Below are 110,293 nucleotides of genomic sequence, written 5' to 3'. Positions count from 1 at the left end.
TTTGCGATCCTGTGGCTTTATTCGGCCAAGCCGCGCCCGAGGATGGCGGTCTCGGGGCTGTTCTTGCTCGGCTACGGCAGCTTTCGTTTCTTGGTGGAGTTCATCCGCGAGCCCGACGCCCACATCGGCTATCTGGCGTTTGGCTGGTTGACCATGGGGCAGGTGTTGTCTTTCCCTATGATCGCGGCCGGCCTTGGGCTGTGGGTGTGGGCCTATCGCCACGGCAAAGCGAGCGATGCGCGCTTACCTTGAGCTGCTTCAGGATATCTTGGCGCACGGTGTTCCTAAGGAGGACCGCACCGGGGTTGGGACGCTGAGCGTGTTTGGCCGCCAGCTGCGCTTGGATTTGCGCTCAGGGTTCCCGCTGTTGACCACCAAGCGCCTGCATTGGCCTTCCATCGTCCACGAGCTGTTGTGGTTTCTCGCCGGCGACACCCACATCGGCTATCTCAATCAGCACGGGGTGACCATCTGGGACGAATGGGCCGACCCGGCCGGCGATTTGGGGCCGATCTACGGCAAGCAGTGGCGCGCTTGGGAAGGTCCAGACGGGAAAATCATCGATCAGCTCGCTGAGGTCGTGGAAGCTTTAAAGCGCGATCCAAACTCCAGGCGGCTTTTGGTGAGCGCCTGGAACGTGGCGGACCTGGACAAAATGAAACTGCCGCCGTGCCACTATGCGTTTCAGTTTTACGTTGCGGGCCGGAAGTTATCCTGCATGTTTCACATGCGCTCGGTGGACGTGTTTTTAGGGTTACCGTTCAACTTAGCGAGCTACGCGCTTTTGACGCATATGGTCGCGGATCAAGTAGGGCTTGAGGTCGGCGAGCTGATCTGGACCGGAGGTGATGTGCATTTGTACCGCAATCATCTGGAGCAAGCCAGGTTGCAACTTCAGCGCCAGCCTTACCCGCTGCCGCGCTTGGAAATCCTGCGCCGGCCGCCGTCGCTGTTTGCGTATCGGTTTGAAGATTTCAAGCTGCACGGCTACCGAGCGCACCCTTCCATTAAAGCGGAAGTCGCGGTATGAAACCCCTCGTCGTTTTGATCGCCGCTGTGGCGCGCAACGGGGTGATCGGGCAGGGTGGGCGGTTGCCTTGGCATTTGCCTGAAGATTTGCGCCGTTTCCGGCAGATCACTTGGGGCAAGTCGATCCTGATGGGGCGGAGGACTTTTGAGTCCATCGGTCGCCCGCTGCCGGGACGGCACAACATCGTCGTCAGCCGCACGGCGGGATTTAAAGCGCCAGGATGCACGCTGGTCAGGTCGCTGGAAGAAGCGCTGACCGCGGTTCGTGGGGAGGAACTGATGGTGATCGGCGGGGCTTCGCTGTATGCCGCTCTGCTCCCTGTGGCGTATAGAATCCATTTGACCCAGGTTCACGCCGATTACCCAGGCGATACCTTTTTCCCCGAATGGCCGCCGATTTTTCACGAGGTTTACCGGTTGGAGCGGCGGTCCGAGGGCTTCCCCCACCCCTACAGCTTCGTCCTGCTCGAGCGCGTTCAGCCGGGCCGACGGTAGCACGGGCAAGCAACGCTCACCCGATCCATTTCTCCGTCTAGGCGCAGCGCGGTCAACTGCCCTCCCCACACGCAGCCGGTGTCGATACCAAAGCAGCCGTTCTCGGCCACAAAACCCAGCGTGGACCAGTGACCGAAGATAATTTCCTGGCCTTGGCTCAAGCGCCCGGGAAACCTAAACCACGGGATTAGATGCGGCAATTTTTCCGGCGGGGCGGTGGGTTCGAGCGCCAGACGGCCTTGCGGGTCTAAGTAGCGCAGGCGGGTAAAACAATTGACGATGAAGCGCAGGCGCGGCCAACCGCTCAGATCCTCCGACCAGAGATTGGGTTCGTTGCCGTACATGCGCTGCAGGAACTCGCGCCAGGAATCGCTTTGCAGCACCGCCTCGACCTCCTTGGCGCAGCGGATCGCCGTGGCGATGCTCCACTGCGGGGGCAGGCCGGCGTGGATCAGGCAGAAGCGCTCGTTGTGGTAGAGCAAAGGGCGATGCCTGAGCCAGTCGAGCAGCTCCTCCCGATCCGGCGCGGTAAGCACCTCATCCAGATCTTGCTTGTGGCGGTATTCTTGGCCGTGCGCGACCGCCAAGAGGTGCAGGTCGTGGTTGCCCAGCACGGTCACCGCGCTGTTGCCTAGGGATTTAACAAAGCGTAAGGTTTCTAGAGAGTGTGGCCCGCGGTTGACTAGGTCGCCGGTAAACCAAAGCCGGTCGGAGGCCGGATCGAATCGAATCTTGTCCAAAAGCTTCTGAAGTTCCTGCAGGCAACCTTGCACGTCGCCGATCGCGTAATGGGCCATGAAAGCGCTCCGCTGCTTAGACCGAAAAAGGCAATTCTCTAACGGTCTCTTGTAACCTAAGCTTTTCTTCGATGCAACTTTTGCGGCCTGCCCGGCTATACTTGCCAAGGCGAGGCTTGCGGGAAAAGCGATGAGGTATGTTTGGTTTTTGCTGTTGACGAGCGCGTTGGCGCAGGCCGGCGATCCGGCCGCCGAGCTGTTTGCCGCGGCCAGTCAAGGGCGGATTACGCAACTTCAGTCGGTTTTGGCGCAAGGAGTGGACGTGGATGCCAGGACCAATACGGGGCGCACGGCGCTGATGGCGGCGGCGTCCTTCGGCAACGTCCGCAGCGTGCGCTTGCTGTTGAGCTACGGCGCCGACGTCAATGCCGCCGACAACCGCGGCGTGACCCCGTTGATGGACGCAGTCGTCGGCGGCTGGACCGAAGTGGTCAAAGAACTCTTGGCGGCCGGCGCCGATCCCACTGCCAAGGACAAGGCCGGCCGGTCGGTTCTGGACAAAGCCAAACAGGCCGGCAACCCAGAAATCCTTAAGCTGTTGAGCCAAGCAGCGGAGTCGTCCAAGCCGGCCGAAAATCCGCCCCAAACCGAAGGGCAGAGCGAGCCTGCGCCTTCCAATCCAGCGCCTGCCCCATCCCCCTAAACTGCAGGGGCGCCTTAAAGCAGCAGCAAAATCGCCCCGCTTTGGGTAAACTATGTCCATGCGCGTCCACATCCTCGGCATCTGCGGCACGTTTATGGGAGGGCTGGCGGTTCTGGCCCGCGAGCTTGGGCTTACCGTCACCGGCTCCGACCAGAACGTTTACCCTCCCATGAGCGTTCAACTTCAGGAATTGGGCATTCGGCTGCATCCTTACTCTCCCGCCAATCTCGATCCAACCCCGGATCTGGTGATCGTCGGCAACGCCCTGTCGCGGGGCAACCCGGAGCTGGAGGCGGTGTTGGATCGCGGCTTGCCATACACTTCTGGTCCGCAGTGGCTCTTCGAGGCGGTCCTCAAAAAGCGTTGGGTGCTCGCGGTCGCCGGCACGCACGGCAAGACCACGACCGCTGCGATGCTCGCCTGGATTTTGGAGAAAGCCGGCAAAAACCCCGGCTTTCTGATCGGCGGGATACCTAAGAATTTTGGCCGTTCCGCCTGCCTTGGAAGTTCGCCTTTCTTCGTGGTGGAGGCGGACGAGTACGATACCGCGTTCTTCGACAAACGCTCCAAGTTCGTGCACTATCGTCCACGCACCGCCATCCTCAACAATTTGGAATTCGACCACGCCGATATTTTTCCCGACATCGCCGCGATTCAAGTCCAGTTCCATCATTTGGTGCGCACGGTGCCGGGAAACGGTCGGCTGATCGTGGCGGCTCAAGATCCCAGCTTGCAGGAAGTGCTGGCGCGGGGTTGTTGGACGCCGGTGGAGGAATTTGGCGTGGACGAGGCGCGCAGTGTTTGGAGCGCGCGCCTGATCTCCGAGGACGGCGGGCGGTTTGCGGTTTTCCATCGCGGCGCGCCGATCTTTGAGGTGGGATGGGCGCTCAGCGGGCGCCACAACGTCGCCAATGCGCTAGCGGCGATCGCCGCGGCCAATCACGCGGGGATCGAACCAAAGCAAGCGTGCGCGGCTTTGGCAAGCTTTGCGGGGGTCAAGCGGCGCTTGGAATTGCGGGGCGTGGTAGGGGGTGTTGCCGTTTACGACGATTTTGCCCACCACCCCACCGCGATCGCCGCGACTTTGCAAGGGATGCGCGCTAGGATTAAGGATCAGCGCCTGATCGCCATCGTCGAGCCGCGCTCCAACACCATGCGCATGGGGGTACACGCCTTAAGCCTGGCAGATTCCCTGGCGGCGGCCGATCTGGCCTTCGTTTATGCGCCTCCTGAGTTGAGCTGGGACGCGCGTGTTTTAGCATCGCATCGCCCCTCGCTTCGGGTTTTCCATAGCTTAGAGGAGCTGCTTGAGGAATTGCTGGCGCTCGCCCAACCCGGCGACCATTGGGTATTCATGAGCAACGGCAGTTTCGGCGGCATCCACGCTTTGGCTTTGGACAAGCTGCGGATGCGAATCTTAAGGTAATGTTTCACGTGGAACATTCAACGATGCCTAAAGAGCAAGGAGGAACTCGGCCTTTATGGGAGGCTGCCTGAATTTCGTCTTATTGGCATCGCCTCGCCTGAAGCTGTGGAAGGCGATGGTGTTTGTCGTTGGCCTGGCAGCCGGGACCTGCGCTGTTGCGGGTACGCAAGCGCGGCTGACTGCAGGCTGGTTGGAGTGGGTCGTGCTCGAGCCTTTTGGACTCAAGCTGAAAGGGAAACTGGATACCGGCGCCAAAACTTCTTCCCTCCACGCCGTCGATATCGAGTACTTTGAGCGCGACGGGAAAGCGTGGGTGCGGTTTAAGACGTTCGATCCGCGCCGCAAAGCGGAGCCGGTAACTATCGAGCGGCCATTGATCCGGGATGTGCGGATCAAGCGCCATACTGCCGCTTATCAGCAGCGGCCGGTGGTGGCTCTGGATGTCTGCCTTGACGATCGGCTGGTGCGCGCCGAATTCAGCTTGATCGACCGAGGGCGCTTTAATTATCCGGTGCTTCTAGGCCGAAGCCTGCTCAAGCAAGAACGGATTCTCGTGGATCCGGCCGCCACCTATGTTCTCGACACGCGCCTCAAGCGATGTAAAGTCCTGGTCGATTCGGCGTCAAGCTCTAAAGCCGAGCGCGCGCTAAGTTTAAAGGATCGGCTTTGAAGAACTTGCATCTTAAGCTTCTGGCGCTAGCTTTGGTGGCGTTTGCCTTGACTTTAAGCGCCTATAAAGTCGTTTGGTTGGGGTTGCCGCTTTTTCCGGCCGAAGAAATCGAGGTCTGGAGTGTGGAGGCCCGGCTGACCTTCAAGGCCAAAGGCAAACCGGTCAAGCTTCGCTTCGCCCTCCCCAAGGCTCCGCCGGGATTTTTGATCCTCGATGAAGATTTCGTTTCTGGCCGCTACGGCCTGACGATCCACGAAGAAAAGCACAACCGCTTTGCCGAATGGGTGGTCCGCCGGGCCAAAGGGGAACAAACGCTTTATTACCACCTGCAATTGACGCGCACCCCCGAGGTCGAAGCGGCCGGCGAGAAAGCGGCGAAAAAGAAGGTCAAGCGCGACCTGCCTGCCCCGCCGCCTGCGCCCGAATATTCGCCCGAAATCGCAGCCGCGGTCACGGCGCTGCTCGACGAGGTGCGCCAAAAGTCTGCCGATACCCTTACCTTTACCCGCGAGTTGCTGTTGCGCCTGAACGCGGCCGCTTCGGACGCCAACGTCCAGATCCTGCTGCGCGACCTCAAGACGCCGCAGGAGAAAGTCGAGCGGATTCGGCAATTGCTTGCCGGAGCGCGGATTCCTTCGCGCCCCGTGCAGGTACTGGTGCTGCACGACAAGGTGCAGCACGGGGAATTGCTGCCTTGGCTGCAGGTGCATAACGGCGAGGAGTGGGTGACGTTTGACCCGGAAAGCGGAAACAGCGGGATTCCAGAAAATGCGCTGATCTGGGCGGTGGGAAGTGAGCCGGTGGCGGTCAGCGAGGGCGGGAACAACATTAAGCTCGAGCTTGCGGTCAGCCGCCATACTCAGGAGGCGGTGCGCATCGCCGAGCAGCGCGCGCGCAAGCTGGGTTCCGACCTGATGGAGTTCTCGCTGTTTAGCCTGCCCATTCAGACCCAACACGTGTACCGAGTGCTGCTGATGGTCCCCGTGGGGGCGTTGTTGATCGTGTTGCTGCGCAACGTGGTGGGGATCAAGACTTTTGGCACGTTTATGCCTATCCTCATCGCGTTGGCGTTTCGCGAGACCGAACTGCTTTGGGGGGTGTTGTTGTTCTCCTTGGTCGTGACGCTGGGGTTGAGCTTTAGGTTTTATCTGGAATACCTAGAGTTGCTGTTGGTGCCGAGGTTGGCGTCGGTTTTGATCATGGTCATTATCTTGATGGCGCTGATCAGCCTCATGAGCCACAAGCTGGGTTTGGAACGGGGGTTGTCGGTGGCGCTGTTCCCGATGGTCATCTTGACCATGACGGTCGAACGCATGGCCCTCCTATGGGAGGAGCACGGGCCTGCCGAGGCCCTCAAGCAAGGCATAGGCAGCTTGACGGTCGCGGTGTTGGCGTTTCTGCTCATGCAAAACGACGTGCTTCAACATCTTTTCTTTGTATTTCCCGAGACGCTCTTGATCGTGTTGGCTCTCACCTTGCTTGTGGGCCGCTATACCGGCTATCGCCTGACCGAGCTGTGGCGGTTTAGGGCGTTTCTTAGCCGGAAGCCGGGATGATTGCCGGTTGGGAGCGCTTTCTTCCCTGGCGCCGCCTCCGCCGTTTGGGGATTTTAGGCATGAATCGGCGCAACGCCGACTACATCATGCGCTACAACCCGAGGCGCCTCTACCCCTTGGTAGACGATAAGCTTAAAACCAAGCGCCTGGCGCTGGCGGCCGGCGTGCCCGTGCCCGACTTGTACGAGGTGGTGGAGATCCAGCGCCAGATCCCGGCGCTGCACGAACGCTTAGAGCGTTATCCGGAGGGCTTCGTGGTCAAGCCCAGCCGCGGCAGCGGCGGCGAAGGGATTTTGGTGATCACCGGATGCGCCCGCGGCGGCTACCGCAAAAGCAGCGGCGCGGTGATCGGCCGGGAGGAGTTCGAGTTCCACGTATCCAATATCTTAAGCGGCCTCTACAGCCTGGGCGGCTTGCCGGATAGCGCACTGATCGAGCGCCGCGTCGATTTCGACCCCGTGTTCCAAAACGTCAGCTATCAGGGTGTTCCGGACATCCGCACCATTGTTTTCCGTGGGGTTCCGGTCATGGCCATGATCCGGCTGCCGACCCGAATCTCAGACGGCAAAGCCAATTTGCACCAAGGCGCGATTGGCGTAGGCATCGATCTGAGCAGCGGCTGCACCCTCGCGGGGGCTTGGAAGGAATCCGTGCTCGACCAGCACCCGGACACCGGCGGAAGGATCGTCGGCCTTAAGATTCCTCACTGGGAGACCATCCTGCGCCTGAGCGCCGCCTGCGCCGATCTGGTGGGGTTGGGCTATATCGGCGTGGACGTGGTGTTGGACCGCCGTCTTGGGCCCCTCATGCTGGAGATGAACGCTCGCCCGGGTCTTGCCATTCAGATTGCCAATCGCGCTGGGCTGTTGCAGCGCCTTAGCCAAGTGGAAGCGATGGCAAAGATCCCAACTTCCCTAGAAGAGCGGATCGCGCTCGCCAAACGCCTGGCGGAATCAAAAGAAATATAAAAATGCAAACTTATTCTTTTTGGTTACTAATGGCTCCTCTATACTTCTTCCCCTGCCCACAGGAGCACTTTAAGAGATCGAAAGAATGAGCGGATTTTCCCATTCGCCTTTGACGGCGGAACAAACCGAATTGCTCGAGCGGCTTGTGGCTACTTTGTCCTACGAGCAGCGGCTCTGGGTAAGCGGCTATCTGGCGGCGCTGGCGCGCGAGGGAGCGCAGGCAAGCAGCCCAACCCCCTGGATTACCGTGCTCTACGGTACCGAGACCGGCCATTCTCAAGCCCTGGCCGAGGCTTTGTGCCAAAAGCTCATCGACCTTGGGCTCAGAGCCAAGGCGGTGGACATGGCCGATTACGACGTGCGCCAGCTCAAGCAAGAAAAATTCTTGCTGGTCGTCACCAGCACGCACGGGGAAGGCGATCCGCCCGCTCCGGCGGCAGGATTCTTTGCGTTTCTCCATTCGCTCAAAGCCCCGAGGCTCGATGGACTTAAGTTCTCCGTGCTGGCGCTTGGGGATTCGAGCTACGAGTTTTTCTGTCAAGCCGGCAAGGTCCTCGACGCGCGCTTGGAGGCCTTAGGAGGGGAACGCTTGTATCCGCGCTGCGATTGCGACGTAGACTACGAGCAGCCGGCCGGCGAGTGGATGCAGGCGGTGGTGGCCAAGTTGCAAGAGTGCCTCGACCGCTCCCTGGCGCGAACATTCCAAGTCAAAACCGCGTCGGCTCCAGCCGCTCGCTACGATCGCCAGCATCCTTATGCGGCGCTGGTGTTCGAAAACGTCAACCTCAACGGCCGCGGCTCCGACAAAAAAACCCACCATTTGGAATTGTCCATCGAGTCTTCCGGGCTGAGCTACGAGCCCGGCGATGCGGTGGCGGTCCTCCCCACCAACGCCTCCGAGTGGGTCGAAGAGTTGCTCGAGGCCTTGAGGTTGCCCGCCGAGGAGCCAATCCAAACCCCCAAAGGCACCCTACCTTTGCGCGAAGCCCTTAGAAGCGACTATGAGATTACGCACCTGGCGCCGGCGTTTGTGGAGCGCTATGCCCGCCTTAACCCGGATCCAAAGCTCAAGCGCCTTTGCCTGCCAGAAAACCGCCGCGAGCTGATGGAATTTATCCGCGGGCGCTGGATCGTCGATCTGGTGCACGAGTTTCCGCTGCCTGGGCTCAAGGCGCAAGAGTTTCTTGCCTGTCTTAGGCCGATGCAGCCTAGACTGTACTCCATCGCCTCCAGCCAGGCGGCCTACCCGGACGAACTTCACCTGCTGGTGGCGGTGGTCGAGTATCAAACCGGCGGCAGGCTGCGCCAGGGCACGGCGTCGAGCTATCTTGCCGAGCGCGTCAAAGTGGGTGACCGGATCCCCATTTACATTGAACCGAACAAACACTTCCGTTTGCCCAAAGACCCCAACGCCCCTATCATCATGGTGGGAGCCGGAACGGGAGTGGCGCCGTTTCGGGCCTTCTTGCAGGAACGCGAGGCGGGCGCAGCCAAGGGAAAAAATTGGTTGTTCTTTGGCGAACGGCGGTTTCGCACCGACTTTCTGTATCAGGTAGAGTGGCAGAAGTGGCTGAAAACAGGCTTGCTGACGCGCATGGAGGTGGCGTTCTCGCGCGATGGGCCGGAGAAGGTTTATGTCCAGCACCGCCTGCTCGAGCAAGCGCGCGAGCTGTACGCGTGGCTGGAGGAAGGCGCCTATTTCTACGTCTGCGGCGATGCCAGCCGGATGGCGCCGGACGTGCACCGGGCTCTGATCGAAGTGATCCACCAGCAGAGCGGGCGCAGCCTGGAGCAGGCCGAAGAGTATGTCCAGGCGCTGCAGCAACAAAAGCGCTATCTCAAAGACGTGTATTGATATGCTAAAACGCGACGCCGATCTCTCTCAACCCTTGGAAAAGCTTCATCCCAACGAAAAGATCAAGCACCAAAGCCGCTATCTTCGGGGAACCCTTGCCGAAGGTTTGGAGGACCGAATAACGGCAGGCTTTCCGGAAGAGGCCGATCGGCAGCTGCTCAAATTTCACGGCATCTATCAGGAAGAGAACCGCGATTTGCGCCAGGAGCGCCGCCAAAAGCGGCTGGAGCCGGCGTATGAGTTCATGGTCCGGCTGCGCCTACCCGGCGGAGTGGCGACCCCTAAGCAGTGGCTCGCCTTGACCGAGTTGGCGCAGCGTTACGGCAACGGGAGCTTGCGCCTGACTACGCGCCAGACCTTCCAATTTCACGGGGTGCTGAAATGGCACCTAAAACCCTTGATTCAAGGCGTGTGCGCGGTCCGGCTCGACAGCCTCGCCGCCTGCGGCGACGTCAACCGCAACGTGATCGCCACCGCCGATCCGTTCCGCTCCAACGTCCACTTTAAGGTCTGGCAGCTGGCCCGCAATTTGAGCGAACACCTGCTGCCTAAAACGCGCGCGTATTTTGAGATCTGGCTGGACGGCGAGAAATTGGCTGAAGGGCCCAAAGGCGAGGAAGAGCCGATTTACGGCACCACTTATCTGCCGCGTAAGTTCAAAATCGCCCTGGCCGTTCCCCCCGACAACGACGTGGACGTGTTCGCCCACGATTTGGGCTTCATCGCGATCGTCGAGGACGGCGAGATCGCCGGTTTTAACGTGACGGTAGGCGGCGGCATGGGCCGCACCGACGGCGACCCGGCCACCTACCCCAGACTCGGGGAGGTGATCGGCTCTTGCCGGCCAGAACAGGTGATTCAGGTCGCCGAGGCGGTGGTTTCGATCCAACGCGATTTCGGCAACCGCCAAAACCGCTCCCGCGCCCGCCTCAAATACACGCTGGATGTTCACGGGCGCGACTGGTTCGTCGGCGAGCTGGAAAAGCGCCTGGGCTTTGCGCTGGCGGCCGCGCGCCCGTTCGTTTTCACCCGCCGCACCGATCCTTTCGGTTGGTTCCAGGGGCAAGACGGCAAGTGGCACTATGGCTTGTACGTCGAGTGCGGGCGCATCCAGGGAGAGAGGCTGCGCGCCTTGGCGCGGATCGCCGAAGAATTCACCGGCTACTTCTGCCTGACCTGCAATCAGAATTTGATCCTGGCGGGAATCGAAGAGCGGGATCGGCCCCGCCTGGAGCCTTTGCTCGAGGAGTTGGGTTCTTGCCGCCAAGAATCCCCTTCCCGGCGCGCCTCGCTGGCCTGCGTGGCGCTGCCCACTTGCAACCTGGCGATGGCGGAGGCGGAGCGCTACTTTCCGCGTTTCATGGAGCGCTTCGAGCAGCTTCTGAATTCCTATGGCCTGCAGGAAGAGGCGATCACCGTCCGCATCAGCGGCTGTCCCAACGGCTGCGCCCGCCCTTATCTGGCCGAGATCGGCCTAAGCGGCCGCGCGCCCGGCAAGTACAATCTGTACCTAGGCGGCGGCGGCGACCGCCTGGCCACGCTGTACCTGGAAAATATCGACGAGACCCGCATTTTTGCGGTGCTCTCCCGCTGCCTGCAGCAATACGCCAGCGAGCGCCAAGACGGCGAAGGCTTTGGGGAGTTTCTGGTCCGGAGCGGATGGCACGAAGCCAAACCCACGCTCTTGGAGAGCTAAGAACTCAAGAGGAGATAGGCGATGGCGAAATACTTCCTGGCCTGCCGCATTGGGCCAAAGCTATTGTCCACCGCTCCGGCTCTGGGCGAGCTGGGGCAGAGAATCCAGCACAAACTTCAGCATTTGGCGCCTTGGGCCACCATCGAAAGCTACTACGCCTTGCTTGGCCCCTACGATCTGCTCTATCTCTTAGAGGCTCCAGACAACGCGGCTGCTATGAAAGTGGCGATGATCGTGCGTTCGCTCGGGATCGCCCACAGCGAGATCTGGCCGGCCATAGAGGCGACGGCCTTCGAGGCGTTGGCTGGAGAGTTTGCTGCGCACAGCCAAGAATACGAGCGCAAGCTCGAAGAGGCGCTGGAGGAGAGCTTCCCGGCCAGCGACGCCCCTGCCTGGACCGGCGTTAGGATCTGATCTCCATTGCGCGCGGGGATGCGTTGGCGCCGCTTGGTTCGACAATTAAGGTGCGTCCGGGACCAAGCCGTGGCGCAGGGTGTTCTCGCTGACCACCCGGGTCCACAAGAACTGCTTTAGGTAATCTTCTCCGCCGGCCTGAACGCCCAGGCCCGACAGCCGGACCCCGCCGAAGGGCTGCACCCCTACCCGGGCGCCGGTAATCCGCCGGTTAAGATAGAGGTTGCCCACGCGGAAGCGCTCGCGGGCCAGTTCCAGATGCTCGGGCAGGCGCGAGAACACCCCGCCGGTCAAGGCGTAATCGGAATCGAGGGCGAGCTCGAGCGCTTCCTTAAAGCTCCGGGCGCGCAGCACCGCTAGAATCGGGCCGAAGATTTCCTCCCGCGCCAGCCGGTGGTGCGGCTCGATGTCGGTGAAAATCGCCGGCGGGCAATAATGGCCGTCCTCTGGGACCCGGCCAAGATAATAGAGCCTCCCCTCGCGCCGGCCGAGTTCGATATAACCCAAGGCCTTGCGCCGGGCGGCGGCGTGGATCAGCGGGCCGAATTGAAAGGCCGGATCCTCCGGCGGACCGTAAGGATGGCTGTCCAGGGCGGCGGCGAGGCGCTCCACCAGTCGGTCGTGCACCCGGCCCACGGCGATCAGGCGCGAGCAGGCCGAGCACTTCTGGCCCTGATAGCCGAAGGCGGAATGAAGGATTTCGCCCACCGCCTCGTCGAGGTCGGCGTCTTCGTCCACGACGATGGCGTTTTTACCGCCCATCTCGGCGATCACTTGTTTGACGTGCCGCTGCTCCGGTGCGGGCGTGTACGCCTGCTGGAGGATTTCAAGGCCCACCGCGCGTGAACCGGTGAAGGCGATGAGGTGGACGTCGGGATGCTTGACCAGGTACTCTCCTATGACCGGCCCCTCCCCCGGCAGGAACTGGCAGACCCCCGGAGGAAATCCGGCTTCTTCTAGGACTTCCTTGAGCCCGTAGGCGACCAGGTTGGCGGGCGAGGCCGGCTTGACGATGGCGGTGTTACCGGTCACCAAAGCGGCGCAGGTCATCCCCGTGAGGATGGCCAGCGGGAAGTTCCAGGGCGAGATCACCACCGCCACCCCGCGCGGCTCATAGCGCAGGTGGTTGCGCTCGGCAGGGAAACTGACCGTCTCGCGCCAGTCGGCCAGGCGCTCCATCTGCCCGGCGTAGTAGCGCAGGTAATCGACCGCCTCGGCCACGTCGGCGTCGGCTTCGCGCCAGTTTTTGCCCACCTCCAGCACCTGCCAGGCGGCCAGCTCGTCGCGGCGGGCTGCCATCGCCTCGGCCGCCTTGCGGCACAAGGCGGCGCGCTCGGCAGGCGGGGTGTCGCGCCAGGCAGGGAAAGCCCGGCGGGCGTTTGCGACCGCCTGTTCGGCCTGGGCGATCCCGGCGACCGCCACGTGTCCTAGGATCTCCCCCGGCCGCGCCGGATTGCAGGAAGCCGTCCATCCCACCCCTTCCGGAGCCGCTCCCGGGATGGCGAGCAGGTAGCGCCCGCCGAGCTTTGCGCGCACGCGCTCGAGCGCCTGTCGAAACCGCGCTTCGTTGGCGGCTTGGCTGAAGTCGCGCAACGGCAGGTTGACGAATCCTGAAGGCCGCGCTAGGGGCGGTGCCTCCCCCGCCGCAGGCGGGGCCAGCAGTTGGTCCAGCTCGGCGCCTTCGACGTAGGCGTGGCGGAGGATCGAGGTGTTGGCGGTGTTTTCGATCAGGCGGCGGATGAGATAAGCGATCCCGGGCAGCAGCTCGCCGACCGGCAAATAGACGCGCAAGGCCAGCCCCATGGCGGCGACCGCGTGGCGCAAGGGTTCAGCCATCCCGTACAGCATCTGGATCTCCCAGGCGGACGCAGAGAGGCCACGCCGGTCGGCGGCAGCGATGGCATAAGCGAGGCTACGCAAGTTGTGGCTGGCGACCGCCGGGTAGACCAGATCGCTGCGCGCGAACAGTTGATCCAAAAGCCGTTCGTATTGGGCATCGGTGGCGCCTTTGGTGAGAAGCACGGGGACCGGCCAGCCGCGCTGGCGGGCGAGGGCGACTTCGGTGTCCCAGTAAGCGCCCTTGACCAGACGCACCGCCAGGCGCTTGTTGCGCTTTTCTGCCCAAGCGAGAAGGTCTTGGAGGTCTTCCGGGGTGTCCTTGAGATAGGCCTGCAGCGCGATGCCTGCCTGCCAGCGGCCGTCGCCTTCGGCTTCGACTAGGTCTTTGAACAGGCGCAGCGTCAAAGGTTTGAATTCGTACTGCTCCATGTCCACCGTCATCCCCCCGCCGAGCTCGCGCAGCCTGGCTAGAATCGGCATCAGGCGGGCGAACACCCGGCGGCGCACGCCGGGATAATCGAGGGGATCAAAGCGGGCGGTCAAGGCCGAGAGTTTGATCGAAAGGTGGACCGGGGGCCGGCCGGGAAGCCCTGGGACAGCGGCCAGCTGGTCGAGCAAGGCCAGATACCGCGCCGTATAACCCTCGCACTCGCGCTCGCTCAAGGCGGCTTCGCCCACCGCGTCTAGAGTCACCGCCGCCGGCAGGCGGGTAAGCTCGGCAAGCACCGGCTGTAAGCTTTCCGGCCGCTCCTCCGCCACGAACTGGCGGGCCAGGCGGGAAACGATCCGGCGCACGGCAGAAGCGGCAACAGGAAGGCCGCCCAAGGCGAACAGCCGGCCCCAAAGCCCCCCGAGACGGTTGGCGTAAGCTTTAAGATAACTTTGAAAATGCTCGGCGATTTCCTGCTCGGATGCAAGCGCCGGCAAAACGTCGACGAACTGAAACAGCGCCGTGCGCAGCGCTGCGTCACGCATCGCCGCTTGCAACACGCGGCCGCGGAGGCCGCGGGGATCGAACAGCGAAGGCGGCGCGTGGCCGGCCAAGCGCTGAAGTTGTTTGCCCACGGCCTGGATTTGCGCTTCAATTGAAAGTTGCTGCATAAGCCATGCGAATCGAGCGCTTAGACCGTATACTACAGTACTTTAATCTTAGGCTTGGATGGAGTCGATGAGAAACGGCGAGCTGGCAGAAACGGCGGTAGACTATATCATCACGGTGATGGCCAAGGACCGCCCCGGGATCATCGCCGCCATCACCCGGGCGGTGTTCGAGCTCGGCGGCAACGTGACGGAACTGAGCCAGACGGTGATGCGTGGGTATTTTACCCTCATCTTGTGCGCGAGCCTGCCGCCTAACCTGGAACCTGAGGAAATCCGGCGGCGGATCGAGACGGCCGAACCGGAGTTGGCGCTTTCGGCCTGCGTGCGCCGCTACGACCCGGTCCCGGCGTTCGTGCCGGAGGAGGAGGCGGGGACTTATTTTCTGACCATCCAAGGCAAGGACCGCCCCGGGGTGATCGCGCAGGTGACGAGCTATCTGGCCTCGCAAGGGATCAACGTCGAAGACCTCTACACCCGCACCTTAGGGGACGAGATCACCATGATCCTGCAGATCCGACCCAAAGATAAGCGCTCGGCCGCGCGCATGCGGCTCGACTTGGAAGCGCTGGGGCAGGAACTTAAGATCCAGCTGCACCTGCTCCACCAGGACATCCTGCGCGCCACCAGCGAGGTGGGAGCGATCCGGCGGCTGGTGCGGCTGGGCGCGGAGGGAAGATAAATGCGCACCGAAGACATCCTCATGACCTTGCGCATGTTTCAGGACGAGAACTGCGATGTGCGCACCATTACGCTGGGCATCAATCTCCTCGACTGCGCCGGGCCTTCCATCGATCTGGTATGCAAAAAGGCGCGCCAGAAAATCCGCGACTTGGCCGGCCGGCTCGTGGAACAGGGGCGCCGGATCTCGGAGCAGTACGGGATTCCGATCGTAAACTATAGGATCGCGGTCTCGCCGGTCTCGCTGTGGGCGGCGGGCCACGGCGCGCCTGGCATGGTGCAGGTGGCCAAGGCTTTGGACGCCATCGCCGCCGAGATCGGCGTGGACTTGGTGGGCGGTTTTTCGGCGAGCGTGGAAAAAGGCGCCACCGCCGCCGATCAGGAGCTGATCCAAGCCTTGCCTGAGGCGCTGGGGAGCACCGCGCGCGTCTGCGGGGCGCTGAACGTGGCCTCGTCCCGCGCGGGGATCAACATGGACGCCATTTTGGCGGTCAGCCGGTCGATCAAGGCCCTGGCGGAGCGCACCGCCGCCAGCGACGGATTCGGCTGCGCCAAGCTGGTCGTGTTCGCGAACATGCCCGAAGACAATCCGTTCATGGCCGGGGCCACCCACGGCGTGGGCGAGCCCGAATGCGTGCTCAACGTGGGCGTCAGCGGCCCGGGGGTGGTCAAGCGCGCGGTGGAGCGGCTGCGCGCGGCGGAAACCCGGCTTACCCTGGGCGATCTTGCCGAAGAGATCAAGTGCACGGCTTACCGCGTCACCCGCATCGGCGAGCTCATCGGCACCGCCCTGGCCGAGCGCCTTAAAATTCCGTTCGGGATCGTGGATTTGTCGCTGGCGCCTACCCCGCGTATCGGCGACTCGGTGGGGGAGATCCTCCAGATGTTGGGAATCGAGCGGATCGGCGCGGCGGGGACCACCGCGGCGCTGGCGCTGTTGACCGACGCGGTCAAAAAGGGCGGCGCGTTTGCTTCTTCCTCGGTGGGCGGGCTGTCGGGGGCGTTCATTCCCGTCAGCGAGGACGCGGTCCTGGCGCAGGCCGCTGCCTCCGGCAGCTTGTCCTTGGAGAAGCTGGAGGCGATGACCAGCGTCTGCTCGGTGGGTCTGGACATGATCGCGATCCCTGGCGACACCTCGGCCGAGACCATCGCCGGGTTGATCGCCGACGAGTGTGCGATCGGGGTGATGAACCACAAGACCACCGCCTGCCGGCTGATTCCGGTTCCCGGCAAACACCCCGGCGAGCGCGCCGTGTTCGGCGGGCTGTTTGGGGAGGCTCCTATCTTGCCGGTCCGCAGCGGCGGCGAGGGCTTTGTCCGCTTCGGCGGCAGGATCCCGGCGCCGATTCACGCGCTCAGGAACTAGGCACGAAAACCCCGGCGGTAGCCGCCGGGGCCTTTGTTCAGGCTGGCGGAGAGGGAGGGATTCGAACCCTCGATACCCCTTTTGGGGGTATACACGATTTCCAGTCGTGCTCCTTCGACCACTCGGACACCTCTCCAGAAGCTGCACATTATAAGGGGATTGCGTTTTATATGCATCACTTTGGAGTTGGCCATGCTTTCTGCTTTCGATTCTCCCGTCACCCGTTTGCTTGACCGGCTGGGCATCGCTTACCGGCCGATCGAGATCCCTCTGACCCCGGACCGCAAACCCGTGCGCACGCTGGAAGAATGGATCGCTGCCCAGGGTGGGGATCCGGGCTGCATCGTCCGCAGCCTGGTGTTTCGCACCGGCGCGGGAGAATTCGTCCTGCTTGCCCTCGCCGGCGGCGGCCGGGTCGACTGGGGAAGGCTGCGCAAGTATTTGGGCGAGCGCCGCTTGACCTTGGCCGAGCCGCAGGACGTGCTGGCGGCGACCGGGTTTCCGATCGGCGCGGTCCCACCCTTGGCTCTGCCCCAGAGCGTTCGGGTGTTGGTGGATGAAGGGGTCTTTGCGCGCGCGCAGGCGGTGATCGGCAGCGGCGTTCTGGGGTGGGCGCTGGAGTTGGCCGGCGCGGATCTACGCCGAGCGCTGGCAGAGGCCGAGGTGGGAAGTTTTGTCCAAGCCTAAACTTGGGTTTGGGACGTGCCGAGCGCGTGGCGTTACCTCCTGGTGTATGGCCTGATTGCCGCAGCGCTGATCGGCGCCTTAATGCTGGGACCGATCCCGCAGGACCCTACCTACCATCGCTTTGCCGACAGCCGCGCCTGCGGGGCGCTGCCCAACTGCCTCAACGTGCTCTCCAGCCTGGCGCTGGTTGGGGTGGGTGGGTTTGGGCTGCGCTCGGCGAAGTCCGCGCCCGCTCCTTTTAAGCCGGCGTTACGCGTGTTCTGGTGGGGAGTGGGGCTGACCGGTCTGGGTTCGACGTGGTATCACCTAGCGCCGGATGCTTCCCGCCTGGTTTGGGATAGGCTGCCCATGACGCTGGCGTTTATGGGGTTTTTGGCGGCGGTGCTGATCGATCAGTTTCAGCTCAAGGCGTGGATCCTACCCGCCTTGATCGCCCTCGGCTTGGCCAGCATCGCCGTCTGGTGGGCGTTTGACGATCTGAGGCTGTATGGTTTGGTGCAGTTTTTGCCGCCGGTGATCGTCCTTGCGATCTTTGCCTTGTTTCCTCCGGGCCGGCTCGCGCGCCGCCCGGTTTATTGGGGATTGGCGTGCTATGCGGCCGCCAAGTTCGCCGAGCGGCTCGATGCGGAGATTTTCCTTGGCACCGGTTGGATCAGCGGGCACACCCTCAAACACCTGTTGGCGGCGCTGGCGGCGGCGTGGATAATGGCGATCTTGAAGACTGCAAAGTGAGTGTCATGCCCGAGCCGATTGTTGCGCCTTTCATGCTCGATCTCGAAGGTGCGGAGCTGACCGCCGAGGAGCGCTCTAAGCTTGCCCACCCCGGCGTGGGAGGGGTGATCCTGTTTACCCGCAACTATCGCGATCCGGCCCAGCTTGCCGAGTTGGTCGCCGCCATCCGCTGCGCGGCGGGAAAACCTATCCTGATCGCAGTCGATCAGGAAGGCGGCCGGGTGCAGCGGTTCCGCCAAGGCTTTACCCGCTTGCCGGCGGCGGCGCGGTTTGGCGCCCTGTACCGCGAGGATCGCCGAGCGGCGCTCGCCGCGGCGGAGGCGGCCGGGTTCCTGATGGCGGCGGAGCTGCGCGCGCTGGATGTGGATCTGAGTTTTGCCCCGGTGCTGGATGTGGACCACGGAGTGAGCGCGGTGATCGGCGATCGGGCGTTTGCCGCCGAACCGGAGGCGGTCGCGGCGTTGGCCGGAGCGTTCGCCCGCGGGATGCGGCGCGCCGGGATGGCGGCGGTGGGCAAGCACTTTCCCGGCCACGGCGGCGTGGCCGCCGACTCCCACCTGAGCTTGCCGGAGGACGGGCGGAGTTTGGCCGAACTGGAAGCCTGCGATCTGTTGCCGTTTCAGCGCCTGATCGCGGATGGGCTGGAAGCGGTGATGTGCGCCCACGTGCGCTATTTGGCCGTGGATTCCCTTCCGGCGGGGTTTTCTGCGGTTTGGATCCAAACCCTCCTGCGGCAGCGGCTGGGATTTGCCGGGGCGGTCTTTAGCGACGATCTGGCGATGGCGGGGGCGGCGTGCGTGGGCGAGCTTAAGGCGCGCGCCGAGGCGGCCCTGGCCGCCGGATGTGATATGCTGTTGGCGTGCAATTGCCCGCACGAGAGCTTGGATCTGCTCGATAGCGTCGCCTGGCGGCCCGATCCCGAACGCGGCGCCCGTCTGGGCCGGCTGCGGGGGCGTAAGGTCCCGCTGGCGCCGGAAGCGCTCCAGGCAGCGCGGCAGGTGGTTGAAGCCCTAAGCTGGAAGGAATCATGACTAAAGTGCAAAAGTTTTTATTGGGAATCGTCGGCGGCCAAGGGGTGCTGCTGTTGTTTTTCGGGGCGTTTGAATTTGAAAAGGTCACCGTGGCCATGTACGCAGGGATGTGGCTCGGCATCGCGATCGCGCTGCTGGGCCTAAGGCGCGCCAAACCGCACTGGTACACCGAGGTGCTGGCTGGGATTTTCGGCGTGCAGGCGGTGACGTTCATCGGTTTAGACCTGGCGCGGGCGAAGCCGGATTGGGTCGAAAGCGCCGGGTTTTTGGCCATCGGCGTGTGGATCGGGGTGCTGATCGGGCTGCTGCTCAACGCTTTGGACGCGCTGGAAAAACGCTTGGCCGCCTTGGAGGCGGCAGAAAATCGAGCCGACGATGAGTCCGCTTGAGGAGATCGAACGCGTCCGCGCGCGCGCCGAAAGATTGTATCCCCCAGAGGCGGTCGAGGCGGCTCTGGCGCGCATGGCGCGAGAAATCAGCCGCGATCTGGCCGCGCTCAACCCGGTGGTGCTGTGCGTGCTCAACGGCGGCATTATCGTCACCGGCAAGCTGCTCCCCCAATTGGCTTTCTCGCTGGAGCTCGACAGCGTGCACGCCACCCGTTACCGGGGCCGCACCCAAGGCGCGAAGCTGCACTGGCTGCACGAGCCGAGCCTAGAGCTTGCCGGGCGGCAGGTGTTGCTGGTGGATGATGTGTTGGATGTAGGAATCACCTTGGCGGCGATCCGCGATTATTGCTTTAGCCGCGGTGCCTTGGGAGTGAAAATCGCGGTGCTGGTGGACAAGCAGCTTGCCGAACCCAAACCCTGCCGCGCCGACTACGTGGGGCTAAGGTGCGGCGACCGCTATCTGTTCGGGTACGGGATGGACTACAAGGGGTATCTGCGCAACGCGCCGGGGATCTTTGCGGTGCGGGAGGAAGAAGAATGCGACTGGCGGTGATCGGCGGGTCGGGCTTGAGCCGTCTGGAGGACTTCGAGCAGGTACGGCGCGAAACCGTCTTGACCCCTTATGGAGCGCCCTCGGCGCCGCTCTCTTTTGGCCGCCTGGGGGGGATGGAAATCGTCTTTCTTGCCCGCCACGGCGAAGCGCACACCCTCGCCCCCCACCGGATCAATTACCGCGCTAACCTCGCCGCCCTGAAGCAGGTCGGCGTCACCCACGTGATCGCAGTGGCCGCCGTCGGCGGCATCACGCCCAAGATGGCCCCCCAGACGCTGGTCGTGCCCGACCAAATCATCGACTACACCTACGGCCGCGCCCACACTTTTTTCGAGTCGGCAGACGCCCCGGTCACCCACGTGGACTTCACCTATCCTTACAGCGCCGAGCTGCGGCGCAGGCTGCTTGAGGCGGCCCGCGGCTGCGGGCTGGAGGCGATCGACGGCGGCTGCTACGGCTGCACGCAGGGGCCGCGGCTGGAGACCGCCGCCGAAATCCGGCGCATGGAGCGCGACGGCTGCGACGTGGTGGGGATGACCGGGATGCCGGAAACGGCCCTGGCCCGCGAGCTGGAGCTTGAGTATGCGTGTCTTGCGCTGGTCGTCAACTGGGCGGCCGGCAAAACCGCCGGGATCGTGACGCTGGCCGAAATCGAGCAGCACCTGCGCGAGGGGATGAAAAAGGTCCGCAAGGTGCTAAAAGCTTTCCTGAGCGATTTGGAATAGGCTATGCTTTGATTAGGTTCCCGTTCGAGCTGAACCCGCTTATGCCGTTGAACATCGTCATCCTCGCCGCGGGCCAGGGAACGCGCATGCGTTCCGAGCTGCCCAAGGTCTTGCATTGCCTAGGGGGTAAGCCGCTGTTGCAGCACGTCTACGAGCTCGCCCGCGAGTTGGCCCCGGAGCGGATCGCCATCGTCTACGGCCACGGCGCCCAACGCGTCTTGAGCCGCTTCGCCGATTGGCCGGTGGTCTGGGTGGAACAAGCTTTGCAGTTAGGCACCGGACACGCGCTGCAACAGGCCTTGCCGCATCTGCACGAAAACGCCATGGTTTTGGTGTTGTACGGGGATGTGCCGCTCTTGCGCCGGCAGACCTTGGCCGGGTTGCTCGGCGCCGTCGGCGAAGAGCGGGTGGGCTTGTTGACCACGACCTTGACCGATCCCACCGGCTACGGGCGCATCGTCCGCAACGCCCAAGGCGAGGTGGTGCGCATCGTCGAGGAAAAAGACGCCCGCGCCGAAGAGAAGGCGATCTTAGAGGTCAACACCGGCGTCCTGGTGGCTCCGGCTGCAAAGCTCAAAACCTGGCTGGCCAGGCTCGACAACGCCAACGCCCAGGGAGAGTACTATCTGACCGACGTGGTCGCGCACGCTTTGGCCGACGGCGTCGCGGTCATCAGCTTTCCCGCGCCTGCCGATGAGGTCGCGGGGGTCAACGACCGGCGCCAGCTCGCCCAGCTTGAGCGCGTGTACCAGCGCCGCCAGGCCGAGGCTTTGCTGGAGCGGGGGGTGACGCTGCGCGATCCCGACCGCTTCGACCTGCGCGGTCGGGTCGAGGCGGTGGGGCGCGACGTCGAGATCGACGTCAACGTCGTGCTCGAGGGCCGGATCGTCCTCGGCGATCGGGTCAGGATCGGCCCCAACGTGGTCCTTAAGGACGTGGTCGTGGGCGAGGAGGTGGAAATCCTGGCAGGCAGCCTAATCGAGCAGGCGCACATCGGCCCCCGTTGCCGCATCGGGCCGTTTGCCCGTATCCGCCCGGAGACGCAGTTGGCCGAAGAGGTGCACATCGGCAATTTCGTCGAGGTCAAGAAATCGCGCATCGGCGCAGGTTCTAAGGTCAACCACTTGAGCTACATCGGCGATGCGGAAATCGGCGCCAGGGTCAACGTCGGGGCAGGCACCATCACGTGCAACTACGACGGGGCAAACAAACACCAAACCATTATCGAAGACGGCGCTTTCATCGGTTCCGACACCCAGCTGGTGGCGCCGGTGCGGGTCGGGCGCGAGGCCACCATCGGCGCCGGCTCCACCATCACCCAGGACGCCCCCGCAGGCAAGCTGACTTTAAGCCGCTGTCGGCAGATCACCGTCGAGCATTGGCAGCGTCCGAAAAAAACTTGAGGGAGGAAGGTTATGTGCGGCATCGTCGGCGCAGTGGCGCAAAGAGACGTGGTTCCGATCCTGATCGAAGGCCTAAAGCGCTTGGAGTATCGCGGTTACGATTCGGCCGGGTTGGCGGTTTTGGACAACGGCCAGATCCGCCGCTGCCGCAAGCAGGGCAAGGTGGCTGAGCTCGAAGCGGCGCTGGCGGCCAATCCGTTCTCCGGCACCACCGGCATCGCCCATACGCGCTGGGCGACCCACGGGGTTCCCAGCGAGCGCAACGCCCACCCGCACATCTCCTGCAATACCGTGGCTCTGGTCCACAACGGCATCATCGAAAACCACGAGCGGTTGCGGGAGGAGCTTTTGGCCAAGGGCTACGAATTCACTTCCGAGACCGACACCGAAGTCGTCGTCCATGAAATCTACGATCGATTGCGCGACACCGATTCCCTGCTCGAGGCCGTCCGGGCGACGGTGAACCGCCTGCAGGGGGCGTATGCGCTCGGCGTGATCTCGATCCGCGAGCCGCACCGGCTGGTCGCCTGTAGGCGCGGAAGCCCCCTGGTGATCGGCTTGGGGATAGGCGAGTACTTCATCGCCTCCGACATCGCCGCGCTGCTTCCGGTCACCCAGCGCTTCGTTTTCTTGGAGGACGGCGATGTGGCCGAGCTTTCCTTAGAGGGAGTGCGGATCTTCGACGAGACCGGTCAGGAGGTCCAGCGCCCGCCTAAAGAAAGCCAGGTGCGTCTGGACGCGGTGGAAAAGGGACCGTATCGCCACTACATGCTCAAGGAAATCTTCGAGCAACCGCGCGCGATCGCCGAGACCCTGGAAGGGCGGTTCAACGGCCTGAAACTCGTGGAAGAGGCTTTCGGCCAGGCGGCGCCGGAGGTGTTCGATCAGACCCAAGCGGTGCAGATCCTCGCTTGTGGCACCAGTTACCATGCCGGTCTGGTGGCCAAGTATTGGCTCGAATCCTTGGCCGGGATCTTGTGCCAGGTGGAAGTGGCGAGCGAATACCGCTACCGCGAGCCGGTACTGTTGCCCGGCACCCTGGTGGTGGCGATCTCCCAGTCCGGGGAGACCGCCGACACCTTAGCCGCGCTGGAAGAAGCCAAGCGCCTCGGGGCGCAGGCGACGCTGGCGATTTGCAACGTCCAGGAGAGTTCGCTGGTGCGCGCCTGTGACCTGGCGCTTTTGACCCGCGCCGGGCCGGAGATCGGGGTCGCCTCGACCAAGGCCTTTACCACCCAACTGACCGCGCTGATGCTGCTCACCATCGCCTTAGGACGCCGCCACAAGCTCGACCGGGCGGCGGAAAAGCGCCTGGCTTCCCAGCTGTTTGCGCTGCCGGCGCAGGTGGAAGACGTGCTAGAGCTCAACGATAAGATCCAAAGCTTTGCCGAGCGCTTTGCCGACAAGCGCCACGCTTTGTTTCTAGGCCGCGGCAGCCATTATCCGATCGCTTTGGAAGGGGCGTTGAAACTCAAAGAGATCTCCTACATCCACGCCGAAGGCTATCCGGCGGGGGAACTGAAGCACGGGCCGCTGGCTTTGGTCGATGCCGAGATGCCGGTGATCGCGGTGGCGCCCAACAACCGCCTGCTCGAAAAACTCAAGTCCAACCTGCAGGAGGTGCGCGCGCGGGGCGGGGAACTGATCGTGTTCGCCGACGAAACCATCGACGTCCAACCCGATGCGCAAACCCACGTGCTTACCGTCACGCCGGCGGAAAACGAGCTGGCGCCGGTGGTGTTCACCGTGCCGCTGCAGCTGCTCGCCTACCACGTCGCGGTGCTCAAAGGCACCGACGTGGACCAACCCCGCAATTTGGCCAAGTCGGTGACGGTGGAATAAAAAGCCGCCTACTGGGTGGACAGGGAGGGCGGTTCGCGTCCGACCAAGACTCCGGCGGCCAGGATCAGGCCCATGCCGGCCGCTTCTGAAACGTTTGGCCGTTCGCCCCAAAGCAAATAGCCGATCAGGCCGGCGAACAGCAGGCTGGAGTAAGTCAGCGGGGAAACCTGCGAGGCCGGCGCCAGCGCCACCGCGCGGGTGATCCCGAGCTGGCCCAGGCTGCCTAAAAGCCCCATCGCCAGCAGCCACAGCCACTCTTCCCTTCGCGCCGCCAGGGTAGGTCCGACAAGCAACGGCAGGGCCGAAATGAGGGTGGAAAGCAAGGCGAACCAGGTCACGATGCGCGTGCTCGGTTCGCTCGCCGCCATGCGCTTGACCGCGGTCAAGGCCAGGCCGGCCAGGGCGCCTGAGGCAAGCCCGGTTAGACCTGCGAGGGAGAACGCCGCGGCCGAGGGTTGAAACACGAGCCCCAGCCCCCCCGCTCCGAGCAGCCAGGCGGCGATTCGGGTACGGGTCCAGCGCTCGCGCAGCCAGAGGGTGGCAAACAACGCCAAAAACAACGGCGAGGTGTAGTTGAGCAGCAGCGCGTCGGCGAGCGGCAGGCGCGCCAAGGCGTAGAAGTAAAGGTACATCGCCGCAAGTCCCGATCCCGCGCGCAGCAGGTGCAGGCCAAAGCACGGCGTGCGCAGCGAGACCCCCTGCTTGATAAGCAGAGGCAACAGAAACAACAGCGCCAGCGCGTTGCGGAAGAACACCAACTCGGCCTGGGGGAGGGCGGCGCTCAAATGCCGCACCACCGCCGCCATGCCGGCAAAGCTCGCCGCCGACACCAACGCCCAAACGATCCAGCTCATTCGTAGCGCAGCGCCTCGATCGGATCCAAGCGGGCAGCCTTGCGCGCCGGAAAGTAGCCAAACGCCACCCCCACCGCGACCGCGACCAGGAAGGCGAGGACGACGATGCCGCCGTTGAATACGAACGGCACTCCCAAGGCCCGCGCGAGTCCCAGCGAGGCGATGAGCGCGAGCAGGATGCCGAGCACGCCGCCAAATCCCGAAAGCACCACCGCCTCGATCAGAAACTGCCACAGCACTTCGTGCTCCAGCGCGCCGATCGCCAGGCGGATGCCGATCTCGCGGGTGCGCTCGGTGACCGACACCAGCATGATGTTCATGATCCCGATCCCGCCCACCAGCAGGCTTACCGCCGCCACCGCTCCGAGCAAGGAGGTGAGGATGCGGGTGGTGCCGGTCAGGGTGTAGGCGATCTCCTTCAGGTCCATCACGTAGAAATCGTCCTCTTGACCCGGCCCGATCCGCCGGCGCTCGCGCAGCAGGCGCTCGAGGTCCTGCTGCACCTTGAAAGTGGCTGTCCCTTCGCGGACCGAGACCTGGATCAAGGTCACGTCGCGGTTGCCGGCGATCCGGCGCCAGAAGGTTTTCAGCGGCATGAGCACCACGTCGTCTTGATCGGTTCCCATCACGCTTTGCCCTTTGGCCGCGAGCACCCCGATCACCTCGCAGGCGAGCTTGCCCAGGCGGATCTTGGCCCCAAGCGGGTCCTGGCGGCCGAACAAGCGCCTGTAGACGCTCGCGCCGAGGAGGCAGACCGGCTTGCCGGCGCGCAGCTCTCCGGCGCTGAACGGGCGGCCGCTCGCCAGCGGCCAGTTTTTCACGGCTAAGAATTGGTTGTCCACGCCGTAGATCGTGGTGGACCAGTTGGTGTTGCCGTAGATCGCCAGCGCCGGTTCCATGGCGCTCGGCGCGACCGCCGCTACCGCAGGAAGCTGGCGGCGGATGGCTTCGGCGTCCGCCAAGGTGAAGGGTTTGGCGTTGGAGCGCTGCCCGTAAGCCAGGCGCTGGCCGGGACGGACGACAAGCAGGTTGCTGCCGAGGCTGGCGATTTGTTGCCTGACCTGAAGGGTGGCGCCGTTGCCGACGGTGACCATGGTGATCACCGCCGCCACCCCGATCACCACGCCGAGCACGGTCAGCGCCGAGCGGAGCAGGTTGCGGCGGATCGCCCGCAGCGCCAAAATTAAGGCGTTTGCAAACATTCGCCGGAATCGCTTGCTATCAGGCCGTCGTGGAAGCGCAGGACGCGGCGGGCGAACTTGGCCATCTCGGCTTCGTGGGTGACCATGACCACGGTGACCTTGAGGTTGCGGTTGAAGCTGCAAAGCAGCTCCATGATTTCGTAGCTGCGCGCGCTGTCGAGGTTGCCGGTGGGTTCGTCGGCCAAGATCAGCTTGGGTTCGGTGACAATCGCGCGGGCGATCGCGACCCGCTGCTGTTGGCCGCCGGAGAGTTCGGCCGGGGTGTGCGCCTCAAAGCCTTTCAGTCCCACCCTAGCCAACGCTTGCCGCGCCAGCTCGCGGCGCCTGGCGGCGGGCACGCCTCGGTAGACGAGCGGCAGCTCGACGTTTTCCAGCGCGGTGGTGCGCGGCAGGAGGTTGAACCCCTGAAACACGAAGCCCAAATACCGCCGGCGCAGCCGGGCGCGGAAGTTGCGGCTTAAGCGGCTAACCGCCACGCCCAGAAACAAATACTCGCCGCTGGTAGGAACGTCCAGGCAGCCTAAGATGTTCAAACAAGTGGATTTGCCCGAGCCGCTCGGCCCCATCAGCGCCACGAATTCCCCGGCCTGGATGCGCAGGCTCACCCCGCGCAAAGCGGGCATGGCGGCCGCCCCTTGGCCGTACACTTTGGTCACGTTGAGCAGTTGGATCAGTGGAGGCGTCATTGGCCGGGCGCGACTATATCCACGACCAAGGGCGTTCCGGGTTGGATGTCTCCGGCTAGGATTTGCGTGAACGCGCCGTCGCTGGCGCCTGCGGTGACCGGAATAGGCTTTAAGGCGCCGTCCTGGACGACGAAGACCCGGCTTGGCAAATTGGCGCCGGATGTAGTATCCCGCCGCGTCGTCTTGGGTCTGGGGAACAACTTGGCGAATACGCTGCCGCCGGTTTCAGGCTTGGCTTCCTCGAGGATGGGTGGGGTAAAGCGCAGCGCCGCGTTGGGAACGAGCAGGGCGTCCTGGATCTTCTTGACCACGATCTCGGCGGTGGCGGTCATGCCGGGGCGCAAGGCCAAGTCGCTGTTGTCCACCGCGAGCACGGTCTCGTAAGTGACGACCCCGTCCACGATCTGCGGAGCGTAGCGCACCTGGGTGATGACGGCCTCAAAACGCCTCTCCGGATAGGCGTCCACGGTGAAGCTGGCTCTCTGCCCCTCTCGGACCTGACCGACGTCGGCCTCGTCCACCGCCACGTGCAGTTCCATTTGGCGCAAAGTCTCGGCCAGCACGAACAGCACCGGGGTCTGGAGCGAGGCGGCCACCGTCTGCCCTGGCTCGACCTGGCGCTTTAGCACGACGCCGGCGATGGGCGCGCGGATCACGGCTTTATCCAGGAGCCTTAGGTGCTCGTCGAGCTGCGCCTTAACCTCCTCGACCTGCGCGGCGGCCGAGGCTCGGGCGGCCTGGGCGCGCAAGTAGGCGGCCTGGGCGATCTCGTACTCCTCTTGGGAGATCAACTTGCGTTCCGCCAAACGCTGGGCGCGCTCGAGTTTGTTTTGGGTTTCAGAAAGCGTCGCCTCGGCCTCCTGGAGGCGCGCTTTGGCCAGCGCCAGAGCGGCCTCGATCTGCCGTTTTCTGGCCTCCAGCTGGGCGGTGTCGAGCACCGCCAGCACCTGGCCGCGCGCGACGCGGTCGTTGTAGTCTGCGAGCACGGTTTTGATGGTCCCCGACACTTCGGTTCCCACCTCGACCTGGTTGCGCGGTTTGAGCTCGCCGGTGGCGGTCACGGTGACGGTCAATTCTCCCCGCCGGGCCGGGGCGGTGATGAACTTGAGCCCCTGGTCGTCGCCCAAAATCCAGAAGGCGGCGGCGCCGAGCAGCCCCAGCGCTGCGAGCCAAGCTGCCTGCAGCCTGAACCTGCCTGGCCTAAGTTCCTGGCCTAGAAGCTGCTCGAGGTCGGTCTGGCCCATTTGCGCTTTAGCCGGCGCGCTTGGAAGGGGGTAGGGACGGGGGCAAGTGTTCGACCTTGACCTCGAAGCGCTGCTGCCTGCGGTCCTCCAAGAAGCATTCCAGAGTACGGCGGATGGTGGAGAAGGCCAGCTCCTGCCAGGGAATCTCGCTTGTGGCGAACAACTTGGCCTCTAGGCTTTCCGGACCGGGCGCGAACCGGTCGCTGAGCAATTTGGCGCGGAAAAAGAGGTGAATCTGATCGACGTGGGGCAGGCTGAACACGGTATAGAGTTTAAGCTCCGCCACCTTGGCGCCCGCCTCTTCCCAGGTTTCGCGGATGGCCGCTTGTTCCAAGGTTTCCCCCAGTTCCATAAAACCTGCCGGCAAAGTCCACAGCCCAAGGCGCGGCTCGATGGCGCGCCGACACAATAAGATCTGCCCTTGCCACTCCGGCAGGCAGCCGGCGATGATTTTTGGATTCTGGTAGTGAATGGCCCCGCACGCCTCGCACACAAAGCGCTCGCGGTCCTCTCCGGGAGGGATTTTGCGCACCACGCGGGCGCCGCAGTAAGAGCAAAATTTCATCGGAACATCGAGGCGATCAATCGGTCTTCCAACTCGATTCGAGTGGCCAAGGCTTCGCCGAGTTTCGACAATTCTTGCATCAGCACCGTAGGGTCGGAAAGCTTACCGGCTTCGTAGCACGAATTAAACGCCAGCGCCACCTCGGTGGCTTGGGCAACCGCCGGATACAGGGCTTTTGCGGCTTGGAGCACCTTTTGGCGGCGCTCGGTGCCGTTAACGATGCGTTGATAAAGGCCAAAGTGGCCAAGGGAGACGTAATCGATGAGCAGCTGGCAAAATCGATTCAGGATTTGTCCTAAAGGTTCGCGGTGTTGGTCGAAGGGTTTTAGTTCCGCCAGTTCCCAATACAAGGCCCACATTTGCCGACGCTCTTTGAGGAGCTCCTCGATCAGGTCGTTGGTTTTTTGGCGGCGTTCGACGCCCAGATAGGAAGTTTCGGTCATGACGAGCGCGGGTGCGTGTGTTAGATTTTTGCCTACTTTAGGCTATCTTTGCGCTTGCGGCAACGTTCCGTGGCCGGCCTATAACGATTTAAACCAACGGAGCCAAACGCATGATCCGTAACGTCTTATTCACGCTGGGGCTGATCGGGACGCTGGTGGCTTGCGCGACTTCGCCCACCGGGCGGTCGCAGCTGGTGCTCATGCCCGAGACGCAGTTGGCGCAGATGGGATGGCAAGCCTTTGAACAGATCAGGCGCAAGGAGCGGATCGAGACCGACCCGGAGATCAATGCGTATGTACGCTGCGTTGCCGAGGAGCTGACCCGGCCGCTGGGGGGACGGTGGCAGGTGAGCGTGTTTCGGTCAGATCAGGTCAACGCGTTTGCCCTGCCGGGCGGTTACATTGGAGTCTATACCGGCCTGCTCAAAGCCGCGCGCAACCAGCACCAGCTGGCGGCGGTGATCGGTCACGAGATCGGCCACGTGCTGGCGCGCCACAGCAACGAGCGCGTCTCCCAGGAATTCGCGGTGGAGCAGGCTTTAGGGCTGATTCAGGCGTTGGCCAGGCCCAGCTCGCCCACCGGCCAGCTGTTGATGGGCGCATTAGGGTTGGGGGCCCAGGTGGGGGTGCTGATGCCGTTTAGTCGCCTCCAGGAGGCCGAGGCCGACGTGATCGGCTTAGAGTTAATGGCCCGCGCCGGTTTTGACCCGCGCGAGGCGATTGCGCTGTGGCACAACATGGATCAAACCGGACGCCCGACTCCGCCGGAATGGCTCTCCACCCACCCCGCGCACGCTACCCGGATCCAAGCGATCGAGCGCCATCTGCCGCGCGTCCTGCCTCTGTACGAGGCCGCCCAAGCCCGGGGGCGGGCGCCGAGTTGTCGCCTTACTACTTGAGCTTTTCGGCGATGCGTTCGGCCAGCCCGTGTATGGCTGCGCCCATCGCCGCGACGAGGGCCGAATAACCGGACCCAACAACCGGCTGGACGATGGTCTCTTGCCGCCAGCGGGCATTCTTGTCATCGCGCCAGGCGGCGGTGAGCACGCAGCGATCAGGCTCAAGGCGGAAGTCCTGGACTTGGACCGTGACCGTCTGATTGACCGGCAGCGCCGTAGGCAGCAGAACTACCGTTTTACCCGGCAAGCGCGCGCGCAAGCTTTGCGCGAGCACCCGGCCAAAGCCTTCCGCGAGCGGCTCGGCCCAGCGGTGGAATTCGGCCAGCGTCACCCGGCCGTCGGGTTCCACGGTTACGATCTGGGGCCGGTCTAAATAGCGCGGCAGGCGGATCGGGGCAAGGCCGACCGTTTCCTGTCCTAGAACCGCTTCCGGGGCGGATTGGGAGCTAGGCAGAATGTAGAACTGGGTGGACGGACTGCGGCCGGTAAAGGCGCAGCCGCTGCAAAATACCAAAAAACTCAAAGCGGTAAAGCACCATTTCATCGCTGATTCTCCGGTTTGCCACGCAGTAGGGCTTCGGGTTGGGTTTGCAGCATCTCGGTGAGGACGCGCATCTCCCGCGCTGTGCTGCGTACCTCTTCCAGGGTGGTGACGAAGTCGGTGACGGCGGAGGCGTTGGGGCCAAGCGTCTCGGTCAATGCGCGGAAAGTCTGTTCGGCCTGCTGCAAGGTACCGCGTCCCTGTTGCAGCAGCGGGGCCAGTTCGGCGTCTATGCGCGTGAGCAAGCTCTGGGAGACGGCCAGGTTTTGGTCTAGCCGGGCGCCCACTTGATCTAGGCGCGATTCCAACTTGGTCGTGAGGTGATTGAAGCGATCGAGGGCCTGGTCTAATTTTTGGATCGAGGTCTTCCACTGCGGCTGGCTGAGTATTTCTTCGAGATGGGATAAGGTGGAGTTCACCGTGCGCATGGTCTGCTGCAGAGGCAGTTGGCGGATCTCGCGCACGAGGTCGCTGATGGTGTTTTCGATCTCTTCCTGGCTGGAGGGGATCGAGGGGATCTCCGCAAGCCCCTTGTAGGCTCCGACCAGGCGCATAGGCGTTTCGGGGTGGAAGTCCAGGTCTACGTAGAGCTGGCCGGTGACTAGGCTCTGCAGCTTGAGCTGGGCGCGCAGGCCTTCCTGGATCAAGTCGCCTAGCGCCGGGCGCTGCCAGGGAAAACCGGGTTTGCCCTCGATCTTGAGCGGCTCGAGATCGACTTCCAGCACCACGGGGGTAGTCAGGGTGCGCGCCTTGGGCTGGTATTGGACCAAGATCTCGGTCACCTTGCCCACCTGAACGCCGCGCATCTTCACCGGTGCGCCGAGGTTTAGGCCGTTGACCGATTCGCTAAAATAGACCACGCAACGCTCGCGCTCCGACCACAGCGTGCCGCCCGCAAAGAGCAGCAGGGCAACGAACGAAATCGCCACCGCCCCGAGCACGAACGCGCCGATCAAGGTAGGGTTGACCGACTTACTCATAAGCTTCCTCCGCGGGTCAAGAATTCGCGCACTTTTGGATCCGGGCAGGATTTCAAGAGCTCGCGCGGCGGCCCGTGGGCGATGGCGGTTCTGGCCGCGGGATCGAGAAAAATCGAGTCGGTTCCGAGCGTGAGGATGCTGGGCAGTTCGTGGGTGACCATGACTATGGTTGCTCCAAGGCTTGCGCGAAGTTCTAGGATCAGGTCGTCGAGGCGTTTGGCGCTTATGGGATCCAGCCCCGCCGAAGGCTCGTCGAAAAACAAAATTTCTGGATCCAAAGCGATCGCGCGGGCCAGACCGGCGCGCTTTTGCATGCCGCCGCTGATCTCGTAAGGATAGTAGTCCTCAAAACCCGCAAGCCCCACCAAAGCCAGCTTGAGCGAGGCCAGTTGGCGGATCTGCCGGGCGTCCAGATCGGTGTATTCGGCAAGCGGCAAAGCCACGTTTTCGGCCAGCGTCATCGAACTCCACAGCGCCCCGCTTTGGTACAAGACGCCGATCCGGCGCAGGATTTGCGCGCGCGTATCCGGGTCGGCGCGCCAGAAATCCACCTTGCCGTCATAGAGCACCTGACCTTGCGCGGGTTGCAACAGGCCCACCAGGTGGCGCAGCAGGGTGCTTTTGCCGCAACCGCTCCCGCCCATGATGATGAAGATCTCACCGCGGCCGATGGTGAAGTTCAAATCCTTAAGGAGGATGCGCTCGCCGTAGGCTAAGGTGAGATCGCGAACGACCAAGTGGGGTTCGGCCACGGCTTAAAAATCCAGGCGGGTGAACAGAATCGTCAGCAGGGCGTCGGCCACCACGATGGCGACGATGGCGGTGACCACCGCCGAGGTCGCTGCCTCTCCCACGCCCTGGGCGCTGCGCTGGCACTGGAGGCCGCGCAGGCAGCCGGCGGTGGCGATCAGGACGCCGAAGACCGCGGCCTTGATCAGGCCGACCACAGCGTCGTGTAGGCCCAGGGCAGCGCGCGTCTGGTGCAGGTACTCCAGAAAGGTGAGGTCAAAGACGCTCACCGCCGCCAGCGCTCCGCCTGCGATGCCGACCAGATCGGCATAGACGGTCAGAAGCGGCACCATGAGAACCAGCGCCAACATGCGCGGCAGGACCAGAAATTCCATGGGCGAGATTCCCAGCGTCTTGAGCGCGTCGATCTCGTCGTTGACCTGCATCGTGCCCAATTGCGCCGCGTAGGCGGCTCCGGTGCGGCCGGCCATGATCACCGCCGTCATCATCGCCCCCATCTCGCGCAGCATCCCCAGACCCACCAAATTGGCCACGTAGATCTGGGCGCCGAACAGAGAAAGCTGCACCGCCCCCACGTAGGCCAAGATCAAGCCGACCAGCAGGGCGATCAGGGTGACGATAGGCAGGGCACCGGGGCCACAGTCCTGCAGCAGCCCCCCCAGGTCCTGGCGGCGATAGCGGGCCTTGGCGCGTAAGAAACGCAGGAAGATGAGCGTGGCCTCGCCGATGAAGCGCGTAAATTCATAGGCTTCTTGCGCCAGGTTTAAAAACCTGAGGCCGATGCGCGCGAGCAGGGGCGGTTCGGTCTGGGCGCGGCTGACCTGGGGAGGGACAGCGGCGGCGAGCTCGAGCAAGCGCTTTACCCCTTGTGGAATCGCGGCCAGCTCCAGCGCTACGCCCTCGGCCTGACAGCGCTTTTGGAGTTGGTGCAAGAACAAAACCAAGCTGCTGTCCCAAAGCCCCAACTTCTCCCCTTCGACGATCACCCGTTTTGGCGGGTTTTGCAACGCCGCCGCGATTTCTTCGCTGGTCGGGTGCGGGGCGGCCAGCAGCCAATCGCCGCTCAAGCTGAGCACGAGGTCCTCGCCTAAAGGACGCAGGGCGACTTGGGCAGCGCGGTGAGAAGTTGGCATAAGGGGAAAGAGGGGAGGCGATGGTATTATAAAGACTTTATTCTACGGGAGGCAGCCATGGCTTACAAGATGCGTGCTATGATTCTAGAGCGGCCGGGCGCACCTCTTTGCTTGGTCGAACGCGAGATTCCTCAGCCAGGCCCCGGGCAGATTCTCCTCCAGGTCCTGGCGTGCGGCGTCTGCCGCACCGACTTGCACGTGGTCGACGGCGAATTGCCCAATCCCAAGCTGCCGCTCATCCCGGGCCACGAAATCGTCGGCAAGGTCGTCGCTTTAGGGGAGGGCGTCGATCGATTCCAGCTTGGAGCCCGGGTCGGGGTGCCCTGGCTGGGGTTTACCTGCGGTGCGTGCCGGTTTTGCTTAAAGGGCCGGGAGAACTTATGCGAGCAAGCCGGCTTTACCGGTTATACTTTGGACGGAGGGTACGCGGAATATACGGTGGCCGATGCGCGTTACGCCTTCCCTTTGCCGGAGGCTTACGACGACTTGCACGCCGCTCCCTTGCTGTGCGCGGGCTTGATCGGCTACCGCTCCTATGCCTTGGCCGAAGACGCCGAGAGGATTGGGTTGTACGGCTTTGGCGCCGCTGCCCACATCATCGCCCAGGTGGCGGTGCGCCAGCAGCGCCGAATATACGCTTTCACCCGCCCAGGTGATCTTGCAGCGCAAGAGTTTGCCCGCACTCTCGGGGCGGTGTGGGCCGGGGACAGCGACCAAATGCCGCCCGAACCGTTGGACGCGGCGATCCTTTACGCTCCGGTCGGGGCGCTGGTGCCTTTGGCCCTAAAAGCGGTGCGCAAGGGAGGCAAGGTGATCTGCGCCGGCATCCACATGAGCGATATTCCAAGTTTTCCTTACGCCCTTTTGTGGGGGGAGCGCTGCCTCGGTTCGGTCGCCAACCTGACTCGGCGGGACGGTGAGGAATTCTTGGGGCTGGCTGCCGCTTTTCCACTCAAAACCGAGGTCCGCCCTTATCCGTTGGCCGAGGCCAACCGTGCTCTGGAGGATTTACGCCATGGTCGGTTCCAAGGAGCGGCGGTGTTGGTGCCGTAGCGGTCTGTGGCTGCTTGCCGTCGCACTCACGGTGAGCGCCGCGCCGAATCGGGTGGAAGAGGCGCGCTTGCTCGAAGCGCTGGCGGAGGACCCGCACCCGGGCCAAACGGTTGAGATTCCGCTGGGGGCGGAAAAGTTCGTGGCGATTTACGCGCCGAGCTTCACCCAAACTGCGCGCGGAGCGGTGGTTTTCCTGCCGGAAGCCGGCCTGCGGGCCGACTTTACGCTCGCCGTCGAGCTTATGCGTTATCTCTCCGCCCACGGCTGGGAGGTATTGAGCCTGCAGCTGCCGGTGCAGGAACCGGAAGCGCCGGAAGACGCTTATTTTACGCTGCTCGAAGACGCTGCCGCGCGGCTTAAAGCCGCCACCGCCTGGCTCAAGTCCCAAGGCCGTAAGAGCATCGCTGCGGTCGGGCACGGCTTTGGCGCTCTGGCGGTGCTTAAGCATTTGGCCGATTCCGATCCCGAACTGCAGGCGGCGGTGCTGCTTAGCCTGGCCTGGCCAAAATCGGCCGACGCTTCGGTGCAAGCTTGGCTCCAGGCGGTTCGTCTGCCGGTTCTGGACGTTTATGCCGAACAGGATTCGCGTCCGGCCCGAGCGCTGGCGCAGACGCGCCGCCTGCGCCTGAAAGACAAGCCGGGGTATCGTCAGCTGCTCGTCTCGACCGCCGATCACGATTATCGCGGCCAGGAGGGGCTGCTTGCCAGGCGCATCGACGGCTGGCTGCGGCAGGTCGGCTTAAAGAAGGAGGGAGAAAAATGAGCGAAGCCGACGAAATCGCCCTGTTCCAGCAAGCGGTGGCAGGCGCTTGCCCGTTGGCCGCCAGCGACAAGCTGCCGCTGCCCAAATCCAAGACGACCACTCCCGGGCAAGCATACCGCCGCGAGGCCGCGCAGCGGACGGAAAGCCTAGCTTCTTCGCTGCCGCTTACTTTCATCGAGCCGGTCCCTCCGGAGGCGATCTTGAGTTTTAAGCGCCCCGGAGTGCAGCACGGGGTATTCAAAAAGCTCAGGCGCGGAGAATATCCGGTCGAGGCGGTGCTGGATTTGCATCGCTTGACCGTGGTCCAAGCGCGGCGCGAGGTGTGCGCCTTTGTGCGCGAATGCCTGCACAGCGAAGTGCGCTGCGCCCTCATCATTCACGGCAAAGGCCAAAGGGGCGAAGGGGAGCCACGGGCTTTGCTCAAGAGCTGTCTGGCGCGCTGGCTGCCGCTGCTCGCCGAAGTATTGGCGTTCCACAGCGCGCAACGCCGCGATGGGGGGGTGGGCGCTGTATACGTCCTACTGAAGAAGGGGGCGCTGCAAAAAGAGCGCAACCGGCGCCGCTTCCAAATGGCAGAGCGATGAGCGCGCATGCAGTCGCCGCGCGCTTTGCCTTGCCCGGATTGGTAAGGGAAGTGGCGCCTTGGGGCAAAGGCTTGATCAACACTACCTTTCGGGTTTCCACCGACCAGGCCCACGGGGTATTGCAGCGCATCAACCGCCAAGTGTTCCCGCAGCCGCGTTTGGTGATGGCGAACCTGCGCCGGTTGGAAGACTATTGGCACAGCTTGCCGCCGGGGCTGCGCCTGCCGCGTCTGGTGCCTACCCGCGAGGGCGCCGATTGGTTCGAGGATGCTGCCGGAGCATGCTGGCGCATGCTGGAATACCTGCCTGGGATCGTCCTCGCCAAGGTCGAGACCGCGCGTGTGGCCGAAGCGCTCGGTTGCAGCCTGGGGCGCTTGCATCGCCGCTTGGCGGGTTTGGATCCGGCGGCGTTCGCCGACCCTTTGCCCGGCTTTCACCGAACGCCCGCTTATTTGGCCGCTTTGCGGCGGGCGCGGGCGGGTTGGCGGGGGCAAAACACCAAAGCGCTCGAATCGCTGTGCGCGTGGGTCGAGGAGCTGACGGAGTGGGCAAGCGGTTTGGATCGGGCCAGAATTTCAGGGCAGCTGCCGCTGCGGATCGTTCACGGGGACCCCAAGCTCGACAATCTGTTGTTCGATGCGCGGACCTTAACGCCTCTGGCCTGGGTCGATCTGGATACGGTCGGCCCGGGGCTTGTCCTGTACGACATCGGCGATTGCGTGCGTTCGGTTTGCCACGAGGCGGGGGGAGTGGAGTTGGACTTGATCGAACCGGTGCTCGCTGGGTGGTGGGCAGAACTTGCAGGCACACTCAGCGCTGCAGAAATGCGCTGGGTGCCGGAAGCCATCGCGTTGCTCCCCTTCGAGCTGGGGGTGCGTTTTTTGACCGATTACCTTGAGGGCAACCGTTATTTTAAAGTCCAAGATCCTGAAGAAAACCTCCACCGCGCTTTGGACCAGTTTGCCCTCGCCCGCCAGGCTTTGCGCCGCAGGGAGGACTTGCAGCGCTTGTGGCGCAAGCTCACTCTAGGGCTTTGAAGATCAGCGAGTGGACCGCCGATTGGAGCAAGGGAAGCGCGTTGTGCTCGCGGCAGTGGGCGTTGACTTCGTCTAGATTTTCAAGCGCCAGGCGGACGACTTTTTCAGTGATCCCCGGGCAGTGCGCCTCGATCTCCATCAGGTTGGAGAAAGGCATCGCGTACACCAACCGGGCGATGTGGTTGGCGAGGATGGCGATGGTGGTCGGGTAAACCCGATTGCCGGTGATCTGCTTTAAGGCCAGGACGGTGGCGGTGTACGAGTCGCCACAGCCGGTGGCGTCCCGGCTGACCGAACGCCCTGCGCTCTGGATCAGTTGATCGATTTTGGCGCCGGTTTGAGGGTCGATGATCGGGATGTAATACTGGACCTTCTTGCGCTTGCCGGTCTTTTTGTCTTCGTATTTGAAGCTGGCGATCGTAGGGTTGGAGCCGTCGGTGATGAACACGCTCTCTTTCACCCCGATGCGGTGCAGGATGTCGGCGCAGCGCTGGGCGGCGATGCGGCGCTTTTCCGGATCCTCAGGAAGGACCAAGGTTTTCTCGGTTTTGAGGTCCGATTTGAAAATCCCGAAAATGCGCACGAAACTGGTCTTGCCGCGCTGGTTTTTTTCGCCGTCGTGGTACTCTTCGAGGTGCGCGAGCAACACATCGTCGTTGCGAATGCAGGGGGAATTGGATTTGCGGATCCAGGCCAAGGCTTCGCCCAGGTTCAAGGTCATGGTCTCGCACACGCCGATGGGGGAGGCGTAGCGGTCGATGCCATCGCGGATCTGGTTGGAGCCTACGCTCCAGACCACCGAATGCTCGGCTAGGTCGTTTCGGACCCTAACCGCCACGTCCCAAAAGATGAGATCGTCGGGTTGGTTGTGGAGGAGCAGAAAACGCGGCGTGCGCAGCGTAGGGATCGGGCGGTCGAGGTTAACCTGACCGTAAGGCGTGCTAAAGTAAATCTCCTCGCCGCTGGCGCGGTTCTTGATAAACACCGACCGCCTGGGTTTGCCGTCCACCCAAAGGATGTCGAGGTTAGGGAAGGGCTTGGCTTGCTCGCGCACCAGCTCGACCCGGTCCTCGGGTAGGGTCAGATAGAGGTGCGCTTTAGGCAGCTTGTTCTCGGGAAGGCCTAGAACGCGGTACAGGGCGAGGTTGATGATCGCGCTGTCCACCGTGGTGTTGAAGGCTCCTCCGCCCAGTCCCCGATGCACGGCGGCGGTGGCGGCGGCAAAAGACAGCGTCAAGACCGCCGGCTGGGGGTCGTCGCTGACGATGGTCAAAGCGATCTCACGCGCGGTTTCTTCGATGTCGATCGTGCGCGCCGGAAGCTTTGGAATCCCCTGTTCGATCTTTTCTTGAATGCTGGGCGAACGCAGAGCGGCCACTTTTTGCTCCACTGCGCGGAACTCCTCCTCCGGCACCTCGATGCGAATGTCCTCGACCGTTCCGCATTCAATGGAGGTGGAGACGACGTCGCAATCCTCAAGCTCGCGCTTTAGAATAAAGCTCAAACTTTCGGGAACGCAGACGGCCGCCGAGAAAGTGGGGGAGATGCGTTCTTGCATTTACCAACCTGGTGTCGAGAAATCGGTGTTTGATTGTTTTTAAATCGGTTACCTTACCTTCGCGCGTGCTGAATTGTCAAGGATACCCCGACCTAGGAGAGCCAAGATGAAAAACTCAAGCCGTCGAACGAGTTGGGCGCTGGCGTGGTTATTGGCGCTCAGCAGCCCGCTTTGGGGAAAAGAGGAAGGAAAAGCCGAACCTTCCGCAGCCATCGAGTATTTGCCCCTTATCCCTCAGCTGATCGTCAATCTGGCCGGCCGGCACCACTATCTGCGGGCCAACGTGCAGCTGATGATTCAGGGCAAGGAAGCGCTAGAGCGGATTCAGCCCTACGTGCCTGTGGTCCGGCATACCTTGATCACTCTGTTTTCTAATTTGCCTCCAGAGCAGCTGAGCGACGTCGGGGAGCGAGAAAAACTTAGGCAGGAAGCGCTTTCCCAGGTGCGCAAAGCGCTCGCTCAATACACCGACAGCGATGGGATCAAAGACCTCTTGTTTACTGAATTTTTAGTCCAGTGACTCTTTTTAGGGAGAAGACTTATGCCTTACCTTAGGATCGAGACCAATATAGAGCTCCAACCGGAACAGAGGCGAGAACTGCTTGCGTTGGCTTCGACCGAGTTTGCCAAGGCTTTGGGCAAGCCGGAAAGCTATATGATGGCGCAGCTGGTCGCCGGCGCCGATCTGATTTTTGCCGGCACGAACGAACCGGCCGCGTATGTAGAATTAAAAAGCATCGGCCTTAAGGATCCCAAGGAGTTGGCCAAGTTCGCGTGCGAATGGCTTCGGTCTCAGTTGAATATCCCGCCGCAGCGGGTCTATATCGAATTTATCGACATCGACCCGCAGCGGTGGGGCTGGAACGGCGGTACGTTCTAGCTTCAGTGGCCGTGATCGCCGCCTGAACTGCGCTTGAGCCTCGGGCCAGAAGGCGGCGCGGCGGCCTCCGCGGCAAAGCCAGCCGTGCGTTGGCCGCGCTGGCCGATCGCGCCGCCGGCGGCGCGGGCGATGTTCTCCGGCGTCAACCCGCCCAGCGTGCGGGCGGATTTGACCACCAGATCCGAATACGGGGTGATGTCCTGCTCGACCGCCAGGCTGCTGGTGACCACCGCTTCCAAGGTCTTATCCGCGTCAAAGCGCGCGCTCAGGACGACCGGATAGGCCGCATCGGCAGGGATCGGAATGCGGAAGTGGGGGTCGCCTTGCAGTGTGAGGCGAGACAAGACCCGCCCTTGGGCATCCAGGGCTTGGATCACCGCCTGGCGAACCGGACCCTCGTCGCTGACGACTTTGCCTTGAATGATGGTTGGACCGACAACGTTGCCGGCGTTGTCGTTGCCGCAGCCGGCCAAGAAGCCGGCCAAGAGTAAAGCCGCGAACCGATGGATTCGATGGATACGGTGCATTTCTCCTCCTCTAAACTTAAGTTGGATGGGACGACTTTTTTTGGCGTTCCTCCAGCGCGCGGAGCTTTTCAGGAGGGGCTTGGGTTTGATACTTAGCTTTCCACTCCGCGTAAGGCATGCCGTAAACGATTTCCTGAGCTTCGGCATAATCTATCGCCAACCCACGGGCTTCCGCCTCGGCCTTGAACCACTTAGCCAGGCAATTGCGGCAAAAGTCGGCGGTCAGCATCAAGTCAATGTTTTGGATCTCAGGGTGCGCCTGAAGGTGCTGGATCAGCCTGCGAAAGGCGGCCGCTTCGACCTCGGTGCGAAGGGCATCGTTGGGGATCGCCATAGGTTTTTCCATTAGACCGCGTGGTTAACCTTGCGCATCGCAAACGAACAGGCTAGCATAGCGCATCGCTGAAAATAGCTCGTTTGGATGAATGCGTTTCCGATAAATTATCACTCAAGGCTGCCGGCGCGTCTACAAGGCAGGGTAGGTCCTACGCGCAACGCAGGGCCGGCGCGTTCTTTGCTTAGGGCGGGCTTTGCCTTGCGGGAAACCGCAAGGCTTAGATTGCAGCGCCTTCTCCCTACTGACCTTCGGGCTAGACAGGCGCTTGCCGCGTATCTTGGCGTCCAGTCCTTGGCGGATTCTCCGTGGTGGTTCCGCATCGACGTGTATGTGTGAAAGACCATGAAATGGTTGTTTGATTTTTTCCCTGTCGTCTTGTTTTTCGTCGCCTACAAGCTCGCGGGAATCTATGCAGCTACGGCGGTGGCCATTGCCGCGACTTTGCTGCAGGTGGGTTATCTTTGGTGGCGCCGGCGGCAAGTGGAGGTGATGCACCTTGTTACTCTGGGGCTGGTCGTGATCTTCGGCGGCGCCACCCTGTATCTGCACGATGCGCGGTTTATCCAGTGGAAACCCACCGTGATCAACTGGTTGTTTGGCGCGGCGTTGTTGGTCAGCCAGTTTGTCGGCGAGAGACCTTTTATTCAGCGATTGATGGCCAATAACCTCGAGCTTCCCCAGCCGGTCTGGTACCGGCTCAACGCAAGCTGGGCGCTGTTTTTTTGGGTTTTGGGGGCGGTTAATCTGTTGGTTGCCTACTCCTTCGACACCGAGGTCTGGGTCAACTTCAAGTTGTTCGGCATGTTGGGTTTGACCGTCGCGTTTGCCTTGGTGCAGGCGATTTTTCTGGCGCGTTATCTCCAGCCGGAGTCCACGAAGGAGTAAATCGTGCTTTACGTAATCCTGGCTGAGGACGCGCCCGACACCTTAAAGCTGCGCCTGGAAAATCGTCCCGCGCACCTTAAGCGGCTGGAAGCTTTGCAGGAAGAAGGGCGGTTGGTCTTGGCCGGTCCTTTGCCCGCGATCGACAGCCCGGATCCAGGCCCGGCCGGGTTCAGCGGCAGCCTGATCGTGGCGGAGTTTCAAGACCTTGAAAGCGCCCGCCGTTGGGCGGCAAAAGATCCCTATCTGCTGGCCGGGGTCTATGCCCGGGTGACAGTGAAACCTTTTCTCCAGGTGTTTCCCAAATGAACGAGCGCGTGCGATCGATTGAAGACCGTTTGCGGCAGGCCTTCTCTCCGACCCACATGGAACTGATCGATGCCAGCCAGGCGCACGCAGGCCACGCCGAGGCCGGCGGCGCCGGGCATTTCTATCTGCGCATCGTCTCTCCCGCCTTTGCCGGCAAGAGCTTGGTGCAACGCCATCAGATGGTGTACCAAGCGCTTGCTGAATTCATGCCGAGCCAAATCCATGCCCTGAGCATTCAGGCTTATACTCCTGAGGAATATTCGACTAAAGGATAATCTTATGCGTAAACACTTTGCTCTCACTGCCCTGTCTTTGGCCTTAACCGCGTGCAACGCCGGCGGCAACAAAGTCGGCGAAGGCTTGAACCTGGCGCCGGTAGAGGACAAGGACGCCGTCGCCATCGTCAACGGCGTGCCGATCAGCCGGCTGGCTCTGGATTATGTCAAAGCCGAGATCAGTCGCGGCAACCCCGAGGCCAAAATCGACATCCCTGAAGACAAGCTGATCGAAGAATTGATCAACCGCGAGCTGCTCAAACAGGAGGCGGTGCAGAAGCAGCTTCCCCGCCAGCCGGAAGTGGCCGAGCGCGTCCGCTATACCCAGCGCATCGTCTTATCGCAGGCGGAAATAGAAGATTTCTTCAAAACCCACCCGATCACCGAAGACCAGCTCAAGGCCGAATACGACCGGCTGGTCGGCGCCATGAACCAAAACGAATACAAGGCGCGCCATATTCTGGTCAAAGAGCGCGAAAAGGCCGAGGAAATCATCAAGCAACTGGATCAGGGAAAAGATTTCAGCGAGCTGGCGAAAAAGCATTCCATCGATCCGGCCGCTTCTCAGGGCGGCGATTTGGGGTGGTTCGTGCCGCAGCAGATGGTCCAGCCGTTCGCCGATGCAGTCATCGCTCTGGAAAAGGGGCAATACACCAAGCAACCGGTGGAGACCCAGTTTGGCTGGCACGTGATCTTGTTGGAAGACACCCGCCAGAAGACTCCTCCGCCGTTTGAACAGGTCAAACCTCAGATCGAAATGCTGCTCAAGCGCAAGCGGGTGCAGGAGCACATCCAAGAGCTCAAGCAGAAGGCCAACATCAAGCTTTTGACCGCCCAAGCTTCGCCGGCGCAAGGGGAGCCTGCAAGCGAAGCGCAGCAGCCTTGACGCTCAAGCCCGCTGGGCGGCTTGAGCCTCTGGCGGGCGCAGGTAAACCCCGCCGCTCGCCACCTGGTTTCTGCCGTTGCGTTTGGCGACGTACAGGGCCTGGTCGGCGAGCTCCAAGAACCGCTGTTGGTCGATTTCGGTCATCGCTGTGACCTGGTTGGGGTTGTATTCCGCCAGGCCAATCGACAAGGTGACAGAAATCACCCGATGGTTGTGGTCGGTGATCTTGAGCGCTTCGATCCGCCTGCGGATGCGTTCGGCCACCTCTTGCGCGCGCTTCTCGTCGGCGCCAGACAGCAGGGCCACGAACTCTTCTCCGCCGTAGCGGGCGAGCACGTCTTGGCTGCGTAGCTGGGCGCGGATTTGGGAAGCGACTTCGGCCAGCACCAGGTCCCCCGTTGGGTGGCCGTAGGTGTCGTTGATCCGTTTGAAGTGATCGATATCTAGGAACAAACACGCCAAAGGCTCGCCGGTGCGCGCCGCGCGGTCGATCTCCTCCCCCAGACGCTGCTCAAAAAAGCGGCGGTTGTTGACCCCGGTCAAAGGATCGATCAGGCTGGTGCGGCGCAAGAGCTCAAAGTTAAGGGTGTTTTCCAAACAGACCGCCAGGATCTGGCGTAAGCGGTCGAGGAAATCGGTAGCCATCCCCAAGCCAAAACGCGAGCCGTCAGCGCTTCCCAGGTTCAAGGCGCCGAGCAGCTCCCCCCGGCGCACTAAGGGCAGCAGGGCGCAGCTTTTTAAGTTCATCGGTTCGGGAAACAAGGCTCGGTGTCTGGCGCCAACGGCCCCTAGGTAGGCTCGAAACGCCTTGCCGAAGATCGGCTGCAAAGAAGAGGCGGTGGGCAGGAGGATCAATTCCTTGAGGTTGTCCGATGCCAGTCCGTCCTCCTGCAGAAACTGTTTGATCTTGCCCTTCGCGTCGACGAGGGCGAGCGTGACGCACTCCAGCTCGAACACGGTGCGCGTGTCTTCGAGCACGTGTTCTACCAATTCGCGTAGAGAGTTGAGCCCTAAAAGCTGGGTTTCTAGCGATTGAAACCGGCGCAAAACTTCCTCGTTCTGGCGGATGCGGGCAAGCAGACGATCCAAGTGGCTCTCTAGAACACAAATCTCGGTTTGGAGCTGGTCGATCTCCGCGATCGGATCGGCTTCATCCACGGCTTGGCGTCTCGAATTGGCGCAATAGGTTTAAAAACTCCCCCTCGTCCATAATAGTAACCCCAAGTCGTCTGGCTTTGTCCAGTTTGGAGCCGGGCGCGGACCCAACGACGAGGAAATCGGTCACCTTCGAGACGCTCTCCGTCACCCGCGCGCCCAGCGCTTCGACTCGGGCCTTGGCTTCTTCGCGCGGCATGGACGCAAGCGCTCCGGTAAACGCGATCGTCTTGCCCGCAAGCGGCTTGGGGGCGGCGGTCGGCGCCGGCCAATGCACGCCGGCTCGGCGCAGGCGCTCGATGACGTCCAGGTTGTGAGGCTGGCGGAAGAAAGCGGCGATATGCCGGGCCACCACCGGACCGATGCCCGGGACCTGCTCGAGTTCATGCTCCTTAGCCGCCAGCAGGCGCTCCAAGGATTGAAAATGCTCGGCCAGAAGCTGGGCGGTGACTTCTCCGACCTCGCGGACGCCGAGCGCGTACAAGAATCTCGGCAGCGTGGTGGATTTGCTCTTTTCCAGCGCGCGCATGAGGTTTTGCGCCGATTTGGCCCCCATCCGTTCCAACTCGGCAAGTTGCTCCGGGCGCAGCGCGTACAGGTCGGCCACGTCGCGGATCAAGCCTTTTTCCAGCAATTGGTCGATCAGCTTTTCCCCCAGCCCCTCGATGTCCATCGCCCGCCGCGAGGCGAAATGCTTGATCGCCGCCTTGAGCTGGGCCGGGCAATACAGCCCGCCGCTGCAGCGGATCAGCGTGCCGCCGGGGTCGGCCACCGCTTCGGCGCCGCAGACCGGACAAGTCTTCGGCGGCTCGACCGGTTTGGCGTGGAGGGGGCGTTTTTCCAGGATTACCTTGACGATCTCAGGAATCACCTCGCCGGCACGGCGCACGATCACCGTATCCCCCACGCGGACGTCCTTGCGCCGCAATTCCTCGAAGTTGTGCAGGCTGGCGCTTTTGACCTCCACTCCGCCGACCCAAACCGGTTTAAGCTTGGCCACCGGGGTGAGGATGCCGGTGCGGCCTACCTGCACTTCGATCGCTTCGACCACGGTAGTGGCCTCATGCGCCGGAAACTTGTGCGCGATCGCCCAGCGAGGGGCGCGCGCGGTGTAGCCTAAAAGCTCCTGCCAGTCTAGGCGGTTGACTTTGTACACCGCCCCGTCGGCTTCAAACGGTAGCTTGTCCCGCCGTGCCAAAAGCTCCCGATAATACGCCAGACACCCGGCGGCTCCCTCGACCACCTCAAGTTCCTTGGCGATCGGTAAACCCCACGCTTTAAGCCGCGCGAGCAGTTCGGCTTGGGTCTTAGGCAGCTGCGCCTTGGGGAACGCCCCGACCCCGTAGCTGCAGAATTTTAGCGGGCGTTGGGCGGTGATTTGGGGGTCGAGCTGGCGCAGGCTGCCGGCGGCCGCGTTGCGGGGGTTGGCAAACACCTTCTCTCCACGCGCCAAGCTCAAAGCGTTGAGCCGTTTGAACTCCTTAAGCGGCATGAACACTTCGCCGCGGACTTCGAAGCGCTCAGGCCATCCCGAACCGAGCAGGCGCAGCGGCACGTTACGGATGGTTTTGACGTTGGCCGTCACCTCCTCGCCGGTGAATCCGTCGCCGCGCGTAGCCGCCTGCGCGAGCGCACCGCGCTCGTACAGGATCGAGACCGCAAGCCCGTCGAGCTTGGGTTCGGCGGTGTATTCGACCGTGTCTGTCCCCAGCCGCTCGCGCACCCGCCGGTCGAAATCCAGCACGTCCGCCTCGGTGAACGCGTTGTCGAGCGACAACATAGGCACCTCGTGCCGGACTTCGGCAAAAGCTTCCGCAGGGGGGGCGCCAACCCGCTGCGTCGGCGAGGTGGGCGTGATCAGTTCGGGATAAGCGGCTTCAAGCCGTTTGAGTTCGGCCATCAGCGCGTCGTATTCGGCGTCGGCGATGACCGGCTCGTCGAGCACGTAGTAACGGTAGTTGTGGTATTCGATCTCCCGCCGCAGCGCCTCCACCCGCTCGCGGATCGCTTCCGGCACCGCCATGCTCAGGCGTCCTTGAGTTGCCGCCGCCAGAGCGAGATCTTGACGGCAGTCAAGGGTTGGCGGCGGTCGTCCAGCTCGTTGCCGCCTAGGCGCTGGGCGAGCGCGTGGCAGGCGGCGATCATGCGCTCAAACGCCTCCAGCGGTCGGGAAACCTGCGCCGGCTGGAAGAACAAGGCCAGGCCGCGGGTCTTGAATTCATCCATCGCGTCGATGGGGAAGGTGCCTGGCTTGACCAGGTTGGCCACGCTGAACTGGATTTCGTCGTCCTCATAGGCGTGGAAGATCTCCATCTCGCCGTATTGTAGCCCTAGGTCTGCAAACGCCTTGAGCAGTTCGCCCCCCAAGAACGGCCGTTCGGGGGGGGCGACGACGCTCACCTGGATCACCTCGGGGAGGGTTGGGACTTTGGCCGGCGCAGCTTGGGCCGGTGGCTCGGCGGGATGCGGCTTAAGCTCGGCAGGTTCGGGTTCTAGGGTGGCTTCTTCCGCCTCCAGGACATCCACGTCCACCGGCGCGATTTCTTCGACCGGGTGGATCGAGATGGTGTCGATCTCCTGGACTTCCAAGTCCTCTGCCTCGGATTCGGCCTCCAAGCGGCGCAAGGTTTTATCGAGCCTCCGCCGCTGCCTTTTCAGGCGATTCCACACATACACGCCAAGCAGCAGCAAGACGCCCAAAGTCGCCAGCACGATCCGCAAGGTGGTCTGATCCGTTTCCATAAACTTAAAGCCCCGTTAGGCCGCCATCTCGGCCGCCTGTTTCAGATCCACAGTAATGACGCGGGAGACCCCAGGTTCGCGCATGGTCACGCCGATCAAGCGCTCGGCGATCTCCATGGTAGTTTTGTTGTGGGTCACGAAGACAAATTGTACCCGTTCCGCCATGGATTTAAGAAGCTCACCGAACCTGCCCACGTTGGCTTCATCGAGGGGGGCGTCGACTTCGTCCAAGAGGCAGACGGGGGCCGGGTTCAATTCAAAAAACGAGAATATCAAAGCGATCGCGGTCAGCGCTTTTTCCCCGCCGGACAGAAGGTGAACGGATTGATTGCGCTTGCCCGGCGGGCGGGCCACGACCCGCACTCCGGCCTCGAGCGGGTCCTCAGGACCGATAAGCTCCAGCCACGCTTCCCCGCCGCCGAACAGGGCCGGGAAGCGCTGCCGAAAATGGCGGTCGATGGTCTCGAACGTGGCCCGGAATAGGGCACGGCATTCGCGGTCGATCTGGCGGATGGCTTTTGTAAGCATTTCCAGGGAGGCGCTCAGGTCTTGGCATTGTTTGTCGAGAAAGCGCAGGCGTTCTGCGTGCTGGCGGTGCTCCTCGATCGCCGCCAGGTTGACGTCTCCAAGGCGGGCTTGCTGCGCTTTTAGCTCTTCTAGCCGGCTCTGCCAGCTTTGGATGGTCGCTGTTTCCGGCAGAGAGCCAAGGAGCTTGGGCAGATCCAGTCCTTCGGCTTCGGCTAAGACGGTTTGCCCGCGGACCCGCGCCGCCTCCGCGGCAAGTCGCGCTTCTTCTAGCGCGCGGCGTGCTTCGTCGCGGGCCTGTTCCAGCCGGCGCCGCCGCCCGGCTTGGTCTTGCTGCGCGGCTTCGGCGCGTTTGAGGGCGGTGCGGGTGGCGGCGAGCTCTTTTTCCAGGACCGCGCGGCGGGCGAGTAGGGTTTGTAATTCCCGCCGCCGCTGCTCGATCGGCGCTTTGCCTTCAACCTGCTCGGCCTGGGTGCGCTCCAGGCGCTCGCGCAGCTGCCGCTTTTGGGATTGGGCGCGCTGGAGTTGTTGCGCAAGCAGCTGGCGGGTGTGGGCGAGGCGTTCCAGCGCGGCGCGCAGCTTCGCGTTTAGGTCGCGGTGCGAGAGGGTTTGGGCGGCGATTTGGTCGAGCTCGGCGCGCGCCCGGTCGCACTCGCTGCGCCGCTGCGCCAGCGCTTCGGTTTGGGCCGTGTGCCGTTTGGTCTGCTGCGCCAATTTTTGCTCGCGTTCGGTCAGTTTGGTTTCAAGGGTTTGGCGTTGCTGCGAAGCGCTCTCAAGTTCCCGATTCAGGCGCTCGAGGCGTTGGCGCATTTCGGCCTGGCGCAGCTGGGCGGCGTGCAGTTCGGCCGCGCAGCGCTCGCTTAGGGCGTAACTGTCGCGCTCTTCGCGTTCAAGGGTCTTGAGGCGTTGCTCTGCCTCGGCAAGCTGCGCGCTCAGCCGGTTGAGCCGATCCTGCCACTGGCTGCGCGTTTGCGTAAGGGTTTCAAGGCGCGCGCGCAGTTCCTTGAGGGCTTTTTGGCGCTCTAGGATTCCGGGGTGGGCTTTCCTGAAGCCTTGAAGCTTTACCCAAGCGGGGCCGACCTGGTCGCCAGAAGGTGTGATCCAGCGCTCGTGCCCGGCCAATTCCCGGCGGCGGGCGAGGGCCTGCTCCAAGCTCTCGATGCAGCGATACCCGGCCAGCCAGGGGCTTAAGTCCCAGGGAGTTTTGAGCTTGGCCGCTAGGGCGTCGCCTTGGATCGGGCCGGTGTTCGGGCGAAGCTCGATCAAGGCAAGATTTTCCTTAAGTTCAGCCAAAGCTTGGGCAAAGCTTTGCAGGTCGCTCGCCACTACGGCCTCCAGCCATTCGGCAAGCGCGCTTTCCACCGCCGTTTCCCATCCAGCCTCGACTTCTAAGGATTCCCCAAGGCGCGGCGCGGCTTTGAGCCCGTGGGCCTCAAGCCAAGCTTCAAGCGCGCGGTCTTTGCCCAAAGCGTGGCTCTGCAAGCTTTGCAGTCCCGCCAGCTGCCCTTGCAAGCGGTTGAATTCGGCCTCCAGCTCCTTGAGTTGGCGCTCGCTTGCCTGTTTTTGCTCGATGCATGCGCGCAGGACTTCAGCGGCCGCGGCGACCTCCTTAAGTTTGCGCTCTCTGAGGGCCTTGGCCTGCGCGGCTTGGTGGGCGAGGGAAGCTCGGTCCAAAGCCGCCAAAGCGTGGGCAAGCTGCTCGCGCTCTTGGCTGAGCTGGGCCTGGCGCGCGTGGCTTTGCGCGAGCTGCTGTTCTAGATGGCGGATCTCGGTTTTGAGTAGCTCAAGCTGCGCCGCTTCTTGCCCGTGCGCCTCGCGCTCGCGGTCAAAGCGCTCTTGCGCCTCCCGCCAGCGGCGTTCCGCCGCCTGGAGCCGCGCTTGGCTTTCCTCGAGTTGAGCCAGGGCTTGGCTTTGCTCGCGCGCCAGGCGCTCTTGCTCCTCTTCCAAGCCGTCCAGCTGGGCCTGGATCTCGGCGCAGTGTTGCTCGCTGCGGGCCAGTTCAGCGCGCCAGGCTTCCAGCGACCGCTCGCGTTCCTCCAGGGTCTTTTGCGCGTGGCGGAGGCTCTGCTCGCACTGGCCGAGGGCGGCGTTTAGCTCGTAGAGCTGGCCTTGTTGTTCCTGGAGCTGGCGGCCTAGGCGCTCGGTTTCGGCTCGGGTTTGGGCCAAAGACTGACCGGCTTGATCAAGCGCGGCTTGGGTTTCGGCGAGCGCTTGCTCTTGCTCACGCACTTTGGCTTGCTGGCGGCGGTAGTCGCGCTCGGCTTCCCGCCATTTGAGGGCGATCAGCTCTTGGTGGCAGTGCGCGATCGCTTGGCTTAGGCCGCGGTACTTTTCCGCCGTCTTGGCCTGTTTGGCTAGCCGGTCGACTTGCTGTTTGAGCTCGCCTCGGATGTCTTCGGCCCGCTGCAGGTTGGCGCGCACGTGTTCGAGCTTGAGTTCGGTCTCGTGGCGCCTCTCTTTGTATTTGGAGAGACCGGCGGCTTCCTCGATGAACAGGCGCAGCTCTTCCGGTTTGGCTTCGATCAAATGCGTGATCATCCCTTGCTCGATGATGGCGTAGCTGCGCGGTCCAAGGCCCGTGCCCAAGAGCACGTCGAGGACGTCGCGGCGGCGGCAGCGAGTGCCGTTGATAAAGTACTGGGACTGGCCGTCGCGACTGAGCTCGCGCCGCAAAGCGATCTGGGGAAATTTGGCGTACTCTTCTGCGCAGCGCCCCTCGCGGTTGTCAAAGACCAACTCCACGCTCGCGAAGGCGGCCGGCTTGCGCGTCTCCGAACCGTTGAAGATCACGTCCGGCATGGCGCTGCCGCGCAGGTGCTTGGCCGAAGTTTCCCCGATCACGAAGCGCACCGCGTCGATGAGGTTCGATTTGCCGCAGCCGTTGGGGCCGACGATGCCGATCAGGCGCTCGGGAAAGACCACGGTGGTGGGTTCGACGAAGGACTTAAAGCCGGCCAGCTTGATTTTTTCCAGGCGCATGCACGGATGGGAGCGGTGGGGCGTCAAAGGTTTTTGCGGTATTATACTGGTTCGCCGATCGCTAAGAAGCCCTATGTCGACTCAGCCGAGCAAGACTCTAGAAACCTTTCCCAACCCCAAACCCGAGCGCGATTACACCATCCGCATCGAATCGCCGGAGTTTACCTGCCTGTGCCCCAAGACCGGCCAGCCCGACTTTGCCACGATTCTGGTCGAATACATTCCCGATCAAACCTGCATCGAGCTCAAATCCTACAAGCTCTATCTTTGGTCCTATCGCGAGGAGGGCGCGTTCCACGAGGCGGTCACCAACCGGATCCTCGACGATTTGGTCACCGCCTGCCGGCCGCGCTGGATGAAGGTCGAGGCGCGCTTTAACGTGCGCGGCGGGATTTACACCACGGTGGTGGCCGAGTATCGGGCGCCGGCTTAAGCCGGCCGATGGAGGCAAAACCTACACGCTTTGCCGCCGCGGAGCATACACTCGGTTTGCAGGACGGGTTGATCCAAAAGGCCGTCGAGCAATCCCAGGTCCAAGGCGCAGACCTCGGGGTGCTCTTTGGCCAGGTCGTGATAGACGCAGTTTCTGGCGGCGATGGTTTCTCCCTCCAGTTTGGCCTCGTACCCCAAGGTGTGCATGAGCTGGACGATAGCGGCGAGGCGCTCTTTTGGGGGGTGGGCGACAAGCGGCGCGCGCAGCGAGGCGGCGGTTTCCTGGCCTAAGCGATAGAGCAAGCTCTGCACGGCGGCGCTGCCCAGTTCCTGCAACAAATGCTCGAGCAAGAGCTTGGAAAACCAGGCGTACTGCTTGGGGAACAGGTGCACGCCGCGCTCGCTCAAGGCATAAGCTGGGCTTGGCCGGCCGCCGGTTTTGCGCAGTTCCTTTTGGGCGACGTAGCCTTCGCGTTCCAGGGCCACAAGATGCTGGTGCACGGCCGCTTTAGAGACTGCCAGGGCCTGCGCCAGCTCGTCCATGGTGAGCCCTTCTGGGTGGTCGAGCAGTAAGTGCAGTAAGCGCTGTTGGCGTTGGCCGAAAGCGTCGAGCACAGTCTTTCTCCATTAATTTATAAACAAAAATATTGACAAACTAAATAAAGCTCAGTTTACTACTGCTATAAAAAATACACCAGGAGAGAGTTATGCGTAGATACCGGTTCTTTGCGGCGTTGATTTTAAGTTTGGGTATAGGGGCGCCGCTTGAGGCGGCGGTTCATCACATCACTTTGCGGGCGGTGAAGCTGCCCTCGGGGCAGCTCGCCTACGAGATGGTCCGCCATCAGGTGGAAGACCAAGGGCAGGTGCAAGATCGAACTTCCCACTACGCCCAAGGGCCGACCATCCCCGGGCCGACCTTGGTGCTCACCGAAGGCGATACCGCCAAGGTCACGTTGGAGCACGGCATCGAAGGTTCGGACTTGCCGGTCAGCATTCACGTCCACGGTGTCCATTATAAATTTACCAGCGACGGCACCACCCGCACCTTAAGCGAGACCATCGACTCGGTCGCCTATCCGGGCAAACCCTATACCTACGAATGGAATGCGGCGCCCGGCACGGTGGGCACCTGGATGTATCACGACCACGCCTTCGGCGACCCGCTGGTGGGAGCGGAAGATCAGGGCTTGTTTGGCACCCTGATCGTCAATCCTAAGGACGGGAAGGTCGAGGCGATGATCGATGGCAAGATCCAGAAGGTGGACCTTAAAGACATCAAGCGCGAATTCATTTTGTGGATGCACGAGACCACTTTCTGGGGGCAGGAGCTCAATCATCTCGTCAACCGCCAGATTCCGCTTTGGACCAATCCCATCGTCGGGGCGCGCCTGGGAGAACTGGTGCGCTTCCACGTGATCGGCCTGGGGACCGCCTTCCACACCTTCCACCTCCACGGTCACCGTTGGATCGAGCCGGGCACCACCCACGTGGTGGACACCGTCAACGTCGGCCCGATCAGCCGCACGGCGTTTGTGGTCAAAGCCGGCGAGGGGGTAGGGCCGGGCGACTGGCACTACCACTGCCACGTGGTCCAGCACATGCAGAGCGGGATGATGGGCAAGTTTCGCGTCGTGCAATAACCATTCAAGAGGAGGAGTGACATGCAGCTGAAAACCTTGAGCCTTGCCGTAGCCTTAGCCGCTGGAATGGCGCTTGTCCCTGCTGCCGAAGCGGTCGCGCTCAAAGCGCAGCAAAGCGCGGCTGCGCCGGCATCTGCCGCCGCTGAGGAGGGAGCGATCCTCAGCGTCGCGGGGGTGCTGCCCGCCGCCACCTTGCAGATGACCGACGAACCGGGCCTTTGGTTCAAAGACCCCACCGACGGCGACGCCTTGGTAGTGGTCAAGCCGGGCGATGCGGTGCTGATCAAGATGACCGACGTCAACGCCGAGCACACCATCACTAGCCTGATCTGGCAGCCGGGGGCGAAGGATTTCCCGGTCGACCAGGAAAAGCCTTCGACTTCCAGCGTCACCGCCAAGTTCGACAAGCCCGGCCTGTACGTCTTCACCTGCAAGGTGCACCCGTACATGTTCGGCGCGGTGGTGGTGGACGACCCCAATACCCCGGGGCTGGACATTGGCAGCGAGATCCAGCTCGTCACCGGGGCCAAGGTCCCGACCACCAGCGACATCGCCAAACGTCTGCTGCGCACCTTCTTCGTCGTGACCACCCCTTCGCTTTGGCGCGACTACAGCAAGCCCACCTGGGAGGTGAAACTGCCGGACATCCCCTTGAACTTGGGCGGCCAGCAAATCTCCTTGAGCGCCTTGAGCGTGTCGATGCCCAACGAGACTTTCAACCCCAAGGTTCCTGGGGTCGGCGAAGTCTGGGTTAATACTCAGTTCGAGAAAATCGCCGGCAAAACCAAGTTCGGCTCGGCCACGCAAGTGGACGCCGCGACTTGGAAAATTAAAAAGAAGGTCAAAGGCATCGAGACCAATATGAACCACCCCCACAACATGTGGACCGATGTGGCTTACCGCTACATTTATCAGACCGAGTGGTTCGACAAACGCCTGACCACCTTCGACCGTGACAAAGGCACCATCTACAGCGTGGTGACCGTAGGTCAAGACCCCTCGCACGTTATGACTCGCCCCGGCACCGACGTGCTGTACGTGGCGATCAACGGCGAAGAGCGGGTAGCCAAACTCTCGCCCGGGGCCAACCACAATCTGCTCGGGGCGATCAACCTAGGTCCCCACACCGGCCCGCACGGCCACTGGATCGGCGACGACGGCAAATACCTGGTGACGCCCAACGCGCTCGCGGGCAGCGTTTCGGTGGTGGACCTAGACAGCGAGCAGGTGACGACCATCCCCACCGGGGCGGTGATCCCGATCGCGGTCGGGATGACCCCGGACGGCAGCCGCGCTTATGTCACCAACTTGCTGGGCAGCCCGCCGCTTCTTTCCACCATGAGCGTGATCGATCTTAAGACCAAGAAAAAAATCCAGGACATCGACCTGGCCCAAGACTACGATCCCATCTCGGGGGAGACCAAGGGGCCAGCCTATGGTCTTCTGCCGATCCAGACCCCCGTCAGCCCGGACGGCAAGTACGTGGTCACCGCCAACACCTTGAGCGCCACGATCTCCATTTTGGATACGGCGACCGGCAAGGTGATCAAGCAGCTGCCGGCCGATCCCGGGGCGCATGGGGTGGAATACGGCTTTAAAAAAGGCGGCGGCTATTACGCCTACGTGGCGAGCAAGTTCTCCAACGCCTTGATCGTGGTGGACATGGACACTCTAGAGATCGCCGGCAAGATCCTTCTGGCCGATCCGAACGACCCCCAAATCACCGGCCTCAACGGCTACGGCGGCCAGGGGGTGTTGCCGCTGCCCATCGCCATGCACGGCTGGCTCAAAGAAACGTTGAAGCTCAAAGGAAGCGGCCAGCTCAGCCCCGAGGTCGAAGGCTGGCTCAAAGAGCTCACGCCGCAGCAACAAGGCATGTAATTCTCCCCTACTGCTTCCTTCGCCGCCCTTCAAAGGCGGCGAAGGTTTTTTGTTCGCTGCCTTTCTGTCACAATGAAAACTTTGGGTCTGTGTGCAGAGGCGGCAATGGCGGCAGAATTCGAGCTTGAAATCGCGCGCCAAGTTTGGGAGAACAAATACCGGGCCGAAGGCGAAAAGAGCCTAGAAGACACCTGGCGGCGCGTGGCGCAGGCGGTGGCGAGCGCCGAAGACCATCCAGGCCTTTGGAGTCAGCGTTTTTATGAATTGCTTTCCGGCTTTAAGTTCCTTCCCGGCGGCAGGATTTTGGCCGGGGCGGGGACCCAAAAGCAGGTGACTTTGTTCAACTGCTTTGCCATGGGGCTGATCGAGGATTCCTTGGACGGCATCTTCCAAGCGCTCAAGGAAGGCGCGCTCACCATGCAGCAAGGCGGCGGGGTGGGTTATGACTTTTCGACGTTGAGGCCGCGCGGCAGCTTGGCCAAAACCGTGGGCGGCATCGCCTCAGGTCCGGTCTCGTTCATGCGCATTTGGGATGTGACCTGCGCGACCTTGCTTTCGACCGGGACGAGGCGCGGGGCGATGATGGCGACTTTGCGCTGCGATCATCCCGACATCGAGGAATTCATCGACGCCAAGCGCGACCCCCAGGCGCTGCGCAATTTCAACCTTTCGGTCGAGGTGACCGAGGCGTTTTTGCAGGCCGTGCGGCAGGATACCGATTGGCCGCTGGTATTCCCGCAAGCCAGCCTGGCCGAGGGGGTCGGGGCCGGAACCGTGACGCGCGACTGGCCGGGATACGCGCAACCGGTACCTTGCCGCGTGCTCAAAGTCGTGCGCGCGCGAGCGCTGTGGCAGAAAATCATGCGCGCCACGTACGAGACCGCCGAACCGGGGGTGATCTTCATCGACCGCATCAACCGCCTCAACAACCTTTCCTACTGCGAGCGCATTTACACCACCAACCCCTGCTCGGAGCTGCCTTTGCCGCCGTATGGGGCGTGCGATCTGGGTTCGTTCAACCTGACCGCGTTCGTGCGCGATCCCTTTGCGCAAAACGCGCGCTTTGACTTTGCCGCGTTCACCGAGCTTGTGCCGCTGGCGGTCAGGTTCCTAGACAACGTGATCGAGGTCTCGCGCTTTCCCCTTCCCGTCCAGCGTCAAGAGGCTCAGGCCAAGCGCCGCATCGGTTTAGGAATTACAGGCCTGGCCGATACCTTGATCATGCTGAATCTGCACTACGGCAGCGAGGAAGGGCGCGCCTTCGCCGCCAAAGTCATCAAGACCCTGTGCCACGCCGCCTATCGCGCCTCGATCGAGTTGGCCAAGGAAAAAGGCGCGTTTTCTGCGCTGGAGCGCGAAAAGTACCTTGCCGGCGGCTTTGTCGCCACCTTGCCCGAAGACATACGCCAAGCCATCGCTGCTTACGGTATCCGCAACGGCTTGCTGCTCGCCATCGCCCCCACTGGCTCGATCAGCCTCTTGGCCGGCAACGTCTCCAGCGGCCTAGAGCCTGTGTTTGCCTTCCGCTACAGCCGGCGCCTGCAACTGCCCGATGGCCGTTGCGCCTGGCTCGAGGTCGAAGACGCCGCGTTTCGCCTCTGGCAAAAGCTTAAATCCGGTGCGCCGCTCCCGCCGGCTTTCGTGACCGCGACCGAGCTGGATCCAGAGGCTCACCTCAAGATGCAGGCGGCGCTCCAGGCTTACGTCGACAGCGCCATCTCCAAGACCATCAACGTGCCGGAGGATTATCCGTTTGCCGCGTTTGAGAACGTGTATTGGCGCGCTTACGAATTGGGCCTTAAAGGGTGTACGACGTATCGCCCCAACCCCATCCGCGGGGCGGTGCTGCTCGCCCCGCCCGAGACCCACTGCTGCGAAGTCACCCGCGAGGGCGACTGAAGTTCATTCGGGAGCAGGATGGTTGTGGCGTTTGACCTCGCCGCGTTGGATACGCGCGTATTCTTCAAGCTGGCGGGCAGCGGCGTCAAACGCATCGCGGATCGCCACGTAGGCGTCCTCATAGGCGTGGTTGTCGTGGTGCTCGCGGCTGATGACGATCTCCTTGCCGGGCACGCTCAGATCGATGCGCACGTGGTAAAGGTCGCCTTTATTGTGGTTATGGTGGGTGCGTTCCACCATCACCCGGCAACCGATGATCCGGTCGTAGTAGCGTTCCAGTTTTTGCACTTTCTCCCGAATCTTGGCTTCCATGGCCTCGGAAGGCGGCAGTCCCCGGAACGTGACCTGAAGTGGTATCTGCATGATGGCTCCTTGTTTTCTGCTTAATGACAGTCAGGGACAGTAGCTTGCTTTTCTATTTTAGAGTTTTTTTGCACGACGGTGAATGCGCCGTAACGTTCCGGTTCGGTGCAGCGCCACAGGATCAGGCCCGTTCGAGGTGGAGCGAATTCGATGGCCTGCCGTCCTGGGCGAAGATCGAGTCCCACGCCAAACGAGGGAATCTCGAGCCGCCCTCGGCAGAAAGCGTCTTCGGTGACTTCGATCTCCCAGCGCACCGGTTGGTCCTGCTCCAGCGTGAAGCGGTCGGGGATAAAACCGTCGTTCCCCACCGTCATCGCGATCGTCGTGATCGTCTGGGTCTGGCGCCAGCTCGGCCACTTCTGCTCGGCGAGCGCGACTAGGCTGCCTAGGTCGTAACCGCTTTGGGTGAGGATCAAACCGCGGTTGAGCATCACCGCGCCCATCCCGACCACCACCGCGCTTGACACTTTGACCAGCACAGGCGCCGCCCCCTTGACCAAGGTCGTGGCGAACACGCCAAAGCCGATCAGCATCGGTAAAGTGCCCAGACCGAAGAGGAACAACAAGGCGGCTCCTCGGAGCGGATCGCCGGTGCCGGCGGCCAAGACGTACATGGCTTGCAGCGGGCCGCAGACGATCATCAGGCCGTTGGCCAGACCGATGACGAAGGGGTGGCTGCGCTTCTTGTATTGGCGGCCGATAAAGCGCATTAAAAAGGCCGGGGTGCGAAACTGGATGCGTAGCCTAAGCAGGCCGAGCAGGCTCAAACCAAAAAGGATCAAAAAAACGCCGGCCCCCAAGGCGATGACCCCGCGCAGCCACGGGGTAAAAGCAACGATCCCGCCGAGTGTGGCAAATGCCGCACCGATCGCCGTATAGGACAAGGTCTTGCCTAACCCGTACCACAGGTGGGACAAGTAGCGCGGCCGCCCGAGGGCCGCATCTTGAGTGGTATAGCCGAGCACCAGCGCGCCGCACATCCCCACGCAATGGAAACTGGTAAAAAACCCGGTCACCAAAGCCAGCGCGTAATTCATCTCGCCCAGAAGCTGGGGATGGCCATAGCCGCGCATTCTTTGATCCAGATACACGATCAGGAGGATGCCCAAACCGCCGACTGCCGAAAATATCCAACGTTTGCTTGCTGTCACGTAAGCTTTTGCGCTGAAGGATGAACGAAACACTATAGCCAAGACTGTGCCAATCGCGAAGCAGCCTGCAGGATACCTTGAGGACTTGGGGATCAGAATGCGGCTTTTCCCAGAGGGGTGTGGGAAATCCCGCAGTTTTTTGCGGATTTTGGTCGTCTTTTAAAAAGAAATTTTTTATCCTGCAAAGCATTAGGGTATTTGGCATAGCTTATGTATATAGGAAAGCACCGTTTTAACCGCTCACAGGTGCTTGCCATGGCCGACAACGCGATGATCCATCACCTCTCTTCCCAACCGCAATACGACACCGGCGCGCTGCTTTTGAGCACCGGGTTGACGGTGGCTGCCTTGATTCTGGCTCCGGCGTTGGCAAGCCGGCTTGGGTTAGGCGCGGCTTTGACGGGCGCTTTGCGAATGGCGCTGATGCGCGCTTCCAGCCGCGTGGTCCATGGAGGGCAACGCGAAGAATGCGCCGACGGCGGCGCCGGGTTTAGTTGTCATTGAGGCAAAAGCGCGGTTTTGGACTTAAGGCGCCAAGGATGGCGCTTTTTTTTATGGCAATCGGTTAAAATAAAATTTTAAAGTCGATCGATTGCCGCCAAGATGAACTCGACCAAGCCAAGCTGCGACCTGTGCGCCCTGCCGGTGGAGATTCCGGATTTCACCCTGATGACCAAAAGCGGCCTCAAGCGCTTTTGCTGCGAGGGGTGTTTAGGGATTTACCGGCTGCTGCACGAGGGCGAGGTGGTGGAAGAGGCGGCCTCCGATCCTTCTTTGCCAGAGTCCAGTCCTAAATCCTAATTTAAGGAGCACGAGCATGGCGCACGAACACGCAAAAATGGCCGAAACCGCCAAGCCCAGCCAGATGGGGATGACTATGGGCGGAATGGGGGAGATGATGGAGATGTGCTCGTCGATGATGGGCATGGAAATGGGCCCGATGATGATGGGAAACTCCGCCAACCCGATGAAGCCTGCTGCCGCCATCGCGGTGGTCACAGCGAGCGCCAACCCGGGAAAATCTCTGCTCAAACGGCTCGCCCGCAATCCTTGGGTGTGGTTCGGGTTGGGAGTCGCCGCCGGGATTTTGATCCACCGTTACCGTAAAGAAATCATCGCGACCGCAGTCAAGGTGGGCGAGAAGGGCAAGGACTTTATTCTGCAGCAAAAAGAATCTCTGGAAGACATCGTCGCCGAGACCCAAGAAAAATAAATGCTCACCCGTCAAGTCATTTTGCGCTACCGGGCGCCGGGACACGCGCGTTTTGCCTTGCCTTACGTGCTTTGCCAGCCGGAAGTCGCCGCGCGCCTGACCGCCCAGATTGAGGCGCTAGATGGGGTGTATCGGGTTCGCCTGCAGGGCAACAAGCTCTCGATACGCTATCAGGAAGCGTTTTTGACTTTTGCCCAGCTCGCCCGCGCCCTGCACACGGCCATCACCCAGTTGGAACAAGGCGGCAAGCTGCCCCAATTGGCTCCGCGCCAGCCGCCCTTAGCCAGGCTCAAGCACAGCGCTCCGGTCAAATGGCTGCGCGCCAAATTCGAAGAGGTGCGCGAGACTTTGACCGCTTTCGGGATCCTGCTGCGCCGCGGCTTCAAACACGGCTCCAAGCTGGTCCACGACCCCAAGGCCTTGGCGTTTGAATTCGCCAACGACGTTTTGGTCCTGTATCTGATCCGCATCCACTGGCACCGCATCGTCAGCGAATGGATCCCGCATCCGATCAAATACCGCTATGAATGGGCAGCGGTGTTTTATCTGACTTATCTTTTGGTCCGCTCGCGGCTGCCCAAATGACAGCTTTCACCATTGCCCATCGGCTGCCGCGCCGCGTTCGCCTCGTCGCGCCGGCGCTCAAAGGCGATCCCGAAAAAGCGTACCTTTTTTCCATCCTGCTCACCAAGCGCGCCGGGGTCAAGCAGACCAAAGCGACCCCCCAGTTGGGTTCGGTGACGATCTGGTTTGATCCCAAAGAGCTGCCGCTGCCTGCGCTTTTGCAAATCTGCCAAACGCTGCTTGGCCATTTGGCCACCGCCCAACCCAAATGGCCGACGGCCAGAGCCCAAACCGCGAGCGCGCGCACCCTGCAGTTTGCGATCGAGGGCATGACGTGCGCCTCTTGCGCCTTGCTGATCGAATTGTTGCTCAAGCGCGACCCGCGCATTTTGGAAGCCAACGTCAACTTTGCCAACCAAACCGCGTGCGTGACCGGCGCGGTCTCCAAAGAGGAGTTGTTTGAGCTGGTCAGTCGCCTAGGTTACCGGCCCCATCCGCTCGACACCGTCGCCCAGCGGCGGGAATGGCTCGCGCTTGAGCGCGCGCGCATCGCCGCAGAAAAGCGCCGCTTGGTGAGTGCCTTGGGTTTGAGCCTGCCGGTGATGGCGATCGCCATGCTTCACCCGCGCCAGAGCTTCTGGTACTGGCTGAAATTCCTGTTCACTTTGCCGGTGGTCTTGCGCAGTGGCCGGCCGTTTTTCACCACCGCGATCCAGTTCGCCAAGGTCCGGGCCGCCAACATGGACACCTTGGTGGCTTTAGGAGTGGGGGCAGCGTTTGGCTACAGCGCGATCGCCTTGGCTGCAGGCCGCTACCGCGATTTGTACTTCGAGGCCGCCGCCGGCATCGTCAGCTTCGTGCAGCTTGGTCGTTACCTGGAAGAGAAAGCCAAAGGCCAAGCCCATGAAGCTGTGTTCAAGCTGATCGAGCTCCAACCTAGGACCGCCGCCCGCTTGGAGGAGGGACGCGAGGTGTGCGTGCCGGTGGAGCAGCTCAAGGTCGGCGACCTCGTGCGCGTTCGGCCCGGCGAGCGCATTCCTACCGACGGGGAGGTGGTCGAGGGCGTCTCCGAAGTCAACGAAGCCTTGCTCACCGGTGAGGCGATGCCGGTGAGCAAACGCCCGGGCGACAAAGTGATCGGCGGTTGCATCAACGGCGCCGGGGCGTTCACGCTGCGGGTTACTGCCGTCGGCGCCGATACCGTCTTGGCCGGTATCATCCACTTGATGGAACAAGCCCAGGGCGCCAAGCTCCCGATCCAAAAGGCGGTGGATAAGATCTCGAGCCGCTTCGTGCCAGCGGTGATCGGGGTGGCGGCGTTGAGTTTTGCCGGCTGGCAGATGCAGGGTCAGTTTGCGCTAGCGCTTAAGTCCGCCATCTCGGTGCTGCTCATCGCCTGCCCGTGCGCTCTGGGGCTGGCGACCCCGGCGGCCATCCTGGTCGGAACCGGGGCGGCGGCGCGGCGCGGCATCTACATCAAAAACGGCCCGAGCCTGGAGCTTGCGGCCAAGCTTTCCGCTTTGGTGTTCGACAAGACCGGCACCTTGACCCAAGGCCGGCCCGAAGTCACCGAGGTGGTGTGGCTGGCCGCCGGTGACCCCAAAGAGTATTGGCGCTGGATCGGCGGCGCCGAAGTCAACTCCGAACACTTCCTAGCCCGCGCCCTGGTCGCCCAAGCCCAAGCCCAAAAGTTGGCTCTGCCCTCGCCGCAAGCCTTCCAACTCGTTCCCGGCGAGGGCGTCAAAGCGCAGGTCGAAGGGCGCGAAGTGCTGATCGGCAACGCGGCTTGGATGGCGCGCCACCAAGTGGCCTTGGAAGCGTTTGCCGGCGCCTGCGCAAAACTGGGGGCGGAAGGCAAAACCGCGGTTTTGGTGGCGGTCGATGCCAGACCCACCGCCGTGATCGGCATCGCCGACGCTTTGCGGCCCGGAGCCAAAGCGGCGATCGCCGCTTTGAAGCGGATGGGTATTCAAACCTTCATGGTCACCGGCGACGCCGAAGCCCCGGCGCGCTTTATCGCCGCTCAGGTGGGCATAGATCAGGTCGTCGCCAACGCCAAGCCGCAGGACAAGCTCGACCTCATCGAGCGCCTCAAGCGTCAGGGCGAACGGGTCGGGATGGTCGGCGACGGCATCAACGACGCCCCCGCCTTGGCGGCGGCCGATGTGAGCTTTGCCGTCGGCTCGGGCACCGACATCGCCGTCGCCGCCGCCGACCTGACTCTGGTCCAGGCCGACATCGCCAAAGTCGCCGACGCGATCGAGATTTCGGCTTTCACCTTGCGGGTGATTTATCAGAATCTGTTCTGGGCGTTTTTGTACAACACCGTCGCGATCCCGGTCGCCGCCTTGGGCAAGCTCAACCCCATGATCGCCGCTGGGGCGATGGCCTTGAGCTCGGTGTCGGTGGTCGCCAACTCTTTGCGTCTTAAGTCCCAATGATCCTTACTCTTGCGTTTTTAAGTGCGTTGCTGCCTGCGCTGGCTTTCGCCCAGGTGGACGAAGCCTTGAAAGCTCAGCTCGCGGTCCAACAGGAGGCGGCTGCCATCCAACGCCAGATCGATGCCCTGGACGAGGAGAGCCGAAAGCTCCTGGAGGAATACCGCGCCCAGGCGGCGGCTTTGGACGAGCTGACCGCTTATGCCGACCAGCTCGATAAGCTCGTTGCCGATCAGGCGCAGGAGATCGCCGAGCGGGAGCGCCAATTGGCCGAACTGGAGACCTTAAAGCAGCACCTGTTCCCGTTTCTGCTCGAGATGCTCAACGCCCTCGAGCAGATCGTGGCGGCCGACACCCCTTTTCTCCTTGAGGAGCGCAAAGCGCGCCTGGCCTCGCTGCGCGAGGTTTTGAGCCGCGCCGACGTCAGCCTGGCGGAGAAATACCGTCGGTTGATGGAGGCCTTTCGGATTGAGGCGCAGTACGGCCACAATTTGGAGACCTATGAAGGCCCTTTGCCCACCGATGGCGATCACCGGACCGTGCGCTTTCTGCGCTTCGGGCGGGTAGGATTGTACTACTTGACCCTGGACGGGCAGGAGGGCGGCGTGTTCGACCCTAAAAGCCGTGCTTGGCACAGGCTGGAAGCCGAGGACCTCAAGCCTTTAGAGCAGGCGATGCGGATCGCCGCCAAGCAGGCGCCGCCGGATTTGGTCATCCTCAAGGTTCCCGCTCCGGAGGCGCCATGAGGTGGCTTTGGTGGCTGTTGTGGCTGCCGATCGCGGCGACGGGCGCCGATTTTCACCAGTTGCTGGAGAAAATCCGCCGCGAGGGGGTGGCCGAGCGCGCCCATCAGGAAGAGCGCCTTAAGCGGTTCTTGGCCGAGCACGCGCGGCGGCAACAGCTGGTCGATGAGCTTAAAGCCGAGCTCGCCAGAACCAAAGCTCGCGCCGACGCCCTGCGCGCGCGGTTGGAGGCGGGGGAAAAGCGCCTGGCGGAATTGGATGATCAATGGAAGAACCAGGCCGGCGACCTGGAAGAGCTGTTCAGCCAGGCGCGCCAGGACGCCCAAGCGATCAAGTCCTTGCTGCATGACTCCTTGGTCAACGCCCAGCAGCCGGGGCGGCTCAAGTTTTTGGACGAGCTGGCAAGCCCAAAGCTCAAGGCGAGCTTGGAGGATCTCAAGCGGCTGTGGGACGTCCTGCTCTCCGAGATCGGCGAAAGCGGCCGCGTCGTGCGCTTTAGCGCCCCCGTGGTGGCGCCGGATGGCAGCGAGCAGAACCGCACCGTAGTTCGGGTAGGGGTGTTTAACGCGTTTTCCCAGGGACGTTATCTGCGTTATCTGCCCGGCTCCGAGCGCCTGCTCGACCCGGTCCAGCAGCCGCCGGGGCGGCCGCGGCGGCTGGCCGCCGACCTGGAGCAGGCCCAAGGCGGCTGGCACAAAGTTGCGCTCGATCCATCGCGCGGGGCCTTGCTCGCCTTGGTCGCCCAGACCCCGGGGTGGCTCGAGCGCTGGCTGCATCAGGGCGGGGTGGTCGGCTACTTTATCATCGCGCTCGGCGCGCTCGGGTTGGCGATCGTTTGCTGGCGTTATGGCGATTTGATCCTGGTCGAACGGCGGCTGCGGCGGCAAAAACCTCTTCCCGAACCGCGGCTGGACAACCCCATCGGCCGTCTGCGCCAGGCCCTGGCCGAACGCAAGAGCGCCCAGGGTGGAAGCGACGAGACGTTGGCGGTGTATCTGGACGAGCTGGTGCAGCATGAACTCCAGCGCCTGTACTTGGGTATGAACACCTTGAGCACCTTTGCCACCATCGCTCCCCTGCTGGGGCTGCTCGGCACGGTGTTGGGAATGATCGAGACCTTCGACGCCATCGCCCTGTTCGGCACCGGCGACCCCAAGCTGATGTCGAGCGGGATTTCGCTGGCCTTGGTGACCACCGAGCAGGGATTGACGGTCGCCATCCCCTTGCTCATCGCGCACAGTTTCCTGCGCGGGCGCGCCGAGCGGATCGCGGCGCTGATCACCGAGGAAGGGGCGGAATTGTTCGAACGTTACAGCCATGGTTGACTCCTTATTGGCTTTGTTTTATCGAGGCGGCCCTCTGCTCTGGGCGATTTTGTTGGCCTCGGTCGGGATGTGGTATCTAATCTTTGCAGGCTTTGACCGCCTCATGCGCGAGTTGCCTAAAATTCAGGCCGAATTGAACGCGCGCTGGCGTGCGCGCAAACGTTCGCGCGTGGGCGGGGAAGTTTGCCGCTTGGGGCTGCTCGCCCTGGCCGAGAGCCGCCTAAAGAGCGGCCTTTTTCTGCTCGAGGCGCTGGTGCAGGTTTTGCCGCTGTTGGGGTTACTCGGCACCGTCAGCGGGATGATCAAGGTCTTTACCGTGCTGACGGTGTTTGGCACCGGCAACGCGCGCGCTTTGGCCTCCGGCATCTCCGAAGCCTTGATCACCACCTTGGCCGGTCTGGTCACCGCGCTTTCCGGCCTGTATCTCATCGGTTACTTGAAGGGCCGCATTCAGGCGGCGCTTGCGCGCTTGAGTCTGCTGTTGAGTTAAGCCATGTACCAGCCGCGTCGATTTTCTCCGCCCGAGCCGCCGCAGCTCAACATCGCCCCGCTCATCGACATGGTGTTTTTGCTGCTCATTTTCTTTGCCGTCAACGCCTCCTTTGTCAAAGAAGCCGGGGTCGAGGTCGAGCGGCCGGCGGCCAAGACCGCAGTCGTCCAGGAACACGCGACCTTGTTTGTGGCCGTGGACGCGCAAGGGCAGGTGTGGCTGGAGAAAAAACCCATCGATCCGCGTTCGGTGCAAGCCAACGTCGCCCGCTTGCACGCGGAAAACCCCAAGGCGGGGGCGGTGATCCTCGCCGATAAAAAAGCGCCCGCCGGCGTGGTGCTCGAGGTCTTGGACGGGGTGCGCCTGGCCGGGGTGGAGCACGTGGCGGTGGCCGCGACGGTCAAACCGTGAGGCGGGTCGCTTATCTCAGCCTCGCGCTGCTCTTGAACCTGGCGCTGTTTCAGTTTATGGCCGGCCTGATCGCCGGGCCAAAGCTCGGTATCAAGCCCATCCTCCACGCCCATCCCATCGACTTTGTACGCCTGCCGCCGCCGCAGGAGCCGCCTCCGGAGCGCCGGGTACGCACCCCGCCGCCGCCTCCTGCCGCGCCCAAAGCGCCGCTTTCATCGCCGGTTTCGCCCGAACCGATCCGCGGCAACGTGCGGGAGCTGCCCACCCCCGATTTGGCGCTCAAGGTCCAAACCTCGCCTGCCCCCCAGATTCCTCTAGCCGCCCCTCACCTGCCTTCCCTGTTGGTGGAGGGCGAGGTGCAGCAAGCCGCCTCTCCGGTGCGCGTGCCCACGCATCCTGGGTACATCTCGGCTTCGGAGCTGGTCGCGATCGTCCGCCCGCCCCCCTTGTATCCACCGGAAGCGAGAAGCCGAAGGATCGAGGGCCGAGTGGTGGTGGAGTTCACCGTCACCGAGCGCGGCGAGGTGCAAGATCCGGTCATTATCGAGGCCAACCCGCCGGGCGTGTTCGACCAGGCGGTGCTCGAGACCGTGCGCAAATGGCGTTTTCGCCCCAAAGAGCAAAACGGCAAACCGATCGCGGTGCGCGCGCGTCAGCCCTTGGAATTTAGGTTGCGCGGATGAAGGCCTGGCTGGTGGTGTTGGGTCTGCTTTGGTCGGTGAGCGCCTGGGGGGCAGAAACCATCTCCCCTGAGGTTTTCCGCGCCCTTAAAGACGCCGAAAGCCAGCTGGACGCCGATCCGGGCTCAACCCTCAAGCGTTTGGAAAGCGTGCGCGCCAAAGCCAAAACCGATCTGGAACAGGCTTTGCTCGCGGCGTATTTAAGCTACGCCCATCTGGCTTTGGGCCGCTCCGCCGAAGCCGCCAGGGAAGCCGAGGAAGCGCTCGCCAGCCCGAAGCTCCCAGCGGAACTTAGACCTAAGTTGCACGCGGTGTTGGGCCAGGCGCAGCTTCAGCTTTCGCGCTTTCAGGAAGCCGCTCGAGCGCTCGAGACGGCCGGCGATGAGCCCCAGATCCGCTATTTGGCCGCCTACGCGCATTACCGGCTGGGCCAATACACGCGCGCGGCGCAAATCTTGGAGGCTATCCTCTCTTTGCCCAATCCGCCCAAGGAGTGGGGGCAATTGCTGCTCGCTTGTTATCTCGAGGGCCAAAACTTCGACCGCGCGGCGGACTGGCTGGCCAAACAGCTGGCGCGCCGGCCGAACGAGGCCGATCTGTGGCAGCAGTGGCTGGCGCTCAAGCTCCGGGCGCGTCGCCCGCAAGAGGCCCTGGCGGCGATGGTGCTTGCTTGGCACGCCGGCCAATTGGACGCCAAGCAATTTTTGGATCTGGCGCGCCTGTATGCCGCGGCGGGGATTCCCGAGAAAGGCGCTCGCCTGATCGAGGCGTGGCGAGATCAAGGACGCCTTGCGCCCACTGTCGATACTTTGCGCTTGGAAGCCGAACTGTGGCTGCTGGCGCGCGAGCGCCGCAAGGCCCTGCCGGTGCTCGAGCAGGTCGCCAAACTGCGCGGCCAAGGCAGCGACTTTCTCGCCGCCGCCCGCGTCGCGGCCGAACTCGAATCCTGGCAAGAGACCGCGCGCCTGGCGCGCCAAGCGCTGCAAACCGGACTTTCCGATCCGAGCGAGGCCGAGCTGTGGCTTGGGATCGCCGCCTATCACTTAGGCGATCCGACCGCCGCCGAGACCGCCTTGACCCGCCTCCAACATTCCCGTCGCCTCGGCCCCTATGCCCGCCACTGGCTGGGCTGCGTGCGCGCTAAGCGCCGCACTTGCCGCTAGTTTTGCGGCATTTGCCGGATTCTGCGCCATTTGCCCCAGTGAACGCCGAGGCGCTTAAAGCGAAAGCCAGCTCCCGCCTGCGCTGCGGCTTTGGCACGCAACCTGCAATAGTGCGCATTGCCGTTTAACGATTCTTTAAGGAGCTTACATGCCTAAATATCGCGCGTCTTGGATGGGGATCGCCCTCGCTTTGTTTCTGGCCTTGGTTGAGGCGCAAGCCGGAGGGCGCTATCAAAATCCGCCGGAAAACCTAGACAAGGTCATCGCCTCCGCGTCCAAGGCCCAGGAGTTGCTCAAGCAAGGGCAGACCGACGCGGCTTTGGCCTCTGCCCAAGAGGCCCTGCAACTGGCCAAAGAGTCCAACGAGATGAAATCGACCGCGCCGATGCAGCGGGCGACCGGCCAATTGAGGATGATCGTGGGCAAGATCAAGCGCGGCGAGACTGCCCAGGCCGCTGAGCAGTTGCAGCAAATCTTGGGGTATCTGGATGGGGTGCTCAAATCCTACCAGTGACTTCCCAAGGGACCTCCGCTTGGGCCAAGGACTGGCCCTCTTTCTTTTTTTTTGGAATCTAACCCAAGCGGATGAGGTGGTCCTGGAACGAATGGAAGTGGTCAGCCGCGGCAACAACCTCTTGGGACTCACCCAATCGGCCTCGCAAGGCGTGGTGGGAAGGCCGGAGTTCGAGTTTCGTCCGTGGATGCGCATCGGCGAGCTGGTCGAGGTCGTCCCCGGGATGCTGGCCACCCAGCACAGCGGCGACGGCAAGGCCAACCAGTATTTTCTGCGCGGGTTCAACCTGGATCACGGCACCGACTTTGCCGCCTTTCTCGACGGGGTGCCGCTGAACCTGCCTACCCACGGCCACGGCCAAGGGTATTTGGATTTGAACCCGTTGATCCCGGAGCTCATCGATTACGTCGAGTTCGGCAAAGGGCCTTATTACACCGACGTGGGGGATTTCTCGGCGGCCGGCTACGCGCGCTTTCACACCGCCAAGCGCTTGCCTAAAGGCTTTTTCCGCCAGACTTTCGGCAGCGACAAATATTTCCGCTCGGTCGCCGCCGATTCCTTCGAGTTTGGCCAATCTAGCCTGTTGCTCGGCGGGGAGGCGGCGGTCTTCGACGGTCCGTGGGACGAGCCCATGGATCAGAAAAGCTTCAAAGGCCTCCTCAACTATAGCTTCGAAGGCACGGGCAGAGGGTTTACTTTAGGGATCAACACGTATTACAGCGACTGGACCGCCACCGACCAAATCCCCGAGCGCGCGGTGCAGCAAGGTCTGATCTCGCGGCTTGGGACGATGGACCCCACCGACGGCGGCCAATCCCACCGCTTTGGGATCACCTTCAACGGCTGGAACGATTCCTTCTTGGGGCAAACGCGCCTGACGCTGTACAGCTATTACTCGGATCTGCGCCTGTATTCCAACTTCACGTTTTTCCTCGACGATCCCGAGAACGGCGACCAGCTGTGGCAAAAAGACCGGCGCGTGGTCAGCGGTGCCCATCTCGACCACCACTGGCACCTGACCACCTTCGGCATCGACCACGGCCTGCGCCTTGGCGCCCAGCTGCGCCACGACTTTATCCCCAAGGTCGCTTTGTACCACACCCAGCGGCGCAAAATCCTCGAAGCCACGCGCATCGATGAAGTCGACGAGACCGCCGTCGCCGGCTACCTGGAAGCGACCAGCCGCTGGCACGAGAAAGTGCGCACCACCGTGGGCTTGCGCGGCGACGTGTTTTTGTTCGACGTCCAAAGCCGCTTTCTTCCGGCCAATTCCGGCAAGGCCGCCGACGGCAAGATCAGCCCCAAGTTCGCTTTGGTCCTCGGCCCCTGGTACGAGACCGAAGCGTATTTTAACTACGGCTTTGGCTTTCACAGCAACGACGCCCGCGGCACCGTCACCCGCCGCGACCCGAAGTCCGGCGAGGCGGTGCAGCCGGTCGATCCCATGGTGCGCGCGCGGGGCTTTGAGGCGGGGGTCCGCACCTATCTCATTCCAGGCTTGAGCTCCACTCTGGCGCTGTGGCAGCTGCGGCTGGATTCGGAGCTGGTGTTCGTAGGCGATGCCGGCACCACCGAGCCGAGCGGCGAGAGCAAGCGCTATGGGATCGAGTTTAGCAATTATTACCGGGCGCTGGACTGGCTCGTTCTGGAATTCGACCTCGCTCTGACGCGCGCTCGGTTCTTGAACGCCACCACCCACGCCAACCACGTGCCCAACTCGGTGGGGCGCGTGATCACCGGCGGGATCGTCGTCGATCACCCAAGCGGGGGATTTGGCGCGATCCGCGTGCGCCACTTTGGCGCGGTGCCGCTGAACGAGGCCGGCACCCGCGAGGCCGGCAGCACCACCTTGGTCAACCTCGGGCTGGGCTGGCGGTTCTGGCAGGATCGGCTGCGGGTTGCGTTTGACATTTTAAACCTGACCGACAGCCGCGACTTCGACATCGCCTACTTTTATGCCTCGCGCCTTCCCGGCGAAGCCGAGGGCGTCGAAGACGTGCATTTTCATCCCGTCATGCCGCGCCAGTTCCGCGGCACGGTACAGGTGTTTTTCTAATCATGCGCAAGACTATCGAGAACAGACTGCGGTTTTACCGGGCCGGATGGCTGGGGCTTGTCTGCCTGATTGGGTTGGCCTGGGTCGGCCAAGCGGGCGCCCACGCCATTTTGGTGGAAGCCAATCCAAAGCCAAACCAAAAGCTCGCGCAGCCTCCAGAGAACATCACTTTGCGCTTCGATGCGCCGGTCGGCAAGCGCTATCTAGCGGTGGCGGTGGTCGATCGACACCGGCGGCGAGTGGATGAAGGCGATGCCGCCCGTGACCTGCTCGACGGCAGCATCGTCAAGGCCAGCCTCAAACAACCCTTGCCGCCGGGGGAATACCTTGTACGCTACCGCGTCCAGTCGGCCGACACCCACATCGTGTCAGGCAGCTACCGCTTTACCGTCGAAGGAGAAAGCCGTGCGCAAACCGATTCTAAGTCGCTGCTGGATCGTTTGCTGGATCGTTTGGCTGGCCGCTGAAGCGCACGCCAAGCCTCCGCCGCAAGAAGACGAGTGCCTGGCGCAAACCGACTTGCACATCGTGCATTTTAGCGCTTTCCAGCCGGGATCTAAAAAAGAAGGCGAGTTTCAGCGCTATTGCCGGGAACTGCCGCGGGCTGCGTTGAGCTACCTCGGGATCGATTTTATGGACCGCGACGCCCGCCGCGTGCCGATCGCCTTGGCGGTGGTCGAAGAAGACGCCCAGGGTCATGAGTTGCGTACCCTGCTTGAGCTTGCGCCGCAAACCTACCCCCAAGGGGTCGCCAGCCTCCAGGCAAACTTCGACCGGCCCGGGCGCTACGCGGTGCTCGTCCGCTTCCAAAGTGAAGATCTGATCGATGAGCTGCGCATCCCCTTGGCGGTAGGCGGCGCGCCCAAGCCCGGGTGGCCTGTGGCCTTGGGTGGCGCTTCTGCCGCGCTGGGCTTAGGGGTAAGCTGGTATTGGTGGCGGCGCCGGTTATGAAAGCGAGGCTACGCCGCTTGCACCGTCTGCTCGCCTTGGGGTTAGGGGTGGGTCTGAGCGCCTGGGTATTGGCCGGCAGCGCCTTGCTCTGGCAGGATGGGTGGCCAAAACCCAAAGCGCCGCGGGCGGTTGAGCCTGCGATCCTGATGAAACTGCTTGAAGTGGCGCAAGATCGCCACCCGGAGCCTGGCAGTTGGCGGATCGTTTTGCCCGAACGGGAAGGCGAGGCGGTGCGGCTGATCTTTTTGGCGGAAGATTTGATTGCGGAAGCCGAACCGCAAGTGCTCTGGCTCGACCCCGACAGCTTGCAGATCCTTCGCGAAACCGCGCTTAAATCGCCGCTGTGGCAAGCTTTGTATCGCTTTCACGCCGGTTGGTTTTTGGGCGACCGCGGCCGGCCGGTCCTGATCGCCTGCGCTTTGGCTTTATTTGCGCTTTTAGCCAGCGGGCTGGCGCTTTGGCGCCGGGCTTATGGATTTTCCCTGGCGGCGTGCCACCGGCGGCTTGGCCTGCTCATCGCCCCGCCGCTGCTGATCAGCTCGGTTTCTGGCCTGGTGCTGGCCCTGCCTGGCGGATGGCTTGGCACTTTACCTGCGCCCGAGCCGCAGCTTACGCGCCCCGCCCTTACCCTGGAGGCGGTCGTCGCGCAAGCCCATACCCTTTTTCCGGACTATTGCCTGCGCGAGATCGTCGTGCCGCAAAACTCCGACGAGCCGTGGGAGCTTGGGTTGAGTCGGTCTCGCGCTTTGGCTCTCGATCTGGGAGAATTGCGCCTTTCCTTCTACCCCGACGGGCGTTTGGAGAGGCAAGCGGCGAACTGGCGCCAATGGGTCTACGCCTTGCATACTGGCCAGGTGGGTGGCGCACTGGGCCAGGTGCTACTGACGCTGGGCGGAGCGGGATTTGCCATCCAAGCGGTCTTCGGCCTGCGGCTGCGACGGCGGAGGTCGCGTCTTAAAGCGCCGGCGCTGGGCGCGCGAGACGGCGAACAAAAGATAGCCTGAAAGCACGCTCGCCAACGCGGCCAGGGAAATCGCCCTTAGCCAAGGGTTGTTGAAATCATCGCGTCCCTGAAAATCAAGGGTGTGAAGCATCCAGAGAAAGTCAAACAGCCGCCAGCCGTCGTGGCGGATCGCGGCCACTTCCGCGCGCTCGGCGGCGACGTACACCGTAGGCCGGCCCGGCAAGGCAAACCGAACCGCCCACGCGGGCAGCGGCCGCCCACGGTACTCGTGGCCCGGGGGGATTTCGCGTACGTACTCGACCGCTGCCACCGCGGCGGCGACGCGCAAGCTTTGCCGGGCTAGCGTGATGGCGGTTTGGCGATCTACAGGAGGAAGGCGCGCGCCTTCCGCAGACAAGAGGGCAAAGCGGGTTTCTCCTTGCGCGGTGCGCAGACGCACCCGCACGATCGTTTGGCCGATAGAAGCCAGCTCGACCTGTTCAACCATCTCCCCTTGTTTCTGAAACGCTAAAAAAGCACGTGCCAGGCGCTCCCAGTCGACCGCTTGCGGCGGAGGCACGGGCGCTTTGAGAGTTTCTCCACGAATCCACGCCAGCGAACTCCAACTAAAATAAACGCCGCCTACTGTCCAGGCCAGAATTTGCACGCCAACGATTGCCGCTAAATAGCGATGCGCTTTGCGGATCCACCTGCGCACTGTCTCCTGTATCGCTTAAAAATCATAGACCATAGTGACGTAAAGGTTCCGTCCCGGATTCGGCAGGCGCGCCCCTACCGGCAAATCGCGCACGCCGCCGACGCGGTTTAAGCCGTTGGTGTGGTCGTAGTGTTCGTTATCGAACAGGTTGTCCACCCCAAAGGCCACTTTCAAGCCCTCGACGTACTTGTACGACGGCTGATACTGCAAGCGCAGGTTGACCACGCTCCAGTCGGAGGTTTTGCGCTCTTTGTTGTATTCAGAGACCTTGTCCTGGCGCAAAGCGCCGACCAATTCGGCAGAAAGTGCAAAGTCCCACAGCGACACCGTGCCGCGGATGCGGCCGTTGAGCGGGGCGATGCGGTAGAGGTTGTCGTCTTTGCCGCTGAGCTGCTGGCCACGGGTGTAGTTCATGAGGCCGTCAAGGCGGAAATATTCGCCCAGGGCGAGACCGGCGCGAATGTCGGTGCCGTAGAGCTGCGCGTCGATGTTGGTCCACTGCAGCACGCAGTCGGAGGCGTCGTTGTCGCCGGGGGAAGGATCGTTGGGACAGGTGCGCCCCGGCACCAAGACGTTGGCGGCCGCGAGCACCAGCGGGTCGGTGGCGCGCTGGCCTTGGATGTAGTCGTTGATGTAGCGGTAAAAGCCGCGCGGCTCAAAGTACAGATCGTGGACGAAGCCGCCTACGTGCGGCAGGTGCAGATCGAAACCGGCCACGGCTTCGTAAGACTTTTCGCTGTCTAGGCCGATGTTGCCCATGTACACGCGCCCGTCGGCAAGGCCGCCGGTGGCCTCAAACGGCGACCAAAGGTAGCGTTGCTGGTAGGTGGGCGCCTGGGTTTTGCGCGCCAGCCCCAAGACCAGGTCGAGCGACTCGTCGAGCCGATAGCGGAAATTCATCGCGATGTCCACGTCGTGCTGATCCTGACGGCGCTCGGCGGCGTTGAAGCGATCGCGCAGCGCCGCCACCGGACCCATGGGCATCATCCGCGCCGGGGTGGCGTCCACCTTGCCGGCGTCCATGTAGGTAAACCGGTAGCGCACTCCTAAGTTGGCGCTCAGGCGCTCGATAGGCTCGCCTTGCCATTCGAGGAAAGCGCTGTAGCGGTTGCGGTTGATGTCTTCAAAGTTGGTATAGAAAAACGCAGGGTTGTTGGGATTGCGCACGGTGGCGTTCTGCAAGAATAGGTCGCCGTCGAACCCCACCTGCAGGCTGCCGGGGCCGGACGGCATAGTCAACACGAGCCGATAACCGCCGGTTTCCATCTCCGTCTCTGCTTCGCGCCAGCGCTGGGGATCCATAGGCGCTGGGCGCAGAGTAAAGTTGTTCATTACGTGGTTGGCGTTTTGATAAAAGGTCATGGCGGCAAGCTTCCACCCTTCCCCGAGATCCCAGGTGTAGTTGCCGCGGTAGATCTGCATCCTATCCCAGAGGATGTCCATAGGCAGGGCGGGAGTGCCGGTGTGGCCCATGTCTTTCTTGTCGTAGGTGAAGCCAAAATCGTGGCCGGCGTGGCGCACGCCAAAGCCCAGTTCGTAAGTTTCGCGCCGGTATTCGCTGGGATTGACGCGGCGGGTGCGATCGAAGCGGTAATCGCGCCCGTCCTCGACGCTGCCGGCAAAGTGAGCGCGTAAGTTTTGGTTGGCCACGCCGATCAGGCCGGCACCGAAATAGCCGTTGCTGACGCTGTTGTAGCCGGAACTGGCAAAACCTTGCAGGCTAAAGCGCTCCTCGTCGGTGAACTCGCTTTGGCGCGATTCCATCAGGATCGTCCCGCCTAAGGTTTCAAGCCCGGTCGATACAGGCGTGACCTCGCGGTAGATGGTGACCGAGCGAAACAGCGAGGAGGGAATATGGCTGGCCGGGTCGTCCATGGCGTTGGTGCAGGCGGGCTTGAGCGCCATCTGGTTGGTGAGGAGGTTGACGCGCTCGCCGTAAAGCCCGCGGAACTGAGCGATCCCCGTCAAGGGGCCGTTGCGGTTGACGTTGCCCCCCGGGATGTGCTTTAAGAAATTGGCCGCATCCAAAGAGCCGATGGTGCCTGGCTGCAGGCTGACCGTTCCCGGCTGCATGACATCGCCTTCGACGATCAGCGTGGGCAGCTGCTCGTATTGGGCGAGAGCAGGGAACGGCAACATCGCTAGGGTGATCCAAAGGCGTTTAGGCATAGCTCCTCCAAGCCAAAGTCGTTGGGGTTGGGATTTAGAATCAAGCAAAAGTCATTCCTTAAGATTTAAGGAATTGATCTTAAAAAGGATTTTGCTTGAGTTCAGGAACGCGAACCGGGGAAACCGCGGCTTATGCCGCAGTCTAGGTGGGAAATGACGCACTTTAGGCCGGTTAAGCCTGGAATTTTTTGGCGGCTTATCGCTTAAGGTCTGATAAAGAGAGGCCGCTGCCTAAAAAGAGGCAGCGGCCTAAAGCTTTTTTATTGGGCCGGGGCAGGTTCTGCCGGCTGGGGCATCGGCGCAGGCCCGGTGCTTGGTTCGGCCGGCGGGGTCGGCGTGGCCGGCTGCTCAGGCGCGGCTGGCGCCGGCTTTTGTTCTTCTTTCTTGCCGCAGGCGGTGATTCCCAAAGCAAGGCCCAAGATAAAGATCCAAATCCAAGGTTTCATCGTCCCCTCCTCAAGGTTGTTGCAGGCCAACGATAACACAATTTTTTACGCCTTGGCTATGGCCGCTAAAGGCAAAGCCTTACGATTGTTCGAGGCTTAGGCGTTTGAGATACTCCCTAAAGCCTTCGGCCACTTCGGGGTGCTGCAAGGCGTGATCGACGGTGGCCTCGAGATACCCGAGCTTGGAGCCGCAGTCGTAACGTTTTTTCTCGAGCCGGAAAGCGTAGACCAGTTCGTATTCGAGCAGTTTGGCGATCGCGTCGGTAAGCTGGATCTCGCCGCCGGCGCCGCGGTCGACGGTCTCCAGCAGGTCAAAGATCTTCGGGGTCAGGATATAGCGCCCAACTACGCCTAAGTTGGACGGGGCCTGCTCGGGCTTGGGCTTTTCCACGATCTTCTCAATGCGCGAGACGTTGCCGCTCACTTGGGAGACGGCGACGATGCCGTAGCTTTCGGTCGCTTCCGGGGGTACCTCTTCGACCGCGATCACGGAGCGCCCATGAGACTGATAGATTTCCACCATCTCTTTAAGGCAGCCGCCGTTTTCGATCAAGTCGTCGGCAAGCAGCACCGCGAACGGTTCGTGGCCGATCACCGGCTTGGCGCACAAGACCGCATGACCAAGTCCCAAAGCCTCGGCCTGGCGGATGTACACGCAGTTGACCCCAGGCGGAGGGATGTTTCGAACCAGCTCGAGTTTTTTAAAATTGCCGCGGTTTTTGAGTTCGGTCTCCAGCTCATAAGCTTTGTCGAAGTGGTCGGCGATGGCGTTCTTGGTCCGGCCGGTGACGAATACCATCAGTTCGATCCCCGCAGCGGCCGCTTCTTCCACCGCGTATTGAATGAGCGGCTTGTCCACGATCGGCAGCATCTCCTTGGGGCTGGCCTTGGTGGCCGGCAGAAACCGGGTTCCAAGCCCGGCGACGGGAAAGACGGCTTTGTTAATCCTCACGAACCCACTCCCAGCGTTGTTCGGTTTCTGGAATCAGCGCAATTTTATGATTTTTTTCCAGGTAATCCAGAATCTGGCGGGCGCAGACGTCCAGCGGTTCGGTGCCGGTGTGGACGACGATTTCGGGATTCTCCGGCGGTTCATAAGGGGAAGAGATGCCGGTGAAGTCTTTGATTTCCCCGCGCCGGGCTTTTTGATACAGGCCTTTGACGTCGCGCTGCTCGCACACCTCCAGCGGGGCGTTGCAGTAAATCTCGATGAAGTCGCCCGGCTCGACCAAGGAACGCACCAGCTGTCGGTCGCGGCGGAAAGGCGAGATGAAGGCGGTCAGGGCGATCACCCCGGCGTCGATGAATAATTTACTCATCTCGCCGATGCGGCGGATGTTCTCGTGCCGGTCTTCGGGGCTAAAGCCCAAATCGGCGCACAGGCCGTGGCGGACGTTGTCGCCGTCGAACACGTAGGTGCGGCAACCGCGCAGGTACAAAAGCTCTTCGACCCGATGGGCGAGGGTGGATTTGCCTGCCCCGGACAGGCCGGTGAACCACAGGATGAAACTTCGGTGGCCGTTGAGCCGTTCGCGGTCGCGGCGGGTCACGGTGGCGTGGTGCCAGCGGAGGTGTTTGTTCATACAAGGCAAAAGAATAACCAGGCGGGCATTAGAATGCCCGCCTAGAAGAGCGTTTGACAAGCTATTTTTTCTCGGCCGCAGCGTTGTTCTTTTGGGTCGGAGTAGTCCCAAGGACGATATTGTCCTTGTTTTTCTCTAAGGTGGCCGGGCCGATCCCTTTGACCCGCTCCGCCACCTCGTTCAAATCCTTGAACGGGCCGTTTTGGGTACGCTCGGCGACGATCGCTTCGGCTTTGACCTTGCCCACCCCGTTCAAGGCTTCGGCGATTTCCTCGGCACTGGCAGAGTTCAGATCCACCGCGGCAAAGGCCATCTGCCACGCGCACAAGGCCGCTCCTAAAACGCCCAAACTTAAGGTTTTGTGCATAAAAACCTCCCGGTTTTGGTGGTTAGGAATTCTGAGCATAGACCCAGCGCTTGGGGTTGGTGGGTGATCTGGGTCACAAAAACGCTCAAAGCTTAGCCTCGGGCAAAACGGGTTTTAAGGGCGGCGATTTCATCGCGCAGCCTGGCGGCCTCCTCAAACTCCAAGTCGCGCGCGTGCCGGTACATCCTCTCTTCCAGCTGTTTGATCAGTCTGGCCGCCTCCTTGGGCGATTTGGGTGAAAGCGCGTAGCCGGCGGCGGTTTCCGCCAATTTGGCGGGCTTGAAGCTGCGTCCTGGGACTTCCAAGATGTCGTCGAGCGCCCGGGTGGCGCTTTTGGGGGTAACGCCGTGCTTTTGGTTATAAGCGATCTGTTTGGCGCGGCGGCGCTCGGTTTCCTCGATCGCCTGGCGCATCGAAGCAGTGACCTGGTCGGCGTAGAGGATCACCTTGCCGTGGACGTTGCGCGCAGCCCGGCCGATGGTTTGAATCAGGGAGACGGTGGAGCGCAGGAAACCTTCTTTGTCGGCATCCAAAATCGCCACCAAGGAGACTTCGGGGATGTCCAAGCCCTCGCGCAGCAGGTTGATGCCTATTAGCGCGTCGAATACCCCCTTGCGCAGGTCCTGGATGATCTCGACGCGCTCGACGGTGTCGATATCCGAATGCAGGTAGCGGACCTTGACCCCGTGTTCGTTCAGGTATTCGGTCAAGTCTTCGGCCATGCGCTTGGTCAAAGTAGTCACCAACACCCGCTCGTTGCGCGCTGCCCTTAAGCGAATTTCTGAAAGTAAATCGTCCACTTGCGTGAGGGCGGGGCGCACTTCCACTTCTGGGTCGACCAAGCCGGTGGGCCGCACCACCTGCTCGACTAGGCGGCTAGAGTGGGCGCGTTCGTAGGGGCCGGGTGTGGCCGAGACGTAGATGCGCTGCGGGGCGCGCGCTTCGAACTCCTCAAAGCGCAAAGGGCGGTTGTCGAGCGCCGAAGGCAGGCGGAAGCCGTAGTTCACCAGCGTCTCCTTGCGCGAGCGATCACCTCGGTACATGGCGCGCAGCTGCGGGAGGGTCACGTGGCTTTCGTCGATGAAGACGATGGCGTCTTTGGGCAGATAGTCGAACAAGGTCGGCGGCGGCTCGCCGGGAGCGCGCCCGGACAAATGGCGCGAGTAATTCTCGATCCCGGAGCAGTACCCGACCTCCAGCATCATCTCCAGATCGAAGCGGGTGCGCTGCTCCAGCCTTTGGGCTTCGACCAATTTACCGGCCGCGCGCAGTTCCTTGAGGCGCTCCCTGAGTTCTTCGCGGATCGCCTCGACCGCCGCCAGCAAGGTCGCGCGCGGGGTGACGTAGTGGGTTTTGGGGTAGACGGTGTATCTGGCAAGCGGCGAGATCAGCGCGCCCGTTAGAGGATCGAACAGCTCGAGGCGCTCGATCTCGTCGTCAAACAGCTCGATGCGCAAGACCTCTTTTTCCGCCTCGGCCGGAAACACATCGATCACCTCGCCGCGCACGCGGAACGTCCCGCGCCGAAGTTCTACATCGTTTCGGGTGTATTGCATCTCGACCAAGCGCCGCACAATCTTGCGCTGGTCGATCAGGTCGCCGCGGCGCAGGTGCAGCACCATCTCAAAGTACGCCGCCGGCTCGCCCAGACCGTAGATCGAGGAGACGGTGGCGACGATCACCGTATCGCGCCGCTCGAGCAAGGCTTTGGTCGCCGACAGGCGCATCTGCTCGATGTGTTCGTTGAGGGCGGCGTCCTTCTCGATGTAGGTGTCCGAAGCCGGAAGATAGGCTTCGGGCTGGTAGTAGTCGTAATAGGAGACAAAGTACTCCACCGCGTTCTCGGGGAAAAAGCCCTTCATCTCGCCGTAGAGCTGCGCGGCGAGGGTCTTGTTGGGCGCCAGGATCAAAGCCGGCCGCTGGACGCGTTCGATGACCGCGGCCATGGTAAAGGTTTTGCCGGAACCGGTCACCCCGAGCAAGGTTTGGTGCAGCTCGCCGCAGTTTAATCCTTCGACCAGCTGGGCGATCGCCTCCGGCTGGTCGCCGGCCGGCTGAAACGGACTGTGAAGCTTGAATTTTTTCGCCGCCGAGGGATTTGGGCGAGGCTTGAGTTCGGCTATCATAGGCGCGCAAGTTCAACCGTGTATCAGGAGTATTATGCCAATTTCCCTGTCCGAACGCGTCCAGCGGATCAAACCTTCTCCCACTTTGGCGGTAAGCGCCAAAGCGTCGGCGCTAAAAGCCCAGGGCCGCCAGGTCATCGATCTTGGCGTAGGCGAGCCCGATTTCGATACCCCCGAGCACATCAAGCAGGCGGCCATCGAGGCGATCCGCACGGGGATGACCAAATACACCCCAGTCGACGGCATCCCGGCTTTGAAGCAGGCAATCGCCCACAAGTTCCGCCGCGACAACGGCCTAGAGTACGCCTTGGAGCAAATCCTGGTCTCCTGCGGCGGCAAGCAGAGCTTCTACAACCTGGCTCAGGCACTGTTGAATCCGGGAGACGAAGTCCTCATCCCCGCCCCTTACTGGGTCTCCTACCCCGATATGGTGCTTCTGGCCGACGCCACCCCGGTGTTTATCGAAGCGGGCCAGGAACAAAACTTCAAGATCACCCCCGAGCAGCTTGAGGCCGCCATCACCCCCAAGACGCGCCTTTTAGTGTTGAACAGCCCCTCCAATCCCACCGGCAAGGTCTATAGCCTCGAGGAGCTTAAGGCGCTGGCCGAGGTTCTGCTTTGCCATCCCCACGTGCTCATCGCCACAGACGACATGTACGAGCACATCCTGTGGCAAGGCAAATTCGCCAATATCCTCAACGCCTGCCCTGAGCTTTATCCGCGCACCATCGTTCTAAACGGCGTCTCCAAAGCTTATGCCATGACCGGTTGGCGCATCGGCTACGCCGCAGGACCCAAAGAGCTGATCGCGGCGATGAAGAACATCCAGTCGCAAAGCACCTCCAACCCTGCCTCGATCTCGCAAGCGGCGGCGGTCGCTGCCTTGGAGGGCGAGCAAAGCTGCATTCGGCCGATGGTTGAGGCCTTCAAACAACGCCACGATTTTATGGTTGCGGAGCTTAACCGGATCTCAGGCATAAATTGCCTGCCGGCGGAAGGGGCGTTTTACCTGTTCCCCCAAGTGACCGGTTGGATCGCGCGCTTGGGGCTCAAGGACGACCTAGAACTGGCCGAATTCTTGCTCGAGCGGGCGGAGATCGCTCTCGTGCCTGGATCGGCTTTCGGAGCCCCCGGGCACGTGCGCGTGTCGATCGCTACGAGCTTAGATAAGCTGCAAGCCGCCGTCGCTCGGTTAAAGGCGCTCTGATCAGAGCGCAGTGCCGCCTGCTTTTGGCGGCGCTTGGCCTGGGCTGTCGGGTGCGATGGCCGTAGGGCTTTTAAGCGCAGCAAAAGGCTGCGCTTACAGGCGGTGCCCGTGATTTGCGGCAAATGCCGTCTGCAGGCGGACGGCGGCTTCGCCGCTTGCGGGTACGCGCCGCGAGCCGGCGAAGTTGAGTTTGGGGGAAGGCGTCTTGCCTGTCCCGCCGCTGCTGAAACCAACCGTTAGGACGTTAGATGAGGAAGGAACTACGATGAATCGTGGTGGACAGCCATTGGCAGAGGTCTTTGGTTTTCTGATTGATGACCAAACCGACATGGCGAGACGATACCACTCCCTTCGTCTTTGCCCTTTCAACAACAAGGTGCCGAATTGCACAAAAGACAAGGCAAAGAACCCTCTTGGTGTGTGCAGCATTTATCATGAAAACAAGCCTGTGATTACCTGTCCCATCCGATTTCGTCAGGACTGGATTATAGCTGACCACGCTGCGGCTTTCTTTTTTGAGGAGGGAACACGGTGGACTTCTCTGACTGAGGTCCGTTTGAATGATGCTCATGGCAAGTCTGCGGGAAACATTGATGTGGTTCTAGTCGCTTACGACGATAGTGGCAAGGTTATTGATTTCGGGGCCCTTGAGATTCAGGCTGTCTATATTTCCGGCAACGTCCGCGAGCCATTCGAGTATTACATGAGTGATCCAAAAAGCAGGGTGTCTATGGATTGGTCCGGCGAACCGAACTATCCACGTCCTGATTACCTTTCTTCTTCTCGAAAAAGACTTGTTCCCCAACTTGTTTACAAGGGTGGAATCTTGCACAGTTGGAAGAAGAAGATTGCTGTGGCGCTGAACAAAAGCTTCTTGGCCACTTTACCTACTCTGAAACAAGTTCCGAGAAGTAATGCGGATATTGCGTGGCTCATCTATGACTTGAAACTGAGTGTGGAAGAGGGCCATGGGCCAGGGCGATACCATCTGACGAAGGTGGATGAGATTTTTACTGAATTTGAGCCTGCCTTGCTTGCTATTACCACCCCATCGCCAGGAAGAATGGAAGATTTCATCAAATTGCTTCAGGAAAAACTCGACGAGCAACTGGAAACTCCCCCAACGAACCAAACTATTGAGAGGCCATTTTAACCATGCAGACGCATAGACAACTCTCATTATTGCCTGAATGTTCCGACGAGATAGTATTACTCCGCCCGGTGAATGTCGCGTCCGTTCCGCAACGAAGTCCTTTCCGCTATCCCGGTGGAAAGACGTGGTTTGTGCCCACATTCCGAAGGTGGGTAGCCAGCCTCAAGACAAAACCGCAGATTCTGGTTGAACCTTTTGCCGGTGGCGGGATCATTAGCCTTACCGCCCTCTTTGAGAATTTGGTTGAGAGAGCGGTTATGGTCGAATTGGATGACGAAGTGGCGGCAGTCTGGGAAACCATTGCAAACGGTGATGCGGAGTGGCTGGCTCATCGAATCTTGACATTCACGATGACAAGAGGAGCCGTCGAAGCAGAGCTCCAGAAAACTCCAGATACGAGGCGAGAACAGGCATTTCAAACGATTCTGAAGAACCGAACGCTGCATGGGGGGATACTGGCCGAAGGCTCTCGATTCATAAGGCAAGGAGAGAACGGAAAAGGAATCGGTTCGCGTTGGTATCCAGAGACGCTTGCCCAAAGGCTCATCGCCCTTAATCATATTGTAAATCGGATTGATTTCCGCTGCGACGATGGATTGAAAGTAATGACGGAGTTTGCTCATTGTGAGGATGCCATCTATTTCATTGACCCTCCCTATACAGCCGGTGGAAAGAAAGCCGGCAAGCGACTCTATAAACATCACGAGCTTGATCACGAGCGTCTCTTCACGATCTGTGAGTCGCTCGTGGGCGATTTTTTGATGACTTATGACGAAGCGGAAGAAGTAAAAGAAATGGCGCGACGGCACGGGTTTCAGATGCGTTTGATTCCGATGAAAAACACCCATCACGCGACCATGAGGGAGCTGGTCATCGGGAGAGACTTGTCAGGGTTGGATGAACTGCCCGCCATACGCGAATCTAAAGCTACGTATAGTGTTAGCAGGAGGAAGAAACTAACGTCCTACCGATGAGCTTGGTGCGTTAGAGTTTCGTACGGCCTTAAAGGAAGCATAATTTCCGCCAGATTTGGCCTAAAAAGTGCTTTAAAGCTTTTGTACTTTACGACCGGATCTTAACTCATGCGCGCCATCGAACGATTTGGGCTATATGCGGTCGTCTTCTGGACAGGAGCGGCAGCGATGGGCGTGGAAATCTTGGGCACGCGGGTGCTCGCGCCGGTCTACGGCACCAGCCTCATCGTCTGGGCGGCGCTGATCTCGGTGACCTTGGTAGCGCTCGCTTTGGGTTATTTTTTGGGCGGGGTTTTGGCGGGGCGGTCGGCTTTGAGCTTGAGCCAAGTGTTAGCGCTGGCAGGGGTTGGTTGCGCGCTGGCGCCGCTGGTAGCTAGGCCGGTGCTTGTGCTTACCGATCCTTTGGGCTTGCACCTAGGGGCGCTGGTCAGCGCCAGCCTCCTGTTTGCTTTGCCCCTGACGTTCTTGGCCATGGTGGGGCCGTGGATCATCCACCTGTGCTGCGCCGGCTTGGCTACTCCAGCCGGTCTTGCCTCGGGCAACGTATACGCCGTCAGTACTTTGGGCAGCGTGGTGGGCACCTTAGCCGTCGGCTTTTATCTGCTGCCGGCCTTTGGTTCGCGCGTTTTGCTCGGCGCTTTGGGGATAAGCCTAATCGCGCTGGCGGCGCTCTTTTCGCGCTGGGAGGCAAGGCGCCAAAATCAACCTTGGCGGCCGGCTTGGCTGCTCATCGCCTTGGCTTTGAGCCTGTGGGCGTCGACTAAGGCGCCCTCAGCCGGCCTATTCCAGCGCGAGAGCCTTTACGGCCAGGTGCGGGTAGTGGATGACCGCAGGCTCAATGCGCGCTGGCTGTTGGTCGATGCCTCGATTATCGGTGGCATCGACCTTGCCAGCGGCGAAAGCCGGCTGGCTTATCAGGAATTGGTCGCCAAGGCGTTTGACCTTTTCCCTAAGGCGCAAAACGCTTTGCTCATCGGCCTTGGGGCCGGCACCCTGGTGCCGAAGATGCAGGCGCGCGGGTTGGCTGTGGATGCGATCGAAATCGACCCGGCGGTCGCCGAAGCGGCGGAGCGTTACTTCGGCTTTCGCCCGCCAGGAAGACTTTGGGTCGCCGATGCGCGCGCCAAGGTGCGGCAAATCCCACACCTTTACGACCTGATCGTCCACGACTGCTTTACCGGCGGCAGCGAGCCGACCCATCTCTTGACCTTAGAAGCGTTTCAAGACTTGCGCGCTAGGCTTTCCCCAGGCGGGGGAATGTTGCTCAACTTCGTCGGCTTCCAGACCGGGCGTGGGCGGCAGGCGCTAGAGGCGGTCTTACGCACTTTGCAGGCGGTCTTTCCGCACGTCGTGCTGTTGGCCGCCGAACCTCAAGAAAACTTCACCGACTTTTTGTTGCTGGCAGCTTTCACGCCGCTAACGCTTCCCGCGGAGCTTAAAGTTTATCAGCTCGAGCTTAAACCTTCCTCCGCGCCCATCCTGCGCGATGCGCACAATCCTTTGGAGTTTCTGCAGCAAGACAAGGCCAAAGCCTACCGCGCCTTGCCGTTTGAGCAGGTCGGCCGCGAGCTTTTCTTGTGAGGCATTTGCCGCACGTCTGTGGCAAATGCCGCAGACTAAAACGCTGGGGATTTTCCAAGCGTTTGTTTTTCCTCAAAGGCACGGTTTTTGTAAAGAACGCTTTGTCTGGACTTATTTCACAATAACCCAACTTGCGAAGGAGGAATCCATGAAGCTCAAACGACCCGCCCTGCTTTTGGCTTTAGGCGTAGGGGCTTTAGGCATCGATCAGGCGTTCGCCCACACCCGCCTGTCGCCCGCAAGCGCCGACGAAAACCGCGCCATGCATGCCACGTACGTCACCCAGGCCAACATCGCCCACGGCTGCGGCGAGATGAACGTCATCGGCGAGGTCTTGGTCATGCCCGACCAAACCGACTCCATCGTCGAAGTCTCAAGCGACGGTGGCAAGACCTGGACGCGCCACAACGGGCCGGTTTCCGATTTTATTCAGGCCGGCGGATTCATCCGCGTGATCAAGAGCAACGAGGTGTTTCCCATCCAGCAGATGATCTCGGACCCCAACGGCAACCCCATCGGTTACTGGGCTGGCGGGGGAGAGGGCTTGCCGCCGCACAATTGGTACGGGCCAATACCGTTTCGCATCCAGGCCGCGGTGTTTCAGGACAATTCCTGCGCCAAGAGCATCACCTTCATCCCGGCGATCGCCGACATCTGCGAGATCAAAAGCGTGGCCGATCCCGAGTTCAACCACGCGACCAATTTCTGGGTGAAGGCGGTGCCCGGGGTGGAGCCGGGCAGCCTGGATGCTAAGTACTTCGGCGACCCTGCGCACGCTTACGATTCGCCGGCGACGTTCAAAGTCAACCGCAATCTCACCCAATCGCCGCTGCCGGCAAGCTGCGGCCAAGGGGTGGACGTGCGCATTTATCCGTCCATGAATCAACTCAAGCGCGATATGAAGGTGATCTGGCAAGGCCAGCAGATCTGGCCGGCGCCGTGATTGGCAGCCGGGGCGGGGACGGCTATACTGTCCCCGCTTTATCTTGCGGAGGCAAAAGCGAATGAAACGCCTATTGTGGAGCGTGCTGTTGGGGTGGGCGGGGTTGAGCCTGGCGCACGATGTGACTAACATTCCCTTGCCGCTGTTCCCTCAAAGCCCAGACGCCCAGGCCACCGATATGGCCGATGTGATCTGCGCCGACGACGGCCACGGCCCGACCGGTTTTCTGTTTGTGCAGGTGCGCGACGATTCTCCCCCCGTTCCCGGGCTCCTGGTCAACGCCCAGGTGATCAAAGGCAATCAGGCCGCCAACGTCACCGATCAGGTATCCGGCGATGGCCTCTACAGCGAGCCTATCGTGCTGCGCGGGGGCGACGGCGTTTACCGGATGCTGGTCAACAAAACCGGCCCCGGGGGGCGGGTCTTCTCTTTGATCTACCACTGCATGACCGCCGAGGGCGTGCATACGGGCACCGAAATCCAGGTCCGCCAGGTGCAGTGAGCCGCAGGCGTTTGCGTTTTTTCTTCGTTCTCGCCGGCTGGCTAAGCCTGGCGCAAGCAGGCTCTCCCGACTGCGATTTGCTCTCCCTTTCCGGGGAAAAGCCAAGCCTGCGCCAAGTCCAGGCGGGCAAAGTGCTGTATCTGGACTTTTGGGCTTCCTGGTGCCCGAGTTGCGCGCGTGCGTTTCGTTTCTTAAACGCCTTGAGCGAGACATTCGGCCCGCAGGGGCTGTTGGTCGCTGCCGTCAACTTGGACGAGGACCCCCAAGACGCCCGCGCTTTTCTCGAGCAGCACCCGGCGCGTTTTGCCGTATTCTTAGACCCGCGCGGCGACTGCGCCCGCGCCTTCGAGGTGGAGGGGATGCCGGCGGCGTATCTGATCGACCGCCAGGGCCGGGTGCGCTACCGCCACTTAGGTTTTCGCGCGGCAGACGAAGCGGAGCTTAAAGCCAAGGTCGAGGAGCTGCTCGCCGAATCGGATTGAACCATGTACCGCCGCGGAATTTTGTTGGTTTTGCTTTTGGCCGGCTGCGCGCAGGTCGCCCCGTGGGAGCGCGGACGGCTGGCCAAACCGCAGATGGCGCTTAACCCTTACCCTGGCCAAAGCGCCATCCAAGAGCACGTCTACAGCAGCCGCGAGGCCGGGGGAAGCGCGAAAGGTATGGGCGGCGGTTGCGGCTGTTACTAAGCCATGGGAAGAAGCCAGACGCTGACCGCGCTGACCTCGGCGGCCTTACTGTTGCCTGGGCTGGCCGCAGAGAACAGTAAGGTGAGTCTGCAGTATAGCCGGTATCAAGAAGGCGAGCGCAATCTGTTCGGCGTTCACAGTCGGTTCCATCCGCTGCAGGTCGATACCACCCGCTTTGCCGCCGAGCTCGGGTTTTTGGATCGCTGGCGGTTCGACTTGGCCTACACCGAGGACGTCTGGTCCGGCGCCACCCCCGTCGCCACCGCCCCCTTGGCCGCCCAGCCCAACCGCCCCTTGGTTACCGTCTCCGGTGCCTCGCCCTTGCTCACCGGGCAGGTGGCCTTGGACGCCGATCTCAATCCCTTGCGGGAGGGGAGGAAGGAATCGCGCCTGGTTCACGTCCTCGCTCAAGCCTCGCCCGAGGTGCGACGGGCGAGCGACTTTGCCTTAAGCTACGCCTGGGACGAGGCCGAGCTTGCGTTGCTGGGCGGATTTTCGTTCGAGAACGACTATCGCTCGGCCCACGGCGGGATCCGCGGGCGGCTGGATTTTAATCGCAAGCTGACCACCTTAAGTTACGGTTTTACCTACACCCACAGCGACATCCAGGCCATCCTCGACCACGATTCTTCCCCCTACATCGTCAAGGACCGCTACCGGTCGAGCGTGCGCCGGCTCAGCAAGGGAGGGTTGGGCCTGGATCAGCTCTTGGGCGAGCGGCGCGATTTTGCCTTCAACCTGGGTTTGAGCCAGGTCTTGAGCCGTAACGATCTTGTAAGCCTGAATCTGGCCTATACCCAAAGCCAAGGGTTTTTAGAGAACCCCTACAAGGCGGTGACGGCGATCTTCGTCGACCCGGTGCAGCTTGGCCGGCCGGTGCTCATCGGCGACCGTCGGGCGCTGTTGGAGGAGCGGCCTGCGGTGCGCAACCAGGGCGTGGTGGGGGTAAAATGGGTGCGCTATTTTGCCCCTCTGGACGCCGCCTTCCACCTTGGCTATCAGTTCGCGCGCGACGACTGGGGAATCTCCGCCCACACCCTCGAGGCGCAGTGGATTCAGCCGCTTGGGGGGGGGTGGACCTTGGCGCCTAGAATCCGCTACTACTCGCAGGACCGGGCGGATTTCTACCGGCCGTTTTTGCTTTCCTTGCAGCCGTTTGAGACCACCGCCAAAGACCCCTTGGGGCGGGAGATCTGGATCGACCGCAGCGGGCGCGAGTTTTTCGTAAGCAACGGCGATTTCTTCGACGCCCAAGGCAATCCGGTCACGCCCCCAGACGATGTGGCCCCCAAGCGCATCCGCTTCGACCGCGCAAGACTTCCCAAACACTTCTCCAGCGACCACAGGTTGTCCGGCTTTGGCGCCTTGAGCGGCGGGATCACCTTGGCCAAGGAATTTGCCAAAGGCGTGACTTTGGAGGCCGGCTTTGAATACTACACCCACGCCGGTTCCTTGAAGCTGGGCGGCGGCGGAGAAGACGCCTTCGCCGATTTCCACGCCCTGGTCGCCAACGCCGCGCTCAACCTCGACCTCGACGCCTTGGACTGGCGCGGCCTGGGCCACCACGCCCATCACCACGGCCTGCACGGCCATCATTTTTTGCCCGCCGGGCTCATGTACGCGCACATGATGCCCAAGGCCACCCCGTTCATGGCTGGCTACCGCCTCATGTACCAAAGCCAAAACGGATCTCTAATGCACGGGACGCGCCGCGCGCGCGCGTCCCAGGTCGTTGCCGGCGGCTGCGGCCCTCTCCCTTGCCGGTTTGCGCCCAGGAAGATGGAAATGACCATGCACATGCTCGAGCTCATGTACGCGCCGAGCGACTGGCTGAACCTGATGCTCATGCCCCAGTTCATGGCGATGGAGATGGACATCGGCGAGCGCCTTTCGGGCAGCCCGCCGCCCGATCCGGCCGTGTTCGAACACGGCGGCAAGCACACCACCGGCGGGGTGGGCGACACTTTGCTCGCCGCCCTGATCCGGCTGTGGCAGGTCCCGGGGCATCACCTGCATCTGGGGCTGGGCTTGAGCGTGCCCACCGGCGACGTGCACCTCAAGATGCGGCGCATGCACCAGCAGGAGATGGGGCTTTACCACTTTGACATGCAATTGGGCAGCGGCAGCTTCGACTTCATCCCCAGCCTGACCTACACCGGCGAACGCGGCCGCTTTTGGTGGGGGGCGCAGGTTTTAGGCACGGTGCGGCTGGAGGAAAACGACGCCGGCTGGCGGCGCGGGCACTTGGCCCAGGCCAACGCGTGGGGAGGGGTGAGCCTGAGCGAATGGCTGGGGGTCTCGGTGCGCGGGGTCTACACCTTCCAGGGGAAGATGGAGGGCGACGTCGACGGTTTTAGCCTGCGCCTTGGGCCTATGGATTTCCCGCAAAACGCCGGCGGCAAATTCTTCGACCTGGGCTTGGGCGTAAGCGCGTCTGTGCCCTCTGGGACTTTTGCCGGTCACAGTTTGCGCTTTGAATGGCTGCAGCCGGTGCTGGACGATTTCTACGGCTATCAGCTCGAGCGCGAGGGCGCTTTGACCTTTACCTGGAGCTATGCGTTCTGAGGCGGTAAGTATTGATACAGCCAGGTCTCGGTCAACACCCCGCGTTCGTCCCTTAAAAAACAGCGCATGTCCACCGGCTCTTGACCCTCGACCGCCAGGTCGAAATTGCACCGCCAGTAGGGGGTGCCTCTGATCGGCCGCGCCGCAGGCTCGAGCACCCTGCCGCGGGAGACGGTGATCACCGGCTCCACTTTCGCGGTCTCGGGCAGCGAGTCCAGCCGACCGCCGCCGAAGTCGATGACGAACTTGCGCGAAGGGATCTGGTTCTTCCGCCCTGGGATGCCGCCCACGCCGGTGCGCGTCGCCACCACCCGCCCCCCGTAAGAGAGCGGCTCGGGCGCCTCCCCCCAGCTTAGCCGGTAGTGGAAGCGGTAGGCTCGACCCGGGGTCAACGGTTCTTTGGGGTGCCAGAAGGCGACCACATTGTCGAAGGTCTCGTCCGGCGCGGGCAGCTCGACCAGCTGCACTGCCCCCTCGCCCCAGCTTTCTAAAGGTTCGACCCAGGTCGAGGGGCGAAGATGATAATTGGCGCCGTCGTCCTGGTAATGGTCGAAGTTGCGGTCGCGCTGGAGCAGGCCAAAGCCTTTGGGGTTGTGGTCCAGGAAGGAATTGATGCGGACCGCAGGCGGGTTGAGCAGCGGCCGCCAGATCCACTCGCCCTTGCCGGTCCACATGACCAGCCCGTCGGAGTCGTGGATCTCGGGGCGGAAATCGTCGGCGACGCGGCGGTCGTTTTCGCCGCACAAAAACATGCTCGTCAAAGGCGCGATCCCCACGCGTTCGATGGTCTTGCGCGGGTAAAGATTGGCCTCGATGTCCATCGCCGTCGGCTCGCCCGGGGTGACCGCAAACCGGTACGCGCCGCTGACGCTCGGGCCATCCAAAAGGGCATAGAAGATAAGCGCCGTGGCTCCAGGTTCTGGGCGTTCTAAATAAAACTCGCGAAACTCGGGGAATTCTTCGTCCAGGCCGGTGTTTATCGCCAAGCCCCGGGCCGACATGCCGTATTGCATGCTTTTCCCCACCGCGCGAAAGTAACTGGCTCCCAGAAAGGCAAACACATCGCGCTCAAAATCCGGCTGCGCGTGGACGCGAAAGCCGGCGTAACCCAAATCCGGGACCTTTTTGGGAACCTGGATCTTGGGGCCAAATTGGAACCAGTCGGCGCGATAAGGGATAAGCTGCGCTTTCCCTGCGGCGACCTCGTAAAGATGCACCGGGTGCTTGAAGAACAGCCCCAAGTGGAACAGGCGCACCTGGAAGGGCAGATTCGCTTTGCGCCACAAGGCGCGCTCGGGGCGGAAGCGGATCGATTGATACCCGTCCCAGTCGATGTGAGCCAGCCAATCGGGAAGCGCCTCGATAGCCGGTTGATACGGCCTCTGGCTAAGCTCTTTGGCCCGGCCCTTTAGCCAATCGTAGCTAAAAGCGTGGCCGCGCTCTGTGCGCTTGGCCTCAAGGCGGGGGAGAAAGCCGGCGGCGGCGAGGGCGAGGATTCCTTTGAGTAAAGCTCTGCGAGTCAACATCTTCCTTCGCTGTTATTATTTTCCCGACAGTAATTAATTATAAAGCCGCGCCGGCGATGCCAATAGCCTCTTTAAGGCACAGCTTTCAGGCCATGGGCACGGTGTGCGAGGTGGAACTGTGCGCCGCTCCCGACCAAGCCGAGCGGGCTTTGGCCGCCATCCTCGCCGAGGTCGAGCGTCTCGAGCGGCGCTATTCGCGCTACCGCTCAGACAGCCTGCTGGCCGAAATCAACCGCGTCGCCGCCGGCGGCGGCAGCATCGAAGTGGACCTAGAAACCCAAAGCTTGCTCGACTACGCCCAGGCTTGCTACGAGCAGAGCGAAGGCTTGTTCGATATTACCTCCGGAATCCTGCGCCGGGCTTGGTGCTTTGATTCAGGCCAGGCCCCGAGCGAAAAACAGATCCAAAGTTTGCTGCCTAAGATCGGCTGGGACAAGGTACGCTGGCGGCCGCCGCGCCTGAGTTTTTCCATTCCGGGGATGGAGCTCGATTTGGGCGGCATCGTCAAGGAATACGCGGTGGACCGGGCGGCGGCTTTAGCGATAAATTGCGGGGTGCGTTCCGGGATGGTCAACTTAGGGGGAGACGTCAAGATCCTCGGCCCGCGCCCCGATGGCCGCCCTTGGCGGGTGGGAATTCGGCACCCGCGCCGCGCGGGTCTGCTCACCGCCTTGCAGGTTCGGGAAGGGGCGATCGCCTCGAGCGGCGACTACGCGCGGTGCATGATCGTAAACGGGCAGCGCTTCGGGCACATCTTGAACCCCAAGACCGGCTGGCCGGTGCAGCATCTGGCCGCGGTGACGGTGCTGGGGGAGCTGTGCACCGTCGCAGGCTCGGCCGCCACCATCGCTATCCTCAAAGAAGCGCAAGGGCCGGATTGGCTTAAAGCCTTAGGGCTGCCTCATCTTTGGATAAGCGTGAGCGGAGAGATAGGCGGGGCGATCTAGGTCTTTCTCCGCGCGCAAGCAGGCCAGGATCGCGGTGCGGGCGCGCTGAGCCAGCACTTCCCGCTGGCTGCAGGCAGGCAAAGGAAGAAGCCAGACGAGCTTTACCTCGACGCGCTCGGCCGCCAGCACGCGCACGAGATGGGCGATAAAAGTCTCCTCGCCGAGGAACGGAGCCAGCCTGGCCGTGTGGCCCAAATAGCGCAAGGCCACCGGCTGGATGGGCAGCCCACCGGCCGCTTGGAAAACGGCCCGGGCAAAAGGCAGGACGGTCTGGCCTGGAGTGGTGGTGCCCTCGGGGAACACCGCCACACGCTCGCCCGCGTGCAGCCGTAAGCCGATCGCGTGCACCAAGTCCGCAGCCGCGCGCAGATTGCCTCGCGCTACGAACAACGTCCCGCTCGCCCGCGCCAGCCAGCCGATCAGCGGCCAGTCGGCGACCTCGCGCTTGGCGACGAAGGTAAACGGCGCCTGTGTTCCCAACACCACCACGTCCAGCCAGGAGACGTGGTTGCTAACTATCAAAGCCGCGCCTTCGAGCGGCGCTCCCCGCACGGCGACGCAGAGCCTTAAAGTTTTTGCTAGCCCCTGAAACCACTTCACGCGGATCGCGTCGCAGGCGGCCGGGGAGAGGCGCTTTAGCCATGGAAAAACGGCGGTCAGGAGGCCGGTGCCGCCGAGCAGCCAGGCCAGGACGGCCGCGCCTTTAACGAAGACCTTCAGCCAGACCACGAGCTTGGAAGCGCGCTGCAAAGAACCGCCGCAGGTAGCGCTCTTGCAGGTTGACCAAGGGCAGTAAGACGAACACGTCCATGCAGTTGAAATCCTCGTCCCAGTAAGGGTCGCCGCACACCCACGCCCCTAGGCGCAAATAGGTCTCAAGCAGCGGCGGGACGCCGCACTCGTCGCGCGCACAACGGAGTTCCTCAGGCACCGGTCGGCGCGAACTCACCGCCAGCCAGTTAGGGCCCAAGTGCTCTGGGCAAAGGCGGCGATAGAGCGCCTCCACCGCAAACCCACTGGGGCCGGGGGGGATGCTGGCGCAGCCCATCAGATAGGTAAATCCGCGTTTTTGGGCATAGTGACTGAGCGCCGACCACAATAGGGCTAAAACCATCCCGCCCCGGCTGTCTCGATCGACGCAGGTGCGGCCCACTTCCAAAAGTCGCCCGGGGAGCTGCCGGACCCTACTCAGATCGAACTCCTGTTCCGAGTAAAAGCCGCCGGCGCGCTCGGCTCCCAAGTCGCTCAGAAGGCGCGTGCAGCCGACGATCTTGCCGCTACGTTGGTCGCGCACCACCAGGTGGTCGCAGAATGGATCGAAGCGATCTCGGTCCAGCCCGTCTTCGCTTTTGAGCTTGGCTCCCATTTCCTCGGCGAAAACCCGGTACCTGAGCGCGAGCGCCTCTTTGACCGTGGCCGCGTGCATCGCCACAAAAGCTTCATAGCGGCGCGCCGCGCACGTCCCTAAAAGCGCGGGGAAGTCCTGGTGCATGGATGTGCTCGCAAAATGACCACCGGCATGAAGATAGGGCTGTTCTGTGACAAGCGTGCGACAGAGCCGTGACGGTTCATTGACAAACCGAAGGGAATGCCGGCACCCTTAACTTACCGAGGCGGTTTGGAACGGAGCACGCCATGTACGTATGGGTAGGTCTTTGGTTGCTAGCGGCTTTGTCCGGTGCGGCAGGCTGGGAGGAACAGGCGCGCACGCAGATGGTGGCCGAGATCGAACGCGAGTTTTACGCCACCTCCTTGGCCAGCGGCAAAAGCGCGCTCACCCCGAAGGTGAAACGGGCCCTGCTCGAGGTGCCAAGGCATCTGTTCGTCCCCGAGGCTTTGCGGTCCGCCGCTTACGAAAACCGCCCGCTGCCCATCGGTTACGGGCAGACCATCTCCCAGCCTTACATCGTCGCCCTGATGACCGAACTGCTCGAACCTAAACCCGAGCACGTGGTGCTCGAGGTCGGGACCGGCTCTGGTTACCAGGCGGCCGTGCTGGCGCGTCTGGTAAAGCAGGTCTACACGATCGAGATTATCGAGCCGCTGGCGAGCCGGGCGCGTGCCCGGCTCAAGGCGCAAGGTTATACCAACGTCGAGGTGCGTGTCGGCGACGGCTACTACGGTCTAAAAGAACACGCCCCGTTCGACGGCATCGTAGTCACCGCCGCCGCCAGCCACATTCCCCCGCCTTTGGTTGAGCAACTCAAGCCCGGCGGGCGGATGGTCATCCCGGTAGGCGGGCAGTTCCTGGTCCAGTCTCTGATGCTGGTGGAAAAAACCCCTAAGGGCGAAGTCTTAACCCGCCAGTTGCTCCCGGTCAGCTTCGTGCCCTTGACCGGTGGGCATTGAACACCTTATGGCGGCTCCTCCCTTGCTCTTGCTCCTTGCCGTTGGCTTGACCTCGGCCTGCGCCCTAGCGAGCGAGATCCTGCTCATGCGGCTGTTGGCCATCATCCAATGGCACCATTTCGCTTACGTCATCATCAGCCTGGCGCTTTTGGGCTACGGCGCCGGCGGCGCCCTGGTTACCCTGGGGAAGGATTTTGCCTTGCGCCATTTCGCGCGGCTGTTTCCGGGCGTTTGTCTGGCTTTTGGGGCCAGCCTGGCGGGCGGGTTTCTGATCGCCCAGAAGACCGCCTTCAACCCTTTAGAACTCCTGTGGGACCCTGGCCAGTGGCTGCGCCTTATGGCGGTTTATCTCATCTTGCTGTGGCCGTTCTTGTTCGCCTCAAGCGCTACCTGCCTGGCTTTGGCTCGCTTCGGGATCCACGCCGGGAGGATTTACGCCTGCGATCTGTTGGGCGCCGCCTCGGGCGCCCTAGGAGCCATCTTGCTCCTCAAGCGCTTCTTTCCCCTCACCGTGCTCGGCATCCTCGCCGCGGCTGCCTGGCTGGCCGCCGCGGTCGCCTGGCTTGGGCTGGGGGTGCGACCCAAAAGCGGCGCGATGCTTATTCTCCTGGCGGCTGTTCTGCTGCCTGCTTGGTTCGCATCTACCCCTAAGCTGGCGCTTTCCCCCTACAAGCCGCTCAGCCAGGCCTTGGCGACAATGGGCTCTCGAATCGTTGGGCAGCGCTCAGGTCCTTTGGGATTGTTGACCGTGGTCGAGAACTCCAGGGTGCCGTTCCGCCACGCTCCGGGCCTGAGCCTGACGAGCACCGCTAAGATCCCGCCCCAGCTTGCGGTGTTCACCGACGGCGATGGCTCGGGCGTGATCACCCGCTTCGACGGCGATTGGGGAGCGCTTGGCTTTCTCGACCAGCTGCCCTCGGCGTTGCCTTATCACTGGCTCAAGCGGCCGCGCGTCCTGGTGCTCGGGGCCGACGGCGGGATGGAGGTGCTGCAGGCGCTGTATCACCTAGCCGAACGCATCGACGCGGTGGAACTGGACCCCAACCAAGCCGCGCTGGTTAAAGAGGATTTTGCCGGCTTTGCCGGCCACCTGTACCGCTTGCCCCAGGTTCACCTGCACCTGGCCGAGGCGCGCGGGTTTGTGACTGCAACCGGCAAGCGCTTCGACCTGATCCAGATGGCGCTGTTGGATGCGTTCAGCACGGCTTCTTCCGGCTTGCACGCTTTAAACGAGACTTACCTGTACACCGTCGAGGGGTTGAAAACGTATCTCTCCCGCCTGACCCCGAACGGGGTATTGGCCATCACCCGCTGGACCCGCATCCCGCCGCGGGAGGAACTCAAGCTGTTTGCCACCGCAGTCGCCGCCCTGAACGCCTTGGGAGTGCAGGACCCGGCGCGGCATCTGGTTTGGATCCGGAGCTGGAACACCATCACCCTAGTGGTGAAACCGCGCCCTTTGCGCGGCGCCGAAATCGAAGCGGCACAAAAATTTTGCCGAGAGCGCGGCTTCGATCCGGCTTATTTTCCGGGAATCCAGCCGCACGAGGCCAATCGCTTCCACCGCCTGCCGCAAGACTACTACTACCAGGCCGCTTTGGCGATCTTGAAAAAGGATCCAAATTTTTTTGCCGCCTACAAGTTCGACGTGCGTCCGGCCACCGACGATCGGCCTTATTTTTTCCATACCTTCAAGTGGAGCTCGCTTAAAGAGCTCTGGGGGCTGCGCGCGGCCGGTGGGGTCGCGCTGCTGGACAGCGCCTATCTGCTCTTGGTGGGAACCTTGGGACAGCTGACCGTCCTGAGCGCGCTCATTATCGCAGCCCCACTGTTGCCCGGCAGCCTGCGCCGGGGCAAAGTGCCGCGGGCCAGGGTGCTGGGATACTTTTTCGCCATCGGCATCGGCTTTATCTTTTTGGAGGTCGCGTTGATCCAGAAGTTTATCCTCTACCTCTCCCATCCCCTGTACGCCGTCGCCGTGGTGTTGACCGGAATGCTGTTCTGGGCGGGTTGGGGAAGCGCTTCGCTGGAACGGCTGTGCCGCAGGCTGCCGGGATTTTCGCCGTGGTGGCCGGTGCTTGGGATCTTGGGGCTGGCGCTGGCCGACTTGGGCCTTTTGCCTTGGTTGACCGAGGCCACGGCGATGGCTGCGGATGGGTTTAAGATCGCCCTTAGCCAACTGTTGCTTGCGCCTTTGGCCTGGTGCATGGGTATGCCCTTTCCGCTCGGCGTGGCGCAGCTTGCGCGCGCCTATCCGGAAGGGATAAGCTGGGCGTTTGCGGTAAACGGCTGCGCTTCGGTCACCGGGGCGGTTTTGGCGGGCGTGCTTGCGATCCACCTGGGGCTGAACTGCGTGATCGGCTTTGGGCTTTTTGCCTATCTGGTCGCTGCGCTTTGGTATCGAGCGCCCGCAGGCGCTTAACCGCCCTTGCCGGTTTTGAGTTGCCGGATCTTGTCTAGGTGGCGATTGCCGATTTTGCGGAGTTTGTCCCACTGGTTGTTGGCCTCCTCCTGCAGCCGGCCGAGCCAATGCCGCGCCCAGGCAAATTCTAGCCCGAGCACCACCAGACCCAACGGGATCACCAGCATGGCGGGCCCGGGAAAGACGATCATCACCACCCCGAGCAGGACTAGGGTGCCTCCGATCAGCGCCACCGCCAAGCGCCGGGCCGCGACATAGGTAATTCTCAGGACGGATTTTCCTCTCATGGGAACGTCTCGAGTTCGCGCGCTAGATTATTATGCAGGCGCTGGCCTCCCCTGCCTACCCTTGCTTGCTCAGCTCGCCTGGTAGCGCTACACTCGGCTTTCTGCAAATCGAGGAAGCAGTATGGCGCTGAGCATCGCCCTGATCGCTGCATTCTTGGCTTTGGCCTTCCTCGGCGCCGGGATCTGGGCGTGGACTTTGGTGCTGTTGGGGGTTCTCATCGTCTCAACCCTAGGCGGGTTGGCCGGCCCGGCTGTGCTCGCCTTCTGGTGGCTGGCGATCGCGCCTCCTTTGGCGATCCTCAACCTCGCGCCGCTGCGCCGGAAGTTGCTCAGCGCCCCCGCGCTGAGGCTTGTGCGCCAGCGTTTGCCGAGCTTGTCGCGCACCGAGCAGGAGGCCCTGGAAGCGGGGGATGGGTGGTGGGAAGCGGAGCTTTTGGCCGGTCGGCCCGACTGGCAAAAGCTCTTGAATTTCCCCTTAAGGCCCCTGACCGAAACCGAGCAGGCTTTCCTCGAGGGGCCGGTGGAAGAGTTGTGTCGGATGCTCGATGACTGGCAGATTACCCGCAAGCTCAAGGACCTGCCTCCCGAGGTCTGGCAGTTTCTCAAGCGCAACCGCTTCTTTGGCTTGGTGCTGCCCCAAGAATACGGGGGGCTTGGGTTTTCCGCCCGCGCCCATTCCGAGATCGTGCTCAAGATCGCCAGCCGCAGCCTTACCGCGGGGGTGACGGTGATGGTGCCCAACTCCTTGGGGCCGGGGGAGTTGATCCTCAAGTACGGCACGCCGGCGCAAAAGGAATACTATCTGCCGCGCCTGGCGCGCGGTGAGGAGATCCCGTGCTTTGCCTTGACCAGCCCGGAAGCCGGTTCCGACGCTTCGGCCATGACCGATACCGGCCTCGTCTGCCGGCGGGATTTTAATGGCGAAAAAGGCGTTTTGGGGATCTTGTTGAATTGGGACAAGCGCTATATCACCTTGGCGCCGGTGGCTACCTTGCTCGGGCTGGCTTTCAAGCTCTATGATCCCGATCATCTCCTGGGCGATCGGGAGGACCTAGGCATCACCCTGGCCCTCATCCCCACGAACACCCCTGGAGTCGAGATCGGCGCGCGCCACGATCCCATGGGCATCCCGTTCCAGAACGGCCCGACCCGGGGCCGCGAGGTGTTCATCCCACTGGACTGGGTGGTCGGCGGGCGCGCTGGAGTGGGTCAAGGTTGGCGGATGCTGATGGAATGCCTGGCGGAAGGGCGCGGGATTTCTTTGCCGGCTTTGGCCGCCGCGGCGGCCAAGCTGGCCTGCCGCACGACTTTTGCCTACGCCCGCATCCGGCGTCAGTTCGAAGTACCCATTAGCGCCTTCGAGGGAGTCGCCGAGGCCTTGGGGAAAATCGGCGGCCTTAGTTATCTGATCGAAGCCGGGCGAATTTTAACCCTGGCCGCCATCGACCAGGGGATCCGACCGGCGGTGGCCTCGGCGATCTTGAAGTACCACGCCACCGAAGCCATGCGCCTTCTGGTCAACGCCGCTATGGACGTGCACGGCGGCAAGGCCATCATGCAGGGGCCAGGCAACCCTCTAGGCACGCTGTACCAGGCGGTCCCGATCAGCATCACCGTGGAGGGGGCCAATATCTTGACCCGCTGCATGATCGTCTACGGCCAAGGCGCGATCCGCTGCCATCCTTACCTGTTGGCGGAGATGCAGGCCGCGACCGCCTCCGACCTGGCTGCCTTCGACCGGGCGCTGACCGGCCATCTTGGGCTGTTTTTACGCAACCTCGTGCGGGCGGTGGCGCTGGGCCTGACTGCAGGCCGCCTGGCCCGGGTGCCGGCCGGCCCGCAGCGGCGCTATCTCCAGCACCTGACCCGGTTCTCTGCGGCGCTGGCGTTTTTGAGCGACTTGAGCCTGGCGCTTTTGGGCGGGGAACTCAAGCGGCGCGAGCGCCTCTCCGCCCGCTTGGGCGATATTTTGAGCCATCTTTACCTGGCTTCGGCGTTGCTCCGCTATCACCTCGAGGCTGAAGTCCCGGAGGCCGAGCGTCCGTTGTTCGAATGGGGAATGGCCTGGTGTTTGTACCGGATGGAACAGGCGGTGGATGAAGTGTTGGCCAATTACCCTAGGCCGCGCTTAGGGCGGCTGATGCGAAGATTGATCTTGCCTTGGGGCAGGCGCTTTGGCCCGCCTGCCGATTTTCTGGATCAAGCGGTCGTTTCTGTGCTCCAGACCCCAGGGCCGGTGCGCGAGCGTTTGACCGCCGGGATGTTCTTGCCCAAGGATTCCGAGGAACCCATCGCCCGCCTGGAGCAGGCGCTGGTTGCGGCCTTGGCCGCCAGCGAGGCGGAGCGCAAGCTGCGCGAGGCGGTCAAGGCGGGTAAACTCAAACCCGGCCCCGAGGCGATCGAGGCCGCGCTCAGGCAAGGCGTGCTCGAGCGCGACGAAGCCGAACGCTTGCGGCAGGCCGAGGCGCTAAGGCGCGAAGTCATCGCGGTAGACGCTTTTGCGCCGACCCCCGAGGAGGAATAGGATGGAGAAACCAGTTTATGTCATAGACGGCAGCCGTACCCCCTGTCTGAAGGCGAGGGGGCAACCCGGGCCCTTTGCCGCCGCCGATCTGGCCGTGCGTGCCGCCCAGCCGCTTTTGGCGCGCCAACCCTTCGAGCCCAAGGACTTGGATCAGGTGATCTTGGGGTGCGCCGCCCCAGGTCCCGACGAGGCCAACATCGCCCGCATCGTCGCCTTGCGCTTAGGTTTAGGCAAGGCGATGCCGGCGTATACGGTGCAGCGCAACTGCGGCTCCGGGATGCAGGCGATCGACTCGGCCGCGCGCGCCATCGCCTGCGGCCAAAGCTCCCTGGTTCTGGCCGGTGGCGCCGAGGCGATGAGCCACGCCCCGGTGCTCTACAACCCAGCCATGGTCGCCTGGCTCGGCCAGTGGCAGAAGGCGCGCACCCTGCCCGCCAAACTGCGCCAGCTCGCCCGCCTGCGCCCGGCGCACTTCGTGCCGGTGATCGGCCTGATCCGGGGACTCACCGACCCCACGGTCGGCCTGATCATGGGGCGCACCGCCGAGATCTTGGCCTACCGCTTTAACATCTCGCGCGAGGAGGCCGATTCTTTCGCCTGGCAGAGCCACCAGCGCCTGGCCAAAGCTCAGGCCGAAGGCCGGCTGGCGGACGAGATCGAGGTCCTCTACGACGGGGAGGGGAACGACTACGACCACGACGACGGCGTGCGTCCCGAGACCACCTTGGAGCAACTGGCCCAATTGCCGCCGATCTTCGACCGCGAGTTCGGCCTGGTCACCGCCGGCAATAGCTCGCAGGTCACCGACGGCGCCGCCTGGGTGATCTTGGCCGGCGAAGAGGCGGTTAAGCGGTACGGGCTCAAGGTCATGGGCAGGATCCTGGACTGCACCTTTGCCGGTTTGGATCCGGCGCAAATGGGCTTGGGGCCGGTGTACGCCAGCGCGGCTTTGCTTAGGCGCAACCGCCTGAAGTTGGAAGACATCGACTTCTGGGAGATCAACGAGGCCTTTGCCGCCCAGGTGCTCGCCTGCCTCAAAGCCTTTGCCTCGGAGCGCTTCTGCCGCGAGGAGCTTAAGTTGGACGGGGCGTTGGGGGAAATCGACCCAAACCGCCTCAACGTGGACGGCGGGGCGATCGCGCTCGGCCATCCGGTGGGCATGAGCGGCACCCGCATCGTGCTGCACCTTCTGCGCGTGTTGGCCGAACGAAGGGGCAGGTTGGGGGTGGCGACTTTGTGCATCGGTGGCGGCCAGGGCGGGGCCATGTTGGTGGAGCGGGTGGAAGAGGTGGGCCGTGGATAAATATCAACACTTTCGCCTAGAAACGGATAGGGAGGGGGTGGCCTGGCTGTGGCTGGATGTGGCAGAGAGCAAAGTCAACGTCCTCTCGAGCGAGGTGCTTAAAGAGCTGGGGCAACTTTTGACCGCCCTGGAAGCCAATCCGCCCAAAGGCTTGAGTCTAGGTTCGGCCAAGCCTTCCGGGTTTTGCGCCGGCGCCGACGTCCGGGAGTTCACTAAGATTTCCTCGCGCGACCAGGCGCTGGCCTTGATCGGCAAAGCCCATCAGGTTTTCCAGCGCCTAGAGTCCCTGCCTTGCCCTACGGTGGCGCGGATCCACGGCCATTGTCTGGGCGGCGGCTTGGAGCTGGCGCTGGCCTGCCGTTACCGGGTGGCTTTGGACGATCCTAAAACGCGCTTAGGGTTGCCGGAAATCCTGCTCGGCATCCATCCAGGCTTTGGCGGCAGCGTGCGCCTGATCCGGACCATAGGCGCGCCCAAGGCGTTTGAATTGATGCTGAGCGGCAACAGCCTGGATGCGCCCGCCGCGGCCCGCTGTGGGTTGGTGGACTATGCCGTTCCCGAAAGGCATCTGGACCGCGCCTGCCGCCATCTGCTCGCGACCCAACCGCGACCGCGGCGTCCTGGGTGGGTGCTGAGGCTGGCCGACTGGGCGTTGGTGCGGCCTTGGCTCGCCGCTGTCCTACGCCGCCAGGTCGCCAATCGCGCCAAGCCGGAGCACTATCCTGCCCCTTACGCCCTGATCGAGCTGTGGCGCCGCTATGGGGCTAAAGAGGCCATGTTCCAGGCCGAGGCCGAATCGGTGGCCGAACTGCTGTTGAGCGAGACCTGCCGCAACCTGGTGCGCGTGTTCTTCCTACGCGAGCGCCTCAAAGGATTCGGGCGCGGGGACGAGGTTTTCCACCGCGTCCACGCCGTAGGCGCGGGGGTGATGGGGGGCGACATCGCCGCCTGGTGCGTCGCCCAAGGGCTTAGCGCCAGCGTCCAGGACCTTTCTCCCCAGCGCATCGCCCCAGCGGTCCAGCGGGCTTATCGGTTGTTTGCTCGCACCTTCAAGCGCAGGCACGAAGAGATCGCCGCGCGCGATCGGTTGATCCCGGATTCCAAAGGCGTGCAGCTCCCGCGCGCCGAGGTGGTGATCGAAGCCATCGTCGAAAACCTCGAGGCCAAACAGGCCCTTTACCGCCAGATTGAACCCAGGCTGGGCGAGGACGCTTTGCTTGCCACCAACACTTCCAGCCTGCCGCTGGAGGCGCTGGCCAAGGCGCTCAAGCGGCCAGAGCGCCTGGTGGGGCTGCACTTTTTCAATCCGGTCGCCAGGATGCCTTTGGTGGAGGTGGTTCAAGGGGAGCGATCGGACCCTAAGGCGGTGGAAAAAGCTTGCGCTTTCGTGCGGGCGATCGCCAAGCTGCCGCTGCCGGTGAAAAGCGCGCCCGGTTTTTTAGTCAACCGCGTGCTCATGCCTTATCTGATGGAAGCGATGATCTTGCTGGAGGAGCGCGTCCCGCCCGAGGCCATCGACCGGGCGGCGACCGAATTCGGCATGCCCATGGGGCCGATCCATCTCGCCGACACCGTGGGCCTGGACGTGTGCTTGGCGGTGGCCGAGATCCTGACCCAGGCCTTGGGCGGCCAGGTGCCGGAACTCCTTCGCGCCAAGGTCGCAGACGGCAAACTGGGGGTCAAACGCGGAGAAGGGTTCTACCGCTACCGGCGAGGCCAGCCGCTCACCTGCAAGCGAGTGCGCTCCCCCTTGCCCCAGGAGGCCATCACCGAACGCTTGATCTTGCGCCTGCTCAACGAGTGCGTGGCGGTCTTACGCGAGAAGCTCGTGGAAGACGCCGATCTGATCGACGCCGGCATGGTGCTGGGGACGGGCTTTGCCCCTTTTCGCGGCGGCCCGATGCAGTATTTAAAACAGCGCGGCATCGAGGCCACCCGCGCGCGGCTTGAGGCGCTGGCGCAGGAATACGGCTTAAGGTTCCAACCCGATGCGGGGTGGGAAAAGTTGCAGGGGGTCTTGCAATGAAGGCAAGGCGCCGCGCTATTCGGAATGAAGGTGGAGGCCGGTCGGGCAGCATTCGGCATAAGGCACCACCCCTTTACGCCGCTCGTAGAGGTTGCGCGTGGCGTTGACCAGGCGCACGGCGAGCAGCATCACCGGAACTTCGATCAAGACCCCGACCACCGTCGCCAACGCCGCCCCGGAGTCGAAGCCAAACAGCGAGATCGCGGTGGCTACCGCAAGCTCGAAGAAATTGCTCGCCCCGATCAAGGCCGAGGGGCCGGCGACGCAGTGCGGCGACCGCAACCAAAGGTTTAAAAGATAAGCCAGACCTGAGTTGCCGAAGACCTGCACGGTGATAGGCACGGCGAGCAGCGCGATGACCCGCGGCTGGCGTAGCACCTGTTCGCCTTGAAAGCCAAACAGCACGACCAAAGTCAACAGCAAGGCCAAGATCGAGATCGGCCCGAGGAGTTTCAGCACCCGCCGCAAGCGCAAATAGCCGTGCGCCTGGCTTAGCAAGATGCGCCGCACGCCGAGCGCAAGCGCCAAGGGTACGACAAGATAGAGCAACACCGCTAAAAACAAGGTATCCCAAGGCACGTGCACGTTGGCGATGCCGAGCAGTCCGCCCACCAGAGGCGCAAAGGCGAAGATCATGATCAGATCGTTGAGCGCCACCTGCGACAAGGTAAAATGCGGCTCGCCGCGCATCAGGTGGCTCCAGACAAACACCATCGCAGTGCACGGCGCCGCCGCCAGAATGATCAGGCCGGCGCGGTAACTGGCGATCTGCTCGGCGGGCAGCCAAGGCCGAAACCACACCTCCAAGAATAACCAAGCCAGAGCCGCCATGGAAAACGGCTTGACCAGCCAATTGACGAACAAAGTCGCACCCACCCCCCGCCAATGCCGGCGGACTCCCCAAATCTCGCGGAAATCGATCTTAAGCAGCATGGGGAAGATCATCAGCCAGATCAGGACCGCCACAGGCAGGTTGATGTGAGCCACCTCGAGCCTGCCGAGCGTGTGAAACCACTCAGGGAACGCCTGGCCCAAAGCCAGACCGACGCCGATGCACAACAGCACCCACAGCGATAGCAAGCGTTCAAACCAACTCATACTACCCTCCCGATCGCGCGCAGCTTTTGCTCGAGCGCCAGGCGCTCGAGGCTTTCCGGGTGCAGGTTGAGAAGCAGCGAAATCCGCCGCTCGAGCAAGGCATACGCCTTGGCGAAAGCCAGTCTCTTTTCGTCTTCCGAACCGGTCACGGCGGCCGGATCCGGCACCCCCCAGTGGGCGGTGATGGGCTTTCCGGGAAACACCGGGCAGGGTTCCCCGGCCGCCTGGTCGCACACGGTGATGACGAAATCGAGCGGCGGGGCGTCGGCGGCGGCAAACTCCTCCCAGCTCTTGCTGCGCAGCCCGGAAGTTGGAATCCCTTCCTGGGCGAGCTTCTCCAGGGCCAGAGGATGGACGTATCCGGTCGGATGGCTGCCGGCGCTGTAGGCGCGAAACCTGCCTTGGCCTTTGGCGTTGAGCAGGGCTTCGGCCAGAATGCTGCGGGCAGAATTGCCGGTGCACAAAAACAGGACGTGGTAGACGCGCTGGTTCACTGAGCACTCCTCTTGGGTTAAACACGCCTGCCCCCGACAGCAGTTTTCCGTCAGAAAGGCGATAAGCGCTTGGATGGTGGCAAAATCGGCGCTGTAGTACAAAAAGCGCCCGACCGGGCGCGCGCGGATCAGGCCGGCCTGCGCCAGTTCTTTCAAGTGGAAGGACAAGGTGGCGCTTGGGATCTCGAGCCTGCGCGCGATCTCGCCGGCGGCAAAGCCTTTAGGGCCTGCCTGGACCAGGAGGCGGAACACCGAAAGCCGGGTCGCCTGAGCCAGGGCGCTTAAGGCTTGTAGGGCCTGACTTTTTTCCACGTTTTTAAAATAATCAAAATAATTATTTAAAGCAAAAATTTTTTCATGAGGAATATAAAATCCCTCAACAGATCGCTGGGCCAGTTCTAAGATGGGTTTGGGAAAGTGCTCGAGCGGGCATCCATTGGCGATCAACCGGAGTTTTCGATGGCGCGATACTCATGCTGGTGGTTGGTTTACGGCCTGGTATTATGGTTGGGCACGGCGGCAGCTGAGACCGCTACCCCAACGCTCACCCCCCTTACCTTGACCGCGGCGCTTGCGCAGGCCGAATGCGGAAATCCTTCGCTGGCCGCGATCCGCGCCCGCTACGAGGCGCTCAAGGCGATCCCGCCGCAGGAGGGGAGTCTGCCGGACCCGGAAATCAGCTTTGCCGCCATGAGCCTGCCGGTCGATACCTTCAATACCGGCAAGGAGGACATGACCCAGCTGCAGTTCGGGATCAGCCAGGCGTTTCCCTTCCCCGGGAAACTCCGCCTCAAACAGGAGGCAGCCGAGTGGGAGGCGAAGGCGGCAGGCGAGGACGTCAAGGAGCTCAGGCTCAAGCTCCTGCGCGACGTCGAGATCGTTTGGTGGCGGCTTTACTATCTCGACCGGGCGCTTGCGATCATCGCTGCCAATCAGGACCTCTTGCGCCAGTTCGTCGAGATCGCCAAGACCAAGTACACCGTCGGCCAGGGGCTGCAGCAGGACGTGCTGCTTGCGCAGCTGGAGCTGTCGCGCCTTATAGACCTAGAGCTGCAGCTTCAAGGCTTGCGGGGCCAGGAAGCGGCGCAGCTAAACGCTCTCATCGACCGACCGGCCGATGCTCCGGTAAATCTTCCCGCGGAAGTGGCCAGAACCCTGCCGGAGACGCCGCAGGAGCCAGACCTCTTCCGCCGCGCCGAAGAGAAAAGGCCGCTCTTGGCCCGGATCCACAACCAGATCGAGGCGGCTAGAACCCGTGTCGATCTGGCCAAAAAGGAATTTTTCCCCGATTTCAAGCTGGGGGCCTTCCACGGCTTCCGCCATGGTCAGGATCCTTCCGGCAAAAGCCGCCCGGATTTTCTCACCTTGAGCTTAAGCATGAACCTTCCTCTGTATTTTGCCACCAAGCAGGCCAAGGCGGTGGACCAGCGCCAAAGCGAACTTTTGCGCCAGCAGTTTAGGTGGCAGGACACCTGGAACCAGGTGCGCGCCGAGATCGCCTCCGCCCTGGCCGATTATCGCCGCGCCCGCGACCAGGCGGTGCTGTTCGACCGGGGCATCCTCCCCCAGGCGCGCCAGACGGTGGCCTCGATGCTGGCCGGCTATCAGGTGGGCAAAGTGGATTTCCTCAACCTGGTCAGCGCTCAGATCACCCTCTACAACTACGAAATCCAGTACTGGAAGACCCTGGCCGAGGCCCGGCAGGCCCTGGCGCGCCTGGAGGCTGCCGTCGGCGGTCCCGTCGAATCTTCCATCAACCCCCACCCAGGAGGGGGAACCAATACCACAGGAGACCGGTAATGCCGTTGCAACAGGATGCAGGGCCGGATAAAGGCAGATCCAGCGCAGGCGCGTCTCCCACCCGACCCTCCTCCGCAAGCGGGGGAGGGGGAATGGAAAACCGAGAGCCAAGCGTAGGTCGGATAAGCGTCAGCGCATCCGGCATTCCCAGCCTGCGTTTATCCGGCCTACGAAGCGGATGAAGGGACGTTTAAAATGAAATGGATCCCGATTGCCGCCATCACCCTGGCTTTGGGATTCGGTTCCGGCTACTGGCTGGCCGCCCGTCAGCTTGGGCCAAAGCCCCCTGCCACCACCGCCGGCTGCGAGCCGCTGTTTTACCGCCACCCCATGAACCCGTCCATTACCTCCAAGACCCCGACCAAGGACGAGATGGGGATGGACTACGTGCCGGTCTATCCGCTCGGCTGCCCCGGCGCCGCGGAGGCCGCCGGACCGCCGGGGACGGTGGTGATCGATCCCACCGTGGTCCAGACCATCGGGGTGCGCACCGCCGGCGTGGTCCGCCGGGATTTTTCCCACCCGATCCATACCGTGGGAAGGGTCAGCTACGACGAGGACTTGCTTGCCCGCCTTCATCCCAAGACCGAGGGCTGGGTGGAGAAGCTCTACGTCAGCAAGACCGGGCAGTTCGTCGCCCGGGACGCCATGCTTCTTAGCCTCTATTCCCCGCAGCTGGTAGCCAGCGAGCAGGAGTACCTGCTGGCCTTAAAGAGCCTGCGCATTTTAAAAGACAGCCCCTTCGCCGACATCCGCCGCGGCGCCCGCGAACTGGTCCGCTCCTCGCGCGAGCGCCTGGAACTGCTGGACGTGCCCGAACACCAGATCCACGAGCTGGAGCAAACCGGCCGGATCATGAAGAGCCTGCATATCCACTCGCCTTTCGACGGCTACGTGGTCAACGTGGGGGTGCGCGAGGGCCAGTACGTGACTCCGCAGACCGAGCTGTATCTGATCGCCGACCTGAGCAAGGTCTGGGTCTATGCCGACATCTACGAGTACGAACTGCCCTGGGTGCGGGTCGGGAATCCGGCGGAGATCACCCTGACCGCCGTCCCCGGCCGGGTATTCAAGGGCAAAGTGGTCTACGTCTACCCTTACGCCGACCCTAAGACGCGCACGGTCAAGGTGCGGCTGGAGTTTGCCAATCCGGATCTGACCCTGAAACCGGAGCTGTTCGCCAACGCCACTATCCACACCCGCCCCAAACCCGGCGTGCTGGCCATCCCCAGCGAGGCGGTGGTGCGCACCGGTCTCAAGGATCACGTGTTCGTAGCGAAGGGAGAAGGTCGGTTCGAACCGCGCATCGTGCAATTGGGGGTGCCTGCGAGCGGCTGGGTCGAGGTGCTGGCGGGGCTTTCGGAGGGCGAGGAGGTGGTGGTCTCCGGCCAGTTCCTGATCGATTCGGAGTCCAGCTTGAGGGAGGCGATGCGCAAGTTTGGCGCCGTGGGGCACGGCCATGATTGAGAGGCTTATCCGCCTGTGCCTTAAGGAACGCTGGCTAGTCCTGATCGCTGCCTTGATGCTGTTTGGCACCGGACTCTGGGCATGGCGCACCACCCCGCTGGACGCCATCCCCGACCTGTCCGACGTCCAGGTGATCGTCTTCACCGAGTATCCGGGCCAGGCGCCCCAGGTGGTGGAGGACCAGGTCACCTATCCTTTGACCACGGCGATGCTGGCGGTGCCTAGGACCAAGGTAGTGCGCGGCTATTCCTTCTTCGGCTCCTCCTTCGTCTACATCCTCTTCGAGGACGGCACCGACCTGTACTGGGCGCGCTCGCGGGTGCTGGAATACCTCAATTACGTGGCCAGACGCCTCCCAAAGGGCGTCACCCCTTCCTTGGGGCCGGACGCCACCGGGGTCGGCTGGATCTATGAGTACGCCCTGGTGGACAAAAGCGGCCAACACGATCTGGCCGAACTGCGCTCGCTGCAGGACTGGACCCTGCGCTATTCCCTCCAGGCCGTGCCGGGGGTGGCCGAGGTGGCCTCCATCGGCGGCTACGTCAAGCAGTACCAGGTGGAGGTCGATCCCAACGCCTTGTTGGCCTATCGTCTGCCCCTGGCCCAGGTCAAACAGGCCATTGCCCGCTCCAACAACGACGTGGGTGGCAGGCTGATCGAGCAGTCCGAAACCGAGTACATGGTGCGGGGCCTGGGTTACATCAAGACCCTAGAAGACCTGAGAAGCGTGCCGGTGGGGGTGGACGAGAACGGCACCCCGATCCGCCTCAAGGACGTGGCCGACGTCCATCTCGGGCCGGAACTGCGCCGAGGGCTCGCGGAACTGGACGGGGAAGGTGAGGTCGTCGGCGGGATCGTGGTGATGCGCTTTGGCGAGAACGCGCTTGCGACCATCCAGAGGGTGCGGGAAAAACTAAAAGAGCTCAAGGCGGCTCTGCCGGAAGGGGTGGAGATCGTGCCGGTGTACGACCGCGGCGATCTGATCGAGCGGGCGGTGACCACTCTCCAGGACGCATTGGTGCAGCAGCTCATCATCGTCAGCTTAGTCATTGGGCTGTTCCTGCTCCATGCCCGCTCTACCCTGGTAGTGGTCCTCAGCCTGCCGCTTGGGGTGCTTGCGGCTTTTGTCCTGATGCGGATCCAGGGGATTAGCGCCAACATCATGTCTTTGGGGGGGATCGCGGTGGCCATAGGCGACATGGCCGACGGGGCGATCGTGATCGTGGAAAACGCCCACAAGCGCCTGGCTCAGGCGCAGCGCGAGCGCTGCGCCCCTTTGACGACTGCCGAGCGCTGGGAGACAATCGAGGCGGCTGCGCGGGAGGTGGGGCCGCCGCTGTTTTTCTCCCTCTTGGTCATCATGGTGGCGTTCCTGCCTATCTTGGCCCTCCAGGCCCAGGAAGGGCGCCTGTTTTCGCCCTTGGCCTTCACCAAGTCCTATGCCATGCTGGCGGCGGCGGTGCTGACCGTCACCCTGGTGCCGGTGTTGGTGGGGTATTTTGTCCGCGGAAGGATCTTGGCGGAGGAGCGCAATCCCGTCACCCGCTGCCTCCACGCCTTGCACACGCCGCTATTGCAGCTGGCCATGCGCCACCGCTTGGCGAGCTTAAGCGCCGTGGCGCTGATCCTGGCGGCGACTTGGTATCCCCTAGCGCGGCTGGGAACCGAGTTCATGCCGCCTTTGGACGAGGGGGACATCCTCTACATGCCCACCACCTTCCCCGGCATTTCCATCACCAAGGCGCGTGAGATCCTGCAGCAGACCGACAAGATCCTCAAAACCTTCCCCGAAGTCGCGCACGTGTTCGGCAAGGTAGGCCGCGCCGAAACCGCCACCGATCCGGCCCCCCTGTCGATGATCGAAACCACCGTCCGCCTCAAGCCCCGGGACCTGTGGCCCGATCCGACCAAGTCCACCCGCGAGCTGATGGCGGAGATGGACAAGGCGATCCGCTTTCCGGGTTTGGCCAACGCCTGGACCATGCCGATCAAGACCCGCGTCGATATGCTCTCGACCGGCATCAAGACCCCCGTCGGCATCAAGGTCTCCGGCCCGGATCTGAACGAACTGCAGCGGCTTGCCGAGGCCATCGAACGGGCGATCAAGACTCTGCCCGAGACGCTTTCGGCCTTCGGCGAGCGGGCGGTGGGGGGCCACTACGTGGATTTCGACATCGACCGTTTCGAGGCGGCCCGCTACGACCTTACCGTCGGCGACGTCCAGGACGTGATCCAAAGCGCCATTGGCGGCATGAACATCACCTGGACCGTGGAAGGGCTGGAGCGCTATCCGGTCAACCTGCGCTACAAGAGAGCCTTTCGCGACAATCTGGAGATGCTCAAGCGGGTGCTGATCCCGACTCCCACCGGCGCCCAGATCCCGCTGTCCCAGGTGGCGGACCTCAAGTTGCGTCGCGGACCGCCAGAGATCAAGAGCGAGGACTCGCGCCCCAACGCCTGGATCTACGTGGACATCAAGACCTCGGACATCGGCGGCTTCGTGACCAAGGCCAAGCGGGTGCTGGCCGAACAGGTGAAAATTCCGCCCGGCTACACGGTGAGCTGGTCGGGCCAGTTCGAATACTTGCAGCGGGCGGTCGAGCGCTTACAATGGCTGATACCGATTACCCTAGGACTGATTTTTCTGTTTCTGTACTTCACTTTCCGCAACTTCACCGAGCCTTTGCTGGTGATGCTGACCGTCCCCTTCGGGCTGGTCGGGGGCATCTGGCTGTGCTGGCTGGAGGACATCCAACTCTCAGTGGCGGTGGTGGCCGGTTTCATCGCCCTGGCCGGGATGGGGGCGGAAACCGGCGCGCTGGTCTTAAGCTTCATCGACATGGAGATCGCCGAGCGGCGGGCGCAGAAAAACGGCCCTTTGACCACGCAGGAGATCCTTCAGGCGGCCGCAGAGGCGACTTCAAAGCGCGTGCGCCCGGTGGTGATGACCGCCATCATCAACATCATCGGGCTTTTTCCCGTCTTCTTAAGTACCGGCACGGGCGCCGACTTGGCCCGCCCCATCGCCGTGCCGGTGCTGGGGGGAATGACGACGGTGATGATCGCCACCCTGTTGGTGTTTCCGGTGTTCTACGGTCTGGTGATCGAGCGCCGGGAACGGCGCTCGGGGGCGGTCAAGTTGCCTTGAGGAACGCAGGGCAAATCAGGGAGGATGAAGCAGGGAATCGCTCAGGGCCAAAGCCATCTCAATCACATCACAGGAGGCATTCGATGAAAACGCATACCCAAACCCGGAAATGGATCGCGATCCCGCTTATCATCGGGCTGCTGACTACGGCGTACGCCGAGAGGATGACCCGACCGGAGCGCGCACAGCACGGGCCGGCCAGGATGTCCTTGGAGCAGGCGATCGAGCAAGCCAAGACACCGCAAGACCACGCGCAAATAGCGGCGCGCTACGAGAAAAAAGCGGACAAGCTGCGCAAGTCCGCCCGCTACCACGAACGCCTGGCGGAGCTTTATGCCAAAACCGACAACCCCAAGATGGCCGCCGATTCCGCCCGCCATTGCCGCGCCATCGCCGAAAAGCTTAAAGCCGCCGCCGAGGAGATGCAGTCTTTGGCCCAAATGCACCGGGAAATGGGAGGACAGTAAAGCTCTGCTGGTCCCTGAGGGGCAGCCTTCAGGGTTGCCCCGAAATCATTCAACTACCTGACTGCCGGTATGGACACAACCACGGTTACCAGCAAGGGACAGGTTACTATCCCCAAGGCGATCCGCCAGAAACTGGGAATCCGCAAAGGCACTAGGGTCGAGTTCATCCTCGTGGGCGATCGGGTGGAACTGCGCATTCAGCGACCGGTTCCCCCAATCAGGAAAAGCGGTTTCGGTCTGCTCAAGAGCCGGCGGCCGCCGGTGCCGGCCGACTTCGATCCGGCCCAGTTGGCCGATTGGGAACCATGATCGGCCTGGATACCAACATTCTGGCGCATTACTACATCGAGGACAGCGGCGACGGTGAAGCCCAGCGACAACGTCAGGCCGCCCGTCAGCTGCTCGAGGGCAATGAACCGCTGGCGGTCTGCAAAACCGTGCTGCTGGAGCTGGAATGGGTCATGCGGGGTTATTACGGCTTTGAGCGGGGGGAAATTCTTCAGGTTTTCGACCATCTGCTCGGTCTGCCCCATGTGGAGGTGGAACAGCGCAATCAGGTGGAACAGGCCTTGGCGCTCTACCGGGAAGGCTTCGATTTTGCCGATGCCCTGCACCATGCGGCTTATTCCCATTGCGCCCGCATGGCAAGCTTTGATGACCGCAAATTTGCCCGCAAAGCCAAACGGCTGGGATTGACCCCTACGGTCCTGGTGCTCCGCGATCGGGGATGAGGAAGGTGATAAAAACCAAATTCTCCCCTTATGCCGCCGGCCAGGCAACCGGCCTGTTTCTGGCGCTCAGCTATGCTCTGTACGTGGCCCGCTGCCTGCTGTTTCCGGAGCACCGGCTTTACTTAAGCTGGCAGAAGTGG

General features: G+C 62.3%; 107 protein-coding genes and 1 tRNA gene (1 of these 108 cut by a window edge). 73 read left to right on the top strand and 35 right to left on the bottom strand.

Features of this window, described 5'->3' with window-relative positions; all coding sequences use genetic code 11:
• The 3 genes in view from lgt to ACYQ3M_RS08760 are tightly spaced (each overlapping or abutting the next) and all read left to right on the top strand, a layout consistent with a single transcriptional unit that may run on beyond the window.
• On the top strand, positions 1 to 252 hold the 3' end of the coding sequence (lgt, locus tag ACYQ3M_RS08770; protein ID WP_460035701.1) for a prolipoprotein diacylglyceryl transferase. It extends 546 nt beyond the left edge of the window; 252 of the gene's 798 nt are visible here — the last part of the coding sequence; its start codon lies off the left edge, out of view; it ends in the stop codon at positions 250 to 252.
• Positions 236 to 1,030, top strand: coding sequence for a thymidylate synthase (gene thyA, locus ACYQ3M_RS08765; RefSeq protein WP_460035700.1), 795 nt, complete (start codon positions 236 to 238; stop codon positions 1,028 to 1,030). Before lgt ends, thyA begins: the two co-directional genes overlap by 17 nt.
• Positions 1,027 to 1,524 (top strand): dihydrofolate reductase, encoded by a 498-nt coding sequence (locus ACYQ3M_RS08760; RefSeq protein WP_460035699.1) that lies wholly within the window; start codon positions 1,027 to 1,029, stop codon positions 1,522 to 1,524. The genes thyA and ACYQ3M_RS08760 overlap by 4 nt, the downstream gene beginning before the upstream one ends.
• On the opposite strand, the gene ACYQ3M_RS08755 is transcribed toward ACYQ3M_RS08760, so the two are convergent.
• A complete protein-coding gene (locus ACYQ3M_RS08755; protein WP_460035698.1) occupies positions 1,506 to 2,321 on the bottom strand; it encodes a symmetrical bis(5'-nucleosyl)-tetraphosphatase in 816 nt (271 codons plus the stop codon). The genes ACYQ3M_RS08760 and ACYQ3M_RS08755 overlap by 19 nt on opposite strands.
• 130 nt (positions 2,322 to 2,451) lie before the next feature.
• Here ACYQ3M_RS08755 and ACYQ3M_RS08750 point away from each other — a divergent pair, with 130 nt between their 5' ends.
• The 8 genes from ACYQ3M_RS08750 (at position 2,452) to ACYQ3M_RS08715 (ending at position 11,549) form a co-directional block, all read left to right on the top strand.
• A complete protein-coding gene (locus ACYQ3M_RS08750; RefSeq protein WP_460035697.1) occupies positions 2,452 to 2,964 on the top strand; it encodes an ankyrin repeat domain-containing protein in 513 nt (170 codons plus the stop codon).
• A 52-nt stretch (positions 2,965 to 3,016) separates the two neighbouring features.
• Positions 3,017 to 4,390, top strand: coding sequence for a UDP-N-acetylmuramate:L-alanyl-gamma-D-glutamyl-meso-diaminopimelate ligase (mpl, locus tag ACYQ3M_RS08745; protein WP_460035696.1), 1,374 nt, complete (start codon positions 3,017 to 3,019; stop codon positions 4,388 to 4,390).
• A gap of 55 nt (positions 4,391 to 4,445) precedes the next feature.
• Positions 4,446 to 5,060, top strand: a complete 615-nt coding sequence (locus ACYQ3M_RS08740; RefSeq protein ID WP_460035695.1) for an ATP-dependent zinc protease family protein — start codon at positions 4,446 to 4,448, stop codon at positions 5,058 to 5,060.
• Positions 5,057 to 6,616 carry an inactive transglutaminase family protein gene (locus tag ACYQ3M_RS08735; protein WP_460035694.1) on the top strand — a complete coding sequence of 520 codons (1,560 nt, stop codon included), beginning with the start codon at positions 5,057 to 5,059 and terminating at the stop codon, positions 6,614 to 6,616. Before ACYQ3M_RS08740 ends, ACYQ3M_RS08735 begins: the two co-directional genes overlap by 4 nt.
• On the top strand, positions 6,613 to 7,584 hold the full coding sequence (locus ACYQ3M_RS08730) for an alpha-L-glutamate ligase-like protein (RefSeq protein WP_460035693.1): 972 nt from the start codon (positions 6,613 to 6,615) through the stop codon (positions 7,582 to 7,584). The genes ACYQ3M_RS08735 and ACYQ3M_RS08730 overlap by 4 nt, the downstream gene beginning before the upstream one ends.
• Positions 7,585 to 7,669: 85 nt before the next feature.
• Positions 7,670 to 9,439 carry an assimilatory sulfite reductase (NADPH) flavoprotein subunit gene (locus ACYQ3M_RS08725; RefSeq protein ID WP_460035692.1) on the top strand — a complete coding sequence of 590 codons (1,770 nt, stop codon included), beginning with the start codon at positions 7,670 to 7,672 and terminating at the stop codon, positions 9,437 to 9,439.
• Position 9,440: 1 nt separating this feature from the next.
• Positions 9,441 to 11,135, top strand: a complete 1,695-nt coding sequence (locus ACYQ3M_RS08720; RefSeq protein ID WP_460035691.1) for an NADPH-dependent assimilatory sulfite reductase hemoprotein subunit — start codon at positions 9,441 to 9,443, stop codon at positions 11,133 to 11,135.
• Between the two features lie 21 nt (positions 11,136 to 11,156).
• A complete protein-coding gene (locus tag ACYQ3M_RS08715; protein WP_460035690.1) occupies positions 11,157 to 11,549 on the top strand; it encodes a GYD domain-containing protein in 393 nt (130 codons plus the stop codon).
• A gap of 45 nt (positions 11,550 to 11,594) precedes the next feature.
• On the opposite strand, the gene ACYQ3M_RS08710 is transcribed toward ACYQ3M_RS08715, so the two are convergent.
• Positions 11,595 to 14,489: a proline dehydrogenase family protein gene (locus ACYQ3M_RS08710; protein ID WP_460035689.1), complete on the bottom strand. Its 2,895-nt coding sequence runs from the start codon at positions 14,487 to 14,489 to the stop codon at positions 11,595 to 11,597.
• Positions 14,490 to 14,556: 67 nt separating this feature from the next.
• Between ACYQ3M_RS08710 and ACYQ3M_RS08705 the strand changes: the two genes are divergently transcribed.
• Positions 14,557 to 15,168: a glycine cleavage system transcriptional repressor gene (locus ACYQ3M_RS08705; protein WP_460035688.1), complete on the top strand. Its 612-nt coding sequence runs from the start codon at positions 14,557 to 14,559 to the stop codon at positions 15,166 to 15,168.
• Entirely contained in the window at positions 15,169 to 16,533 is a 1,365-nt protein-coding gene (locus ACYQ3M_RS08700) for a PFL family protein (RefSeq protein WP_460035687.1), read from the top strand. It begins immediately after the preceding gene.
• A 43-nt stretch (positions 16,534 to 16,576) separates the two neighbouring features.
• Here ACYQ3M_RS08700 and ACYQ3M_RS08695 read toward each other — a convergent pair.
• Positions 16,577 to 16,669, bottom strand: a tRNA-Ser gene (locus ACYQ3M_RS08695).
• Between the two features lie 56 nt (positions 16,670 to 16,725).
• Between ACYQ3M_RS08695 and ACYQ3M_RS08690 the strand changes: the two genes are divergently transcribed.
• Genes ACYQ3M_RS08690 through glmS form a run of 8 tightly spaced genes read left to right on the top strand, consistent with a single transcriptional unit; the run spans position 16,726 to position 23,895 of the window.
• Entirely contained in the window at positions 16,726 to 17,220 is a 495-nt protein-coding gene (locus ACYQ3M_RS08690) for an aminoacyl-tRNA deacylase (protein ID WP_460035686.1), read from the top strand.
• A gap of 15 nt (positions 17,221 to 17,235) precedes the next feature.
• Positions 17,236 to 17,952: a ceramidase domain-containing protein gene (locus ACYQ3M_RS08685; RefSeq protein ID WP_460035685.1), complete on the top strand. Its 717-nt coding sequence runs from the start codon at positions 17,236 to 17,238 to the stop codon at positions 17,950 to 17,952.
• Positions 17,953 to 17,957: 5 nt separating this feature from the next.
• Positions 17,958 to 18,983: a beta-N-acetylhexosaminidase gene (nagZ, locus tag ACYQ3M_RS08680; protein ID WP_460035684.1), complete on the top strand. Its 1,026-nt coding sequence runs from the start codon at positions 17,958 to 17,960 to the stop codon at positions 18,981 to 18,983.
• Positions 18,980 to 19,372 carry a hypothetical protein gene (locus ACYQ3M_RS08675; RefSeq protein WP_460035683.1) on the top strand — a complete coding sequence of 131 codons (393 nt, stop codon included), beginning with the start codon at positions 18,980 to 18,982 and terminating at the stop codon, positions 19,370 to 19,372. The genes nagZ and ACYQ3M_RS08675 overlap by 4 nt, the downstream gene beginning before the upstream one ends.
• Entirely contained in the window at positions 19,359 to 19,925 is a 567-nt protein-coding gene (locus ACYQ3M_RS08670) for a hypoxanthine-guanine phosphoribosyltransferase (protein ID WP_460035682.1), read from the top strand. The genes ACYQ3M_RS08675 and ACYQ3M_RS08670 overlap by 14 nt, the downstream gene beginning before the upstream one ends.
• Complete coding sequence (locus ACYQ3M_RS08665; protein WP_460035681.1) at positions 19,910 to 20,650, top strand: S-methyl-5'-thioinosine phosphorylase; 741 nt, start codon at positions 19,910 to 19,912, stop codon at positions 20,648 to 20,650. Before ACYQ3M_RS08670 ends, ACYQ3M_RS08665 begins: the two co-directional genes overlap by 16 nt.
• A gap of 41 nt (positions 20,651 to 20,691) precedes the next feature.
• Entirely contained in the window at positions 20,692 to 22,053 is a 1,362-nt protein-coding gene (glmU, locus tag ACYQ3M_RS08660) for a bifunctional UDP-N-acetylglucosamine diphosphorylase/glucosamine-1-phosphate N-acetyltransferase GlmU (protein WP_460035680.1), read from the top strand.
• A gap of 12 nt (positions 22,054 to 22,065) precedes the next feature.
• Positions 22,066 to 23,895, top strand: a complete 1,830-nt coding sequence (glmS, locus tag ACYQ3M_RS08655; protein WP_460035679.1) for a glutamine--fructose-6-phosphate transaminase (isomerizing) — start codon at positions 22,066 to 22,068, stop codon at positions 23,893 to 23,895.
• 8 nt (positions 23,896 to 23,903) lie between these two features.
• On the opposite strand, the gene ACYQ3M_RS08650 is transcribed toward glmS, so the two are convergent.
• Genes ACYQ3M_RS08650 through ACYQ3M_RS08625 form a run of 6 tightly spaced genes read right to left on the bottom strand, consistent with a single transcriptional unit; the run spans position 23,904 to position 28,889 of the window.
• Positions 23,904 to 24,749, bottom strand: coding sequence for a DMT family transporter (locus ACYQ3M_RS08650; RefSeq protein WP_460035678.1), 846 nt, complete (start codon positions 24,747 to 24,749; stop codon positions 23,904 to 23,906).
• Positions 24,746 to 25,951, bottom strand: coding sequence for an ABC transporter permease (locus ACYQ3M_RS08645; RefSeq protein WP_460035677.1), 1,206 nt, complete (start codon positions 25,949 to 25,951; stop codon positions 24,746 to 24,748). The genes ACYQ3M_RS08650 and ACYQ3M_RS08645 overlap by 4 nt, the downstream gene beginning before the upstream one ends.
• The gene (locus ACYQ3M_RS08640; protein WP_460035676.1) at positions 25,933 to 26,637 is read right to left on the bottom strand and encodes an ABC transporter ATP-binding protein; all 705 of its coding nucleotides are present in this window, start codon (positions 26,635 to 26,637) and stop codon (positions 25,933 to 25,935) included. Before ACYQ3M_RS08640 ends, ACYQ3M_RS08645 begins: the two co-directional genes overlap by 19 nt.
• Positions 26,634 to 27,881: an efflux RND transporter periplasmic adaptor subunit gene (locus ACYQ3M_RS08635; protein WP_460035675.1), complete on the bottom strand. Its 1,248-nt coding sequence runs from the start codon at positions 27,879 to 27,881 to the stop codon at positions 26,634 to 26,636. The genes ACYQ3M_RS08640 and ACYQ3M_RS08635 overlap by 4 nt, the downstream gene beginning before the upstream one ends.
• 7 nt (positions 27,882 to 27,888) lie before the next feature.
• Positions 27,889 to 28,446: an NUDIX hydrolase gene (locus ACYQ3M_RS08630; protein WP_460035674.1), complete on the bottom strand. Its 558-nt coding sequence runs from the start codon at positions 28,444 to 28,446 to the stop codon at positions 27,889 to 27,891.
• Positions 28,443 to 28,889, bottom strand: a complete 447-nt coding sequence (locus ACYQ3M_RS08625; RefSeq protein ID WP_460035673.1) for an Rsd/AlgQ family anti-sigma factor — start codon at positions 28,887 to 28,889, stop codon at positions 28,443 to 28,445. The genes ACYQ3M_RS08630 and ACYQ3M_RS08625 overlap by 4 nt, the downstream gene beginning before the upstream one ends.
• A gap of 110 nt (positions 28,890 to 28,999) precedes the next feature.
• On the opposite strand from ACYQ3M_RS08625, the gene ACYQ3M_RS08620 reads away from it, so the two are divergent.
• Positions 29,000 to 29,788, top strand: coding sequence for a M48 family metallopeptidase (locus tag ACYQ3M_RS08620; protein WP_460035672.1), 789 nt, complete (start codon positions 29,000 to 29,002; stop codon positions 29,786 to 29,788).
• Here ACYQ3M_RS08620 and ACYQ3M_RS08615 read toward each other — a convergent pair.
• Genes ACYQ3M_RS08615 through ACYQ3M_RS08600 form a run of 4 tightly spaced genes read right to left on the bottom strand, consistent with a single transcriptional unit; the run spans position 29,781 to position 33,192 of the window.
• The gene (locus tag ACYQ3M_RS08615) at positions 29,781 to 30,332 is read right to left on the bottom strand and encodes a PqiC family protein (RefSeq protein ID WP_460035671.1); all 552 of its coding nucleotides are present in this window, start codon (positions 30,330 to 30,332) and stop codon (positions 29,781 to 29,783) included. The two genes, ACYQ3M_RS08620 and ACYQ3M_RS08615, sit on opposite strands and share 8 nt — an antisense overlap.
• Entirely contained in the window at positions 30,329 to 31,309 is a 981-nt protein-coding gene (locus tag ACYQ3M_RS08610) for an MlaD family protein (RefSeq protein WP_460035670.1), read from the bottom strand. The genes ACYQ3M_RS08615 and ACYQ3M_RS08610 overlap by 4 nt, the downstream gene beginning before the upstream one ends.
• A complete protein-coding gene (locus tag ACYQ3M_RS08605; protein WP_460035669.1) occupies positions 31,306 to 32,061 on the bottom strand; it encodes an ABC transporter ATP-binding protein in 756 nt (251 codons plus the stop codon). Before ACYQ3M_RS08605 ends, ACYQ3M_RS08610 begins: the two co-directional genes overlap by 4 nt.
• Before the next feature lie 3 nt (positions 32,062 to 32,064).
• Positions 32,065 to 33,192 (bottom strand): MlaE family lipid ABC transporter permease subunit, encoded by a 1,128-nt coding sequence (locus tag ACYQ3M_RS08600; protein WP_460035668.1) that lies wholly within the window; start codon positions 33,190 to 33,192, stop codon positions 32,065 to 32,067.
• 57 nt (positions 33,193 to 33,249) lie between these two features.
• Here ACYQ3M_RS08600 and ACYQ3M_RS08595 point away from each other — a divergent pair, with 57 nt between their 5' ends.
• From ACYQ3M_RS08595 to ACYQ3M_RS08580, 4 genes are read left to right on the top strand one after another with little or no spacing between them, the layout of a single operon-like run.
• Entirely contained in the window at positions 33,250 to 34,245 is a 996-nt protein-coding gene (locus ACYQ3M_RS08595) for a zinc-dependent alcohol dehydrogenase family protein (RefSeq protein ID WP_460035667.1), read from the top strand.
• Entirely contained in the window at positions 34,208 to 35,008 is an 801-nt protein-coding gene (locus ACYQ3M_RS08590) for a DUF3530 family protein (protein WP_460035666.1), read from the top strand. Before ACYQ3M_RS08595 ends, ACYQ3M_RS08590 begins: the two co-directional genes overlap by 38 nt.
• Positions 35,005 to 35,592 (top strand): DNA endonuclease SmrA, encoded by a 588-nt coding sequence (smrA, locus tag ACYQ3M_RS08585; RefSeq protein ID WP_460035665.1) that lies wholly within the window; start codon positions 35,005 to 35,007, stop codon positions 35,590 to 35,592. The genes ACYQ3M_RS08590 and smrA overlap by 4 nt, the downstream gene beginning before the upstream one ends.
• Complete coding sequence (locus ACYQ3M_RS08580) at positions 35,589 to 36,629, top strand: phosphotransferase enzyme family protein (protein ID WP_460035664.1); 1,041 nt, start codon at positions 35,589 to 35,591, stop codon at positions 36,627 to 36,629. Before smrA ends, ACYQ3M_RS08580 begins: the two co-directional genes overlap by 4 nt.
• On the opposite strand, the gene ACYQ3M_RS08575 is transcribed toward ACYQ3M_RS08580, so the two are convergent.
• A complete protein-coding gene (locus ACYQ3M_RS08575) occupies positions 36,613 to 38,187 on the bottom strand; it encodes a hypothetical protein (protein WP_460035663.1) in 1,575 nt (524 codons plus the stop codon). The genes ACYQ3M_RS08580 and ACYQ3M_RS08575 overlap by 17 nt on opposite strands.
• 106 nt (positions 38,188 to 38,293) lie before the next feature.
• Here ACYQ3M_RS08575 and ACYQ3M_RS08570 point away from each other — a divergent pair, with 106 nt between their 5' ends.
• Both ACYQ3M_RS08570 and ACYQ3M_RS08565 read left to right on the top strand, forming a co-directional pair.
• Positions 38,294 to 38,707: a flagellar basal body-associated FliL family protein gene (locus ACYQ3M_RS08570; RefSeq protein ID WP_460035662.1), complete on the top strand. Its 414-nt coding sequence runs from the start codon at positions 38,294 to 38,296 to the stop codon at positions 38,705 to 38,707.
• A gap of 21 nt (positions 38,708 to 38,728) precedes the next feature.
• A complete protein-coding gene (locus ACYQ3M_RS08565) occupies positions 38,729 to 39,067 on the top strand; it encodes a phenylpyruvate tautomerase MIF-related protein (RefSeq protein WP_460035661.1) in 339 nt (112 codons plus the stop codon).
• Positions 39,068 to 39,069: 2 nt separating this feature from the next.
• Here the strand turns inward: ACYQ3M_RS08565 and ACYQ3M_RS08560 are convergent, their stop codons facing one another.
• A complete protein-coding gene (locus ACYQ3M_RS08560) occupies positions 39,070 to 39,594 on the bottom strand; it encodes a hypothetical protein (RefSeq protein ID WP_460035660.1) in 525 nt (174 codons plus the stop codon).
• Between the two features lie 16 nt (positions 39,595 to 39,610).
• On the bottom strand, positions 39,611 to 39,928 hold the full coding sequence (locus ACYQ3M_RS08555; RefSeq protein WP_460035659.1) for a DUF1244 domain-containing protein: 318 nt from the start codon (positions 39,926 to 39,928) through the stop codon (positions 39,611 to 39,613).
• Between the two features lie 345 nt (positions 39,929 to 40,273).
• Here ACYQ3M_RS08555 and ACYQ3M_RS08550 point away from each other — a divergent pair, with 345 nt between their 5' ends.
• The 4 genes from ACYQ3M_RS08550 to ACYQ3M_RS08535 are packed head-to-tail and all read left to right on the top strand — an operon-like array spanning position 40,274 to position 42,283.
• Positions 40,274 to 40,816, top strand: a complete 543-nt coding sequence (locus tag ACYQ3M_RS08550; RefSeq protein WP_460035658.1) for a septation protein A — start codon at positions 40,274 to 40,276, stop codon at positions 40,814 to 40,816.
• Positions 40,817 to 40,819: 3 nt separating this feature from the next.
• Positions 40,820 to 41,122, top strand: coding sequence for a YciI family protein (locus ACYQ3M_RS08545; RefSeq protein ID WP_460035657.1), 303 nt, complete (start codon positions 40,820 to 40,822; stop codon positions 41,120 to 41,122).
• Entirely contained in the window at positions 41,119 to 41,397 is a 279-nt protein-coding gene (locus tag ACYQ3M_RS08540; protein WP_460035656.1) for a BolA family protein, read from the top strand. Before ACYQ3M_RS08545 ends, ACYQ3M_RS08540 begins: the two co-directional genes overlap by 4 nt.
• 4 nt (positions 41,398 to 41,401) lie before the next feature.
• Positions 41,402 to 42,283 (top strand): peptidylprolyl isomerase, encoded by an 882-nt coding sequence (locus ACYQ3M_RS08535; protein ID WP_460035655.1) that lies wholly within the window; start codon positions 41,402 to 41,404, stop codon positions 42,281 to 42,283.
• Between the two features lie 3 nt (positions 42,284 to 42,286).
• Here the strand turns inward: ACYQ3M_RS08535 and ACYQ3M_RS08530 are convergent, their stop codons facing one another.
• The 4 genes from ACYQ3M_RS08530 to smc are packed head-to-tail and all read right to left on the bottom strand — an operon-like array spanning position 42,287 to position 49,684.
• Entirely contained in the window at positions 42,287 to 43,441 is a 1,155-nt protein-coding gene (locus tag ACYQ3M_RS08530) for a GGDEF domain-containing protein (RefSeq protein WP_460035654.1), read from the bottom strand.
• Complete coding sequence (gene ligA / locus ACYQ3M_RS08525; RefSeq protein ID WP_460035653.1) at positions 43,434 to 45,461, bottom strand: NAD-dependent DNA ligase LigA; 2,028 nt, start codon at positions 45,459 to 45,461, stop codon at positions 43,434 to 43,436. The genes ACYQ3M_RS08530 and ligA overlap by 8 nt, the downstream gene beginning before the upstream one ends.
• Positions 45,462 to 45,463: 2 nt before the next feature.
• Complete coding sequence (locus ACYQ3M_RS08520) at positions 45,464 to 46,180, bottom strand: cell division protein ZipA C-terminal FtsZ-binding domain-containing protein (RefSeq protein ID WP_460035652.1); 717 nt, start codon at positions 46,178 to 46,180, stop codon at positions 45,464 to 45,466.
• Positions 46,181 to 46,195: 15 nt separating this feature from the next.
• Positions 46,196 to 49,684 (bottom strand): chromosome segregation protein SMC, encoded by a 3,489-nt coding sequence (smc, locus tag ACYQ3M_RS08515; protein ID WP_460035651.1) that lies wholly within the window; start codon positions 49,682 to 49,684, stop codon positions 46,196 to 46,198.
• 73 nt (positions 49,685 to 49,757) lie between these two features.
• On the opposite strand from smc, the gene queF reads away from it, so the two are divergent.
• On the top strand, positions 49,758 to 50,117 hold the full coding sequence (gene queF, locus ACYQ3M_RS08510) for a preQ(1) synthase (RefSeq protein WP_460035650.1): 360 nt from the start codon (positions 49,758 to 49,760) through the stop codon (positions 50,115 to 50,117).
• Here queF and ACYQ3M_RS08505 read toward each other — a convergent pair.
• Entirely contained in the window at positions 50,114 to 50,731 is a 618-nt protein-coding gene (locus tag ACYQ3M_RS08505; RefSeq protein WP_460035649.1) for a helix-turn-helix transcriptional regulator, read from the bottom strand. The two genes, queF and ACYQ3M_RS08505, sit on opposite strands and share 4 nt — an antisense overlap.
• Before the next feature lie 92 nt (positions 50,732 to 50,823).
• On the opposite strand from ACYQ3M_RS08505, the gene ACYQ3M_RS08500 reads away from it, so the two are divergent.
• The 3 genes from ACYQ3M_RS08500 to ACYQ3M_RS08490 all read left to right on the top strand — a co-directional run bounded on the left by ACYQ3M_RS08500 (position 50,824) and on the right by ACYQ3M_RS08490 (position 55,539).
• Complete coding sequence (locus ACYQ3M_RS08500) at positions 50,824 to 51,759, top strand: multicopper oxidase domain-containing protein (RefSeq protein ID WP_460035648.1); 936 nt, start codon at positions 50,824 to 50,826, stop codon at positions 51,757 to 51,759.
• A 21-nt stretch (positions 51,760 to 51,780) separates the two neighbouring features.
• Positions 51,781 to 53,640 (top strand): hypothetical protein, encoded by a 1,860-nt coding sequence (locus ACYQ3M_RS08495; RefSeq protein WP_460035647.1) that lies wholly within the window; start codon positions 51,781 to 51,783, stop codon positions 53,638 to 53,640.
• A gap of 105 nt (positions 53,641 to 53,745) precedes the next feature.
• Complete coding sequence (locus tag ACYQ3M_RS08490) at positions 53,746 to 55,539, top strand: adenosylcobalamin-dependent ribonucleoside-diphosphate reductase (protein WP_460035646.1); 1,794 nt, start codon at positions 53,746 to 53,748, stop codon at positions 55,537 to 55,539.
• A 3-nt stretch (positions 55,540 to 55,542) separates the two neighbouring features.
• Here the strand turns inward: ACYQ3M_RS08490 and ACYQ3M_RS08485 are convergent, their stop codons facing one another.
• Together ACYQ3M_RS08485 and ACYQ3M_RS08480 are read right to left on the bottom strand one after the other, a co-directional pair.
• Positions 55,543 to 55,902 carry an HPF/RaiA family ribosome-associated protein gene (locus tag ACYQ3M_RS08485; protein ID WP_460035645.1) on the bottom strand — a complete coding sequence of 120 codons (360 nt, stop codon included), beginning with the start codon at positions 55,900 to 55,902 and terminating at the stop codon, positions 55,543 to 55,545.
• A 20-nt stretch (positions 55,903 to 55,922) separates the two neighbouring features.
• Positions 55,923 to 57,053 carry a sulfite exporter TauE/SafE family protein gene (locus ACYQ3M_RS08480; RefSeq protein WP_460035644.1) on the bottom strand — a complete coding sequence of 377 codons (1,131 nt, stop codon included), beginning with the start codon at positions 57,051 to 57,053 and terminating at the stop codon, positions 55,923 to 55,925.
• A 255-nt stretch (positions 57,054 to 57,308) separates the two neighbouring features.
• Between ACYQ3M_RS08480 and ACYQ3M_RS08475 the strand changes: the two genes are divergently transcribed.
• From ACYQ3M_RS08475 to ACYQ3M_RS08400, 16 genes are all read left to right on the top strand, one after another.
• Positions 57,309 to 57,557: a hypothetical protein gene (locus tag ACYQ3M_RS08475; RefSeq protein ID WP_460035643.1), complete on the top strand. Its 249-nt coding sequence runs from the start codon at positions 57,309 to 57,311 to the stop codon at positions 57,555 to 57,557.
• Between the two features lie 99 nt (positions 57,558 to 57,656).
• A complete protein-coding gene (locus tag ACYQ3M_RS08470) occupies positions 57,657 to 57,854 on the top strand; it encodes a metal-binding protein (protein ID WP_460035642.1) in 198 nt (65 codons plus the stop codon).
• A 16-nt stretch (positions 57,855 to 57,870) separates the two neighbouring features.
• On the top strand, positions 57,871 to 58,266 hold the full coding sequence (locus ACYQ3M_RS08465) for a hypothetical protein (protein WP_460035641.1): 396 nt from the start codon (positions 57,871 to 57,873) through the stop codon (positions 58,264 to 58,266).
• Positions 58,267 to 58,851 carry a hypothetical protein gene (locus ACYQ3M_RS08460; protein WP_460035640.1) on the top strand — a complete coding sequence of 195 codons (585 nt, stop codon included), beginning with the start codon at positions 58,267 to 58,269 and terminating at the stop codon, positions 58,849 to 58,851.
• Positions 58,848 to 61,271, top strand: a complete 2,424-nt coding sequence (locus ACYQ3M_RS08455) for a heavy metal translocating P-type ATPase (RefSeq protein WP_460035639.1) — start codon at positions 58,848 to 58,850, stop codon at positions 61,269 to 61,271. Before ACYQ3M_RS08460 ends, ACYQ3M_RS08455 begins: the two co-directional genes overlap by 4 nt.
• A complete protein-coding gene (locus ACYQ3M_RS08450; RefSeq protein ID WP_460035638.1) occupies positions 61,268 to 62,014 on the top strand; it encodes a DUF3450 domain-containing protein in 747 nt (248 codons plus the stop codon). Before ACYQ3M_RS08455 ends, ACYQ3M_RS08450 begins: the two co-directional genes overlap by 4 nt.
• The gene (locus ACYQ3M_RS08445; RefSeq protein WP_460035637.1) at positions 62,011 to 63,336 is read left to right on the top strand and encodes a MotA/TolQ/ExbB proton channel family protein; all 1,326 of its coding nucleotides are present in this window, start codon (positions 62,011 to 62,013) and stop codon (positions 63,334 to 63,336) included. Before ACYQ3M_RS08450 ends, ACYQ3M_RS08445 begins: the two co-directional genes overlap by 4 nt.
• On the top strand, positions 63,329 to 63,826 hold the full coding sequence (locus tag ACYQ3M_RS08440) for a MotA/TolQ/ExbB proton channel family protein (RefSeq protein WP_460035636.1): 498 nt from the start codon (positions 63,329 to 63,331) through the stop codon (positions 63,824 to 63,826). Before ACYQ3M_RS08445 ends, ACYQ3M_RS08440 begins: the two co-directional genes overlap by 8 nt.
• A gap of 3 nt (positions 63,827 to 63,829) precedes the next feature.
• The gene (locus ACYQ3M_RS08435) at positions 63,830 to 64,237 is read left to right on the top strand and encodes an ExbD/TolR family protein (RefSeq protein WP_460035635.1); all 408 of its coding nucleotides are present in this window, start codon (positions 63,830 to 63,832) and stop codon (positions 64,235 to 64,237) included.
• Positions 64,234 to 64,920 (top strand): energy transducer TonB, encoded by a 687-nt coding sequence (locus ACYQ3M_RS08430; protein ID WP_460035634.1) that lies wholly within the window; start codon positions 64,234 to 64,236, stop codon positions 64,918 to 64,920. Before ACYQ3M_RS08435 ends, ACYQ3M_RS08430 begins: the two co-directional genes overlap by 4 nt.
• Positions 64,917 to 66,080, top strand: coding sequence for a tetratricopeptide repeat protein (locus ACYQ3M_RS08425; protein WP_460035633.1), 1,164 nt, complete (start codon positions 64,917 to 64,919; stop codon positions 66,078 to 66,080). The genes ACYQ3M_RS08430 and ACYQ3M_RS08425 overlap by 4 nt, the downstream gene beginning before the upstream one ends.
• Before the next feature lie 148 nt (positions 66,081 to 66,228).
• On the top strand, positions 66,229 to 66,594 hold the full coding sequence (locus tag ACYQ3M_RS08420; protein WP_460035632.1) for a hypothetical protein: 366 nt from the start codon (positions 66,229 to 66,231) through the stop codon (positions 66,592 to 66,594).
• Between the two features lie 76 nt (positions 66,595 to 66,670).
• On the top strand, positions 66,671 to 68,650 hold the full coding sequence (locus ACYQ3M_RS08415) for a TonB-dependent receptor (RefSeq protein WP_460035631.1): 1,980 nt from the start codon (positions 66,671 to 66,673) through the stop codon (positions 68,648 to 68,650).
• A 2-nt stretch (positions 68,651 to 68,652) separates the two neighbouring features.
• Positions 68,653 to 69,117, top strand: a complete 465-nt coding sequence (locus tag ACYQ3M_RS08410; RefSeq protein WP_460035630.1) for a copper resistance CopC family protein — start codon at positions 68,653 to 68,655, stop codon at positions 69,115 to 69,117.
• Positions 69,056 to 69,601 carry a hypothetical protein gene (locus ACYQ3M_RS08405; protein WP_460035629.1) on the top strand — a complete coding sequence of 182 codons (546 nt, stop codon included), beginning with the start codon at positions 69,056 to 69,058 and terminating at the stop codon, positions 69,599 to 69,601. The genes ACYQ3M_RS08410 and ACYQ3M_RS08405 overlap by 62 nt, the downstream gene beginning before the upstream one ends.
• On the top strand, positions 69,598 to 70,605 hold the full coding sequence (locus ACYQ3M_RS08400) for a PepSY domain-containing protein (protein WP_460035628.1): 1,008 nt from the start codon (positions 69,598 to 69,600) through the stop codon (positions 70,603 to 70,605). The genes ACYQ3M_RS08405 and ACYQ3M_RS08400 overlap by 4 nt, the downstream gene beginning before the upstream one ends.
• Before the next feature lie 672 nt (positions 70,606 to 71,277).
• Here ACYQ3M_RS08400 and ACYQ3M_RS08395 read toward each other — a convergent pair.
• The 6 genes from ACYQ3M_RS08395 to uvrB all read right to left on the bottom strand — a co-directional run bounded on the left by ACYQ3M_RS08395 (position 71,278) and on the right by uvrB (position 77,953).
• Positions 71,278 to 73,431 carry a TonB-dependent receptor plug domain-containing protein gene (locus ACYQ3M_RS08395; protein WP_460035627.1) on the bottom strand — a complete coding sequence of 718 codons (2,154 nt, stop codon included), beginning with the start codon at positions 73,429 to 73,431 and terminating at the stop codon, positions 71,278 to 71,280.
• Positions 73,432 to 73,691: 260 nt separating this feature from the next.
• Positions 73,692 to 73,877 carry a hypothetical protein gene (locus ACYQ3M_RS08390; protein ID WP_460035626.1) on the bottom strand — a complete coding sequence of 62 codons (186 nt, stop codon included), beginning with the start codon at positions 73,875 to 73,877 and terminating at the stop codon, positions 73,692 to 73,694.
• 79 nt (positions 73,878 to 73,956) lie between these two features.
• Positions 73,957 to 74,829, bottom strand: coding sequence for a UTP--glucose-1-phosphate uridylyltransferase GalU (gene galU / locus ACYQ3M_RS08385; protein ID WP_460035625.1), 873 nt, complete (start codon positions 74,827 to 74,829; stop codon positions 73,957 to 73,959).
• The gene (cysC, locus tag ACYQ3M_RS08380) at positions 74,819 to 75,460 is read right to left on the bottom strand and encodes an adenylyl-sulfate kinase (RefSeq protein ID WP_460035624.1); all 642 of its coding nucleotides are present in this window, start codon (positions 75,458 to 75,460) and stop codon (positions 74,819 to 74,821) included. Before cysC ends, galU begins: the two co-directional genes overlap by 11 nt.
• Positions 75,461 to 75,521: 61 nt before the next feature.
• Positions 75,522 to 75,827 (bottom strand): ComEA family DNA-binding protein, encoded by a 306-nt coding sequence (locus ACYQ3M_RS08375; protein WP_460035623.1) that lies wholly within the window; start codon positions 75,825 to 75,827, stop codon positions 75,522 to 75,524.
• A 92-nt stretch (positions 75,828 to 75,919) separates the two neighbouring features.
• Positions 75,920 to 77,953 (bottom strand): excinuclease ABC subunit UvrB, encoded by a 2,034-nt coding sequence (gene uvrB / locus ACYQ3M_RS08370; protein ID WP_460035622.1) that lies wholly within the window; start codon positions 77,951 to 77,953, stop codon positions 75,920 to 75,922.
• Positions 77,954 to 77,987: 34 nt separating this feature from the next.
• Here uvrB and ACYQ3M_RS08365 point away from each other — a divergent pair, with 34 nt between their 5' ends.
• From ACYQ3M_RS08365 to ACYQ3M_RS08325, 9 genes are all read left to right on the top strand, one after another.
• Positions 77,988 to 79,160, top strand: coding sequence for a pyridoxal phosphate-dependent aminotransferase (locus tag ACYQ3M_RS08365; protein ID WP_460035621.1), 1,173 nt, complete (start codon positions 77,988 to 77,990; stop codon positions 79,158 to 79,160).
• A gap of 184 nt (positions 79,161 to 79,344) precedes the next feature.
• Complete coding sequence (locus tag ACYQ3M_RS08360) at positions 79,345 to 80,313, top strand: NotI family restriction endonuclease (protein WP_460035620.1); 969 nt, start codon at positions 79,345 to 79,347, stop codon at positions 80,311 to 80,313.
• 2 nt (positions 80,314 to 80,315) lie between these two features.
• A complete protein-coding gene (locus ACYQ3M_RS08355; RefSeq protein WP_460035619.1) occupies positions 80,316 to 81,287 on the top strand; it encodes a DNA adenine methylase in 972 nt (323 codons plus the stop codon).
• Positions 81,288 to 81,395: 108 nt separating this feature from the next.
• Positions 81,396 to 82,868: a fused MFS/spermidine synthase gene (locus ACYQ3M_RS08350; RefSeq protein ID WP_460035618.1), complete on the top strand. Its 1,473-nt coding sequence runs from the start codon at positions 81,396 to 81,398 to the stop codon at positions 82,866 to 82,868.
• 148 nt (positions 82,869 to 83,016) lie between these two features.
• The gene (locus ACYQ3M_RS08345) at positions 83,017 to 83,811 is read left to right on the top strand and encodes a hypothetical protein (RefSeq protein ID WP_460035617.1); all 795 of its coding nucleotides are present in this window, start codon (positions 83,017 to 83,019) and stop codon (positions 83,809 to 83,811) included.
• A 61-nt stretch (positions 83,812 to 83,872) separates the two neighbouring features.
• A complete protein-coding gene (locus ACYQ3M_RS08340) occupies positions 83,873 to 84,313 on the top strand; it encodes a hypothetical protein (RefSeq protein WP_460035616.1) in 441 nt (146 codons plus the stop codon).
• A gap of 11 nt (positions 84,314 to 84,324) precedes the next feature.
• On the top strand, positions 84,325 to 84,795 hold the full coding sequence (locus ACYQ3M_RS08335; protein ID WP_460035615.1) for a TlpA family protein disulfide reductase: 471 nt from the start codon (positions 84,325 to 84,327) through the stop codon (positions 84,793 to 84,795).
• Positions 84,796 to 84,798: 3 nt separating this feature from the next.
• Entirely contained in the window at positions 84,799 to 84,999 is a 201-nt protein-coding gene (locus ACYQ3M_RS08330; protein WP_460035614.1) for a DUF4266 domain-containing protein, read from the top strand.
• A 3-nt stretch (positions 85,000 to 85,002) separates the two neighbouring features.
• Positions 85,003 to 87,564: a DUF3570 domain-containing protein gene (locus tag ACYQ3M_RS08325; protein WP_460035613.1), complete on the top strand. Its 2,562-nt coding sequence runs from the start codon at positions 85,003 to 85,005 to the stop codon at positions 87,562 to 87,564.
• On the opposite strand, the gene ACYQ3M_RS08320 is transcribed toward ACYQ3M_RS08325, so the two are convergent.
• Positions 87,552 to 89,090 carry an OpgD/OpgG family glucan biosynthesis protein gene (locus ACYQ3M_RS08320; RefSeq protein ID WP_460035612.1) on the bottom strand — a complete coding sequence of 513 codons (1,539 nt, stop codon included), beginning with the start codon at positions 89,088 to 89,090 and terminating at the stop codon, positions 87,552 to 87,554. The genes ACYQ3M_RS08325 and ACYQ3M_RS08320 overlap by 13 nt on opposite strands.
• Positions 89,091 to 89,146: 56 nt before the next feature.
• Here ACYQ3M_RS08320 and ACYQ3M_RS08315 point away from each other — a divergent pair, with 56 nt between their 5' ends.
• Positions 89,147 to 90,037, top strand: a complete 891-nt coding sequence (locus ACYQ3M_RS08315) for an FAD:protein FMN transferase (protein ID WP_460035611.1) — start codon at positions 89,147 to 89,149, stop codon at positions 90,035 to 90,037.
• Here ACYQ3M_RS08315 and ACYQ3M_RS08310 read toward each other — a convergent pair.
• Complete coding sequence (locus tag ACYQ3M_RS08310; RefSeq protein ID WP_460035610.1) at positions 89,981 to 90,787, bottom strand: lysophospholipid acyltransferase family protein; 807 nt, start codon at positions 90,785 to 90,787, stop codon at positions 89,981 to 89,983. The genes ACYQ3M_RS08315 and ACYQ3M_RS08310 overlap by 57 nt on opposite strands.
• Complete coding sequence (locus ACYQ3M_RS08305; RefSeq protein ID WP_460035609.1) at positions 90,741 to 91,529, bottom strand: GNAT family N-acetyltransferase; 789 nt, start codon at positions 91,527 to 91,529, stop codon at positions 90,741 to 90,743. Before ACYQ3M_RS08305 ends, ACYQ3M_RS08310 begins: the two co-directional genes overlap by 47 nt.
• A 143-nt stretch (positions 91,530 to 91,672) precedes the next feature.
• Here ACYQ3M_RS08305 and ACYQ3M_RS08300 point away from each other — a divergent pair, with 143 nt between their 5' ends.
• Entirely contained in the window at positions 91,673 to 92,386 is a 714-nt protein-coding gene (locus ACYQ3M_RS08300; protein ID WP_460035608.1) for a protein-L-isoaspartate(D-aspartate) O-methyltransferase, read from the top strand.
• A gap of 7 nt (positions 92,387 to 92,393) precedes the next feature.
• On the top strand, positions 92,394 to 94,808 hold the full coding sequence (locus ACYQ3M_RS08295) for a spermine/spermidine synthase domain-containing protein (RefSeq protein WP_460035607.1): 2,415 nt from the start codon (positions 92,394 to 92,396) through the stop codon (positions 94,806 to 94,808).
• On the opposite strand, the gene ACYQ3M_RS08290 is transcribed toward ACYQ3M_RS08295, so the two are convergent.
• Entirely contained in the window at positions 94,805 to 95,095 is a 291-nt protein-coding gene (locus ACYQ3M_RS08290) for a PGPGW domain-containing protein (RefSeq protein WP_460035606.1), read from the bottom strand. The two genes, ACYQ3M_RS08295 and ACYQ3M_RS08290, sit on opposite strands and share 4 nt — an antisense overlap.
• A gap of 121 nt (positions 95,096 to 95,216) precedes the next feature.
• Between ACYQ3M_RS08290 and ACYQ3M_RS08285 the strand changes: the two genes are divergently transcribed.
• Genes ACYQ3M_RS08285 through ACYQ3M_RS08275 form a run of 3 tightly spaced genes read left to right on the top strand, consistent with a single transcriptional unit; the run spans position 95,217 to position 100,948 of the window.
• Positions 95,217 to 97,619, top strand: a complete 2,403-nt coding sequence (locus ACYQ3M_RS08285; RefSeq protein WP_460035605.1) for an acyl-CoA dehydrogenase — start codon at positions 95,217 to 95,219, stop codon at positions 97,617 to 97,619.
• A 1-nt stretch (position 97,620) separates the two neighbouring features.
• Positions 97,621 to 98,922: an acetyl-CoA C-acetyltransferase gene (locus ACYQ3M_RS08280; protein WP_460035604.1), complete on the top strand. Its 1,302-nt coding sequence runs from the start codon at positions 97,621 to 97,623 to the stop codon at positions 98,920 to 98,922.
• Entirely contained in the window at positions 98,915 to 100,948 is a 2,034-nt protein-coding gene (locus ACYQ3M_RS08275; protein ID WP_460035603.1) for a 3-hydroxyacyl-CoA dehydrogenase NAD-binding domain-containing protein, read from the top strand. Before ACYQ3M_RS08280 ends, ACYQ3M_RS08275 begins: the two co-directional genes overlap by 8 nt.
• Before the next feature lie 15 nt (positions 100,949 to 100,963).
• Here the strand turns inward: ACYQ3M_RS08275 and arsB are convergent, their stop codons facing one another.
• Positions 100,964 to 102,046: an ACR3 family arsenite efflux transporter gene (arsB, locus tag ACYQ3M_RS08270; RefSeq protein WP_460035602.1), complete on the bottom strand. Its 1,083-nt coding sequence runs from the start codon at positions 102,044 to 102,046 to the stop codon at positions 100,964 to 100,966.
• Positions 102,043 to 102,852 carry a metalloregulator ArsR/SmtB family transcription factor gene (locus ACYQ3M_RS08265; RefSeq protein WP_460035601.1) on the bottom strand — a complete coding sequence of 270 codons (810 nt, stop codon included), beginning with the start codon at positions 102,850 to 102,852 and terminating at the stop codon, positions 102,043 to 102,045. The genes arsB and ACYQ3M_RS08265 overlap by 4 nt, the downstream gene beginning before the upstream one ends.
• Positions 102,853 to 102,999: 147 nt before the next feature.
• Here ACYQ3M_RS08265 and ACYQ3M_RS08260 point away from each other — a divergent pair, with 147 nt between their 5' ends.
• From ACYQ3M_RS08260 to ACYQ3M_RS08235, 6 genes are all read left to right on the top strand, one after another.
• A complete protein-coding gene (locus ACYQ3M_RS08260) occupies positions 103,000 to 104,340 on the top strand; it encodes a TolC family protein (RefSeq protein WP_460035600.1) in 1,341 nt (446 codons plus the stop codon).
• 195 nt (positions 104,341 to 104,535) lie between these two features.
• Positions 104,536 to 105,807: an efflux RND transporter periplasmic adaptor subunit gene (locus ACYQ3M_RS08255; protein WP_460035599.1), complete on the top strand. Its 1,272-nt coding sequence runs from the start codon at positions 104,536 to 104,538 to the stop codon at positions 105,805 to 105,807.
• A complete protein-coding gene (locus ACYQ3M_RS08250; protein ID WP_460035598.1) occupies positions 105,800 to 108,955 on the top strand; it encodes an efflux RND transporter permease subunit in 3,156 nt (1,051 codons plus the stop codon). Before ACYQ3M_RS08255 ends, ACYQ3M_RS08250 begins: the two co-directional genes overlap by 8 nt.
• 83 nt (positions 108,956 to 109,038) lie before the next feature.
• Positions 109,039 to 109,422 carry a CorA family divalent cation transporter gene (locus ACYQ3M_RS08245; protein ID WP_460035597.1) on the top strand — a complete coding sequence of 128 codons (384 nt, stop codon included), beginning with the start codon at positions 109,039 to 109,041 and terminating at the stop codon, positions 109,420 to 109,422.
• A gap of 69 nt (positions 109,423 to 109,491) precedes the next feature.
• Entirely contained in the window at positions 109,492 to 109,731 is a 240-nt protein-coding gene (locus tag ACYQ3M_RS08240; RefSeq protein WP_460035596.1) for an AbrB/MazE/SpoVT family DNA-binding domain-containing protein, read from the top strand.
• Positions 109,728 to 110,153, top strand: a complete 426-nt coding sequence (locus tag ACYQ3M_RS08235; protein ID WP_460035595.1) for a type II toxin-antitoxin system VapC family toxin — start codon at positions 109,728 to 109,730, stop codon at positions 110,151 to 110,153. Before ACYQ3M_RS08240 ends, ACYQ3M_RS08235 begins: the two co-directional genes overlap by 4 nt.
• Positions 110,154 to 110,293: the final 140 nt, after the last annotated feature.

Source organism: Methylothermus subterraneus, assembly GCF_054656915.1.
Note: the sequence above shows the minus strand (reverse complement) of the source record. Positions and strands in the feature narration are given on the sequence as shown.

Excerpts from the sequence above, each read along its gene's own strand:
- ACYQ3M_RS08345 (WP_460035617.1), top strand. The coding sequence starts at position 83,017 with ATGAAGCTCAAACGACCCGCCCTGCTTTTGGCTTTAGGCGTAGGGGCT.
- ACYQ3M_RS08675 (WP_460035683.1), top strand. The coding sequence starts at position 18,980 with ATGACTAAAGTGCAAAAGTTTTTATTGGGAATCGTCGGCGGCCAAGGG.
- ACYQ3M_RS08760 (WP_460035699.1), top strand. The coding sequence starts at position 1,027 with ATGAAACCCCTCGTCGTTTTGATCGCCGCTGTGGCGCGCAACGGGGTG.
- ACYQ3M_RS08720 (WP_460035691.1), top strand. The coding sequence starts at position 9,441 with ATGCTAAAACGCGACGCCGATCTCTCTCAACCCTTGGAAAAGCTTCAT.
- ACYQ3M_RS08245 (WP_460035597.1), top strand. The coding sequence starts at position 109,039 with ATGAAAACGCATACCCAAACCCGGAAATGGATCGCGATCCCGCTTATC.
- ACYQ3M_RS08285 (WP_460035605.1), top strand. The coding sequence starts at position 95,217 with ATGGCGCTGAGCATCGCCCTGATCGCTGCATTCTTGGCTTTGGCCTTC.
- ACYQ3M_RS08325 (WP_460035613.1), top strand. The coding sequence starts at position 85,003 with ATGGGAAGAAGCCAGACGCTGACCGCGCTGACCTCGGCGGCCTTACTG.
- ACYQ3M_RS08375 (WP_460035623.1), bottom strand. The coding sequence starts at position 75,827 with ATGCACAAAACCTTAAGTTTGGGCGTTTTAGGAGCGGCCTTGTGCGCG.
- ACYQ3M_RS08620 (WP_460035672.1), top strand. The coding sequence starts at position 29,000 with ATGATCCGTAACGTCTTATTCACGCTGGGGCTGATCGGGACGCTGGTG.
- ACYQ3M_RS08455 (WP_460035639.1), top strand. The coding sequence starts at position 58,848 with ATGACAGCTTTCACCATTGCCCATCGGCTGCCGCGCCGCGTTCGCCTC.
- ACYQ3M_RS08590 (WP_460035666.1), top strand. The coding sequence starts at position 34,208 with ATGGTCGGTTCCAAGGAGCGGCGGTGTTGGTGCCGTAGCGGTCTGTGG.
- ACYQ3M_RS08600 (WP_460035668.1), bottom strand. The coding sequence starts at position 33,192 with ATGCCAACTTCTCACCGCGCTGCCCAAGTCGCCCTGCGTCCTTTAGGC.
- ACYQ3M_RS08390 (WP_460035626.1), bottom strand. The coding sequence starts at position 73,877 with ATGAAACCTTGGATTTGGATCTTTATCTTGGGCCTTGCTTTGGGAATC.
- ACYQ3M_RS08235 (WP_460035595.1), top strand. The coding sequence starts at position 109,728 with ATGATCGGCCTGGATACCAACATTCTGGCGCATTACTACATCGAGGAC.
- ACYQ3M_RS08350 (WP_460035618.1), top strand. The coding sequence starts at position 81,396 with ATGCGCGCCATCGAACGATTTGGGCTATATGCGGTCGTCTTCTGGACA.
- ACYQ3M_RS08400 (WP_460035628.1), top strand. The coding sequence starts at position 69,598 with ATGAAAGCGAGGCTACGCCGCTTGCACCGTCTGCTCGCCTTGGGGTTA.
- ACYQ3M_RS08640 (WP_460035676.1), bottom strand. The coding sequence starts at position 26,637 with ATGACGCCTCCACTGATCCAACTGCTCAACGTGACCAAAGTGTACGGC.
- ACYQ3M_RS08250 (WP_460035598.1), top strand. The coding sequence starts at position 105,800 with ATGATTGAGAGGCTTATCCGCCTGTGCCTTAAGGAACGCTGGCTAGTC.
- ACYQ3M_RS08410 (WP_460035630.1), top strand. The coding sequence starts at position 68,653 with ATGCGCAAGACTATCGAGAACAGACTGCGGTTTTACCGGGCCGGATGG.
- ACYQ3M_RS08645 (WP_460035677.1), bottom strand. The coding sequence starts at position 25,951 with ATGTTTGCAAACGCCTTAATTTTGGCGCTGCGGGCGATCCGCCGCAAC.
- ACYQ3M_RS08650 (WP_460035678.1), bottom strand. The coding sequence starts at position 24,749 with ATGAGCTGGATCGTTTGGGCGTTGGTGTCGGCGGCGAGCTTTGCCGGC.
- ACYQ3M_RS08305 (WP_460035609.1), bottom strand. The coding sequence starts at position 91,529 with ATGCACCAGGACTTCCCCGCGCTTTTAGGGACGTGCGCGGCGCGCCGC.
- ACYQ3M_RS08340 (WP_460035616.1), top strand. The coding sequence starts at position 83,873 with ATGAAACGCCTATTGTGGAGCGTGCTGTTGGGGTGGGCGGGGTTGAGC.
- ACYQ3M_RS08255 (WP_460035599.1), top strand. The coding sequence starts at position 104,536 with ATGAAATGGATCCCGATTGCCGCCATCACCCTGGCTTTGGGATTCGGT.
- ACYQ3M_RS08440 (WP_460035636.1), top strand. The coding sequence starts at position 63,329 with ATGGTTGACTCCTTATTGGCTTTGTTTTATCGAGGCGGCCCTCTGCTC.
- ACYQ3M_RS08240 (WP_460035596.1), top strand. The coding sequence starts at position 109,492 with ATGGACACAACCACGGTTACCAGCAAGGGACAGGTTACTATCCCCAAG.
- ACYQ3M_RS08395 (WP_460035627.1), bottom strand. The coding sequence starts at position 73,431 with ATGCCTAAACGCCTTTGGATCACCCTAGCGATGTTGCCGTTCCCTGCT.
- ACYQ3M_RS08320 (WP_460035612.1), bottom strand. The coding sequence starts at position 89,090 with ATGTTGACTCGCAGAGCTTTACTCAAAGGAATCCTCGCCCTCGCCGCC.
- ACYQ3M_RS08565 (WP_460035661.1), top strand. The coding sequence starts at position 38,729 with ATGCCTTACCTTAGGATCGAGACCAATATAGAGCTCCAACCGGAACAG.
- glmS (WP_460035679.1), top strand. The coding sequence starts at position 22,066 with ATGTGCGGCATCGTCGGCGCAGTGGCGCAAAGAGACGTGGTTCCGATC.
- ACYQ3M_RS08635 (WP_460035675.1), bottom strand. The coding sequence starts at position 27,881 with ATGGGCCAGACCGACCTCGAGCAGCTTCTAGGCCAGGAACTTAGGCCA.
- ACYQ3M_RS08355 (WP_460035619.1), top strand. The coding sequence starts at position 80,316 with ATGCAGACGCATAGACAACTCTCATTATTGCCTGAATGTTCCGACGAG.
- ACYQ3M_RS08725 (WP_460035692.1), top strand. The coding sequence starts at position 7,670 with ATGAGCGGATTTTCCCATTCGCCTTTGACGGCGGAACAAACCGAATTG.
- ACYQ3M_RS08520 (WP_460035652.1), bottom strand. The coding sequence starts at position 46,180 with ATGGAAACGGATCAGACCACCTTGCGGATCGTGCTGGCGACTTTGGGC.
- queF (WP_460035650.1), top strand. The coding sequence starts at position 49,758 with ATGTCGACTCAGCCGAGCAAGACTCTAGAAACCTTTCCCAACCCCAAA.
- ACYQ3M_RS08710 (WP_460035689.1), bottom strand. The coding sequence starts at position 14,489 with ATGCAGCAACTTTCAATTGAAGCGCAAATCCAGGCCGTGGGCAAACAA.
- ligA (WP_460035653.1), bottom strand. The coding sequence starts at position 45,461 with ATGGCGGTGCCGGAAGCGATCCGCGAGCGGGTGGAGGCGCTGCGGCGG.
- smrA (WP_460035665.1), top strand. The coding sequence starts at position 35,005 with ATGAGCGAAGCCGACGAAATCGCCCTGTTCCAGCAAGCGGTGGCAGGC.
- ACYQ3M_RS08470 (WP_460035642.1), top strand. The coding sequence starts at position 57,657 with ATGAACTCGACCAAGCCAAGCTGCGACCTGTGCGCCCTGCCGGTGGAG.
- ACYQ3M_RS08555 (WP_460035659.1), bottom strand. The coding sequence starts at position 39,928 with ATGGCGATCCCCAACGATGCCCTTCGCACCGAGGTCGAAGCGGCCGCC.
- nagZ (WP_460035684.1), top strand. The coding sequence starts at position 17,958 with ATGCCCGAGCCGATTGTTGCGCCTTTCATGCTCGATCTCGAAGGTGCG.
- ACYQ3M_RS08465 (WP_460035641.1), top strand. The coding sequence starts at position 57,871 with ATGGCGCACGAACACGCAAAAATGGCCGAAACCGCCAAGCCCAGCCAG.
- ACYQ3M_RS08550 (WP_460035658.1), top strand. The coding sequence starts at position 40,274 with ATGAAATGGTTGTTTGATTTTTTCCCTGTCGTCTTGTTTTTCGTCGCC.
- ACYQ3M_RS08705 (WP_460035688.1), top strand. The coding sequence starts at position 14,557 with ATGAGAAACGGCGAGCTGGCAGAAACGGCGGTAGACTATATCATCACG.
- ACYQ3M_RS08665 (WP_460035681.1), top strand. The coding sequence starts at position 19,910 with ATGCGACTGGCGGTGATCGGCGGGTCGGGCTTGAGCCGTCTGGAGGAC.
- ACYQ3M_RS08690 (WP_460035686.1), top strand. The coding sequence starts at position 16,726 with ATGCTTTCTGCTTTCGATTCTCCCGTCACCCGTTTGCTTGACCGGCTG.
- ACYQ3M_RS08425 (WP_460035633.1), top strand. The coding sequence starts at position 64,917 with ATGAAGGCCTGGCTGGTGGTGTTGGGTCTGCTTTGGTCGGTGAGCGCC.
- ACYQ3M_RS08485 (WP_460035645.1), bottom strand. The coding sequence starts at position 55,902 with ATGCAGATACCACTTCAGGTCACGTTCCGGGGACTGCCGCCTTCCGAG.
- ACYQ3M_RS08580 (WP_460035664.1), top strand. The coding sequence starts at position 35,589 with ATGAGCGCGCATGCAGTCGCCGCGCGCTTTGCCTTGCCCGGATTGGTA.
- ACYQ3M_RS08495 (WP_460035647.1), top strand. The coding sequence starts at position 51,781 with ATGCAGCTGAAAACCTTGAGCCTTGCCGTAGCCTTAGCCGCTGGAATG.
- ACYQ3M_RS08295 (WP_460035607.1), top strand. The coding sequence starts at position 92,394 with ATGGCGGCTCCTCCCTTGCTCTTGCTCCTTGCCGTTGGCTTGACCTCG.
- cysC (WP_460035624.1), bottom strand. The coding sequence starts at position 75,460 with ATGAACAAACACCTCCGCTGGCACCACGCCACCGTGACCCGCCGCGAC.
- glmU (WP_460035680.1), top strand. The coding sequence starts at position 20,692 with ATGCCGTTGAACATCGTCATCCTCGCCGCGGGCCAGGGAACGCGCATG.
- ACYQ3M_RS08500 (WP_460035648.1), top strand. The coding sequence starts at position 50,824 with ATGCGTAGATACCGGTTCTTTGCGGCGTTGATTTTAAGTTTGGGTATA.
- ACYQ3M_RS08715 (WP_460035690.1), top strand. The coding sequence starts at position 11,157 with ATGGCGAAATACTTCCTGGCCTGCCGCATTGGGCCAAAGCTATTGTCC.
- ACYQ3M_RS08740 (WP_460035695.1), top strand. The coding sequence starts at position 4,446 with ATGGGAGGCTGCCTGAATTTCGTCTTATTGGCATCGCCTCGCCTGAAG.
- ACYQ3M_RS08445 (WP_460035637.1), top strand. The coding sequence starts at position 62,011 with ATGAGGTGGCTTTGGTGGCTGTTGTGGCTGCCGATCGCGGCGACGGGC.
- ACYQ3M_RS08260 (WP_460035600.1), top strand. The coding sequence starts at position 103,000 with ATGGCGCGATACTCATGCTGGTGGTTGGTTTACGGCCTGGTATTATGG.
- ACYQ3M_RS08630 (WP_460035674.1), bottom strand. The coding sequence starts at position 28,446 with ATGAAATTTTGCTCTTACTGCGGCGCCCGCGTGGTGCGCAAAATCCCT.
- smc (WP_460035651.1), bottom strand. The coding sequence starts at position 49,684 with ATGCGCCTGGAAAAAATCAAGCTGGCCGGCTTTAAGTCCTTCGTCGAA.
- ACYQ3M_RS08450 (WP_460035638.1), top strand. The coding sequence starts at position 61,268 with ATGATCCTTACTCTTGCGTTTTTAAGTGCGTTGCTGCCTGCGCTGGCT.
- arsB (WP_460035602.1), bottom strand. The coding sequence starts at position 102,046 with ATGAGTTGGTTTGAACGCTTGCTATCGCTGTGGGTGCTGTTGTGCATC.
- ACYQ3M_RS08535 (WP_460035655.1), top strand. The coding sequence starts at position 41,402 with ATGCGTAAACACTTTGCTCTCACTGCCCTGTCTTTGGCCTTAACCGCG.
- ACYQ3M_RS08570 (WP_460035662.1), top strand. The coding sequence starts at position 38,294 with ATGAAAAACTCAAGCCGTCGAACGAGTTGGGCGCTGGCGTGGTTATTG.
- ACYQ3M_RS08490 (WP_460035646.1), top strand. The coding sequence starts at position 53,746 with ATGGCGGCAGAATTCGAGCTTGAAATCGCGCGCCAAGTTTGGGAGAAC.
- ACYQ3M_RS08755 (WP_460035698.1), bottom strand. The coding sequence starts at position 2,321 with ATGGCCCATTACGCGATCGGCGACGTGCAAGGTTGCCTGCAGGAACTT.
- ACYQ3M_RS08610 (WP_460035670.1), bottom strand. The coding sequence starts at position 31,309 with ATGAGTAAGTCGGTCAACCCTACCTTGATCGGCGCGTTCGTGCTCGGG.
- ACYQ3M_RS08670 (WP_460035682.1), top strand. The coding sequence starts at position 19,359 with ATGAGTCCGCTTGAGGAGATCGAACGCGTCCGCGCGCGCGCCGAAAGA.
- ACYQ3M_RS08300 (WP_460035608.1), top strand. The coding sequence starts at position 91,673 with ATGTACGTATGGGTAGGTCTTTGGTTGCTAGCGGCTTTGTCCGGTGCG.
- ACYQ3M_RS08625 (WP_460035673.1), bottom strand. The coding sequence starts at position 28,889 with ATGACCGAAACTTCCTATCTGGGCGTCGAACGCCGCCAAAAAACCAAC.
- ACYQ3M_RS08315 (WP_460035611.1), top strand. The coding sequence starts at position 89,147 with ATGCCAATAGCCTCTTTAAGGCACAGCTTTCAGGCCATGGGCACGGTG.
- ACYQ3M_RS08560 (WP_460035660.1), bottom strand. The coding sequence starts at position 39,594 with ATGCACCGTATCCATCGAATCCATCGGTTCGCGGCTTTACTCTTGGCC.
- ACYQ3M_RS08290 (WP_460035606.1), bottom strand. The coding sequence starts at position 95,095 with ATGAGAGGAAAATCCGTCCTGAGAATTACCTATGTCGCGGCCCGGCGC.
- ACYQ3M_RS08615 (WP_460035671.1), bottom strand. The coding sequence starts at position 30,332 with ATGAAATGGTGCTTTACCGCTTTGAGTTTTTTGGTATTTTGCAGCGGC.
- thyA (WP_460035700.1), top strand. The coding sequence starts at position 236 with ATGCGCGCTTACCTTGAGCTGCTTCAGGATATCTTGGCGCACGGTGTT.
- ACYQ3M_RS08750 (WP_460035697.1), top strand. The coding sequence starts at position 2,452 with ATGAGGTATGTTTGGTTTTTGCTGTTGACGAGCGCGTTGGCGCAGGCC.
- ACYQ3M_RS08435 (WP_460035635.1), top strand. The coding sequence starts at position 63,830 with ATGTACCAGCCGCGTCGATTTTCTCCGCCCGAGCCGCCGCAGCTCAAC.
- ACYQ3M_RS08460 (WP_460035640.1), top strand. The coding sequence starts at position 58,267 with ATGCTCACCCGTCAAGTCATTTTGCGCTACCGGGCGCCGGGACACGCG.
- ACYQ3M_RS08475 (WP_460035643.1), top strand. The coding sequence starts at position 57,309 with ATGGCCGACAACGCGATGATCCATCACCTCTCTTCCCAACCGCAATAC.
- mpl (WP_460035696.1), top strand. The coding sequence starts at position 3,017 with ATGTCCATGCGCGTCCACATCCTCGGCATCTGCGGCACGTTTATGGGA.
- ACYQ3M_RS08595 (WP_460035667.1), top strand. The coding sequence starts at position 33,250 with ATGGCTTACAAGATGCGTGCTATGATTCTAGAGCGGCCGGGCGCACCT.
- ACYQ3M_RS08575 (WP_460035663.1), bottom strand. The coding sequence starts at position 38,187 with ATGCAAGAACGCATCTCCCCCACTTTCTCGGCGGCCGTCTGCGTTCCC.
- ACYQ3M_RS08700 (WP_460035687.1), top strand. The coding sequence starts at position 15,169 with ATGCGCACCGAAGACATCCTCATGACCTTGCGCATGTTTCAGGACGAG.
- ACYQ3M_RS08280 (WP_460035604.1), top strand. The coding sequence starts at position 97,621 with ATGGAGAAACCAGTTTATGTCATAGACGGCAGCCGTACCCCCTGTCTG.
- ACYQ3M_RS08420 (WP_460035632.1), top strand. The coding sequence starts at position 66,229 with ATGCCTAAATATCGCGCGTCTTGGATGGGGATCGCCCTCGCTTTGTTT.
- ACYQ3M_RS08330 (WP_460035614.1), top strand. The coding sequence starts at position 84,799 with ATGTACCGCCGCGGAATTTTGTTGGTTTTGCTTTTGGCCGGCTGCGCG.
- ACYQ3M_RS08365 (WP_460035621.1), top strand. The coding sequence starts at position 77,988 with ATGCCAATTTCCCTGTCCGAACGCGTCCAGCGGATCAAACCTTCTCCC.
- ACYQ3M_RS08540 (WP_460035656.1), top strand. The coding sequence starts at position 41,119 with ATGAACGAGCGCGTGCGATCGATTGAAGACCGTTTGCGGCAGGCCTTC.
- uvrB (WP_460035622.1), bottom strand. The coding sequence starts at position 77,953 with ATGATAGCCGAACTCAAGCCTCGCCCAAATCCCTCGGCGGCGAAAAAA.
- ACYQ3M_RS08730 (WP_460035693.1), top strand. The coding sequence starts at position 6,613 with ATGATTGCCGGTTGGGAGCGCTTTCTTCCCTGGCGCCGCCTCCGCCGT.